Origin of the sequence: Bacillus sp. SIMBA_005 (assembly GCF_046535585.1) — a bacterium.
Classification (GTDB): Bacteria; Bacillota; Bacilli; order Bacillales; family Bacillaceae; genus Bacillus; species Bacillus pumilus.
Window position 1 is genome coordinate 403,473 of sequence record NZ_JAWRWI010000002.1, and the last position, 105,931, is coordinate 509,403.

Annotated in this window: 99 protein-coding genes, 4 tRNA genes, 1 rRNA gene and 1 other annotated feature (1 of these 105 running past the window's edge); of the genes, 38 read left to right on the forward strand and 66 right to left on the reverse strand. The window is 40.9% G+C overall.

Annotated elements, in window-relative coordinates; translation table 11 throughout:
* Window positions 1-1,454 carry the 5' portion of a beta-glucoside-specific PTS transporter subunit IIABC gene (locus SB660_RS04680; protein ID WP_339164572.1) on the reverse strand. Its footprint begins 445 nt before the window's first position, so only the first 1,454 of its 1,899 coding nucleotides appear in the window; the start codon lies at window positions 1,452-1,454; its stop codon lies beyond the left edge, outside the window.
* A gap of 154 nt (window positions 1,455-1,608) precedes the next feature.
* On the opposite strand from SB660_RS04680, the gene SB660_RS04685 reads away from it, so the two are divergent.
* The gene (locus SB660_RS04685; RefSeq protein ID WP_310425077.1) at window positions 1,609-2,319 is read left to right on the forward strand and encodes a GntR family transcriptional regulator; all 711 of its coding nucleotides are present in this window, start codon (window positions 1,609-1,611) and stop codon (window positions 2,317-2,319) included.
* Window positions 2,320-2,365: 46 nt separating this feature from the next.
* Here SB660_RS04685 and SB660_RS04690 read toward each other — a convergent pair whose 3' ends face one another.
* On the reverse strand, window positions 2,366-2,956 hold the full coding sequence (locus SB660_RS04690; RefSeq protein ID WP_339164575.1) for an Imm64 family immunity protein: 591 nt from the start codon (window positions 2,954-2,956) through the stop codon (window positions 2,366-2,368).
* A gap of 173 nt (window positions 2,957-3,129) precedes the next feature.
* Here SB660_RS04690 and SB660_RS04695 point away from each other — a divergent pair, with 173 nt between their 5' ends.
* Window positions 3,130-4,026 carry a PhzF family phenazine biosynthesis protein gene (locus SB660_RS04695; RefSeq protein ID WP_268497295.1) on the forward strand — a complete coding sequence of 299 codons (897 nt, stop codon included), beginning with the start codon at window positions 3,130-3,132 and terminating at the stop codon, window positions 4,024-4,026.
* A 45-nt stretch (window positions 4,027-4,071) separates the two neighbouring features.
* On the opposite strand, the gene SB660_RS04700 is transcribed toward SB660_RS04695, so the two are convergent.
* Complete coding sequence (locus SB660_RS04700; RefSeq protein ID WP_410581558.1) at window positions 4,072-4,944, reverse strand: LysR family transcriptional regulator; 873 nt, start codon at window positions 4,942-4,944, stop codon at window positions 4,072-4,074.
* A 143-nt stretch (window positions 4,945-5,087) separates the two neighbouring features.
* On the opposite strand from SB660_RS04700, the gene SB660_RS04705 reads away from it, so the two are divergent.
* The gene (locus tag SB660_RS04705; protein WP_410581560.1) at window positions 5,088-6,734 is read left to right on the forward strand and encodes a DUF2075 domain-containing protein; all 1,647 of its coding nucleotides are present in this window, start codon (window positions 5,088-5,090) and stop codon (window positions 6,732-6,734) included.
* Window positions 6,727-7,032: a nucleotide pyrophosphohydrolase gene (locus tag SB660_RS04710; RefSeq protein WP_339164582.1), complete on the forward strand. Its 306-nt coding sequence runs from the start codon at window positions 6,727-6,729 to the stop codon at window positions 7,030-7,032. The genes SB660_RS04705 and SB660_RS04710 overlap by 8 nt, the downstream gene beginning before the upstream one ends.
* A gap of 88 nt (window positions 7,033-7,120) precedes the next feature.
* On the opposite strand, the gene SB660_RS04715 is transcribed toward SB660_RS04710, so the two are convergent.
* Window positions 7,121-7,627 carry an LURP-one-related/scramblase family protein gene (locus tag SB660_RS04715; RefSeq protein ID WP_339164584.1) on the reverse strand — a complete coding sequence of 169 codons (507 nt, stop codon included), beginning with the start codon at window positions 7,625-7,627 and terminating at the stop codon, window positions 7,121-7,123.
* Between the two features lie 229 nt (window positions 7,628-7,856).
* On the opposite strand from SB660_RS04715, the gene SB660_RS04720 reads away from it, so the two are divergent.
* Together SB660_RS04720 and SB660_RS04725 are read left to right on the forward strand one after the other, a co-directional pair.
* Entirely contained in the window at window positions 7,857-8,024 is a 168-nt protein-coding gene (locus SB660_RS04720) for a hypothetical protein (RefSeq protein ID WP_268497293.1), read from the forward strand.
* A 17-nt stretch (window positions 8,025-8,041) separates the two neighbouring features.
* Window positions 8,042-8,284: a hypothetical protein gene (locus SB660_RS04725; protein WP_061410283.1), complete on the forward strand. Its 243-nt coding sequence runs from the start codon at window positions 8,042-8,044 to the stop codon at window positions 8,282-8,284.
* Between the two features lie 51 nt (window positions 8,285-8,335).
* Here SB660_RS04725 and SB660_RS04730 read toward each other — a convergent pair whose 3' ends face one another.
* The 8 genes from SB660_RS04730 to SB660_RS04765 form a co-directional block, all read right to left on the reverse strand.
* Complete coding sequence (locus SB660_RS04730) at window positions 8,336-9,706, reverse strand: sensor histidine kinase (protein WP_339164588.1); 1,371 nt, start codon at window positions 9,704-9,706, stop codon at window positions 8,336-8,338.
* On the reverse strand, window positions 9,703-10,374 hold the full coding sequence (locus tag SB660_RS04735) for a response regulator transcription factor (protein ID WP_410581564.1): 672 nt from the start codon (window positions 10,372-10,374) through the stop codon (window positions 9,703-9,705). The genes SB660_RS04730 and SB660_RS04735 overlap by 4 nt, the downstream gene beginning before the upstream one ends.
* Entirely contained in the window at window positions 10,375-12,492 is a 2,118-nt protein-coding gene (locus SB660_RS04740) for an MMPL family transporter (RefSeq protein WP_410581566.1), read from the reverse strand.
* A 103-nt stretch (window positions 12,493-12,595) separates the two neighbouring features.
* A complete protein-coding gene (locus tag SB660_RS04745) occupies window positions 12,596-13,462 on the reverse strand; it encodes an MBL fold metallo-hydrolase (protein ID WP_410581568.1) in 867 nt (288 codons plus the stop codon).
* A gap of 72 nt (window positions 13,463-13,534) precedes the next feature.
* Complete coding sequence (locus SB660_RS04750) at window positions 13,535-14,701, reverse strand: MFS transporter (RefSeq protein ID WP_058013234.1); 1,167 nt, start codon at window positions 14,699-14,701, stop codon at window positions 13,535-13,537.
* A gap of 137 nt (window positions 14,702-14,838) precedes the next feature.
* Window positions 14,839-15,141, reverse strand: coding sequence for an ArsR/SmtB family transcription factor (locus SB660_RS04755; protein WP_410581570.1), 303 nt, complete (start codon window positions 15,139-15,141; stop codon window positions 14,839-14,841).
* Between the two features lie 398 nt (window positions 15,142-15,539).
* Window positions 15,540-15,866 (reverse strand): MBL fold metallo-hydrolase, encoded by a 327-nt coding sequence (locus SB660_RS04760; RefSeq protein ID WP_410581572.1) that lies wholly within the window; start codon window positions 15,864-15,866, stop codon window positions 15,540-15,542.
* Between the two features lie 35 nt (window positions 15,867-15,901).
* The gene (locus SB660_RS04765) at window positions 15,902-16,855 is read right to left on the reverse strand and encodes a DNA-methyltransferase (RefSeq protein WP_151040692.1); all 954 of its coding nucleotides are present in this window, start codon (window positions 16,853-16,855) and stop codon (window positions 15,902-15,904) included.
* Between the two features lie 130 nt (window positions 16,856-16,985).
* On the opposite strand from SB660_RS04765, the gene SB660_RS04770 reads away from it, so the two are divergent.
* Complete coding sequence (locus tag SB660_RS04770; protein WP_410581574.1) at window positions 16,986-17,252, forward strand: helix-turn-helix domain-containing protein; 267 nt, start codon at window positions 16,986-16,988, stop codon at window positions 17,250-17,252.
* Entirely contained in the window at window positions 17,221-17,796 is a 576-nt protein-coding gene (locus tag SB660_RS04775) for a PDDEXK family nuclease (protein WP_151040688.1), read from the forward strand. The genes SB660_RS04770 and SB660_RS04775 overlap by 32 nt, the downstream gene beginning before the upstream one ends.
* Before the next feature lie 587 nt (window positions 17,797-18,383).
* Here the strand turns inward: SB660_RS04775 and SB660_RS04780 are convergent.
* The 8 genes from SB660_RS04780 to SB660_RS04815 all read right to left on the reverse strand — a co-directional run bounded on the left by SB660_RS04780 (window position 18,384) and on the right by SB660_RS04815 (window position 26,219).
* A complete protein-coding gene (locus SB660_RS04780; protein ID WP_410581576.1) occupies window positions 18,384-19,253 on the reverse strand; it encodes a hypothetical protein in 870 nt (289 codons plus the stop codon).
* Between the two features lie 753 nt (window positions 19,254-20,006).
* Complete coding sequence (locus SB660_RS04785; protein WP_410581578.1) at window positions 20,007-21,182, reverse strand: HNH endonuclease signature motif containing protein; 1,176 nt, start codon at window positions 21,180-21,182, stop codon at window positions 20,007-20,009.
* 156 nt (window positions 21,183-21,338) lie between these two features.
* Window positions 21,339-21,818: a 23S rRNA (pseudouridine(1915)-N(3))-methyltransferase RlmH gene (gene rlmH / locus SB660_RS04790; protein WP_410581580.1), complete on the reverse strand. Its 480-nt coding sequence runs from the start codon at window positions 21,816-21,818 to the stop codon at window positions 21,339-21,341.
* Between the two features lie 80 nt (window positions 21,819-21,898).
* Entirely contained in the window at window positions 21,899-22,069 is a 171-nt protein-coding gene (locus tag SB660_RS04795; protein ID WP_008360116.1) for a CxxH/CxxC protein, read from the reverse strand.
* A gap of 161 nt (window positions 22,070-22,230) precedes the next feature.
* On the reverse strand, window positions 22,231-23,061 hold the full coding sequence (locus tag SB660_RS04800; protein WP_144519736.1) for an energy-coupling factor transporter transmembrane component T family protein: 831 nt from the start codon (window positions 23,059-23,061) through the stop codon (window positions 22,231-22,233).
* A complete protein-coding gene (locus SB660_RS04805) occupies window positions 23,052-24,767 on the reverse strand; it encodes an ABC transporter ATP-binding protein (protein ID WP_410581582.1) in 1,716 nt (571 codons plus the stop codon). Before SB660_RS04805 ends, SB660_RS04800 begins: the two co-directional genes overlap by 10 nt.
* A 19-nt stretch (window positions 24,768-24,786) precedes the next feature.
* Entirely contained in the window at window positions 24,787-25,344 is a 558-nt protein-coding gene (locus SB660_RS04810; RefSeq protein ID WP_012011871.1) for an ECF-type riboflavin transporter substrate-binding protein, read from the reverse strand.
* Between the two features lie 14 nt (window positions 25,345-25,358).
* Complete coding sequence (locus SB660_RS04815; RefSeq protein WP_061410146.1) at window positions 25,359-26,219, reverse strand: SAM hydrolase/SAM-dependent halogenase family protein; 861 nt, start codon at window positions 26,217-26,219, stop codon at window positions 25,359-25,361.
* A 110-nt stretch (window positions 26,220-26,329) separates the two neighbouring features.
* Window positions 26,330-26,600: a binding site (T-box leader), on the reverse strand.
* A 192-nt stretch (window positions 26,601-26,792) separates the two neighbouring features.
* Between SB660_RS04815 and SB660_RS04820 the strand changes: the two genes are divergently transcribed.
* Together SB660_RS04820 and SB660_RS04825 are read left to right on the forward strand one after the other, a co-directional pair.
* Window positions 26,793-27,482 (forward strand): ABC transporter permease subunit, encoded by a 690-nt coding sequence (locus SB660_RS04820; RefSeq protein WP_169056087.1) that lies wholly within the window; start codon window positions 26,793-26,795, stop codon window positions 27,480-27,482.
* Window positions 27,483-28,364, forward strand: coding sequence for an ABC transporter ATP-binding protein (locus SB660_RS04825; RefSeq protein WP_180309769.1), 882 nt, complete (start codon window positions 27,483-27,485; stop codon window positions 28,362-28,364).
* Between the two features lie 36 nt (window positions 28,365-28,400).
* On the opposite strand, the gene SB660_RS04830 is transcribed toward SB660_RS04825, so the two are convergent.
* From SB660_RS04830 to SB660_RS04880, 11 genes are all read right to left on the reverse strand, one after another.
* Window positions 28,401-28,868 carry a GNAT family N-acetyltransferase gene (locus SB660_RS04830; protein WP_169056089.1) on the reverse strand — a complete coding sequence of 156 codons (468 nt, stop codon included), beginning with the start codon at window positions 28,866-28,868 and terminating at the stop codon, window positions 28,401-28,403.
* 68 nt (window positions 28,869-28,936) lie between these two features.
* Window positions 28,937-30,127, reverse strand: a complete 1,191-nt coding sequence (locus tag SB660_RS04835; protein ID WP_370339340.1) for a S1C family serine protease — start codon at window positions 30,125-30,127, stop codon at window positions 28,937-28,939.
* Between the two features lie 78 nt (window positions 30,128-30,205).
* Window positions 30,206-31,000 carry an MBL fold metallo-hydrolase gene (locus SB660_RS04840; RefSeq protein ID WP_061410151.1) on the reverse strand — a complete coding sequence of 265 codons (795 nt, stop codon included), beginning with the start codon at window positions 30,998-31,000 and terminating at the stop codon, window positions 30,206-30,208.
* 6 nt (window positions 31,001-31,006) lie between these two features.
* On the reverse strand, window positions 31,007-31,870 hold the full coding sequence (locus SB660_RS04845) for a two-component system regulatory protein YycI (RefSeq protein ID WP_058013224.1): 864 nt from the start codon (window positions 31,868-31,870) through the stop codon (window positions 31,007-31,009).
* Window positions 31,857-33,236, reverse strand: a complete 1,380-nt coding sequence (yycH, locus tag SB660_RS04850) for a two-component system activity regulator YycH (protein WP_268497275.1) — start codon at window positions 33,234-33,236, stop codon at window positions 31,857-31,859. The genes SB660_RS04845 and yycH overlap by 14 nt, the downstream gene beginning before the upstream one ends.
* On the reverse strand, window positions 33,226-35,064 hold the full coding sequence (walK, locus tag SB660_RS04855; protein ID WP_169056093.1) for a cell wall metabolism sensor histidine kinase WalK: 1,839 nt from the start codon (window positions 35,062-35,064) through the stop codon (window positions 33,226-33,228). The genes yycH and walK overlap by 11 nt, the downstream gene beginning before the upstream one ends.
* Window positions 35,065-35,071: 7 nt before the next feature.
* Window positions 35,072-35,779, reverse strand: a complete 708-nt coding sequence (gene yycF, locus SB660_RS04860) for a response regulator YycF (protein ID WP_058013221.1) — start codon at window positions 35,777-35,779, stop codon at window positions 35,072-35,074.
* 347 nt (window positions 35,780-36,126) lie between these two features.
* Window positions 36,127-36,199, reverse strand: a tRNA-Phe gene (locus SB660_RS04865).
* A 27-nt stretch (window positions 36,200-36,226) separates the two neighbouring features.
* Window positions 36,227-36,303 (reverse strand) — tRNA-Asp (locus tag SB660_RS04870).
* An 81-nt stretch (window positions 36,304-36,384) separates the two neighbouring features.
* Window positions 36,385-36,456 (reverse strand) — tRNA-Glu (locus SB660_RS04875).
* Window positions 36,457-36,462: 6 nt separating this feature from the next.
* Window positions 36,463-36,538, reverse strand: a tRNA-Lys gene (locus SB660_RS04880).
* Window positions 36,539-36,880: 342 nt separating this feature from the next.
* Here SB660_RS04880 and SB660_RS04885 point away from each other — a divergent pair.
* Window positions 36,881-37,405: a peroxiredoxin family protein gene (locus SB660_RS04885; RefSeq protein ID WP_058013220.1), complete on the forward strand. Its 525-nt coding sequence runs from the start codon at window positions 36,881-36,883 to the stop codon at window positions 37,403-37,405.
* Window positions 37,406-37,434: 29 nt separating this feature from the next.
* Here SB660_RS04885 and SB660_RS04890 read toward each other — a convergent pair whose 3' ends face one another.
* From SB660_RS04890 to SB660_RS04905, 4 genes are all read right to left on the reverse strand, one after another.
* A complete protein-coding gene (locus SB660_RS04890; protein WP_058013219.1) occupies window positions 37,435-37,644 on the reverse strand; it encodes a hypothetical protein in 210 nt (69 codons plus the stop codon).
* A gap of 15 nt (window positions 37,645-37,659) precedes the next feature.
* Window positions 37,660-38,793: a DUF418 domain-containing protein gene (locus tag SB660_RS04895; protein WP_323639894.1), complete on the reverse strand. Its 1,134-nt coding sequence runs from the start codon at window positions 38,791-38,793 to the stop codon at window positions 37,660-37,662.
* Window positions 38,794-38,929: 136 nt separating this feature from the next.
* On the reverse strand, window positions 38,930-40,219 hold the full coding sequence (locus SB660_RS04900) for an adenylosuccinate synthase (RefSeq protein WP_180309763.1): 1,290 nt from the start codon (window positions 40,217-40,219) through the stop codon (window positions 38,930-38,932).
* Between the two features lie 216 nt (window positions 40,220-40,435).
* A complete protein-coding gene (locus tag SB660_RS04905; protein ID WP_216889562.1) occupies window positions 40,436-41,017 on the reverse strand; it encodes a TetR/AcrR family transcriptional regulator in 582 nt (193 codons plus the stop codon).
* A 136-nt stretch (window positions 41,018-41,153) separates the two neighbouring features.
* Between SB660_RS04905 and SB660_RS04910 the strand changes: the two genes are divergently transcribed.
* On the forward strand, window positions 41,154-42,359 hold the full coding sequence (locus tag SB660_RS04910) for a cytochrome P450 (RefSeq protein WP_410581589.1): 1,206 nt from the start codon (window positions 41,154-41,156) through the stop codon (window positions 42,357-42,359).
* Window positions 42,360-42,392: 33 nt separating this feature from the next.
* Here the strand turns inward: SB660_RS04910 and SB660_RS04915 are convergent, their stop codons facing one another.
* From SB660_RS04915 to SB660_RS04925, 3 genes are all read right to left on the reverse strand, one after another.
* Complete coding sequence (locus SB660_RS04915; RefSeq protein ID WP_268497270.1) at window positions 42,393-42,806, reverse strand: VOC family protein; 414 nt, start codon at window positions 42,804-42,806, stop codon at window positions 42,393-42,395.
* A gap of 129 nt (window positions 42,807-42,935) precedes the next feature.
* Window positions 42,936-44,300: a replicative DNA helicase gene (dnaB, locus tag SB660_RS04920; protein WP_003214779.1), complete on the reverse strand. Its 1,365-nt coding sequence runs from the start codon at window positions 44,298-44,300 to the stop codon at window positions 42,936-42,938.
* A gap of 220 nt (window positions 44,301-44,520) precedes the next feature.
* Window positions 44,521-45,477, reverse strand: a complete 957-nt coding sequence (locus SB660_RS04925) for a DUF4885 family protein (protein WP_410581592.1) — start codon at window positions 45,475-45,477, stop codon at window positions 44,521-44,523.
* Window positions 45,478-45,585: 108 nt separating this feature from the next.
* On the opposite strand from SB660_RS04925, the gene SB660_RS04930 reads away from it, so the two are divergent.
* The 13 genes from SB660_RS04930 to SB660_RS04990 all read left to right on the forward strand — a co-directional run bounded on the left by SB660_RS04930 (window position 45,586) and on the right by SB660_RS04990 (window position 64,955).
* Complete coding sequence (locus SB660_RS04930; protein WP_410581594.1) at window positions 45,586-46,443, forward strand: hypothetical protein; 858 nt, start codon at window positions 45,586-45,588, stop codon at window positions 46,441-46,443.
* A 567-nt stretch (window positions 46,444-47,010) separates the two neighbouring features.
* Entirely contained in the window at window positions 47,011-47,892 is an 882-nt protein-coding gene (locus SB660_RS04935) for an alpha/beta hydrolase (protein ID WP_212046518.1), read from the forward strand.
* A gap of 7 nt (window positions 47,893-47,899) precedes the next feature.
* Window positions 47,900-48,685, forward strand: coding sequence for a 2,3-dihydro-2,3-dihydroxybenzoate dehydrogenase (locus tag SB660_RS04940; RefSeq protein WP_169056102.1), 786 nt, complete (start codon window positions 47,900-47,902; stop codon window positions 48,683-48,685).
* 26 nt (window positions 48,686-48,711) lie between these two features.
* Window positions 48,712-49,893 (forward strand): isochorismate synthase DhbC, encoded by a 1,182-nt coding sequence (dhbC, locus tag SB660_RS04945; protein ID WP_410581597.1) that lies wholly within the window; start codon window positions 48,712-48,714, stop codon window positions 49,891-49,893.
* A gap of 24 nt (window positions 49,894-49,917) precedes the next feature.
* Window positions 49,918-51,537: a (2,3-dihydroxybenzoyl)adenylate synthase gene (locus tag SB660_RS04950; protein WP_410581599.1), complete on the forward strand. Its 1,620-nt coding sequence runs from the start codon at window positions 49,918-49,920 to the stop codon at window positions 51,535-51,537.
* A gap of 18 nt (window positions 51,538-51,555) precedes the next feature.
* Complete coding sequence (locus SB660_RS04955) at window positions 51,556-52,464, forward strand: isochorismatase family protein (protein ID WP_410581601.1); 909 nt, start codon at window positions 51,556-51,558, stop codon at window positions 52,462-52,464.
* A gap of 15 nt (window positions 52,465-52,479) precedes the next feature.
* On the forward strand, window positions 52,480-59,628 hold the full coding sequence (locus SB660_RS04960; protein WP_410581603.1) for an amino acid adenylation domain-containing protein: 7,149 nt from the start codon (window positions 52,480-52,482) through the stop codon (window positions 59,626-59,628).
* A gap of 20 nt (window positions 59,629-59,648) precedes the next feature.
* Window positions 59,649-59,876 carry an MbtH family protein gene (locus SB660_RS04965; protein ID WP_061410170.1) on the forward strand — a complete coding sequence of 76 codons (228 nt, stop codon included), beginning with the start codon at window positions 59,649-59,651 and terminating at the stop codon, window positions 59,874-59,876.
* A gap of 123 nt (window positions 59,877-59,999) precedes the next feature.
* Window positions 60,000-61,622, forward strand: a complete 1,623-nt coding sequence (locus SB660_RS04970) for a helix-turn-helix domain-containing protein (RefSeq protein WP_410581605.1) — start codon at window positions 60,000-60,002, stop codon at window positions 61,620-61,622.
* Between the two features lie 98 nt (window positions 61,623-61,720).
* Window positions 61,721-62,686, forward strand: coding sequence for an ABC transporter substrate-binding protein (locus tag SB660_RS04975; RefSeq protein ID WP_410581607.1), 966 nt, complete (start codon window positions 61,721-61,723; stop codon window positions 62,684-62,686).
* Between the two features lie 78 nt (window positions 62,687-62,764).
* The gene (locus SB660_RS04980) at window positions 62,765-63,499 is read left to right on the forward strand and encodes an alpha/beta hydrolase (RefSeq protein WP_410581609.1); all 735 of its coding nucleotides are present in this window, start codon (window positions 62,765-62,767) and stop codon (window positions 63,497-63,499) included.
* A 72-nt stretch (window positions 63,500-63,571) separates the two neighbouring features.
* Window positions 63,572-63,718, forward strand: a complete 147-nt coding sequence (locus tag SB660_RS04985) for a YycC family protein (RefSeq protein ID WP_410581611.1) — start codon at window positions 63,572-63,574, stop codon at window positions 63,716-63,718.
* 22 nt (window positions 63,719-63,740) lie between these two features.
* Window positions 63,741-64,955, forward strand: coding sequence for a CynX/NimT family MFS transporter (locus SB660_RS04990; protein ID WP_058013201.1), 1,215 nt, complete (start codon window positions 63,741-63,743; stop codon window positions 64,953-64,955).
* A gap of 41 nt (window positions 64,956-64,996) precedes the next feature.
* Here the strand turns inward: SB660_RS04990 and rplI are convergent, their stop codons facing one another.
* From rplI to SB660_RS05005, 3 genes are read right to left on the reverse strand one after another with little or no spacing between them, the layout of a single operon-like run.
* Entirely contained in the window at window positions 64,997-65,446 is a 450-nt protein-coding gene (gene rplI, locus SB660_RS04995; protein ID WP_044139055.1) for a 50S ribosomal protein L9, read from the reverse strand.
* Window positions 65,443-67,422 carry a DHH family phosphoesterase gene (locus SB660_RS05000; RefSeq protein ID WP_058013200.1) on the reverse strand — a complete coding sequence of 660 codons (1,980 nt, stop codon included), beginning with the start codon at window positions 67,420-67,422 and terminating at the stop codon, window positions 65,443-65,445. The genes rplI and SB660_RS05000 overlap by 4 nt, the downstream gene beginning before the upstream one ends.
* 30 nt (window positions 67,423-67,452) lie before the next feature.
* Window positions 67,453-68,391 (reverse strand): YybS family protein, encoded by a 939-nt coding sequence (locus tag SB660_RS05005; protein ID WP_410581614.1) that lies wholly within the window; start codon window positions 68,389-68,391, stop codon window positions 67,453-67,455.
* Between the two features lie 302 nt (window positions 68,392-68,693).
* Between SB660_RS05005 and SB660_RS05010 the strand changes: the two genes are divergently transcribed.
* Window positions 68,694-69,623 (forward strand): manganese-dependent inorganic pyrophosphatase, encoded by a 930-nt coding sequence (locus SB660_RS05010; protein ID WP_339164645.1) that lies wholly within the window; start codon window positions 68,694-68,696, stop codon window positions 69,621-69,623.
* 44 nt (window positions 69,624-69,667) lie between these two features.
* Here SB660_RS05010 and rsiV read toward each other — a convergent pair whose 3' ends face one another.
* The 3 genes from rsiV to SB660_RS05025 form a co-directional block, all read right to left on the reverse strand.
* Window positions 69,668-70,525, reverse strand: coding sequence for an anti-sigma-V factor RsiV (gene rsiV, locus SB660_RS05015; RefSeq protein WP_169056112.1), 858 nt, complete (start codon window positions 70,523-70,525; stop codon window positions 69,668-69,670).
* A complete protein-coding gene (gene sigV, locus SB660_RS05020; RefSeq protein ID WP_268497254.1) occupies window positions 70,526-71,020 on the reverse strand; it encodes an RNA polymerase sigma factor SigV in 495 nt (164 codons plus the stop codon).
* Window positions 71,021-71,169: 149 nt separating this feature from the next.
* Window positions 71,170-71,826, reverse strand: a complete 657-nt coding sequence (locus SB660_RS05025) for a hypothetical protein (protein WP_058013196.1) — start codon at window positions 71,824-71,826, stop codon at window positions 71,170-71,172.
* 105 nt (window positions 71,827-71,931) lie between these two features.
* Here SB660_RS05025 and katX point away from each other — a divergent pair, with 105 nt between their 5' ends.
* On the forward strand, window positions 71,932-73,521 hold the full coding sequence (gene katX, locus SB660_RS05030; protein ID WP_058013195.1) for a catalase KatX: 1,590 nt from the start codon (window positions 71,932-71,934) through the stop codon (window positions 73,519-73,521).
* A gap of 48 nt (window positions 73,522-73,569) precedes the next feature.
* Here katX and wrbA read toward each other — a convergent pair whose 3' ends face one another.
* From wrbA to SB660_RS05080, 10 genes are all read right to left on the reverse strand, one after another.
* Window positions 73,570-74,238 carry an NAD(P)H:quinone oxidoreductase gene (gene wrbA / locus SB660_RS05035; RefSeq protein ID WP_180309749.1) on the reverse strand — a complete coding sequence of 223 codons (669 nt, stop codon included), beginning with the start codon at window positions 74,236-74,238 and terminating at the stop codon, window positions 73,570-73,572.
* An 18-nt stretch (window positions 74,239-74,256) separates the two neighbouring features.
* Window positions 74,257-74,865 carry an alpha/beta hydrolase gene (locus SB660_RS05040; protein ID WP_180309748.1) on the reverse strand — a complete coding sequence of 203 codons (609 nt, stop codon included), beginning with the start codon at window positions 74,863-74,865 and terminating at the stop codon, window positions 74,257-74,259.
* Window positions 74,862-75,833, reverse strand: a complete 972-nt coding sequence (locus SB660_RS05045; protein ID WP_339164654.1) for a ring-cleaving dioxygenase — start codon at window positions 75,831-75,833, stop codon at window positions 74,862-74,864. Before SB660_RS05045 ends, SB660_RS05040 begins: the two co-directional genes overlap by 4 nt.
* A 191-nt stretch (window positions 75,834-76,024) precedes the next feature.
* Complete coding sequence (gene opuFB / locus SB660_RS05050; protein WP_410581619.1) at window positions 76,025-77,542, reverse strand: osmoprotectant update ABC transporter permease/substrate-binding subunit OpuFB; 1,518 nt, start codon at window positions 77,540-77,542, stop codon at window positions 76,025-76,027.
* On the reverse strand, window positions 77,535-78,500 hold the full coding sequence (locus SB660_RS05055; protein ID WP_410581621.1) for an ABC transporter ATP-binding protein: 966 nt from the start codon (window positions 78,498-78,500) through the stop codon (window positions 77,535-77,537). Before SB660_RS05055 ends, opuFB begins: the two co-directional genes overlap by 8 nt.
* Before the next feature lie 210 nt (window positions 78,501-78,710).
* A complete protein-coding gene (gene rpsR, locus SB660_RS05060; RefSeq protein WP_008347556.1) occupies window positions 78,711-78,950 on the reverse strand; it encodes a 30S ribosomal protein S18 in 240 nt (79 codons plus the stop codon).
* A 44-nt stretch (window positions 78,951-78,994) separates the two neighbouring features.
* Window positions 78,995-79,540 (reverse strand): single-stranded DNA-binding protein SsbA, encoded by a 546-nt coding sequence (gene ssbA / locus SB660_RS05065; RefSeq protein WP_003215157.1) that lies wholly within the window; start codon window positions 79,538-79,540, stop codon window positions 78,995-78,997.
* A 36-nt stretch (window positions 79,541-79,576) separates the two neighbouring features.
* Complete coding sequence (gene rpsF / locus SB660_RS05070; protein ID WP_003215073.1) at window positions 79,577-79,864, reverse strand: 30S ribosomal protein S6; 288 nt, start codon at window positions 79,862-79,864, stop codon at window positions 79,577-79,579.
* 108 nt (window positions 79,865-79,972) lie between these two features.
* Window positions 79,973-81,073, reverse strand: coding sequence for a redox-regulated ATPase YchF (gene ychF, locus SB660_RS05075; protein ID WP_061410195.1), 1,101 nt, complete (start codon window positions 81,071-81,073; stop codon window positions 79,973-79,975).
* Between the two features lie 216 nt (window positions 81,074-81,289).
* A complete protein-coding gene (locus SB660_RS05080; RefSeq protein ID WP_012011910.1) occupies window positions 81,290-81,496 on the reverse strand; it encodes a DUF951 domain-containing protein in 207 nt (68 codons plus the stop codon).
* Window positions 81,497-81,790: 294 nt separating this feature from the next.
* On the opposite strand from SB660_RS05080, the gene SB660_RS05085 reads away from it, so the two are divergent.
* Complete coding sequence (locus SB660_RS05085) at window positions 81,791-83,110, forward strand: hydrolase (protein ID WP_410581624.1); 1,320 nt, start codon at window positions 81,791-81,793, stop codon at window positions 83,108-83,110.
* A gap of 15 nt (window positions 83,111-83,125) precedes the next feature.
* Window positions 83,126-83,536: a hypothetical protein gene (locus SB660_RS05090; protein ID WP_339164659.1), complete on the forward strand. Its 411-nt coding sequence runs from the start codon at window positions 83,126-83,128 to the stop codon at window positions 83,534-83,536.
* A gap of 25 nt (window positions 83,537-83,561) precedes the next feature.
* Here SB660_RS05090 and SB660_RS05095 read toward each other — a convergent pair whose 3' ends face one another.
* Window positions 83,562-84,617: a YkvI family membrane protein gene (locus SB660_RS05095; RefSeq protein ID WP_410581626.1), complete on the reverse strand. Its 1,056-nt coding sequence runs from the start codon at window positions 84,615-84,617 to the stop codon at window positions 83,562-83,564.
* Window positions 84,618-84,689: 72 nt separating this feature from the next.
* Here SB660_RS05095 and yyaC point away from each other — a divergent pair, with 72 nt between their 5' ends.
* On the forward strand, window positions 84,690-85,316 hold the full coding sequence (gene yyaC / locus SB660_RS05100; RefSeq protein ID WP_034660655.1) for a spore protease YyaC: 627 nt from the start codon (window positions 84,690-84,692) through the stop codon (window positions 85,314-85,316).
* Window positions 85,317-85,341: 25 nt separating this feature from the next.
* On the opposite strand, the gene SB660_RS05105 is transcribed toward yyaC, so the two are convergent.
* The 11 genes from SB660_RS05105 to rpmH form a co-directional block, all read right to left on the reverse strand.
* Window positions 85,342-86,196 carry a ParB/RepB/Spo0J family partition protein gene (locus SB660_RS05105; protein WP_180309741.1) on the reverse strand — a complete coding sequence of 285 codons (855 nt, stop codon included), beginning with the start codon at window positions 86,194-86,196 and terminating at the stop codon, window positions 85,342-85,344.
* Window positions 86,189-86,950, reverse strand: a complete 762-nt coding sequence (gene soj / locus SB660_RS05110) for a sporulation initiation inhibitor protein Soj (protein ID WP_034620351.1) — start codon at window positions 86,948-86,950, stop codon at window positions 86,189-86,191. The genes SB660_RS05105 and soj overlap by 8 nt, the downstream gene beginning before the upstream one ends.
* A gap of 235 nt (window positions 86,951-87,185) precedes the next feature.
* Window positions 87,186-88,010: an orthopoxovirus pf05708 family protein gene (locus SB660_RS05115; RefSeq protein WP_410581629.1), complete on the reverse strand. Its 825-nt coding sequence runs from the start codon at window positions 88,008-88,010 to the stop codon at window positions 87,186-87,188.
* Between the two features lie 118 nt (window positions 88,011-88,128).
* On the reverse strand, window positions 88,129-89,004 hold the full coding sequence (noc, locus tag SB660_RS05120; RefSeq protein WP_003214896.1) for a nucleoid occlusion protein: 876 nt from the start codon (window positions 89,002-89,004) through the stop codon (window positions 88,129-88,131).
* Window positions 89,005-89,109: 105 nt separating this feature from the next.
* Complete coding sequence (gene rsmG / locus SB660_RS05125; protein WP_003215161.1) at window positions 89,110-89,829, reverse strand: 16S rRNA (guanine(527)-N(7))-methyltransferase RsmG; 720 nt, start codon at window positions 89,827-89,829, stop codon at window positions 89,110-89,112.
* Window positions 89,830-89,842: 13 nt separating this feature from the next.
* Window positions 89,843-91,729: a tRNA uridine-5-carboxymethylaminomethyl(34) synthesis enzyme MnmG gene (gene mnmG / locus SB660_RS05130; RefSeq protein WP_410581632.1), complete on the reverse strand. Its 1,887-nt coding sequence runs from the start codon at window positions 91,727-91,729 to the stop codon at window positions 89,843-89,845.
* A gap of 17 nt (window positions 91,730-91,746) precedes the next feature.
* A complete protein-coding gene (mnmE, locus tag SB660_RS05135; RefSeq protein ID WP_044139031.1) occupies window positions 91,747-93,126 on the reverse strand; it encodes a tRNA uridine-5-carboxymethylaminomethyl(34) synthesis GTPase MnmE in 1,380 nt (459 codons plus the stop codon).
* A 403-nt stretch (window positions 93,127-93,529) separates the two neighbouring features.
* On the reverse strand, window positions 93,530-94,153 hold the full coding sequence (jag, locus tag SB660_RS05140) for an RNA-binding cell elongation regulator Jag/EloR (RefSeq protein ID WP_061410200.1): 624 nt from the start codon (window positions 94,151-94,153) through the stop codon (window positions 93,530-93,532).
* A complete protein-coding gene (spoIIIJ, locus tag SB660_RS05145) occupies window positions 94,150-94,932 on the reverse strand; it encodes a YidC family membrane integrase SpoIIIJ (RefSeq protein ID WP_095117972.1) in 783 nt (260 codons plus the stop codon). The genes jag and spoIIIJ overlap by 4 nt, the downstream gene beginning before the upstream one ends.
* A 158-nt stretch (window positions 94,933-95,090) precedes the next feature.
* Window positions 95,091-95,450: a ribonuclease P protein component gene (gene rnpA / locus SB660_RS05150; protein WP_003214983.1), complete on the reverse strand. Its 360-nt coding sequence runs from the start codon at window positions 95,448-95,450 to the stop codon at window positions 95,091-95,093.
* A gap of 78 nt (window positions 95,451-95,528) precedes the next feature.
* Window positions 95,529-95,663, reverse strand: coding sequence for a 50S ribosomal protein L34 (gene rpmH / locus SB660_RS05155; RefSeq protein ID WP_008360908.1), 135 nt, complete (start codon window positions 95,661-95,663; stop codon window positions 95,529-95,531).
* A 620-nt stretch (window positions 95,664-96,283) separates the two neighbouring features.
* Between rpmH and dnaA the strand changes: the two genes are divergently transcribed.
* The 8 genes from dnaA to SB660_RS05195 form a co-directional block, all read left to right on the forward strand.
* On the forward strand, window positions 96,284-97,624 hold the full coding sequence (gene dnaA / locus SB660_RS05160; protein WP_058013178.1) for a chromosomal replication initiator protein DnaA: 1,341 nt from the start codon (window positions 96,284-96,286) through the stop codon (window positions 97,622-97,624).
* Between the two features lie 196 nt (window positions 97,625-97,820).
* Window positions 97,821-98,957 carry a DNA polymerase III subunit beta gene (gene dnaN / locus SB660_RS05165; RefSeq protein WP_041815072.1) on the forward strand — a complete coding sequence of 379 codons (1,137 nt, stop codon included), beginning with the start codon at window positions 97,821-97,823 and terminating at the stop codon, window positions 98,955-98,957.
* A gap of 150 nt (window positions 98,958-99,107) precedes the next feature.
* Entirely contained in the window at window positions 99,108-99,323 is a 216-nt protein-coding gene (gene yaaA / locus SB660_RS05170) for a S4 domain-containing protein YaaA (RefSeq protein WP_410581636.1), read from the forward strand.
* 16 nt (window positions 99,324-99,339) lie between these two features.
* On the forward strand, window positions 99,340-100,452 hold the full coding sequence (gene recF / locus SB660_RS05175; RefSeq protein WP_061406450.1) for a DNA replication/repair protein RecF: 1,113 nt from the start codon (window positions 99,340-99,342) through the stop codon (window positions 100,450-100,452).
* 17 nt (window positions 100,453-100,469) lie between these two features.
* A complete protein-coding gene (gene remB / locus SB660_RS05180) occupies window positions 100,470-100,715 on the forward strand; it encodes an extracellular matrix regulator RemB (protein WP_061406453.1) in 246 nt (81 codons plus the stop codon).
* A 57-nt stretch (window positions 100,716-100,772) separates the two neighbouring features.
* Window positions 100,773-102,689, forward strand: a complete 1,917-nt coding sequence (gene gyrB, locus SB660_RS05185) for a DNA topoisomerase (ATP-hydrolyzing) subunit B (RefSeq protein WP_058013868.1) — start codon at window positions 100,773-100,775, stop codon at window positions 102,687-102,689.
* A 228-nt stretch (window positions 102,690-102,917) separates the two neighbouring features.
* Window positions 102,918-105,419, forward strand: a complete 2,502-nt coding sequence (gene gyrA, locus SB660_RS05190) for a DNA gyrase subunit A (RefSeq protein ID WP_410581638.1) — start codon at window positions 102,918-102,920, stop codon at window positions 105,417-105,419.
* A 366-nt stretch (window positions 105,420-105,785) separates the two neighbouring features.
* Window positions 105,786-105,931: ribosomal RNA gene (locus tag SB660_RS05195) — 16S ribosomal RNA — on the forward strand; the annotation flags it as partial.

Consider the following 105,931-nt stretch of genomic DNA (forward strand, 5'->3'; position numbering starts at 1 on the left):
GTTTCTTCATTGTTCATCGAAGCATTTTTATTTTCTTCATTTTGATCTTTGATAGCTGTTGCGCCGGCGGTCTGTTCTACTGTATCTTCCCCATAACCAAACATTTGAATGAGTACAACTGGTAAAATCAGCGCAATTGCCACACCAATTAAAATACCAATGATCGATGTTGGATAATCTGCACTAATTCCGTTCACAATTGTCAGCGGACCAGGCAAACCTGCATACGCAAAGTAATAAGGTGTGAAGAAGCTGGCAACGATGGCACCGGCTGCTCCAGAAATACATCCGAAAATAAACGGCTTTTTAAAGCGTAAGGTAACACCATAAATCGCTGGCTCGGTGATTCCGAAGAGTCCCGTGATTCCAGCTGACACTCCGACTTTCCTAGTTTCACGGTTTCTTGCTTTTAAAATAACCCCTAACACTGCGCCGACCTGAGCGATAACAGCGATGGTTTGATATGCCTGGAAGGAGTCCCGTCCGTATTGTTCAAAGTTGGCGAGCACCATTGGCGTGATGCCCCAGTGAACGCCGAAAATGACAAGCACTTGCCAGAATCCACCGATAATGGCGCCTGCTAAAGCCGGTACATTTTCTGCTAAAATGTTGTATCCGTTTGCAATCCCATTTGCACCTGCTGTTGAAAGAGGACCAATTAATAGAATGGTTAACGGAACCATGACGACCATACAGAGAAATGGCACAAATAACGGTTTGACAACCTCGTGAATCCGTTTGTTTAAAAATCTCTCTACATATGAAAGAATCCACACTAAGAACAGCGGAGGCAAAACGGATGACGTATAAACAGTTTCAGATAATGCAATCCCTAAAAAGGTAACGCCTTCACCTGAAGCTACACGTCCAGCAATTTCTGTCCATGCCGGACTAACAAGCGCTGCTGTACACGCCACGGCGATATACATATTCGTTTTAAAATGCTTGGCTGCTGTGATGGCAATAAAGATTGGCAAGAACGTAAACGGCGCCCAGGAAATAAAACTAAAGACTTCATACGTTCCCGTTTTCGAAAAGCTTGGAAATAACAAATTAATGAGGATAAGTGCACCTTGCAAAATACCAGCTGCGGCCAAAATATACACAAAAGGCGCAAACACAGCGGACATGGTCGCGATGACACGGTTCAGTATCGTTCCTTTGTTTTCATTAGGCTGGTCATCATCTGACGTTTGAAGCTGAACAAGGCTTGAAAAATGCTCGTATACCTCACCAACATGCTGGCCGATGACGACCTGAAATTGACCACCGTTTTCCACCACGGTAATAACGCCAGGCATCGCATTGACTGCTTCCTTAGCCTTAGGATTTGAACGTTTTAGTACCAAACGCAGCCGCGTGGCGCATCTTGCGGCACTCACCACATTTTCTTCTCCGCCAACTGCCTCTAAGATGTCTTCTGCGAGCTTTTGATAATCCCTCACTTTTGACATATAAACCCCCCCTTTATCACCAATAGTATATATACATTATAATTATACCGGTACAATTTATCAATGCCTATATAATTTCATTTAGCATATCAAAGAAAAATCGGTATGTGCTATAATCAAAGACAATAAATCGTGAAAACAAAGAGGAATGGCTATGTTAAAGTATCAACAAATTGCGAGCGATATTGAAAAATATATTGTCACCCATGAGCTGCAGCAAGGGGACAAGCTTCCTGTACTCGAAACCCTCATGAGCCAATTTGCTGTGAGCAAAAGCACCATTATTAAATCATTAGACTTACTCGAAAGAAAAGGAATTATCTATCAAGTGAGGGGTAGCGGCATCTTTGTTCGAAGACACAGGCGCAAGGGCTACATTAGCCTTTTATCCAACCAAGGGTTTAAAAAAGATTTAGAGGAATTTCAATTGACTTCAGAGGTTTTAATGCTAGACACCCTCAAACCGCCTGAAGAAGCAGCGCTTAATTTGAATATTGAACAAGATGAAGATGTTTTTTACCTCAAACGCATCCGTTACATCAATGGACAAACCTTATGTCTAGAAGAATCCTATTACCGAAAAACCATCATTCCCTATCTCAACACAGAAATTGCCGCCGATTCTGTTTTTAAATTTATCAGTGAAGGCCTTGGGCTCAAAGTCGGCTTTTCCGATATGTACTTGCAAGTAGGCAAACTGAATGAAACCGAAGCAAAACACCTCGGCCTTAAACAAGACGATCCCGCTCTCCGTGTCGAAACCGTCTTTCATCTCACAAACGGCCAGCCTTTCGATTTCTCGAAAATCACATATAACTACATGCAATCCCAATTTTTTATTCAAGCGAATAATTATTATGGGTGATGGTTGGAAAAAGCCTCCTGAGACATTCAGGAGGCTTTTTTACGATTTACCTTACAACCTTTAAACTTTCCCTCCTTCTTTTTTGAGAAGAAAGACCGTCAATCGCCACATCACCATAATAAATGTCTATGTGATCTCCTTTGCCAATTAGAGCAACTGGAAAAGCATGCTGTTCTTGCAGACACTTTTCAAACTCATCTGGATGAATCTCGACTTCAATTTCATGTCCAATGAACGCATATTCAAACATAATCGTATGATAAAGATTCACAAGACAGCGTATGATCTCCTGCTGAAGATGAATGAAATCATGAGAAACAACCTCTGTCCACTTTAAACAGATAACAAACCCTACATAACCTGTTTCTTTTTGTATGTTGATGGTCATATCATTTAGCTTCGACCCCGACAATTCAAACTCTGTATAATAACCTGAAAAGTTATCATCTTTGATGATGTTCTCTTTTATACTTTGTTCAATCCCTATTTCGCCATCAGAATCCTTACTATACTTTACTTTGGTAATAGACATTTCTTTTTCAGCTAGATAATCAGCCAATTGGCGAAAAGCATTTGGTAAATGAATGGTCTCATAAAAAACGATGCCAATATTGATGTATCCACCTATAGCTATCATGCATCCCTCGCTTTATTTTTTCTTTCATTATACTTTACTCAAACCTGTATTCTGAGAAAACTCCTTCACTTACATGAACACTTCCGATTTAAAGTATCAAAAAGATTCATTTTACGAATGCATTAATCAAACTTATGATAAACGTAACAAGAATGTATAGGGGGATTCATTATATGAGAGATGTTAGGGTGTACCATGTCGATGCGTTTACAACTGAGAAATTTGGAGGAAATGCTGCTGGGGTCGTGTTGGATGGTGATCTTTTAATGGAGGATGAGATGCAGAGCATTGCCAAGGAGTTGAATTTACCGGAATCCGTCTTCTTGCTGCCTGCCCATGATAAGGAAGCCGATTATCGCGTCAAATACTTTACACCTACGGAAGAGGTTAATTTCTGCGGGCATGCGACTGTTGGATTGACTTGGCTTTTGGCGACGGAGCTTGGGCTGGCAAAAGAGAAAACAGGGGTCGTGTTAGAAACGAAGATTGGCAAGGTTCCTGTTGTGTGGCACGAAGAAAATGGCAAAGTCATCGATGTGGAAATGACGCAGGTGACACCGGAAACGCGGGATTTTATAATCGATTTAGAAGAGCTTAGTGACATGCTTGGTATCAGCAGTGACCGCATTGATCCATCGTATCCTATCAAATTAGCAAACACCGGAAACTGGCATCTTCTCGTTCCGATGAAGCACCAGCAAGACATCGATCAAGCGGCACCGAACTTAGCCGCTTTAGGGAAAATGAATAAAGAACAAAATATCACGACGACTCACCTTTATTCATTTCACACCACAAAAGAGGTCGATCTTTACACGAGGGATTTTGCACCTGGGATTGGGATACCCGAAGATCCGGTGACAGGGGCAGCAAACGGAGCATTGGCTGGCTATCTTTATTTGGAAGGTATCATTTCTCAGCAAGAAACCACTCTCCTGCACATTGCCCAAGGGGATGCCATCGGCAGACCTGGCATCCTTCGTATCACGGTCATTCCGAATGAATCAAAGCCTGTGATCAAAGTGGCAGGCGCGGCGGTTATCACTATTCGAGGCGTGTTGACCTTATAAGCCATCAGCTTGAATGGGTGAGGTGACATCCTGTTCAAGCTGATTCTACTTGAAATGATCTTTGACCACTTCGATCCATCTTATAGCCGATGGAGATGCCGCTTTGAATGATTTGAACGCCAAGTTGATCTCACGATATACGCTTTTCTCAAGTGGAATCACTTTCGTATGAGACATCTGCTCCGGCAAAATTAACGTCGGAATAATGGTCACTCCAAGTCCCTCTTGAACCATAGAAATGAGCGTATTGTTGTCTCCTATTTCAAACAAAACATGAGGCTTCACGCCTCTTTCTTTTAATAATTTCTTAATGAGCAGGTCACAGCCCGCTTTTGGCATAATGAATGCTTCATCATGGAACGAGTCAACTTCTATCACTTTCTTCGTATTGAAGCGATGATCCTCTTGCATGAGCACCACCAATTCATCTTGGAAAAGTGGAATGGTTTCGAATTCTCTCGATGGCTGCGTTAAAAAACCAACATCAATCGTACCAGATGCAATCCATTCCTCAATCTCCTCATAACCACCTTCATATAACTCTACTTGGATATTGGGATACACTTTGGTAAAACGGTGAATCAGCTGCGGAAGCATTTTTGAAGAAAAACTAGAAAACGTTCCGATCTTGATACTCCCCACTTCCATTCCTTGAATCAGCGCCGCCTCCTGCTCAAGCAATGACGCATGATGAATGATTTGCCGAATATGCGGCATCACCCGCTCACCTGCGTCCGTTAACGACAACCCGTTTCGATTTCGCCGAAGCAGCACAACCCCTAACTCTGACTCAAGCTTCGCAATATTATGACTGACTCCAGACTGCGTTAGTCCAAGCTTCTCCCCGGCTTTTGTAAAACTGCCGCACTCGACGACTGTTAGAAATACTTTGTATTGGAATGTGATCAGTTTGGTCACCTCGTATTTTCATATCGTAAATCGAAAAATAACTCAACATGTCTAATTTATCTCGAGATTCAATATTTACACCTATAGCCACTGAGATATTTTGCTAAATTTATGATACGATAATAGGCAAAAAGACTACAGGGGCTTGCTAAATGAGTGAACTTATTATTGAAAAACGCGATTTTATGACAGATCAAATTCTTTCTTTACGAACAACCGTATTTCATAATCAACCTATTGTCTATATTCTTTATGATGAAAAGAGGAAACCATCTGCTTATATTGGTCAGTCAGTCCAAGCTAGCAGACGTTTGAAGGATCATTTGAAAGACCCAAAAAAGAACAAATTAACTAAAACAATTCTGATTGGACATGAACGATTTCATCAATCCGCCTCTTACAATATTGAGACAAATCTCATAAACTACTTTATTGCAGAAAATCGTTTTCAATTAAAAAATGTTAGCCAGACACGATCGAGGGAAATGCACCATTATTATCAGAAAGACTTTTACAATGAAACTGTCTTTGAAGAGGTATGGAAGCAACTTCAAAAAGAGGAGATCGTTACTCATTCAATAGAAACATTAAAAAATAGAGATATTTATAAACTGTCTCCCTATAAAGAATTATCACCTCAACAAGTAGAAATTAAAAATGAAATCTTATCTTTTTGTAAAGAGCATATCAAACAGTCCGGTCACCATGTGATTTCGATAGAGGGTGATGCAGGAACTGGGAAGAGTGTTTTACTAAGTTCTCTCTTTAATACGATTCAGGATTTATCAAATGATATGGAATCTGTCTTAAACAAAAAGAGCAATTATTTACTTGTGAATCATGCGGAAATGCTTAAAACATATCAAAACATCGCAATGAGTCTGCCAAATCTGAAGAAGAAACAAATTATGAGGCCAACCTCGTTTATTAATCAGATGACAAAGTCAGGTGATATAGCTGACATCGTGTTAATTGATGAAGCCCACCTTTTATTAACAAAAGATGATAAGTACAATAACTTCCATTACCAAAACCAACTTGAGGAGATTATCAAACGAAGTAAAATCACCATTGTCATTTTTGACCCAAAGCAGGTACTCAAAATTAAAAGCTACTGGAATGAAAAATTACTCGAGGAAATAACAAACAGATACCATGCCAAGACTGTGAAACTTACAGAACAGATGCGTATGCATGCTGATACTGATACGTTGAAATGGATTGACCAGTTTGTCTCAAAACGATTATTAACTCTGCCTAAAAAACAGGAATCTTTCGAACTCAAAATTTTTGAGAATCCTAATCAATTTAAAACTGCCATTCAAGAAAAAGATAATGAAGTAGGCCTATCCCGCATTGTATCTACCTTTGACTTTTTACATAAAAAAGATGGAGCTGCCTATATCGTAGATGAAGACGGTATTAATATGCCATGGAATTTTACAAATGATAAATGGACATGGGCTGAACATGCAGATTCAGTTAGAGAAGTGGGCTCAATCTATACGGTTCAAGGATTTGATTTAAATTATGTCGGCGTCATACTTGGCCCTTCTATCAGCTATGATGAAGAAAAGGATGAACTTCTCATAGACACGTCAAATTATAAAGACACAGGTGCATTCACATCAAGAAGTGACATGTCTCCAGAGGAAATCAAACAGGCAAAAGAAAAGATTATACTAAACTCAATTAACGTTCTGATGAAAAGAGGCATCCACGGTCTTTATATTTATGCAACAGATGAAAAATTGAGAAGAAAATTGCATGAGTTAACTGAGGGAGGCAAATATGACTGAGATCAAAGATTTAATACATTCGATTAATCAATTTAGAGATGATCGGAACTGGAGACAATATCATAATCCAAAAGACTTGGCCATCTCAATTTCGATAGAAGCAGCTGAACTGCTTGAAGACTTCCAATGGAAAAGTAATGAAGAAGCTCTTGAGGCGAACGAAGAAAATATCAAAGAGGAAATAGCAGATATCTTAATATTTTCTCTTATGCTTTGTTCAGATCTTCATCTAAATGTAAAAGAAATAATTGAAGAAAAATTAATAAAAAATGGAGAGAAGTACCCCATTGAAAAGTAAAGTAACATGATTCGTTCTACTGATTAATGAAGAAGAGTAATGTCCTATCACTCTTCTTCAATTCATTATACTTTAAGAACATATTTGTCTAATTCGTCGTTGTCGACGACGAAGACCTAGACGCTGCTTCATCAGCCTTCACACAATCAATCGCAACAACGAGCGCAATCATCACAGGCTCCATCTCTTCTTTCAAAATATCAACCTTATAGCTGTCACCCCAAGTAAACCATTCCTTCTTCACCTGGCCGATCACTTCGCCATTCTGCAGCACCTGGAAATTCATATCCCACCAGTTACCTTGCACTTCTATACCCGCTGCATCAATTGAATATTTTGCTTTAAAGAACGTAAACTCTTTTTTGATTGTCAATACCTCTTGACCACCAACTTCTACTAAAAACTTCGGCAAAAAGCTAAACATTTTCTTCGTAATTACAGCAATTTCTTCTCGTTCTGTATTCAGAATGGTAAACGTCTTCGGTACCTTCATAAAACTGCCTTCGACCACATACACATCGTTCTCCTGCTGATCCTTTACTGTAAACCTGCCGCTTAGACTAAATACTTTCTGCTTCATGTATAGTTGCTTCATACGTACCTCCGATTAAATTCAAACTTTTATCAGTCATTTATCCATTCTTTATTTACATCTAATTATACCAAAAAATAGAATGATCAAATAACATGTCGAAACTCATGCAAGTTATAATGGAAATATAAACAAAATTGAGAGGAGACCTCATGAAAAAATAGCGTTTTTTGACTGGACCATTCAATTACAAGCAGACTTAACGGCAATAACAGATCATCATGAAAAGAAGATGGTCATTTTAGAACCATCCATTGAATTAAACGGTGTGATCTGGATAGATGAAAACAACGAGCTACAAATCAAACCTACTTGGGATTGTGTCATTACAATCGATCCAACCAACAAAACTCTAACAATCCGGCAAACAGAAGAAGTATTCGGAGAAGTGTACGAATGAAAAAAGCAGGAGGAACTATGAAGAAAATCACTTTTTATGATTGGACAGTTCACTATCCTGAACATTTAACAGCTGTCAAAGATGATACAGAAAAGAAAATGGTCTTTCTAGAACAGACTGTTGAATTTAAAGGGATTATCCGTATTGATGAGAATGATGAACTGCAAATGAAGCCAACGTGGGATTGTGTCATTATGATTAATGCTAAAAACATGTCTGTTACAGTTCGTGATTCAGAAGATGTTGTAGGCTTGCCATAGACATTTAAAAGTCTCATTTGACACACCGCAAATGAGACTATTCTTCACTAACTACTCCTTTGGAAAAAACGTCGTAAAAGTCGTTCCTTCCGCATTGCTTTCTACCTCAATAGAAGCATCGTGATAAGAGAGAACTTCTTGTACAATCGATAATCCTAGACCCATTCCTTCTTTATTTCGGGCTTGATCTACCCTGTAGAATCGTTCAAATATTTTTTCCAATGTCTCTTTTTCTATTCCAATCCCCGTATCTCTGATCTTCACGACCGCTTCTGATTCATTTCCTTCACAATGAATACTGATCTCTCCGTACTCTTTGTTGTATTTAATCGCATTGCCAATTAAGTTCTCCCATACGTTGATCAGCAATGTACGGTCAGCATATACAGTGACAGGCTGTAAATCGATTTTAATTTCTAAGCCCTTCTCTTCTATCCGCCATAGCATTGAATGAACCACTTGATGAAGCTGATCATCGATCCTGACTAGCTGTTTATTCGTTGGATATGTCCCTTGATCAATTGAGGTAAGAATGAGAAGTTGTTTCGTTAAGTTTGATAATCGCTTCGCTTCTGTTTGAATAATGTGATTGTATTTTTTCCCTTCGCTTGACGAAAGCTCCCCATCCAGTAATTCAGAATACCCCCGGATATTGAGCAGCGGCGATTGGAAATCGTGCGAGACGTTATTCACGAATTTCTTTCTCGCTTGATCTGTATTCTCTAGCTTCTGCTGCATCATCCGAAAGCTATCGGCAAGCTGCCCAATTTCATCTTTTCGATTAATCATCAATGGGTACTGGAAGTTATGGTTGGCCATCTCTTGCGTGGCGCTCGTCAATTCTGAAAGGGATTGGGTGACCTTTCGAGACATCAATAAAATGCCAATGATGCTGCTAATAAATACGGCGAATATAAACCCAAATATAATCAAATGAAATTCTGTGAAAAGGCTAATATTATTCGGACGTAAAAATAATCCCCATTCTTCCCCTTCAATTTCTATTTTCGTTCCCACTGTATTTTCTATATCATTTGCGAAATGACTCATGATTAAATATGAATTTTTAAAGGATTTGATCCCATTATATGCTTTTCCGCCTTCAAATAAGGCGTGCATTTGGTCATTCCATTGTGTCGTTTTAAAGGGTTCCCCAAACATCCGCATTTCTCCATCTTCTTTAACCAATGCAATTTGATACCCTAGATCGCTCATGGTTTGCAGAAAATCGGAAGAGGCCTGTAATGTGATTTCGTGTTCTTTGATTTGTTTCGATAACTGCTCCGCAATCACTAAATAACGATCATTTAATTGCTCTTTTACAAAGGCATTGTAAATCAGATTCGAACAAATAAACCCAACAAAGATGCTGATACAAACAATCAAACACGTATATAACATAAACCGTTGTTGTAGTCTCATTCTTTTACCTCTAGTTGATAGCCAAAACCACGAATTGTCACAATTTCAACATTCGTTTTAGCTCTTTTTAATCTCTCACGAATGCGGTTAATATGGGTGTTTAATGTGAATTCGGGTTGTTCTAACGTATCCCCCCAAATGTCATCAATTAAATCCCAGCGGCTCACATTGCGGTTTGCCCGCTGCAGCAGATAATGGAGAATTTCTAATTCCCGCATGGGCCAAATATATTGCTGATTCTCAATCGTTAATTCCCAACGGTTCGTATCAATCTGAATATTCCCCGCAGTTGTTAAAGCTTCTATGGATTTACGATATCGGCGTAAAATGGCATTTACACGGAATAGCAGTTCTTTCGTTTCAAATGGTTTGACGATATAATCATCAATCCCTTGTTCAAACCCTTGCTGCTTATCTTCAATTTGCCCTTTCGCTGTCAGCATAATGACAGGCAGTTCATATTGTTTGATCACAATACTAGCCAGCTGAAAGCCATCCATTCCAGGCATCATCACATCAATAATCATGAGATCAAATGACTGATGTTGCAAAAAAGCAAGCGCTGCCTCAGCATTGCTTGCTTTTGTCACGTGATATCCTGCCTGCTCTAGATGGATGGACACTAATTGCAAAATGGCTTCATCATCATCCACGACCAATACATGCAATTATCCTTCCTCCTTTATCGCCTTAGCTTTGTCTTTTTCAAAGAATAATATGAGCGACGGCAGCAACATTCCTCGAACTAAGAATGTATCGATGATAATCCCAATAGCGACAATAAATCCAAAGATAAATAAGTCGGTAATGGGCATGGTCATTAATGCGGCAAACGTCGCGGCAAGAATGATTCCCGCTGAAGAAATGACCCCTCCTGTGTTTCGTATCGCCACTTCTAATGCAGCTTTGACGTGTAACGTTTTACGTTCTTCTAAGAAACGGCTCACAAGGATGATATTATAGTCAATTCCTAAAGCCACTAAAAAGATAAAGGCATAAACAGGGGCACGAGTAGAAATGGCATCATAACCAAATAACACATCAACTAAGAAAATGCCTAACCCTAAAGCAGATACAAAGGAGATTAAAATCGTCGCCATCATATAAATCGACATTTTGATCGAGCGTGTCAGAACGAGTAACAAGAGAAGAATGAGTAACGTTTCCAGCAAAACAATCTTTTGAATATCTGATTGATTCACTTGTTGTTCATCCACTAATTTAGCCGTTGTGCCCGCAAAAGATAGCTGAACCTCTTGACCATCTGATAAACGATACGTGGATTGATCTGTACGGAATTCTTTTAAAAATTCAATGGCCTCTATACTGTATGGATTCACCTTCAATGATATCGTCATTTTGCCATGCTCTCCATCTTTGGTAACTCCCGAAGGACGAGCCGACCCTATTTGGTCATTTTCTGAGAAATGAGAAGAGATTTCTTGTAAATGTTCCTGAGATAGGTTTTGACCGGTCACTAGCACCGTTGTCTGGGCTAGATCACCTTTATTAAATTGATCCTCGACGATTTCAAATGCGACACGAGAAGGTAAATCCTTCGGGAAATTTTTCACTGAGTTAAATTCATAATGTAAATTGAAAACATTCGCCCCTGTCACAAGTAAAAACAGTAAGACAGCACCGCCAATCAATCCTGGTTTTCGAACAACAAACTTTGCAATAGGCCCCCAAATGCCATGTTTCACTTCTTTCGCTTCACCATATTTGGGCACTTTCGGCCAAAATGCTTTGCGGCCAAATAATGCAAACAAGGCTGGAATCAGTGTGACAGAAGCCATCATAATGACCACCATCGCAGCACCAAAGATTGGCGCAAAGTTTTGATAATCACGAAAATCCGCCACAAATAATATGATCATAGCCGCAAATACTGTACCGCCTGCAAATAATACGGGTTTGGCTGTTGAACGCATCGCCACTTTCATCGCTTCAAATTGATTTTCATGATGTTGTAACTCCTCACGATAACGTGAGAAAACAAACAATGAATAATCAATCACAGCAGCAAATAACAAAATGCTCATAATCGAAGTGGTCGAGTTATTGATTTCAAGTCCACCGACGCCAAGTAAAGCCACGACTTGATTCACCACTTGATAGACAATCACCGTTGCAAATAATGGGATGATCGCTAATAACGGGGAACGATAAATGGCGATTAATAAAACCAATATGATCGCAACAGTGGCGAATAACAGCTTCAAGTCGGCAGATTCAAACAGCTTCACCGTATCCCCTGCTATACCAGCTGGGCCAGTAATATAAAAATCAGCATCTAGCCCCTTCGCTATGTTTGTACCGACTTCTGTTGTCTCATCATTAATCTTTGCATAATCAGCATTGCCTAATCCTGCTTTCAAATTCATTGGCACAATCATGGTCGATTGATCTTCTGATAAAAATGAAGATATCACTTGAGGAGGCAATGCGGACACATCGACAATTTCTTCAATCCCCTCAATCTTTGCCTCTTTGATTCCTTGAATGATCGTTTTTACATCTTGAATAGCCAGCTTTCCATTAGGGTTATGGAACACATATAATCCCGGAGTCCCTTTGTCACTTGGGAAATACTGATCTAACTGCTTTTGTGTCACGATAGACTGAGCATCACTAGGTAAAGATTGAAAGTTGCTCACTTTATGATCGCCCAATGTAGGACCAGCACTCAACCCTATCATGAGAACAAGCCAAATGATAACAGTCAGCCAAGCTCCCTTTTTTGTAGATATTTTATCAATAAATGATCTAAATACATTCATCAATGGTTCTCCTCCTTTTCTTACCGGTTCGAGTATATCGCCTGTATATAAACTTGATATAAACTCAGGGAAAAGGACGAGCTATGAAAATAAAAAAAGCAGAGGTTTATCCCTCTGCTAATCCTTCATAACCATTTACAAAATAAACGATCGTCTCCAACTCATCTTCTTTCAGTTCTCTGTTCACATGTGCTTGATATTCATTCACGATTCTCTGTCGATCTCCACCATAAAGATCAGTGTATTTCGCCATCATCCGAAGCTTATCTGTTTCCTGACGAAACTCCTCTTTTGACCATGGTCTTTGATGTGAAGGAATATACGTATCTGCATCAAAAGCATCTAGCTCATCTAAAAGACGCAAGATTTCTTTCACCGTATAATGTACTTTTTCGGCGTACATTTTCGGATAAATGCAATCAGCAAGAAACAGGATTTTCTCTTCTTTCACATACACGATCACTGAATCTGCCGCATGATCGCCCCCAACATGCTGCACAACACAAGTGACCCCGCCAAGATCAATCTCCATCCGACGGTCAAACGTGACATCCGGTAAAACCACCTGAATATCTCGATGATCCTGATATTCTTCTTTTATCGCCTTCGCGCAGAACTCAATCTCCGTTCCTTCCCTCACCCGCTCATCAATCGCCTCATCTGACCAAGAAAACGGAAGAAGCTTCTCCATTTCCTTTCTGGTCTTTGCAGAAGCAATTGAAACCGTATCAGGCAGCGCTGGCAGACCAAAAATATGATCCCAATGCCAATGCGTGAGGACAACCATATCGGGCTTGGCGTTCTCGTGCTTTAAAGTTTTTTGGATAAAATAGTTCGCATGATCTTCCGAGTTGCCGGCATCGATCATTAATGTTTTGTTATTGCCTACGACCATGCCTAGAATGGGGCGGTCGGTAAGTGATACTGGTGTGATGTACCAAAAACTCTGACCTGTTTTTTTAATTGAGTGCATAGGTGCTTCCTACTTTCTGTCATTATATTTTAAATTGAATCACGTTTTTTCCCATCGTTCTGCTGTTTATGATTAAGTATATCGAATTTCATTACTCGAAGTAGCACGTGAAGCCAATATTGTGACAATGATCGCGATTGCAACGCCTAAAGCCCCTACCCAAGTAACGGAAGATAGAGAAACTTTCTCTACAAAGATACCTCCAATAGCTGCACCTGCAGCCATCGCCAATTGCATCATTGACTGATTGAGACCTAATAGTATACCTGATGACTCTGGCTCCATTTTAGCTAAGTGATATTGTTGAGTCGGGCCAGAAGACCATGCAGCAAATGACCATAATATTAAAATGAGCAATACTCCAACATAAGAATGCGTAACTAGTGAGAGCAATATGAGCATGATGACATGTAATGTCATTCCACTAATCAGAGTAAAATTCACACCCCATCGATCGGTACTAAATCCACCAAACTTTGACCCAACTAGACTAGCAATCCCGAATATGAGAAGAACTCCACTCAGCAATTTGCTGCTTACACCTGATATGTTTAAAAGGTAAGGGGATAGATAGGTATAGGCAATTGAATAACCACCGAGCCAGAAAAAGGTGATGGCTAATCCCAACACTACTTTTGGTTTTTTAAAAAGAGCGAGTTGTTGAATTAAAGGTACAGGTTTATCCCCTTGGATTTTTGGAATCGTAAGAGAAATTATAGCCATAGCTAATAATCCGAGTAAGGCTATTCCTCCAAATACAGCTTTCCAACCAAAGAAATCACTAGTCATTCTGCCCAGTGGGACTCCAATGATCAATGATGCTGTAAATCCCATTACTACTGTAGCAATAGCGGTACCTTGCTTACCTTTTGGTGCAATTTTTTCAGCAATTGTTAATGCAGTAACTACGACCATCCCCGCCCCAAGAGCCATAATAATTCTTGACACAATAAATAATTGATACCCAGGGAGGACGAATGCAAGAATATTACCTAGAATAAAAACGCTAAGTGAAAATAACATTAACTTGCGTTTATTCATTCCCGATGTTAAAGCCATTAATACTGGGGTGAAGATGGCATACACAAGAGAAAAAATCGTAATTAACTGGCCAGCTGCAGCTATCGTAATCCCTAATGATTCAGAAATATTATCCAAAATACCAGAGATGATATACTCTGATGTACCAACTAAAAAACTTACAATAGCTAAAATGTAAATCTTTACAGTGTTTGACAATGTAGATCACTCCTTATATATAATACATTTACATATCTAGAATTGTTAATATGTATGGACAAAAAAACATATTACGATAAGTCGATTTGTATTTAATAAATGAAACTGAATTCTGATGTATGAATTCAGTTCATTTATTAAATATTTTTTTCTAGAATCTTAGCAATTTTTTTTATGGCATTTTCATCTCTTTTATAATACGTGTATTTACCTATACGCTCTGTTGTAATTAATCCAGCTCGTAGTAGAATTGAAAGGTATTGAGATGCTGTTGATTGCGTCATTTTCAATTTATCTGTTATTTGACTAACACATACCCCTGTAGTATTCATATCAATCCCTTCATGAGGTGTAAAATGACGATCAGGTTCCTTTAGCCATTGTAAAATTTGCAATCTGGATTCATTGGATAAGGCTTTGAAAACTTCTATTGGCTTCATACAAACCATTATATCGATAAATAACGATATGTCAACATGTGTTGTTTGAGATCACTTACAAATTTCTATCTTTCTTCCTATCATTCTTGCTGCTTGTACAGCTAAATTTAGCCTTCTCATCCCTCACTAACTTATGATAAGGCTCACCGTGATGCCCTTAAATGAGGTTATTATCTACCAAGGTTCTTAAGATATTATTTTATGTTGGAAGATCTCTAGAACTACATTTAAATTAGCTCATCAAACACCCAAGTGATAATGAAAGGAGAGACAATGAAAAATTGTCATTTTAGAACCATCAATTGCATGAAGCGATTTGATTTTTTTGGACGAAAACAACGACCTGAAAACTAAGCCTACTTGGGATTGTTTTTATTATCAATGGTTTCTAATTCATCTTATTCTCTGTTCACATGTGCTTGATATTCACTCACGATTCTCTGGTGATCTCCACCACATAGACCAGTGAATTTCGCAATCATTCGAAGCTTATCTCTTTCCTGACAAAACTCCTCTTTTGTCCACGGTCTTTGGTGTGTGGGAATATACGTATCGGCATCAAAAGCTTCTAACTCATCTAAAAGACGCAAGATTTCTTTCACCGTATAATGTACTTTTTCAGCATAGATTTTCGGATAAATACAATCACCAAGAAACAGGATTTTCTCTTCTTTCACATACACGATTACTGAATCAGCCGCATGATCGGCCTTTACTTTTATCATAATGGTTCTACTCTATTAAGACAGCCTCTTAGAAATTAAATCAACGTTAATTGACCAATATCAACCATTTCATCATTCATAATTCTATCAAAAACTTGTTTAGCAGTTTCTTTGTCATTAATAAACCTAAGTGAAGATGCTGCTACATACTCTTTTTCAATATCACAACTAAGCCATCTCCTGTTGAGTAGTTGAGCCATTTCCCCTGTCGTATTCGAACCACCAAATATATCTAATACAATGTCATTTTCATCTGTTAAAAACTTAATAAAGAACTCAGGCAGCTTGCCTGGAAACCTTGCAGGGTGTCCTTTGACTTTTACGGACTTACATAAAGCTAAATACTTAGAATTACTTTCAGAGTTAGGAAACTGTAACAAGTTGGGTGGAATCGCTCCCCCATTATCTTTATTAAAACCTTCTGAAATATTGTGCCCAGATGGCCTCTCTTTAGGATCATAATACTTTTTACCATCCTTTAACAACTTCTGCATTCGTTCTGAATAAGGTGTTAAAACCTTCCTTACATCAGCTTTCGGAAATTCTGACTTTGAAAACCACCATACAGTATTTACCGCATCTTTTGCTCTTATTTTTCGTTTGTTAACCCATTCAATTGGTGAAGGTAATTTAGACGGATTAAACCAAAAGAACTCTTCTGCTAGATGAAATCCTAATTCTTCAACAAATTTAATAAGCACCTTATAATTATAAAGTGAACGTGTAGGAACCCCCTTTTGATAAGCACCACCGAGGTCTAAAACAAAGCTCCCATCTTCAGTTAACTTTTCTTTAACTTTTAACGCGAATTCTGATAGCCACTGAATATATTCCTCTCCATTTTTATTGCCATATGCTTTTTGTCTTAATAAAGCGAATGGCGGTGAGGTCATTACAAGATTAATTGAATTATCTTCTAAACTATCTAGTAATTCCAATGAATCTCCAATATATGCAGATCCACGATTAGTTGTATATGCCAGTCTCATTTTTCATTAACACTCCTATTTAATATATCAAATAATACCATTTCACACTATAGTGTGAAGAATGTCTCTTGTAATTATAATATAATTTTCAATGAAGATAAACCCTTAATTAGTTGAATGGGGACATAAAATGGAAAATGAAAATCAATTTAAAAAAGAGTTATATGAATTAGGACAACGGATACGTAACCTGCGTGAAGAAAAAGGCTATTCTCAAGAGGCGTTGGGGTTTAAAGCTGAGCTTCATAGAAACTATATAAGTAGTCTTGAACTTGCCCAAAAGAACCCAACATACACCACACTATTAAAGTTAGCAAAGGCCCTCTCCGTTGATGTCGCAGATTTAATACCAAAGGAGAGTAATTATGCCATTAGAAGTAAAAGAAAAGATAAATAACTTAATAGAATTAGCTGATGGAATTCAATTAGAAGCAAATAAACATAATATCATCCATGTTTTTGATGACGGTGGGTACAGAGAATTACTTCTCGTAAAAATGTTTGGTCTAACAAGAATACCAGGGCGTCATGGTGACGATGGTATTGATCCATTAACAGGCAACCAATACGAACTTAAAACTGTTAATTTAATTGATACCAAAGGTGCAGTTCGCAAAAAGCCTGGTATAACAACTTGTCATCATGTAAACCATGAAATAATACGTCGGTATCGTGCCGTAACAAGCTTCCTTGTAGGAATATTCTATATAAACAAACCCGCACGTATTTATGAAGTACCTTCAGAAGAACTAGAAGATTATTTTACAAAATGGGAATATAGATTAAATAATGAAGCAAACCTAAATCACATAAACAATCCAAAGATAAGTTTCTGCGATATTATTGATAAAGGTATTCTACATTATCATGATCAAGAATTCGATAGCCACTTTGCATCTTGTAAACAAGGTATAATCAATAATCAGTTCAGTTTATTTTAAAGTCAGGAGTGTCCATTCAATAAAGAAAGGACACTTTTTTTGATTTTTCAAGTTATGTATAGAAGTTTATAATGTATTATTAAAATCTTTATAGGTTTACTTTTTTAAATTTATTTTCTAACTAACAGTGCAAATATTTCGTCTTTTCTATGAAGACAGCTCTACATTTCTTTTATAAGTTAATTTAAACTTACATCAATACTTATTCTAGATGGATTCATTCTAAAATCGAATCATTTCAATTACTTGAAATGATTGATAATAATTCAGCAGATTATTATTTAAATTATTTTTCCTTTTTTAATTATATGTTATTTTTTAAACCATTAATTTTTTCAAAATTCCCCTACTCCACACGGATTAGTCTTCATAATATTTTTATAAATTAAAATTAACTATGCCTTTTTGATAAGATATGTTCTTGCCTTGCTAGAAATAAATTGTTATTCTGATAAAAAGATTTATTTATATAGTTCCCTTTTTAAACATTAACTATTTAAATTTATTCATCTATACAGTAAATTCTATTTTTTACTATCACTTACGATAAGAATTACAAGGATTATATCTAAATAAGGTTTTTATCATTATGGGACCGGGAATATTATCCTCCAGTTTAAATCCGGATTGTATAGATCATCGTTTCCATCATTAGGACACCAAGCTCCAAAATAGTCCTCTACCATTCCCTCGGTCATTGTGTAATATATGCTCGCTGGAAATGGTTGTTTTCTTTTAATATAATCAATTCTACGCCAATCTTCTGAATCTATTATACCGTCATAGCTATAAGTGTATTTTAAATAATTTAAATCTACTCTGCTCCAATCATCATAATTATCCATACACTTATTAATAGTATAATTTTGTATTTGCTCGCTGGTTAACTGAGCTAATTCACAGACTGTAGTACATATTTCAATAATATCATCTAGGTCGTATTCATATACAATATCTAATCCAGTTGAAGGGAACTTATAAGAAAATAATTCTCTCGTCTTCTTTAATTCATTTAAAATATTTTCTATTCTTAATGCATAATCTTTATCCAAGTGATATAAATAATCTTTTGTAAGATTTATTATTTTAGAGTGGCTCATATTCAAAAAATCACCATTGTTTTTCCATTCATTATATGGATTCGCATACAAAAAAGCGCGGCAACATGTAATTACTGAATAATAATACAGGTATGGTACTGTCATTTTAAGGTTTTTTTCAATTGCATACTCTAAAGATGTCAACATGACTGTTGCTGATAAAATCATTTTGGAACTTAAATAATTTCGAGTAATCCATTCTGAATTAAGCTTTATATTCATTATCTTATTTATATTTTTATGGTGTCTTCTGCAGATCCAATTTTCAAAATTCCCTAATTGTTTTTTTGAAAAGAAATCATATATAATCTTGTAGTTGAAATCATCACCAATCAAATTTCTTGCAATAAACTGCATAAACCACCTCCATTTTTTCACAATATTGTTTACAGAATATATTATTCTTTTAAGAAACTATATATAAAATTAGAGAGAGTAGATCTACCTACTCTCTTTCAGCATTACCAGTAAAACCACTAACCCGCGGGGATATATTGTTCTATAAAAACTACCTTGTTAATTTTTTCTATAATTTGCTTATCCCTCATAACCATTTTCATTATTTCTTGTTTTACATAAATCTTATAAAATGTGTTGGCACTTAAAGATATAAAAATCTCCACAGCTTCACTATAAATTTTTATTTTTTTAAGTTAAATTTGTATGGATTTTGTAAAACCCCAATCACTTATGATAAGGCTCTCCGTAACTACTAATCTGAGGTTTTCTCAAGGCGATAAATTTCAACCATCTATACAAATAAGAGTCTTATGTCTTCCACTAAACATAAGCAAAATAATCATTTATTTTATTTATATAAAGATTTGTCATTTTAGTCTTAAGTAATTTGAGTTTAATCTAATTAAAAAACTTGACTCATCTTCCTCATATTCACTTAGTACAGTTAAATCAAAAGAGAATCCATATAATTGATCAAAAATAGTGCTTATCTTATCCAAATCAATTAAAAGTCTACTAGAAAAATCTTTGTATATTAGCAATAAATCTATATCATTTGGACTTCTTTCCTCATTGATTATTGATCCAAACAAATACACATTTTCAAATGACTCAAACAATTTTATATGATATATGATTTTCTGAATGACACTATCTTTTTTGATTAATGCTATTAATATATCCATAAAATTTATCCATTGTTAGTAACGTTACTTTCATTTCTTTTGCTATTTCGTATGCATCTGAAGAAATACAACTCTCACCATTCCAATTATGTAAGTTTAAAACTGCACATTTTTCCTCTGGAGATAGTTGTAATAATTTAATCTTACTTAAGCAATATTCATAAACAAAAACTATTTTTATCCCATTTACTTTAACCTCTTTTAAGTTGTTTATATTTAAGAAATTAAAATTTAATCCCCTCGACTTTATATATTTTAGAGCATAATTTAGGCTTTCAAATCGAACATTCACTTTCCTAAAACAATTATAATCATAATACATTTGTCTTAACCTTGGGGTATCGTTAAGATATATTTTTTCAGAAGTACTGTCTTTTATAACCTGTATATATGGATTATCGACACCTAAAACAATAAGTTCAAATTCCCCCTTATTTTGCAATACTGCTATTAAACTCTCAATAGACTCTACAGATGGCATAAAGTCTTTCACTAAAGGTTCTATTCCAAACAAGGAGTTAATCTCAGATGGAAATAATACATGTCTTATTTTTTCTTTACTTAATCGAGTAGCTTCGAACTCATCAATATGAAGCATAAATTTTTGTACTATTGCTAAATTGGAGTAGCTTTCCTGAGAATGATTTTGAATCAATTTAGTATTATGTTTTAAAATACTTCTTATCATTTTATTATTTGATAAAATTACACCTTCAAAAATACTCCATAAATCCCTTTGGTTCTCTGAATAATAGTTTTCAAAAATTTCTTGATTATGTGATAACAATGGAGCAACTTCATTTTTTAAATCCTCAAATGTATCATACTCTTTACTAAAAAAACGCTCAAACTCAGCCTTACGTATTTGTTTCCATTTTTCAACTTCACCTGCACTAAATGCACTGTTTTTATCAAAATTTGTATGACAATTTGGACATAGAATAATTAAATTTTCATATGAGTTGTCCTTAGTATCACAATACGGAATTATATGAGCCTTTTCCATGATGTCGCCACTATCTTTAAATAATTCTACTTTACATTCTGGATTCATACATCTCCCCATAGATTCAGCACATATTCTTCTTTCAACCTTAGTACTTATATTTCTGCTCACCTCATTCATCTCCTTTAAAATCATTACTTTAGTCCCTCTTACTATGACTATATTAAAGAGTCACGTTACTCTAACTAAGCGTTCTATACTTAATAATTTCTGTAAGCTTTAAAATATTGACTAATATATAATTTAGGATTTGCATATTTACTATTATAAACACATGTAATAAAACCTCATTTACTTATGATAAGGCTCCCCCCGCACAATCCGAAACGCCCGATAAATCTGCTCCACCAACACCAGCCTCATCAACTGATGCGGGAACGTCATCCTCGAAAACGACAGTTTCTCATTCGCCCGCTGCATCACAGCTTCGCTTAACCCAAGGGATCCGCCTATGACAAAACACACTTTACTTTTTCCGTATGTTGCCAGCTTATCTATTGTATCGGCTAATTCTTCGGAACTTTTCATTTTTCCTTCGATGGCGAGGGCGATGACGTGGGCGTCTGGGTTGATTTTGCTTAGGATGCGTTCGCCTTCTTTGTCTTTGATGATTTTCATGTCTTGCTCGCTGAGATTCTCGGGTGCTTTTTCGTCTGCGAGCTCAATGATCTCGATTTTTGCGTATGCCTGTAATCGTTTTGTGTATTCGGCTATGCCTTGCTTTAAATATTTCTCTTTTAATTTTCCTACTGTGATAATTGATATATTCACAGGTCATCCCCACCTTAAGAACAAGTTATTCATATAAGTTATCAACAATTGTGGATAAAATTTGTGTATTTTGTGTCCGATCATTCGTTCCCCACTATATATATTGCAGGTTCATCGCACAATTCACAGGTTGTGGATAAGCTGTGTGTATGTTCGATTTTTCTGAATTCTGGCGGTGTTTCGTGATCATCTATGTACATGTCTAGTACGGTTTCTATATGTTCTGCACAAGCATAAAGTGATTTGTTCATAAGTTTCTAATTCCTCCAATATATTGTCTGGTTATTCACAAGTGTTTCGCTCATTGTTCAATATAACCGATTTATTCACATGTTAATAGTCTTTTACCATTTTCCACACCTTTTATCCACAAACCAAATAAAAAAGCCTCCACTCCTGTGAAGGCTCCTTCCTATAAAAATGGATTATAAAATCTCGTTCCTCTAACAAATGTAATCACTAGCGACACAATCAGTACCGCTCCAACAAAGATTAACGCCACATAATCTGCTTTTTGAAAGTCTTTCGCCGTAAACCATGTGCGCTTTTTATGCTTTCCAAATCCGCGCAGCTCCATCGCATTGCTGATCGTCTCTATCCGCTCTAAGCTGGAAAAAATCAGCGGCATCACAATCGACAGCGCATTTTTGATCCGTTTTCCCAGTTTTTCATTCTTCGATAAATCAATGCCTCTTGCTTGCTGAGAAATGGCAATCGTTCGAAAATCACGCTGAATATCTGGAATATAGCGCAAAGCAATCGCTACCGCGTACGAAATCCGGTAGCTGACCCCAATTCGGCTGAGAGATGAGGCGAATTCACTTGGATTTGTTGTCACGATAAATAAAAGCGCTGCTGGCATCACTGTCACGTATTTGAGCGTAATGTTTAACTGATAGAAAAGCTGTTCAAGTGTGACGTTGTACCAGCCTGCAATGTGAAACAGCTCATGCTTTGCCCCATAAATCGCAACTCCTTGCTGAGGTGCAAAGATGTAAATGGCGATGTTATTGATGACAAGAAAAATCGCCAAGACAATCACTACGAAAGAGATATCACGAAATCGTACGTTTGATAGCTGAAAGAACACGATACTGGCAACTAGCATAAACACTAATACGCCTGTATCATACGTGAGCATCGCTGCGGATGACCAGAGGATAAAGCAAATGAGTTTGGTTGCCCCTGTCAGCCGGTGAATTGGCGACGGGCGGTCGATATAGGACAGCATGTCTACAGCCATGTCATTCGTTCCTTTCTATCAACCTCAATGAAGCGATCCACGAGTTCATTTGGATTTGGCCAGTCTGCTTTCAGCGCCAGTTCATATAGCGACGTTTCCTTTAAGCTCGCCTTTTGGACAAGTAACTGATCTGTCAGCACTTTGGCTGGTGTATCATCTGCGATTTTTTCTCCATCTGAAATGACAATGGTTCTTGTTGTGTATTCAAGCATCAAGTGCATATCATGGGTGATCATCAAAATCGTGATACCCTGCTGATTTAATTGCTCTAAAAACGTCATCATCTCTGTGTAATGTCTAAAATCCTGTCCGGCGGTTGGCTCATCTAAAATAATGATTTCTGGTTCTAATACAAGAATTGATGCGATCGTGACGCGCTTTTTCTGTCCAAAGCTGAGAGCAGAAATCGGCCAGTTCCGAAATGGGTATAAACCGCATACTTTTAAGACTCGCTCCACCCGTTCCTTGATGTCGTCTTCTTTTACGCCTCTTAAAACGAGACCAAATGCGACTTCATCAAAAATCATTTGTTTTGAAATCATTTGATTTGGGTTTTGCATGACGACGCCGATTCGTTCGGAGCGCTCTTTGATGGTATCTCCTGTGATGTCATCGCCATTTAGATGAATGGTTCCTTTTGTTGGCTTTTCGAACGCGCAGAGTACCTTGGATAGTGTCGTCTTGCCTGCCCCATTGGCTCCAGCGATGCTGATCATTTCTCCTTTTTTGACGGTAAAAGAGATGTTGTTCAGTGTGTTTGGTCTTGTCGGATAGTCAAAGCTCAGCTCACGCACTTCTAGTAAATCTTGCGCTGCTTTCTGCTCGACTGACGGCTCAGACGCTTCCATCCATTGCTCGATTTTCTCTTTTGCCTCGTCATTTAAGGTGAGATGCTGTAAATTAGCGATCTGATCTCCTGCTTTGACCGGAATGCCTGCATATTTCATGGCTCTTACATATAAAGGCTCACGTAAATAAGCCGCTTCTAATACATTTGAGGCGAGCAATTCATCTGGTGTCATGTCTGCTGCAATCGTGCCGTCATTAACGACGATGATGCGGTCGACTTTGCGGAAAAGAACGTCCTCTAATCGGTGCTCGACCATCACGACGGTTTTTTTCGTTTGTTTTTGTAGTCGGTCAATAAGGTCGATCACTTCTTTGCCTGTTGCAGGGTCAAGGCTTGCAAGTGGTTCATCAAACAGCAAAATGTCGACATCGTTGACAAGTACGCCCGCAATGGCGACACGTTGTTTTTGTCCGCCTGACAGCTCATGCACGGACGATGCCAGCTTGCCGTCTACCTCTGTTAATCTTGCTGCTTCCTCGACATGTGTTTTCATTTCTTCGCGTGTGACTTGATCATTTTCAAGCGTGAACGCGATATCTTCTCCAACGGTCAGCCCGATAAATTGTCCATCTGGGTCCTGCAGCACCGTTCCGACAAGCTGTGAAAGGGAGAAAATGTTCTCTTTCTCTGCATTTTTCCCGCCGATGTGAAGACTTCCTTCCATAGAACCTTTATAAGACGCAGGAACTAGCCCATTGATGCAATGGGCTAGTGTGCTTTTTCCCGAACCAGACGGGCCTGCGATGAGGACTTTTTCGCCTTCATAGATGGTCAGGTTGATATCTTTCAATGTCGGTTCTGCCTGACTGCGATATTGGAATCCGAAATGTTCGAATTGAATCATCGGTTTCTTCATTTATGTGTTCCACCTTGCTTCATGATGTTTCTTTCGATAGACTGCCGCTTTTGCTTCTCGTTTTCGCATAAGCAGCAATGATGATGGTTCCTAGTACACCGACTGTGATGATGTTTGAGATTCCTGCCACGATGCCTTGAACAAAGACTTTGTTCGCAGGTTCTGCATAGATCACAATGTCGAGTACAGGGGCAATGACAAACCAGCCCAATGCTTGTGCGCCTGCTTGTACGGCGTTGAAGAGCGTGATTTTTTTCCAGCCAAAGTCGCCCTCTTCTACTTTTAGACGGTTCGAAATGAAGCCGATCAATAACCCAACAACACCTGAAACGATAATCCAGCTCCACCAAGGGCCGAATGTAGTAGCATCTTTAATGAGATGACCAATAAACCCAATCAGTGCGCCTGCAACAGGACCAAATAGTACGGCCATTAATGCAAGGAATGCATACGATGTCTCAATTTGTGTATTCGGAATCCCAGTTGGAATGGAGACGAAGCGTCCTAAAATCACAAAGACGGCTGCGCCAATTCCGATGGCAACGACAGTTTTCGTTGAAAGTTGTTTACCTGCCATGATGTATCCTCCTCTTATTCGTATATAATGCGCGGAGCTTTGCGAATCGAAAGGCGCCAGCCTGTGCCTGTCCCGATATTATAAGCCTTTGCAAATGACCCTTGATTGATCGCCACGCCTAAATGATCGAGTGAATTGACATATACGAGTGGTTCGCCTACCTTTAAATCGGCAAAAGATCGTCCATAGGTCATGATATTTTTATACACATTTTTTGGCCCGTTGGCAATGGTAACTTCTATTGCATCCCCATAATTGATTGAAAGCTGTTCAAATAGCGTGTGATGAATGTTTGTCCATAGGTTTCCGAACCGCACGTCTAAAATATCAATTGTTCCTGTGATTACTTCTTCTTTCGCATAAGCCTGTACGACTGGAAGGTGAATAATTTCATCAATATTCGCCTTTGGCCCAACCTCTTCAAAAGAAATCACTCCTGAAGCAATTCTCGCCCCTGTATACGCGTAAATGTCTCTCCCATGGAATGTATGTGATTTTCCCGACTTCGGCAGCCGGTTAATGGTTTCATCTAAATAACGTGCTTCTACAATGCCTATATCCTGTGCGACGTGTGTGAGTGTTCCGTTATCTGGGGTAATAATGTAGTGCGAGCTTGTGGTTTTGACGACAAGACTCTTTCTTTCTGACCCAACCCCTGGGTCAACGACGGATACGAATACCGTCTCTTCCGGCCAGTATGTGACGGTTTGGAGCAGGCGGTAAGATGCCTCCCAAATGTCATACTGCGGTATATTGTGTGTTAAATCAAAAAGGCGGATGCTGCTGCTGACCGTATTTGCCACTCCGTACATGGCACTGACCGCTCCATCATCAATGCCGAAATCTGATTGTAAAACCAATGCATGTTCACTCATGTCAATCTCCCTTTCATTTGAAAAAATGGATGTGGTGTTTCACGTGGAACATTTGAACATTTGTATGAAAAAAGTGGACAATAAAAAATACCCCATCCTTATCTTTGAATCATAAGGACGAGGTATTTGTCTCGTGGTACCACCTTTATTTACTGTTTGCTCGCGCTAAACAGCCTCTACAAGTACAAAGCTCCAATTTGGCTCATATACTGTGGTTTTGATAACGAGTACCAACTCTCGTCGTGTCCTACTAATATCATGGATATGTTCAGCACGAGGCTCAGAGACCATTTTTCGAATCATTATTTTTGCTTCTTTTCAGCTGCCGAAGCTCTCTGTGGAAAAATTGATGATTGTACTTTCTCTCGTCATCGCCTGTTTAACTATCTTGAATTAAAGCTATCATACATGATGTTTTTTGATAAATCAAGATATTTTTCTGAACATTTTCAAAAATGAGTTAACTGTTCTGGAAGAGTCTTCTTTTTTATAAAATTTAAGCAAATGTTAAAGAGCGAGATATGGTGTCTTTCCTTTCTAGCGGTATAATAAAGATGAAGGGAGGTACAGCGTGTGTGGACCATCTGTATGAATGAGTTTAAGCAGCTCTTCAAAAGCACAAAATCTATTTTAACAATTGTTATTATTTTCATTTTATCTACTTTTGTTTCAACTCTACCGTTTATTGCTGCTCATCAGGACAAATGGGAGCAGGCAAAGGATCCTTATTCCATTGGGAATGAACTTGTGATGTCTCTATTTGGTTTCTTCCTTATTTTCTTATTGTCTCACGATATTTTAAGCAGAGAAATCCATTTGAAAACCATTCGTTTTCTCGTCAGTAAAACCACCCGTTTGAACATTATTATTGGGAAATATCTTGGACTGATGCTGTTTTGGCTTAGCTGTATTATGACGACCTACGTACTGAATATGGTGATTTCACATCGTTTTCTGTTTTCTGATGCGTTAAAAATCTTAACCTTTATCAGTGTCGGTATCTCATGTGCTTTATTTTTGTCCATGCTCTTTCCAACCCCGCAGAAATCTATGTTTGTTGGGATGTTGTTTTCCTTTCTTTTCCCGATCGTCAGTATGATATCTGTTCTTTCTTCAGAACGATTGATTCATTGGTTCCAATATATCACGCCTTATTATTATGCGCGCTTGAGTGAACCGCTGACCTATATACTCTTGAATACAGCATTAACCGTTGTATTACTCATTGGAACAGCACTCCTATTTCAAAGGAGGGATGTCTAAATGCTATATACAAAAGAACTCACAAAAAAATACAGGACAAAAGTCGCAATAGATCACATCACCCTTGATGTCAATCAAGGCGATATCTTCGGACTCATTGGACCGAAGGGTTCTGGTAAGACAACGTTCTTCAATATCATTACGGGAATTTCCCGGCCAACCTCTGGGACGTTTACGATGATGGATATGCCTTCATTAAAAAAGGTGAGACAGCATATCGGTGTTCTGCCCGAATATACGGATTTATATGAAGGGCTGACAGCACTTGAACATATTGCCTACTTATCAAAAATCACCGGGACGCGCCAGAAAACGAGTGATTATGAAGAACTGCTCGAATTTGTCGGCTTGGATCACTATCGGCAGGAAAAGGTCGGTTCCTTCACACCCGGTATGAAGAAACGGCTTGGCATGGCGCAGGCCATCGCCCATCGACCCGAATTTATTTTACTCGACGAGCCTTTTGCCGATATTGACGCAGATTCGATCTTGCACATCCAGCAGGTCATTGACACGTTAAAACATGAAGGGAAAACCGTCTTTTTAACGGCTGACCGCCCAAGGTTCACAAATAGTATTTGTACCAAAACTGCTTTTATTTCTGAAGGAAAATTAGTGTCCCCCCATACACTCCCTCAAGAGAAAACCATCACATCCTCAAACATACGTGCAACCTTCAAGCATGCGTGGATTGATGATGAGGTGAAGCCTGTTCTCACGCAGTACTTACAAACTGTGGGAACAGATCTTGTGATCAGTGATGACGAGACCTCATTGTTGATTCGTTCAGAAGCTCAAGTTCCATCAATCATCCGCGCTTTCGTGAAATGCAAAGTTGATTTATACAGAGTCACGGCTCAGGATGCCATGAGCTCCTCATAAAAAAGCACCGTATGCGATCCGCACGGTGCTTCTTCTTTATGATAAAGGTTTACTCATATAGATTCCGGTTTCTTCAAATCCCGTCTTCTCATACAATGAACGGGCAATTTGATTGTGAGCAAAGACATGCAGCGAGAGTTTCTGCACTCCTAATGACTTTGCCTGCTCCTCTAATGCAGCAATGGCCTGCTTTGCAAAGCCTTTCCCTCGATAAGCTTCGAATAAGAAAAAGTTATAAATGAATCCTTCCTTCTGCGGGTGATTGGGGTCATAACAAAGCCAAACCCAGCCAATCGCTTCCTCCCCATTCAAGAGATTCCATAGCTCATGATGCTCTGTCTGCAGTCCTTCAGGAAGCAGCCGATCAAATTGTTCTTCGGCGTTTGCAAGTGATTCTTCCTTTCCCCAAGTCCCTGCAAGTACCTTTTCTTCTGCGTACCTCTGAATGGCCTTCTCCATCAATACATCGTAATCCGTCTGTGACATTGGCTGTAATGTAACCAATCGTATCGCCCCCTTTCCTCCATCATATGATGAGCATGCAAAAAAAACCAGTCCCATCAAGGAACTGGTTATCCGCCGAATCGGTCGGTTTGAGAAAGTTTGATCTCTACTGATTTTTTCTTTCCACTTCGGTAAAACTGCACCTTTACCTTGTCGCCGACTTTCTTTTGATATAAATACTTACGAAGGTCTACGATATTCTGTACACTCTTGCCATCAAAGGAGGTGACGACATCCAGTTCCTTTAGCCCCGCTTTTCCTGCTGGAGACAAAGGCTCGACACTCATCACGACAACACCTGATGTGATTTTAGACGGCAGCTTTAACGTTTCCTCCCAGTGATAGCTCGCAATATCTGCTAAAGACTTCATGCCAACACCTAGATACGGACGCTTCACCTCTCCGTAGCGCTCTAAATCCTCTATAACAGGGATGACAAGATTCGCCGGGATAGACAGCCCGATGCCTTCTACCTCTGATTCAGCAATCTTCATTGAATTGATGCCGATCACTTTTCCGTCCATATTGATCAAGGCACCACCGCTGTTACCTGGATTGATGGCGGCATCTGTTTGCAGTACCTCCGCATTCCAATCCGCCTGTCCGTCTCCATTCGAGTCTACAGGAATCGCACGTTCCGTTCCTGAAATGACACCTTGTGTGACAGAGCCTGCGAATTCAAGCCCTAATGGATTTCCAATGGCGATCACTGGCTCACCGGGCTTCACATGATCTGAATTTCCAAAGGCAGCGGTTTGCTTGATCTTATCACTTTTAACGGTGAGAACCGCTAAATCCATGAGCTGATCGCTTCCGACAAGGTTGGCGCCAATTCTTGTCCCATCCTGAAGACTCACTTCAAGCTGGTTGGCACCTTTGATGACGTGATGGTTGGTCACGATATAAAAGGTGTCACCCTTTTTCTTATAAATCACACCTGACCCGCTGCCTGCCTCTCCGCCTTCTTCCCAAAAGCTCGACTTTTGGATATTAATGACGCCGACAACCGTATCCGACATATGAGATACGACTTTTGTGACCGCATCATTGACGTTCACATTGATGGTCTTTAAAGGACCCTGTGCTGCTTGCCCATCTCCGTTCTGCTGCCACCCAAAGGGACTGCCGCTCTGACCTGATACATAGGGGAAAAAGAATCCCATTAAAAAAGCTCCTACCAATACGCCGATCAGACCAGATAGGAAATATCCTTTTCTGCTTCGTCTCGGCTTCCACTCTACATCGCGATAATCCACTATGTTTCCTTCCTTTCAGTGAATAGATGATGTATATAGTGTTGGTAAGAAGCTCTTATCTTAATCATCCGATTGTAAAAATCATACGGCGCAAAGCGGGGTTGCCTTTTTCGGGTCCGTATCATATAAATCAAAGCCATCCCCGACAACAAAGCCTTTCATCTCAAGCGTCTGCTGGACCGCCATACGGGCTAAATCCTTCATGTTGTTGTCTTGACTCAAGTGAGCCAAGTAAATGCGTGAGGTGGCATCTCCAATGACATCTGTCATCGCAAGAGCGGCATCTTCATTTGAAACATGTCCGACATCGCTCAAAATTCTACGCTTAATACTCCACGGGTATCGGCCCATTTGCAGCATACCGACATCATGATTGCTCTCAAATACAAATGTATTGGCTGACTGAATGATCCCTTTCATACGGTCACTCACATAGCCTGTATCCGTCATTAAGGCAAGTTTGCGCCCGCCATAATGGAACACGTAAAACATGGGCTCAGCCGCATCATGTGAGACGCCAAAGGACTCAACATCGAGACCGCCGAAGGATTGGACGGTTTCCATATCAAAATGGAATTTCTGCTCTGTATCAATCTTTCCGATATGAGACTCCATCGCCTTCCATGTTTTCGCATTTGCATAGACAGGAAGCTTGTACTTTCTTGCCATGACACCGAGCCCTTTAATATGATCTGAGTGCTCGTGTGTCACAAAAATGCCGTCCAAGTCTTCAGGCTTGCGGTCGATTTGACTCAGCAGCTCGACCATTTGTTTGCCGCTTAAACCAGCATCCACTAAAAAGGCATGCTCGTCTGTTTCTAAATAAAAAGCGTTCCCCGTACTTCCGCTCGCTAGTACACTGAACTGCAAGCTCATGTTCTCTCACTCCATTGAAGATTTGTCATCTTTCTCTATGTGATCAAGTGTTGAGCCATCGATGGCATTGATCAAATATTCTTCTTCTGTCTTTTTCTTTGAACCAGTTGATACGCCCTCAAGCTCGACTCGCCATACAGGCACCATGACCTGCGTGCTTGCACCCGGGTATTGCGTATAGTAGCCAAGTTCTACTTTTTTCACGGTCGTGTTTTGGCTCAGCATGTTTTGCGTATATAAGTCCTTCACGGTTTCAAGCGCTGGGACAAGGGTTTCTTTTCTCACTTCATTAATCGATATCACCATCGACTGCTGATACGATACGACCTCGTTTTTATCATTTAGATCTAGGGTGATTTTTCCGATGGTTTCGGAGTCATCAAGCCCCTCTTGGAAAATGTATTTCCCTTTATACGTTTGGAAAAAGACGATTTTCCCTGCCTCTTCATCAATACTCCACAGCTTATAATTCTTCCCATCTAGCAAACGCTGGTTCACCAGGTTTGCCGCCGCTGTTTTCATATCTTTTTTCGGCAAGGCCACTGGTTTATTGAAGGTCATTTCAAGCAGCGTGACAGGATCATCTTTGTCTGTTTTCGGGAATGTGCTTTTCGCCTTTTGATCAGCTAATTCGTCGACATCCTTTTTCGTATATTGCTTCTTTTCAGCTGTAATGCGGTAGCCAATCTTCGCTTCATCTGATAGATTGCCATATTTGATCCCGTCTGCCTTCATTTCTTCCAGCGTATCCGTTTTTTCGATAATCGCAAAATGATCGGTTGATCGTTTTTCAAAGTATTGAAAACCCAGAAAGATATCGAGAACGAGAAAGGCTAGGATAAAGATCGTTTTGGTCTTATTCCACTCCATGATTCTCGCTCCCCTCTGTCAACAAATCATGCGATAGAATCACGGTTTTGCCGTTGTATTTCATGCACCATACTGGCTCCAGCCAGACAAACATCGCTTGATCTTGATCTGATGGAGTGGAAGCAGCCTGATAGGCCGGAAAAATTTGTTCAATTTTTTCAAGGTCATCATATTTCGTCTGCTTGACGATTAAGTCTTTCAGCTCTGTCCCATTCATCAGTTTGACCTGTTCACTCTGACTTGCTTTGTTGCCTAGAATATAGTTTGGACGCTTGTAACTCAAGATGTCATCATTCGCCCACTGTACTTCAAGAGAGGTCATCCCAAATGGATGCTTTGTACTGTTGACGATCGGCAGGCCATCCATAAACATATTAAAGGAAAGCTGCTGGTTGCTATTGATGCCAAAGTATTGATAGTCATCGGTAAAGCTCCCCGTATCATTGAAATATTTCACACTTCGCTTGATCAAATCGCCCGTTTGGAAAACGGTGCTGGAATTGATATTGCGGTGCTGATATTGGATGCGGTGGTCTTTTTGATTGGCTTCAAGACGACTTGTGCCATCTGTGTACACCGTCCGGTTTAAATTAGACTCCTCACCGACAAGACTCGGGTCCGTAAACAGAGCGTCCTTGAATTTGCTGGTCTTAATCGTTTCGATAAAGAACATTTTCGCTTCAAGCTGCTTTTGCTTTCTCGGAAGGAGGAAATCTCGTTTCGAATTCGCTGAGAATGTATAGAGATCGTAGCGCGGCATCTCGTTTTGAGCAGCTGCGATACTGTCCATGAGATTCCGATAGTTAGCGGACTCTATTGTCAGCTCAAGCACCGTTTCCTTGCTGTATGAAACCAAATAAACTTTCTTGTTGGCCTTATCCTGCTGGGAGAACGGCACAATCATCCGATCAAACGAGTTGTATTCAATGGACTTGTTCGGCCATTTAAACAGCGCTTGGAAAATATCAATCGGAATCGGGTCATTGAACACAAGATCCAATGTCTTCCCCTGTCCTCCGTTTCCATAGAAGAAATTCTTAAATTTCTGCTCCGAATATTGATCTGACACATCCGAAATCTCTTTCACATCCCAAAGGCTCACATCATTCCAGAAGTTTTGAAAGAGTTCCTTTTGATCCACTTTCAAATGCTCCCCATTTGAATGGATGAACATCTCGCGCGGCTTCACGACATCAATGAGGCTCCGCGGCTCGTCGCTTGAAATCTTCTTCGTTTCCACGACCTTAGTGCCGGCATCTGCCTGGTCCTGCATGACGGGCTGGAACATCCAAATATTCCACGTAAACACAAGACTGATCGCAATTAGGATTGTCAATATTATGGTTTTAAAGGTCTCACGCTTCATCCCAATCATCCTCTTGTTCTTCATTGTACGGAAGGGTAAAGGTCACTGTTGTTCCTTTTCCTTCAATGCTGTCAGCCCAAATATCTCCGCCATGAGCCTGAACCATTTCTTTTGCAATCGCAAGGCCTAGGCCGGTTCCGCCAAGTTTTCTTGTTCTCGCCTTATCCACTCGATAAAAACGTTCAAAGATTTTATCCATATCCTTCTTCGGAATACCGATTCCTTCGTCTTTGACGCTGAATAATACAAGGCCCTTCTCCTCATCCAGATCAACGGTAAACGTGATATGTCCACCCTCTGGAGAGTATTTCATGGCATTGGAAATGATATTATCGAGCACTTGTGTGATTTTATCTTGATCAATTTCCACATATATTTCACGCTGCGGAAGATTGCGGATAAACTCGACATGCTGCTCCTTTGTCATTTCAAAACGATCAATGACCAATGAGATAAATCTGATAAAATTCGTCCACTCACGGTTGAATTGATAATCCTTGCTGTCGAACTTAGACAGCTGCAGCAGGTCGTTGACAAGCCGAATCATGCGCTCTGTTTCATTTTGCGTGACACTGAGGAACCTTGGTGCAAGCTCTTTATCACCAATTGCACCTTCAGCCAGCGCCTCAAGATAGCTTCGCATCGTCGTCAGTGGGGTGCGCAGCTCATGTGATACGTTCGCAACGAATTCACGGCGTTCTGCATCAATTTTCTCCTGCTCTGTGACGTCGTAAATAACCGCAATTAAACCATCAATCTTTCCGTGCTCTTTCTGAATCACTGAGAAATTCACACGCAAAACAGACAGCTGATCTTCGCGTTCAATTTCTAGCAGCATGGAATCTTGATTTTCGACTAAATCCTCAAAGGTATGCGTGTCCTCAAGACCCAGTAAGGACGTAATCGGCATCTCTAGTGCTGTTTCACGTGAAACATTTAACAGCTCTAATGCTGGGCTGTTTAATAGAATAATCGCACCGTTTTGATTCGTGGCGATGACGCCATCTGTCATATAGGCAATGACAGAAGAAAGTTTCTTCCGCTCTCCCTCTGTCATGAGCTGCGCTTCCTCCAGCTCTCTCGTCAGATGGTTAAAGGTTGTCGCAAGCTGGCCAATCTCGTCATGTCCATACTTTCGAACCTTCCTGGAAAAGTTCCCTTTGGCGAGCTCAATCGCTTGCTTCCTCATATCCGAAATAGGATGAGTGATGGTTCTAAAGATGAAAATCCCAAGTAGTGCGGTCGTCCCAAGGGCGATCAGTGTCCCCGTCGCCAAAATGGTGTTAATGGTTCGCATTTGGTTAAACACGCTCTCCATCGAAGACACAACATAAATCACACCGACAGTTTCTTGGTTTTCATTTTTCACGGCTGTCGCAGAAATACGCACCCTTTTATTTGATTCTGGGTCATAGAATTTCTTTTCATAGTCTTTGCCTACTGCGAAAATCCGGCTAATGATTTGATCTGTGATTTTCTTACCGGCAATCTCCTGACTGCCGTTATTCACAGAGGCAATCACCTCTCTGCTTTCGTCAATATAGCTGACTTCAGAAATTTCATTAGACTCATCTTTGTTATTAAAGTCGTTTAATATCTTTTGAGCATCCTCTTTTAATTCTGCCTTACTTTTCGATGAATCTTGTTCTAGGTAATACGATAACGAGTAGATTCGCTGATTCAAGGAATTATCATATGAATTAATTAAGGACTGCTCTAGCTGCTTCACAAAGTACACGCCAATGATCTGCATGGCGACGATGATCAGCAGCACGTAAATCAAGGTCAATTTAAAGTGAATCGAGCGAAAAAAACCTACTTTACTCATAAGAATCTTAGTCCTGCTCTGGGTTTCTTAAATAGTAGCCGACGCCTCGTCTTGTCACGATCCAGCTTGGGTGGCTAGGGTTGTCTTCAATTTTCTCACGCAGACGGCGGACGGTGACGTCTACTGTCCGGACATCCCCAAAGTAATCGTAGCCCCATACGGTTTGCAGCAAGTGCTCACGTGTCATGACTTGTCCGATATGTTTCGCTAAGTAATGAAGCAATTCGAACTCACGGTGCGTCAATTCAATCGTTTCCTCACGCTTAGACACCACATACGCATCTGGATAAATGACAAGTGATCCAACTTCAATATCATTTGATTCAGATTCTTCCTCTGTCTGCGGCGTAGCAATTTGCCTTCTTAAATTCGCTTTCACACGGGCAAGCAACTCGCGCGTGCTAAATGGCTTCGTCACATAATCATCTGCGCCAAGCTCAAGACCGATGACTTTATCAATTTCAGAGTCTTTTGCTGTCAGCATGATAATCGGCATATCATATTTCTTTCTCACTTCACGGCATACCTCAACGCCATCTTTGTTTGGTAGCATAATGTCGAGCAGAATAATGTCTGGTTGGATTTCTTCTACCATTTCAAGGGCTTCATTTCCGTCATATGCACAATGAACCTCATAGCCCTCTTTCCTTAAGTTAAACTCCAATATATCAGCAATCGGTTTTTCATCGTCTACGACAAGAATCTTTTTTTCCATTGTGATTTCCTCCTGCATTTTTAGCATCTATGTCATTCATTTTTGCATGTCTCATCAGACCTTTTTCATTTGAGCAAAAAAGGCTCACTGTCTATTATAACGTTTTACGTGGCAAAGATAAAAATAATAACGGCTTTCTTTTCTAGCAATCGTTGGATAAGAAGACGACGCTCAAAAAAATGATGGTTTTTTTCCTTTTTTATTGAAACTTTTCCAGTCATAGATCGTCTATATAGATGTAACGTCTTCTTCTTATGGAGCCGGGCCCTACCTAGGTCCGGCTTCTCCCTTTTTATGCCTTCTTTTCATAAGAAAAACGCACCTGCGATTGCAGATGCGTTTGGAAGTGGCTCGGGACGGAATCGAACCGCCGACACACGGATTTTCAGTCCGTTGCTCTACCAACTGAGCTACCGAGCCATCATCAAAAAGATGAATAAATATAAATGGCGGTCCGGACGGGACTCGAACCCGCGACCTCCTGCGTGACAGGCAGGCATTCTAACCAACTGAACTACCGGACCTCAGTAACTTGCCCGAAAAAGCAATCGTGGTGCTCTTCCAAGCAAGTGAGGAAAAATTAGCTTAACGCTAAAGTAAATCAATGACCCGTACGGGATTCGAACCCGTGTTACCGCCGTGAAAGGGCGGTGTCTTAACCGCTTGACCAACGGGCCAATACATGGTGAGCCATGAAGGACTCGAACCTTCGACCCTCTGATTAAAAGTCAGATGCTCTACCAACTGAGCTAATGGCTCTCGGTTTGTGAAAAGTAATTCTGAAGAAGTTGTATTGCGTCAAACCAATCGCTTTAAAAAAGCTGGAACATCGCATCCTAACAAGTTTCAGAGACCTTTGCAACAACGAGATTTATAATATCATAGAGTAATTACATATGGCAATACGTTTTTCGACATTTTTTTAAAAAAAGTGTCGGATTTGAAATCTCCTGCCAAATCCCTTCTGTTTGCAACCGCCTTCATTTTCACTGCCTCTTTTCATGACCTCTGCCTATTCAAGCACATAGAAACGTTTTAGATCGCCCGAAATTGGTTATACATGAAACAAGTGACATTGTGATTGAAAAAGGAGGAAGCAGTATGAGTTCATTCAAATTAGGAGATAAAATGCCCAATTTTTCACTCCCAACCATTCAGGGCGAACATATTGATTTTCACAAACATTTAGAGGAGCATCAAAGCTGGCACCTCATCGTCTTCTTTAGAGGCTCATGGTGCCCGGTATGTGTAGAAGAATTGAAAGAGCTTGAACAGCAGCAATCATACTTTCAAGACAAGGATATCCACTTAATGGCGATTTCAACGGATCATTCTGATGACTTGAAGGAATTTGCGGATAAAGAAGGACTATCCTTCCCAATCATGTCTGACAAGGACCTCACTTCAATAAAAGCATATGAAGTCCACTATCACGGAGAAGATGCTCCTTATGAAGATCACGGAGTACACGGGGAACCTGCCTATTTCTTACTAAACGAAAAGGGCCAAGTTCTCTATCAGCAAAGACAAACAAGTCCGTTTGGCAGACCGCATGCCAACGAACTGCGCAAAATCATTCAGTACATCCGCAAAAACTTAAAAGGTCAATACAAAAGCGTGAAATAAGAAAAAAGCCCTCAAGACGAGGGCTTTTTTTATGAATTCCTTTTATGATATAACCGGTCTGCGGCAAAAAACACAAGAAGACCCGACATGAGAATGACAAAGGTGACGGGCGGTTTATCATCCTGGACATAAGAGTACAGCGCATGTCCTCCTAATGCGAGAAGATAAAAAATAAATGCCGCCACTGCTGCTTTATGTGCATTCGCTTGTTCTCTTTGCGTACTTTTTTTGAAAAACATTGTAACGATTCCCCTTTATACTGCTTTCTTCATCGTCACCCGGCGAAGTGCCCGCGAACGAATATATTCCATTGGACCAATACTCCAAACCTTTAGACAAAATGCTGATATGGCGATTTGCAGAAGAGAAATAAGCAGCCATGCCAATACGATAAGAGGGGCGTTGATTTGCCCGCCAAGACCCAATCCCCAGCTATAAAAAAGAACCGAGCAGATGACATTTTGCAGGATGTAACAGCTAAGCGCCATTTTCCCTACATATTCGAACCAATTCCACATGAACCATGACTCTGTGTGAGCCAAGAGCTTCGCAATAACAGCGATATAGAAAAGAGAAAGGAATGGCGAAAACGCATAGCGAACCACGAATTCCACTAGTTCATTCGGAACGAAGACAAGTGCATTCAGCGGCAACCCCAACCATAGACCGATTCGAAATAATCTTTTCCGTAGAGACTGCCCGCATTCATTTGCATAAAATACACCGGCTCTCATCATCCGCACACCTAATAAAAACAAAAATGTGTTCATAGGAATGATAAAGATCGCTTCCACCCGGTACATGAAAAAGTGTTGTAATCGTTCTTGAACTTGCGAGATCCATGTCTCTGGCAGCTGCTCTTCCAGCGCAGGTTCACTACCTTGATCATACGATGCTGTTTCCATTTCAGAGAGGGCGAACACCATCAGACAGGACAGAACAAGCAGATGAATGACTCCTGAGAAGATCATGCCTCTTTTCATACGTTTGCTCCCTCCTCGCACAATAAATGCCACAAGCAAACCCGTGACAGCGTAACTCATGAGCACATCGTATTCCATCACTAGAGCAAAATGGACAAAGCCTTCAATAAATAAGAATAAAAGAATCCACAAATATGTACCCGGCCAAGGCGTATTTTTTCTTTTCGCCTGCTGATATTTCAGCTCTAGTCCTACACCAAACATAATCGTGAGCAGCGATAGCATTTTCCCATAGACGAACATGGAAACAAGGCTTTCTAGAAAACTGCCATTCTCATATTCATCTGCAATCTGATCTGTCGCAAAGGTATCCCCTGCATACGCAAAAAACCAGACGTTCGTTCCCAATGTGCCTAATATGGCGAAACCTCTTAAAATATCTAATAATCTTATTCTTTCTTTCACTAGAACGCTCCTTCCCCCTATACAGTTATCATATTTTGGTAATAGTCGGAAGCCTGTTCTACTGAAATTAAGAAATATTTAAACAAAAAAACACCAGTAAAATGTGCAATTTTACTGGTGTTTGATCAGTCTATGATTATGGACGGTACACGCTGCGGACAACGTTCGTTTGGGAACGATCTGGTCCGACTGAGAAAATGGAAAGTGGAATACCTGTTAATTGTGAAATACGCTCTAAATAATGACGGGCATTTTCAGGCAGTTCACTTAAATTCTTCACGCCTGTAATATCCTCTGTCCATCCTGGCATTTCTTCGTAGACAGGCTCACATTTCGCTAGTTCCTTTAGACTTGCTGGGAATTCTTCTGTGATTTCTCCGTTCAATTTATAAGCGACACAGATTTTCAATGTTTCAATCCCTGTCAATACATCAATTGAGTTAAGAGATAGATCTGTAATCCCGCTCACACGGCGAGCATGGCGGACAACCACACTGTCAAACCAGCCAACACGGCGCGGGCGTCCAGTTGTTGTACCGTATTCACGGCCAACCTCACGGATTTGATCACCAATCTCATCATGGAGTTCTGTCGGGAATGGGCCATCTCCAACACGTGTTGTGTACGCTTTTGACACGCCGACCACATGTTGAATCTTTGTTGGTCCTACACCAGAACCAATCGTCACTCCCCCAGCCACTGGGTTAGATGACGTAACAAATGGATATGTCCCTTGATCGATATCAAGCATAACACCTTGTGCTCCTTCAAATAGCACGCGGCGGCCTTCATCTAGTGCGTCATTCAAGACAACAGATGTGTCCACGACATATTTTTTCACTTGCTGGCCATATTCATAATACTCGTCTAAAATATCTTCAATCTTGAAGCCTTCTGCGTCGTACATTTTCTCTAAAAGACGATTTTTCTCTTCTAGATTACGCGCAAGCTTCTCTTCAAATACTTCACGATCTAATAGATCTGCGACACGGATACCGATACGAGCTGCTTTGTCCATATAAGCTGGTCCGATTCCTTTTTTCGTCGTACCGATCTTGTTAGCCCCTTTCCGCTCTTCTTCTACCTCGTCCAATTTTAAATGGTAAGGTAAAATCACATGGGCTCTATTGCTGATTCTGAGGTTATCTGTACTCACATTCCGTTCGTGAAGATACGCAAGCTCAGTGACCAACGCTTTAGGATCAACCACCATTCCATTACCGATGACACAAGTTTTCTCTTTATAAAAAATACCGGACGGAATGAGGTGTAGCTTGTAAGTCACTCCATCAAATTTGATCGTGTGACCTGCATTGTTTCCCCCTTGATAACGGGCAATCACCTCTGCATTTTCTGAAAGGAAATCGGTAATTTTCCCTTTCCCTTCGTCACCCCACTGCGTACCTACTACGACTACTGAAGACATATCGTGCACCTCCGTTAACCTTTCAAAACGTTATCTCTTTCAAACACATTTATTTTATCAATGCAAAACGAAAAAGTCAACGTGAAATCCGAACATTAATATCTCGAAATCAAATTTTGTTCGTTTTAAATATGAGAAAAAGCGCTTTACTCACTTCTTCAGCGCTTAAAAAGGGAGATTTTGAGTAAAACCAACGTTTTTGATTGTTCTCACTTTCTATTGATTTTCAATTAAATGAATCATCGAGCTTGCCATAAAATCAGGTGAGTACGGTCGCCCTGTCCTCAGCCACCATTCAGCTGTTCCAACGTAAGCAGAAATAACGAATTGCTTCTGCATGTCGATAGGAACGAGATGCGGATCGGGCTTTGAGCCTGCAACCCCCTCTACCCCCAAAGAAAAGCTTTCTTCAAAAAAAGCACGAACCGTTTCATGAATATTGAGCTCTCTCCCTCGTTTCAAGAGAATTTGATACTCCTCTTCATGTTCCTGCAAATGCTGATAAAATCGAAAAATATATACATATGCCGCATGCTCTTTTTCCAAATCATCTTCTTGTACAGGCGCAAAAATGGCACATTTCATCACATCAAACATCTCATCCATCACCTGCTGGGCAAGATCAAATTTATCCTCATAATGTTGATAAAAGGTCGTGCGGTGGATACCTGCCACTTTTGTCAAATCCTGTACAGAAATCTTCCCCCATTCTTTCTCACTTAATAACTGAAATAATGCTTTTCTTAATTGCTGCTTTGATTCCGTTGCGCGCTTATCCCCTCTGTAGCAGTCCGCCACAAGCCGCTCTCCCCTTCCTATTTTCTTCAACAGATTTCGCTTTTCTGTTGGTTGAATCCTCCAGGCTGATGAATTAACTTTAATCTAACACAATGAAAAAAAGGAATCATCTGACAACCTATAAGGAGTGATGATCATGGAAACAACAACCCCAAGTGCCGTGCAAAAAACGTTATTAAGAGGAAAGAACAAGCAGGACCCGTATCACCCATTTGATTGGTATGCCAACATGCGCCAGACATCACCTGTTCATTTTGACGAAGCCAGCCGAACGTGGAGCGTATTCACCTATGAGGAAGCAAAGCGTGTGACAATCGATAAAGATACCTTTTCGAGTCAGCCTCCTAAAAACCAACGGAAGCATTCACTGATGAAAACAATGGTGATGATGGACCCTCCCAATCACACTCGCATCCGCTCCATTGTCAGCAAAGCCTTTACCCCTCGAGTCATGAAATTGTGGGAGCCTCGTATTCAAGAATTAATGGATGAACTCATGGCACAAATAGAAGGAAAAAAAGAGATAGACCTAGTGCAAGACATCTCTTATCCACTTCCTGTCATTGTCATTGCAGAGCTTTTAGGTGTGCCATCAGAGCATAAACAATCCTTTAAAGAATGGTCAGATATTCTCGTCAGCATGCCTAAAAGCGAAAACGAGGAAGATGTAGCTGAATGGCAGAAAACACGTGACAAAGGAGAAGCTGACATGATGGCGTTTTTTGCAGACACCATTGAAAAGAAACGTCACAATCTCGGTGATGATTTGATTTCCCTCATCATTCAAGCGGAGGAGAATGGAGAAAAACTGTCAGCGGATGAACTAATACCATTCTGTAATCTTCTTCTTTTAGCAGGCAACGAAACAACCACCAACTTGATCTCCAATATGATTTTCAGCTTGTTAGAACAGCCGGGTGCGTATGAAGCGCTCGCCCAATCACCTGAACTCATCCCACGTGCGGTGGAAGAGGCCGTCCGTTTTCGTGCACCAGCTCCTGCGATCGTCCGCTATGTCACAAAAGACACAGAGCTTGGAGGGAAAGTGTTGAAAAAGGGAGACAATGTGATTGTGTTTCTTGCTTCTGCCAACCGAGATGAGCGTCAATTTTCAAACGCACATGAATATGATATACACCGCCACCCTAATCCTCATATTGGTTTCGGGCACGGTATCCATTTCTGTCTTGGCGCACCACTGGCACGTCTTGAAGCATGTACAGCTATAAAGTTTTTAATAGAACGATATGAGGCGCTAGAGCTCCTCTCTTACGTTCCGATGACAAGCAGCAGCATGTATGGACTGAAAGAGCTGAAACTGCGTGTCACACCTCGTTCATAACAGAAAAGACTCCCGGGCATGGGAGTCTTTTTTTTAAACGGGGGTGATTCCATCTGTGTTCATGAGCACAATGCGATACCCATCTGGATCTTCAATGGTTGCTCCTCCCCGTTCCCAATATGGATTTGTAGAGGTGACTTGCCGTCCGCCAAATGAGAGCAATCTCTCTTTCATTTGCCTGAATTCCTCAGCATCTGGAATATAGAACACAAGAAGCTGTTCTGGATGCGGGGCGAGCAGGCTTTCTTCTTCTTCATGCTTCGTGATTTCTAAATGAACATGCTGATGAGGAAGCCCCAGCATGACTCCATCATATCCTTCATGCTGATCAAACGAACCTATTCGTTTGAGTCCTAAGCCTTCTTCATAAAAGGACACAACCTCTTCCATGTTGACTGTTGGGCGTGCGATGCGTAATTGAGCGGCTTCGAACTGTTGAAATTTCATCAGTCATCACTCCTTTTCTCCTTTTAGTATACGATTTCTCTCTCTTTCTCTCCTCCTCATTTCGATCGTTTTTCAATCATTCTTTCGATGTAGATTGATCAAAAAAAGCCCAGCTTCTTGAGCTGGGCTTTAAGCACCGGGCGGAACACCCGCATCGTCAAATCTTCTTTCCAGGTTGACGAATTTGTTATATTCTTTGACGAACGCCAGTGATACTGTACCAACTGGGCCGTTACGCTGTTTGGCAATGATGATTTCAATAATGTTCTTATTCTCTGATTCTTTGTCATAGTAATCATCACGATAAAGGAATGCCACGATATCGGCATCCTGCTCGATACTTCCTGATTCACGAATATCTGACATCATCGGGCGTTTGTCCTGACGCTGCTCTACTCCACGTGAAAGCTGAGACAAAGCAATAACTGGAACTTCAAGCTCCCTTGCCAGCGATTTCAATGCCCGAGAGATTTCAGACACCTCTTGCTGACGGTTATCGCTTGATCGTCCGCTCCCTTGAATGAGCTGTAAGTAGTCAATCAGAATCATGCCAAGACCGTTTTCTTGCTTCAAACGGCGGCATTTTGAGCGAATTTCACTTACTCTAATTCCTGGTGTATCATCAATGAAAATCCCACTATTTGATAGCGAGCCCATCGCCATTGTCAGCTTGCCCCAGTCCTCTTCTGTCAGATTACCGGTTCTTAGGTTCTGTGCATTGATATTCCCTTCTGCACAAAGCATACGCATCACTAGCTGCTCAGCTCCCATCTCTAAACTAAAGATGGCGACACTTTCGTCCGTTTTGGTCGCAACATTCTGTGCGATGTTCAATGCGAAAGCCGTTTTCCCTACTGATGGACGAGCCGCGACAATGATTAAGTCATTTCGCTGGAATCCAGCTGTCATCCGGTCAAGCTCTGAGAAACCTGTTGGAATCCCTGTGATATCGCCTTTTCGGTTATGAAGCTGTTCAATATTATCATATGTCTGAACAAGCACGTCCTTAATGTTTTGGAAGGCTCCTGAGTTTTTACGCTGCGCCACTTCCATAATGGTCTTTTCAGCATCACTCAACAGATCCTCTACTTCATCCTCACGCGTGTACCCATCCTGTGCAATGGTTGTCGCCGTGCGGATCAGACGTCTTAAAATTGATTTCTCTTCTACAATTTTTGCATAGTATTCAATGTTTGCGGCAGTTGGGACAGAGTTCGCAATATCGGTTAAATACGAAATCCCGCCTACCTCTTCTAGTAAATCTGTATTGGCCAGTTCAGAAGTCACCGTAACAAGATCGACCGGTTCCCCTCTATCACCAAGTACAAGCATCGCATTGTAAATCTTTTGATGCGACATTCTATAGAAATCCTCTGGAATTAATACCTCAGAAGCGAGCGTGAGCGCAGATGGTTCTAAAAAAACAGCACCTAATACGGCCTGCTCGGCTTCTATATTTTGCGGCGGCAGCCGGTCATCGAGAAGTTCCGTCATGCCAAGCACCGTCCTTTCATAAAAAAATACGCTACTCATCATTTTAACATTTTCATCAATAAAAAAGTGAAAAACATCGACTATAGTCAAAATTACCATGAGGATGTTTCGTTGAACAGCCAACTAACGCATTTCAATAGAAAAGACTCTGTAACATAAGTTGTTATAGAGTCCTTCATTACCGCTAATGGGATTTGTATCTGTTGCCGTTCACATGTTATTAATCTATCGTTTTCTTCACTCCATAATTTTCTTTTTGTCCAATGTCATGCAAAGACCCGTTTTGATAACCAATTGATAACACCAAATCGGGAATAGAATCAAACCCGTTTTTCGCTAGATCAAACAGCTGTGCTCCGTAATGTGAAGCGGCAATTCGTGCATGTTCTGCTGTGTATGGATTTTTCAGGAGATCTTCTTTGTATATATCAAAAATATTCGTTCCTTTATCCGTTACAAATTGACCATTTACAATGCTTAAATCCTTTAAATTGTAGCCTGTCACCGTTTTGATTTGATTCACAAGATGGAACTTTGCAAGAGAATCAGGCGTGAATTGAGTAGAATCATCATTTCTACTTTTCATAATATGGAAAAACAATTCTCTTGTATTGTTGCTTGTATTTAATAGGTCTTCTATTTGTTTGGTTAGCGATTCGTCTGTTGATCCACTCACCACTAATTTGAAATGATTTGGGTCAATGGTAAAAGTTAAATTTGTGTTTTTAGGAATGGTTATACCGTTTTTAGAGAATAAATCTTGCAATTGTTCGTTGACCTTTTGTCGATTGAATATTTTCTTTTCTACGCTTTCTTGAGTAGGATCGTACCGTTTTTCGTTACGGAAGATGGCGTCATTAAAGTCATATTGCCCTCCCTTATTATTCCTTGCCCAACTCATTTCCATAGTGTACGCAGCTTCTCTTTCAGACTTGGTTAGATCACTTCTGAAATAAGAGGAGTATGGATTTCTATACTTATTATATATGTGGTCTTGAGGATCATTGAATCTTTTATTTTGTTCATTAATTTTTTGATATTTCTCATCAAGTATCTTCATTCGTTTATCTGCTTCGGTCATCGTCTCGTTTGTGCTTTTAATAGTCGATTGGTTTTTAGAATCTGTTTCTTTATGAGTGTTTGAAGTAGTTGCCCTGTATGACGTATTAATATTCATTTTGATTCTCCTTTTTGAAAAATTAGTGATTATTAAATATATCGGCAATTCAGTTAAAATTTGTTAGTTTTGATCCGATATAGTAATTATTACAAGGAGGGTTAAAATATGACAAATACTATCTTCAAACGTTTTTTATTACCTGCATTATTATTAGTGCTTGTTACTAGTTTTTTTGCACCTAATTCAGCAGAAGCAGCAATTACGGGGAATAACAGTCCTAACACAGCAAGCTTAATGGGATATTGGAAATATAGTCGTCCAGATACGACAATCTTACCTGAAGGTGAAAATGAAGCTTATTATCAGTTCACCATCAATAAGGGTGAAAGGGTTTATGTGCGAAGCTCATATGATAAGAATTATACAGGTATGAAAATAGAAGTGTATAATTCAAAACAATCTATGACAGGGTCCGAGGTTATAAATCCTGATTCAATTACACCATTTATTTTTGCTAATACTGGTGACGTTACTTCTACTTCAGAAACTTATTTTGTAAAAGTGACCCGTGGTACATATACAGGGAATATGTACTTTACTGTTTCCATTCAAGATCGAATTAAATCTGGAAATGGGACATTCAACTTTACGGGGGCCGCTACCAACTTGGGGAATACTTCTTTGAATTTTTTAGGAGTTGATTCTTCTGTCATTACAATGGATTTAACTAATCATACGGCTATTCCCCGAAGTGCAATCGTTAAATCAATTTCAACAACGAGTACACAATCGCCTAACCAAGGAAATGTTACTCACAAGCTGATGGCTGATGAAAACAAGATTTGGAACGAATCCATTTTTTCATCTGCAACAAGTGGTTCTTACCGTATTTCTCTTGAAGATCAATTAAAAGTCGCGCAAAAATGGAGCTTTAAGTACAACGCAAAGGCTACAGCGAGATCTACTATGAGCAATGTCAAAGCCGATATCCGTTACGAATATGATGTCACAGATGGATTCTAATTGAATGGTGTTTACAGAATTAAAAAGTAAGGGCACATCCCTTACTTTTTTTAATTGTTATCATTCGCCACTCTTAAAAAAACTGTGCATACTATTGAATCAGTTTTGAGATATGAGGTCACCTACTTTTAGCGAAATCCTCCTCAATGTCCCTAAAAATACAAATGAGTCTATAGACTTATTTTTCCTCAAAATCATTTCAAGAAGAAAAACCCATATTTATTCCTGTATCAAACAGAAAAAAATGGTAAAAATCCTGAGGCAGTCAAGGTCTTTTGACATTTCTCCTATTTTTAAATGGCAAGGTCCGATATTCCCTATTTCAAATCATTTGTTAGTGAGTTAGTCCTTTATTTTCTGAATATTAGAATAAAAAAACCAAGTACACAACTTGATGAACATTTGACTTCATAATTGATAACCATTATCATTTGTTTTGCTTGCGGATAGTTGAGAATCATTTTCATTTGGAGGAGTCATTCTTCAAGTTCTACACTCATCCAATAGCTACAAGCCCGCTTTTATCATCGTATGAGAGTCGAATTTGAGGAAGGAGATTTGTCACATATGTCCAAACGCCCTGAAGGAATGGGTACTGAGGATTCATTTTTCGGAGAAAGCCGTCCTTTTTTTATACCTGGGACGGAGCAACTAGATATCACAGCACACCCATACAGACTTTTTATATTTAAACCGAATACTACTCCTCCAGCGGCTGGTTTTCCAGTCATGTACGTGCTTGATGGGAATTCACTTTTTGGCACAATGGTCGAAGCCATTCGTTTACAGTCAAGAAGACCTGAAAAAACAGGTGTCGTACCTGCCATCATTGTTGGAATTGGCTATCAGACAGAAGCGCCCTATCATCCGCTCAGGCATTATGATCTCACTCTTACCAGCCCTGACGCTTCCATCGGGGGCAAAAGAAAAGACTTCTCCATCCATACATATGGCGGGGCCTCTGCTTTCTTTTCTTTTTTAGAAAAGACTGTGAAGCCTTATATCGAGCAACGCTTTCCGATCAATTTAAGTCGTCAAACACTGTTTGGGCATTCTCTTGGCGGTCTTTTTGTATTACACACACTATTTGAGCACCCTGATGCTTATCAGACATATATTGCAGGCAGTCCTTCTATCCACTGGAACAAAAAATTATTTCTAGAAAAAGAACACCAATTTACCAACCGCATACGTCAGGTGCCTATGAATGTCAGGCTGCTTGTAGGTGTAGGTGAGTTAGAAAAACATCATCCATGTCAAATGAATGCTCATGCAAAGTCACTAGCAAATCGGATGCTGCCTTTATCCTCATATGGCTTACATACGGCCTATCACGAGTTCCCTGAAGAAGGGCATACGTCCGTTTTACCGGTGCTGATGAATTACGCTTTTCGTTTTGCGCTTTATCATGATGATCTTTTAACAACCACAGACATGAAAGAAAGGTAGTGAACGTATGAAACATAGTGGTCTATCTCAAAAGATTGCCCTTGTCACAGGCGCAGGGCAAGGTATCGGACAAGCAGTCGCAAAAAGACTAGCCGATGAAGGTGCGATCATTGCAGCAGTTGACGCAAATGAAGATCAGCTTCAAAGCACCGTCCATCAAATGAATGATGAAGGCTTACGTGCCTTTGCCTATCCAGGTGACATTACCGATCAAGCATCTGTTCAGCACATTGTCAATCAAATTGAAAAACAGCTTGGACCCATTTATTTACTAGTCAATGTAGCAGGCATTCTTCGAATCAGTTCTATTGACCAGCTTAGTGCAGAGGACTGGCAACAAACCTTCGCAGTCAACACACATGGTGTCTTTTATGTGTCACAAGCTGTCTCCAAATACATGATGAAAAGATCAGCAGGGGTCATTGTGACCGTCAGCTCTAACGCAGGTGCCATTCCTAGAATGAATATGGCTGCCTATGCCGCTTCAAAGGCAGCAGCTACTTCCTTTACAAAAACGCTTGGATTGGAGCTGGCAGACTATGGAATCAGATGCAATGTTGTCTCTCCTGGCTCTACCGCAACACCTATGCAATGGGCTTTATGGTCTGATGAACAAGGAGCAGACCATGTGATCAAAGGGTCATTAGAGACGTATAAAACCGGTATTCCATTACAAAAAATCGCTGATCCTCAAAACATCGCTGATGCAGTCATCTTCTTTGCGTCTGAACAATCCAGTCATATTACGATGCAGAATCTCACGATTGATGGTGGCGCAACACTCGGAATCTAGCATTTCATCAAAAAGGAGGCCTTTTCATGAAACATTCATTATTGCCGTCAGAAGAAAAAGTACAGTTGATTCAAGACTATCAGCCAGGCGCTTTTTTCCTTGCTTCCCCTAGACGTACAATACTTGCAGAAGGGATTTTCCAGCATATTGAAACCAATCAGCTCAATGAACTCTCCACAAGGGTAGCGCACGTATTTGACACTGCCAAACAAGCTGGTATTCAATCACCAATTATTGCTGGTGCTGTTCCGTTTGATCCGGCGCAACCCGTTCGTTTAAATGTGCCAATCCATGTACAGTTTAGTGACCCACTCGAATTTCATCAAGGTGATGAGAAATCGGAAGTGACATCGCCATCCTATGAGGTGACACCTGTCCCTTCTCCTGAAGTCTACATGAATGGTGTGAACGAAGGGTTAGCTAAAATTGAAAAAGGAGAGCTTAGCAAAATCGTCATTTCCCGATCTCTCCATCTCAAATCAAATCAAGACATTGATACGAAAGCAATACTCGAAAGGCTGGCTCGTCACAATACGACTGGCTATACGTTTGCTGCAAATGTAGCTGACCCGAAATCTCACCAAAAGCGCACACTTCTTGGGGCAAGTCCTGAGCTGCTTCTTTCAAAAACGGGTTCATCTGTGATTTCCAATCCACTCGCTGGTTCTCGGCCGCGTAGTTCAGATCCAGTAGAAGACCAGCGCCGTCACGATGAACTCCTTACTTCAGCGAAGGATTTACACGAGCATGCAGTGGTTGTCGACGCTGTCACTAAAGCGCTTACTCCTTACTGTAGTAAGTTAGATGTGCCTGTATCACCATCCGTCATACAAACAGAAACGATGTGGCATTTATCTACTGTCGTAAAAGGTGAATTAGCAGATTCCAGTGTATCCTCAATTGATTTAGCGCTGAGCCTTCATCCAACACCCGCAGTATGCGGAACACCTACAGCAGATGCACGTGAAGCAATCCAAGCGATTGAACCCTTCGATCGAGGATTTTTCACAGGAATGATCGGCTGGGCAGATGCAAATGGTGATGGTGATTGGATTGTCACCATTCGTTGTGCAGAAGCTGAGGGTCAATCCCTTCGCCTCTTTGCTGGTGCAGGAGTGGTCAAAGGATCTAAGGCAGAAGAAGAGCTAGCCGAAACATCTGCAAAGTTTAACACGATGCTTCGTGCGATGGGCATCCATCAGCTATAAAAATACATAGGAGATGACAAAAACATGTTTGTTCAACCACCTACATGGCCAGAAGAATTTGCAAAACGCTACCGTGAAAACGGCTGTTGGCGTGGAGAAACCTTTGGCGGTATGCTTCGTGAACGCGCCGTATCGTTAAGGAATAAAACTGCGATTACATACGCTGATACGCACATGAGCTACCAAGAACTTGATGAGCGCGTCAGCAGTCTTGCCGCCGGTTTCCATCAGCTTGGAATTCAAAAGGGCAGTCGAGTTGTCGTGCAGCTTCCTAACATTCCTGCTTTTTTTGAAGTCATTTTCGCTTTATTTCGAATCGGTGCTTTACCCGTCTTCTCACTGCCATCTCATAGAAGCAGCGAAATTACTTATTTTATTGAGTTTGCCGAAGCAGACGCATATGTCATACCAGATATCCATGATGGCTTTGATTATCGATCACTCGCACGTCAAGTGAAAGAAAAGCTTCCCTCATTCCCTCATGTCATTGTTGCAGGGAAGGCTGAGGAATTCCTTGACTTGGATGATCTGCGCAAGGACCCAGCACTTGATCCTCAAATTCATGTAGAGGCAAGTGATATTGCATTTCTTCAGTTATCAGGAGGCAGCACAGGCCTTTCTAAGCTCATACCTCGTACACATGATGACTATATGTATAGTCTTTGGAAAAGCAATGAGGTGTGCGAGCTCACAAAAGAAAGTGTGTATTTAGCTACACTTCCAGTTGCGCACAACTATCCATTAAGCTCGCCTGGAGTCCTTGGGACGTTATACGCAGGTGGAAGAGTCGTTCTTGCACCTGGATCAAGTCCTGATGTCGTCTTTCCACTCATTGAAAAAGAACGGGCAACTATTACCGCAGTCGTTCCACCTATTGCATTGATCTGGCTAGAAGCCGCTCCACATCGATCAGATGACTTATCGAGTCTTGAGGTCTTACAAGTCGGTGGTGCTAAATTAAGCGCCGAGGCAGCAAAACGAGTGATGCCTGCCCTTGGGTGTAAGTTACAGCAAGTTTTTGGCATGGCAGAAGGTCTGGTCAACTATACCAGATTGGATGATCCTGAACATGTCATTATCCATACACAAGGTCGTCCAATGTCTGAATATGATGAAGTACTAGTGGTAGATGATGAGGACAAGCCCGTCCCGAATGAAGTGGCTGGACACCTTTTAACAAGAGGACCTTATACGATTCGCGGCTACTATAAAGCCGATGAACAAAACAAGAAAGCATTTACACCCGATGGCTTTTACAGAACAGGTGACATCGTGCGATTAACAAAAGAAGGAAATGTGGTAGTAGAAGGCAGAGACAAGGATCAAATCAATCGTGGCGGCGAAAAGGTTGCCGCTGAAGAAGTTGAAAATCATTTACTTGCGCATCCTGACATTCATGATGCCGCCATGGTATCCATGCCAGATCCGTTTCTCGGTGAACGCTCATGTGCCTTTGTTATTGCGAAAGGAAACAACAAGCCAGCACCACACGCCTTAAAGTCATTTCTAAGAGAACGCGGGCTCGCTGCCTATAAAATTCCTGACCGCATTGAATGGATCGATGCGTTCCCGCAAACAGGTGTAGGCAAAGTCAGCAAAAAAGCATTAAGAGAATTGGCTTCAATCCATACTGCCAACGTATAAAAAAGAGGAGTGAAAACCATGGCAATCCCTACTATTCCTGCGTATCCAATGCCAAGCATACAAGATTTACCCGAAAATAAAGTGAACTGGATCCCTGATCCGAAGCGTGCTGTCCTGCTAATACATGACATGCAGCAATATTTTTTAAATGCATTTCAACAAGATACATCACCGATCACAGAGTTAGTGCAGCATATTGAACAATTACGTGATACATGCAAAGAACTCGGCATTCCAGTCGTCTATACCGCTCAACCTGGTGATCAAGACCCGAAGGATCGTGCCTTATTAACAGATTTCTGGGGGCCTGGTCTTGGTGATGATGAAGCATTGACAAAAATCATTGATCAGCTTGCTCCATCTGAGGCAGATACAATGCTGACAAAATGGCGTTATAGCGCATTCAAAAAATCCAACTTTTTAGATCTTCTTCACGAAGGCGGACGTGATCAACTGATCATTACTGGCGTATATGCACATATTGGATGTATGCTGACAGCCGCAGAAGCATTCATGCTCGATATTGAAACCTTTTTTGTCGCCGATGCCGTCGCTGACTTTTCACTTAAGCATCACAAAATGGCAATGACCTATGCAGCTGAACGCTGTGCGGTGACCACAACGACAAGCCAAATCATTCGTCGTTTAACAGGACAGGAAGCAGACGGTGATGATTTATCCTTTGATGCTATCGTTCATCAAGTAGCGAAGTATCTCCAAATCGAGCCGAATGAAATACCGCTAGACGAGAATCTCGTCTATCTTGGACTTGATTCAATTAGAATGATGAGCCTAGCAGAAAAGTGGAGACAGCAAGGAGCAACAGTCAATTTCGTTGAGCTTGCAGCAAATCCAACGCTCACGTCTTGGCGGACTCTTCTCTTCCCAGAAAAACAGCCATCTATCCCAAATATCGATTACTTGTAAAGGAGGTATAGACCCTTGTCGATCCAGTCAGTCGATTCATTCCCACTAACCGGTGCCCAATCAGGCATTTGGTATGCGCAGCAGCTTGATCCATCTAATCCTATTTTCAATACAGCTGAGTATATAGATATTAAAGGTCCAATTGATCCCGTACACTTTGAAGCAGCCATTAGAAAGACTGTTCTAGAAGCAGATTCCTTGTATATGCGCTTCGTTGAAGATACTGACGGTCCAAAGCAATGGTTGATATCTAAGAAAGAGATTCCATTTCAATATATCAATTTACAAAATGAAAAACAGCCGTTTGATGCGGCTAAAGCATGGATGAAGACTGACCTTGCAACACCAGTCTCTTTAGAGAATGATGTATTATTCTGTGAAGTACTTTTTCAACTTGCTGACGACCGTTTTATCTGGTATCAGCGCATTCATCACATTGCCATTGATGGATTCGCCTTTTCGCTCATTGCACGTCGTGTTGCTGAGGTCTATTCAGCCCTATCGAAAGGGACATCTGTGCCTCCTCAAACATTTGGAGCCTTACTTGACGTAGTCCAAGAAGAGATCACCTATCAACAGTCCAATCGGTATGAAGATGATCGAGTTTTTTGGAAAAATCGCTTTGCTGATCAACCTGAAATTGTCAGTCTTGCTGAGCTTGCCCCAAGAACGTCGGATCATTTTATCCGCAAAACGGCTAGATGCGATGCCGAAAAGGTAAGCAAAATGAAAAAAAATGCTCAATTTTTCGGTGGTACGTGGCATGAAATGATTCTTGCGGCATCCGCTCTATATATGCATCGTATGACGGGTGCACATGATATTGTTTTAGGATTACCTGTTATGATGCGCCTTGGATCTTGCGCCTTGCAAACACCCGGAATGGTCATGAACCTGGTACCGCTTCGTTTAACATGCAAACCAGAAATGACGCTCTCAGCACTTGTTCACCAAGTATCTGATGAACTGAAAGCCATTCGTCCTCATCAAAGATATCGTCATGAAGACATGCGGAGAGACTTTAAACTCATCGGAAGAAATCAACGATTATTCGGCCCGCAGATCAATATCATGCCATTTGATTATGATCTCAAGTTCGATCAGAGCATTGGTCAAGCACATAATCTTTCAGCAGGACCCGTAGATGATATATCGATCAACATATACGACCGCGCAGATGGGAACGGATTTCAAATCGACTTTGATGCAAACCCTGCCGTTTACAAAGAGCAAACAATTGATGCTCATCAGCAGCGTTTTCTTCAATTGCTGGAGGAAATAACCGGACTAGAGCAAGATCAGACAATCAGTCAATTTAACCTTCTTTTGTCTGAAGAAAAAGAGAACATTCTCAAGCACTGGAATGATACAAAACGAGAATTACCAAAAGAATCTTTACGGGAACTATTTGAAAAACAAGTCAGCAAAACCCCACAAGCAAAAGCATTACAGTTTGACGAAATCACTTTGACCTACGAAGAGTTGAATCAGCGGGCTAATCAATTAGCTCATTATTTGAAAAAGCGCGGCATTGGACCAGAACAATTTGTCGCAATGGCTCTGCCTCGGTCCATCGATATGGTCGTAAGTCTATTAGCCGTCGTCAAAACAGGGGCCGCCTATCTGCCACTAGACCCTGATTATCCTAACGATCGTGTCGCCTATATGCTAGAAGATGCCAAACCGGCGTGCTTGCTCACAGTCAAAGAGACAGCAGATCGTTTTGACCATTCACACATCATTCAACTGGATGATGCAACTACTCATCAGGAGATAGCCGGCAGTCCGCGCCTTAATCCGACTTGGAACGAAGGCTCCCCGCATCACCCGGCTTACATCCTCTACACGTCAGGATCGACAGGTAAACCAAAGGGTGTTGTTGTAACAAAGAGAAATGTGATCAACTTTATATTGTCCATGCAAGATTCATTTTTATTAGATCAAGGGGACCAGCTTTTAGCGGTAACAACCATTGCCTTTGATATTTCCGGGCTGGAAATGTTCCTCCCGCTTTTACATGGTGCCGCTATATTATTAGCAAAAAAAGAAACGATACAAGAACCAGCAAAACTTTCAGACATGATTCGTTCTCATCATGTCACAATCATGCAGGCAACACCAACGTTGTGGCATGCGTTAGCAGATGATTACCCTGACGTGATAACAGGTATGCGTGTTCTTGTTGGAGGAGAAGCACTCCCTGCCTCCCTTTTGCACACATTACAATCTCTTCAATGCGACATTACCAATTTGTACGGACCTACAGAAACGACGATCTGGTCTACCATGGAAAATGTCACAGCACATCGAGAGAATAGTGGACCGGCGATTGGCAAACCCATTTGGAATACGAGCATTTACATTTTAGATGAAGGACTAAACCCAGTCCCAGCAGGATCAATCGGTGAACTTTATATTGCAGGTGAAGGAGTATCCAGAGGATATCTTGGACGTTATGACTTAACGGCTGAACGATTTGTCGCTGATCCATTCGGCACAAAAGGCAAGAGAATGTATCGCACTGGTGATTTAGCCAGATGGCGTGAGAATGGCTCGATTGATTATATTAGCCGTGCTGATCATCAAATTAAAATTCGCGGCTTCCGTATTGAACTAGGTGAAATTGAGACAGTCATTATGCAGCATCCAGCCATAAAGCATACGTCCGTTATCGTTCGGGAGGATCAACCTGGACAACAGCTGCTTTGTGCGTATGTTGTGCTGACAGACGACTCTTCTCTTCACCCTTCAGAGCTTAGGCAGTTTGTGGCTGCGTTACTTCCAGACTACATGGTGCCTTCTGCTGTTGTCTTTTTGCCGGAACTGCCACTTACACCAAACGGCAAAATCGATCGCAAAGCATTGCCGGTGCCAAATATGTCTTTAGTTAGTTCTGAGCGTACACCTAGAACACCCCAAGAAGACATGTTATGTAGTTTATTTGCAGAAACCCTTGGCGTATCTCAAATTGGCATAGATGATAGTTTCTTTGATTTAGGCGGACATTCTTTACTTGCCGCTCGTCTGCTTCGACGTATACGAGATACATTCGGTGCAGACCTAAGCATGAGCACCATTTTTGAATCACCTCGAGTCGCTGAACTTGCACAGCACTTAGATAAAGCAAAGGACATTCGGCCGCCGCTTCAGGTAGAAAAAAAGCCAGATGAAATTCCATTATCCTTTGCTCAGAAACGGCTCTGGTTCCTTCATTGCCTTGAAGGGCCAAGTCCAACTTACAATATTCCACTTGTCATTCAGCTGACAGGTACATTAGATCAAAAAGCTCTCATTGGCGCTTTAGCAGATATCACTGAAAAACATGAAACCCTTAGAACCATCTTTCCAAATAAGAACGGCATGCCAAGACAGGTTATTTTACAGCCGAAAAGTGTTCAGCCTGAACTCCACGTCACAGGTTCAAGTGATCAACAAATTGATAATCAGTTAAACGAAGCCATTCGCTATAGCTTTAATATTGAAGAAGAACCTGCACTTCGAGCTGAATTATTCATACTTGATGCAAATCGATCCGTGCTGCTTCTATTGCTGCATCATATCGCTGGTGACGGCTGGTCACTTGCACCATTGACACGAGACTTAGCTGCTGCTTACGAAGCCCGTATACAAGGAAAATCAATCTCCTTGCCAGCCGAACCTGTTCAATATGCTGACTATGCTATTTGGCAGCAGAAGCTGTTGGGCAGTGAAGAAGAGACGGATAGTCTATTTGCCAAGCAGCTTACCTATTGGACAGGTGCCTTACATGACCTGCCTGAAGAACTGGAGCTTCCCTATGACTACCCGCGTCCACAGGAAGGAAGCTTCAACGGTGCTACGATCGACTTTACGATTGAGCCCGCTTTACACCAGCTGCTCCTTGAACTTGCAAAGCAGCATCAGGTGAGCTTGTTCATGGTGCTTCAAGCATCACTTGCAGCATTACTGACACGTCTTGGGGCGGGAACAGATATCCCTATTGGCAGTCCAATTGCTGGGCGGAATGACGATGCACTTGACGACATTGTGGGATTGTTTGTGAATACACTAGTATTACGTACAAATACAGCTGGTAATCCAACCTTTAGTGAGCTATTGAAGCGAGTGCGAGACGTTGACTTAGCAGCCTATGAGCATCAGGACCTGCCATTTGAACGGCTAGTGGAAATTCTAAATCCAACCCGCTCCAGATCACGCAATCCATTGTTCCAGGTCATGCTTGCCTTCCAAAATACACCGAAGGCGGAAATGAAACTGACACAACTTGACTCAGACCTCTACGTGAAACCAGTAGGATCAGCTAAATTTGATCTGACCATCGAATTAACAGAACAAAGAACTGAAACTGGTTCAGCAGCAGGATTAACAGGATTGTTTGAATTCAGCACAGATGTATTTAAACAAAGTACCATTCAAGCAATCGCTGCCAGAATGAAGCGCTTTTTAACAGAGATAGCTGAGCGCCCACATCTGCCGATTGGTCAAGTGAACATTTTATCAGATAAAGAGCGGCAAACATTTCTACCTGAAAAAAAGACATTCGCTCAGTTAGACCAAGCACATCGTCTCCCGACCTTATTTGAAAAAACGGTGCAGCAATATCCTGATCGAGTGGCAGTAACGGATGGCAAGAGGCAGCTTACCTATGAAGAGTTAAACAACAAAGCCAATCGTCTTGCTCATTTATTAATAGAAAGAGGCGTTGGACCAGAACAGTTCGTTGCACTTGCCCTGCCTAGATCAATCGATATGCTCGTCAGCCTATTAGCCGTTCATAAAGCAGGCGCAGCCTATGTTCCGCTTGATCCTGATTATCCAGCAGACAGGCTGGCATACATGATACAAGATGCCAAACCAGTTTGCAGCATCACAACAAAAGCAGCTGCATTGCATCTCCCTGCTGATTGCGATTTGATTTTGTTAGACGAAAAAGAAACAAATGATCAATTACAGATGATGCCAAATCACAATCCGGCTGATATAGACAGACTTGAGCCGCTATCTCCTCTGCATCCGGCCTATATTATTTATACATCCGGATCTACAGGAAAACCAAAAGGAGTGGTCATCCCACACCAAAATGTCATACGTCTTCTGACATCTACTGAACATTGGTTCCATTTCGATGAAGAGGATGTTTGGACAATGTTCCATTCGTATGCCTTTGATTTTTCAGTTTGGGAAATATGGGGACCCCTTTTATATGGCGGTCGGCTTGTCATTGTTCCTCATACCATCTCTCGTTCTCCAGAAGAGATGCTGCAGCTTCTAGTCGATGAAGGTGTGACTGTGCTTAATCAAACACCTTCTGCCTTCTATCAGCTCATGCAGATAGACAAGGAACAACAAACACTTGGTCAAGCATTATCACTCCGCTATGTCATCTTTGGCGGTGAAGCATTAGAGCTTAGCAGATTAGAAGATTGGTACAGCCGTCACTCAGACTGCAAGCCAAAGCTAATTAACATGTACGGCATTACAGAAACCACCGTACACGTTACGTACAATGTACTCAATCGAGACATGATCGCAAAGAAATCCAGTAGCTTAATAGGCGAACCGATTCCTGATTTACGCGTGTACGTACTAGATGAATACCTACAGCCTGTTCCACCTGGGACGACAGGTGAAATGTATGTAGCTGGAGCTGGTTTGGCTAGAGGTTATCTAGGCAGGCCTGACCTGACATCTGATCGATTCCCTGCCGATCCTTATGGAGCACCTGGCACAAGGATGTATCGAACTGGCGACCTCGCTCGCTGGACAGAAGAAGGGGCACTTGATTACATTGGCAGAGCTGATCATCAAATTAAAATACGCGGGTTTAGAATTGAACTTGGAGAAATCGAAGCCGTTCTATCACGCCACGATGCAGTTGCACAAGTTGCCGTGATTATGCGAGAGGATCAGCCTGGCGACAAACGATTAGTCGCATACATCGTCACAACTGAAGAAGACCGTTTCGATACAGAGAATCTTCGCCATTTTGCGTCAGCCAGTCTTCCTGATTACATGGTGCCTGCGGCTTATGTACAGATTGATACGATGCCACTTACAGCAAACGGGAAGCTTGATCAAAAATCACTACCGGCACCTCAATTGCACATACAGCAGACGGATGGCCGCGGCCCAAGAAACCCGAAAGAGGAAGTTCTATGCCACCTCTTTGAAGAGGTGCTTGATTTGCCAAAAATCAGCATTGACGATCGCTTTTTTGATATTGGCGGGCACTCATTACTTGCGGTTCGTTTAATCAGCCGCATTCGTGATGCACTTGGTGTCAAACTAAGCATCGGAACGTTGTTTGAAGCACCAAACGTTGCCAGCTTGGCAGAGAAACTAGAAACCGGAAGTGATGAAAACGCACTAGAAATCCTGCTGCCGCTACGAACAAATGGAGAAAGATATCCTCTCTTCTGTGTTCACCCAGCTGGTGGTCTTAGCTGGTGCTATGCAGGTCTCTTGAATACATTAGAGAAAGACATCCCTATTTATGGATTACAAGCACGAGGCATTGCAAGAAAAGATGACTACCCGTACACATTAGATGATATGGCTGCGGATTATATCAAGCATATCCGAACGATTCAACCAAAAGGTCCTTATCATCTTCTTGGCTGGTCACTTGGTGGAAACGTTGTACAGGCAATGGCTACACAGCTCCAGCAGCAAGGTGAAGAAATCGCTCTCGTTGCGATGCTCGATGCCTATCCAAACCATTTCTTACCGATTAAAGAAGCACCCGATGAAGAAGAAGCACTAATCGCTCTTCTTGCACTCGGCGGTTATGATCCAGATACCTTAACAGGTGAACCGCTCACGATGAAAAGTGCTGTCGACATCTTGAAGAAAGACGGCAGTGCACTAGCAAGCTTAAGTGAAGATGCCATTAGAAATCTAAAGGAAACCTATGTCAATTCAGTTCGATTGCTCGGAGAATATCAGCCAAAAACTTATCATGGGGACATATTATTCTTTAGATCTACCATTATCCCAGATTGGTTTACACCAATTGATCCCGAAGCATGGGCACCTTATATCAACGGAACCATTGAACAGCACGACATTCATTGCCGGCACAAAGACATGTGCCAGCCTAAACCCCTAGCAGAAATTGGTGTCATCTTAGACAACGCTCTGCATCGGGTCAAACAAAAGCACTAAGAATAAAGGAGAGATGACAAATGACAAATCCCTTTGATCGTGAAGACGGTGTATTTCTTGTGCTTGTCAATGAACAAGGACAGCATTCACTTTGGCCATCATTTGCACCAGTGCCAGATGGGTGGGAAAAGGTCTTTGGTGAAGACACTAGAAATGCCTGCATCGATTATATCCAGACACACTGGCAGGACTTACGGCCATTAAGCTTAACAAAAGAACCTGTGCTAGCACATGGAAAAACAGACTAAATCATCGCGCCCTGATCTGACTCAGGGTGCTTTTTTGACAGAATAAACATCACCATCATTCCGCTCTTTCTGCTACAATTTAATTGAGAATGTTTATCAACAAATAAGAGATCAGGTGGTTTTATGGGAAACAATCAATTACGTACAATGGCAAATGCCGAACAATTCATCTATCGATTGACATTTGCTGAAAAAATAAAGAATGCAGAGCTTCCGCATAAGGAGCAGCAATTATCAGATACATTTTGCCTCCTCATTAGCATAAGCAGCAGCGGCTTACTCACGCTGAACGATCAAAAATGGCGATTGAAAAATTTAACACTCTATACAATTCTGTCTGATGAGACATTTATGTTAAAAACAAAGCCTTATCAAAAACACGAGCTCTATCTGCTTCGCTTTCAAATGTTCACGCCGCAAGGTCAACACATAGAAGAAGTATCAACTGAACATGCCCGGTCTTTACTGAATGTATGGCAATTTATCGATATTAGCTCAATTGAACAAATTCATTCTTTACTGTCCGAAATGACAGAGGAATGGAAAAGACATGAATCCGTTAGCTTTTTTAGAAGCCAAACCCTTTTTCAACAGCTCATCCTGCAGCTTTTCACACTGCATAATGAAGATATTTGTGACACGACACATGCCCTTTTCAAAACAAAACAATATATTGATCAACATTCCGAAGAACCCCTCAGCCTTACAAGTCTATCTCAAATGGCTGGCATCAGCGCCAATCATTACAGTGAGCTATTTAAAAAGCATTTTAATGTGAGTGTCACTGATTACATCACCAAGAAAAGGATGACTAGAGCCAAACAGTTAATGGCAAAAGGCAACGCAAAGCTCAAAGACATTGCACTGGAAATCGGCTATCAAGATCCCTATTACTTTAGCCGCATCTTTAAGAAAAAAATGGGCATGACCCCTTCTACTTATATGAAAAGCCGTCAGCGGAAAATTGCAGCCTATGGCCATTCTATACTCGGTCAGCTCACACCCATTCATATCATCCCGTATGCTGCCCCTCTTCACCCTAAATGGACAGCACATGATTTTGAGCATCATGCAGAAGAAATCCCGATTCACCTGAGTGCACATCGGATCAACGAGCACGCTGAAGCCAATTTACAGCAATTAAAGGAAACAAAACCTGAGCTGATCATTGCCAATGATCATGTGACAGAAGAAGAAAAACAAGTGTTGAAAACCATCTGTCCTGTTCACTTTGTTCCATTCACCCAATTGGATTGGCGCACTCAATTCAGACAAACAGCTATGTTCCTAAACGAAGCGAAGGAAGCAGAAGAATGGCTGATTCATTATGAGGATCTCGTCATTCAGGCGAAAAAGACATGCCTTTTTGATCATCCACCAAAAACCGTCCTGCCTCTTCGTATCTTTCAAGATCAACTCTACTTGTCTGTAAATCGCACCATGTCAGAAGTGATTTTTCATGATATTGGTCTTCTGCCAGCTTTTCAGAATGATGGACAGCTAATAGAAAAGAAAATCACCATTCGCTCCATACAACAGCTAGATCCAGACGCCATCTTCCTCTACTTGCATAAGGAGCCAAAAACCCTTGCTTTTTATCAAAAGTTAAAGCAACAGGAAGATTGGCAAAACCTCAAAGCTGTGACGCAGCAAGCAGTCTATCCACTAGCATCTGACCCTTGGCGTGAATACACAGCAGCCAGTCATCAACGAGTCATTCAGGACCTTTTATCTTTTTTTCCGTAAAAAGTCCATCATTTGGCAGAGAATTGTCTATGGATAAAAGAACAAAAGCCTAATACAATCTTTAATTGAGAACAATTATCAGTTAAAGGAGAAAACAAATGAAAAAATGGTTAGCATTGCTTATCCTTTGTATCATGACGATCACCACAGCTGCCTGTGGTGATGCAGAAAATAAACCTGCTTCAAACACAACCAAAAGCAAGTCAGCTGAAATAGCAGAAACAAGCATCAATTACTTAGATCAAACGTACAAACTCAAAACGCCAGTGAAACGAATTGTCATTGCTGGAAGCCTAGAATCAATGGAAGATGCCAAATTACTTGATATCGAGCCTATTGGTGCTTCTACAGTAGGCGGCGCATTCCCTGAATTATTTAAAGACATCACAGCGAAAACAGAAGGCATCGGTGAAAAAACAGAACCGAACCTAGAAAAAATCTTAAAATTAAAACCAGATGTGATACTCGGATCAACAAAGTTTCCACCTGCAACAATTAAAAAATTGGACAAAATCCAAACAACGATCCCAGTATCCCATGTCTCTTCTGACTGGGAAAGCAATCTTTTATTGCTCGGTACACTTACTGGAAAAAGTGAAGAAGCGAAAAACATCATTTCTGATTATCAGAAAGACCTCAAACAAGCGAAAGAAACCCTGAAAGACAAAAGCAGCAACAAAACAGCTGTCATTTTACGCATTAGACAAGGCGACCTGTACTTGTACCCTGAAGACGTATACTTCAACTCTACCTTATATGGGGACTTAGGATTTACAGCACCAAATGATATCAAAAAAGCCAAAGCACAAGCATTGATTTCATTGGAGCGCCTGGGCGAACTCAATCCTGACTATATTTTCGTTCAGTTCTCTAAAGAGGAAAACTCATCGAAACCTAACGCATTAAAAGACTTAGAGGAAAATAAAATTTGGACTAGCCTAAAAGCTGTGAAAAATGGGCACATCAATGAAAATGTCGTTGATCCTATGCTTCAAGGAGGAACTGCACTAAGCAAAACAACCTTCCTTGATAAGGCCGTCAAATGGTTAGAGAAAAACAACTAAAAAAAGAAGACAAAGGGTTAATGTTTAGCCCTTTGTCTTCTTTTCAGCGTATTTGAGAATCTTGAGGAGTGAATACATATGAACGGAACGTTTCTATATGACGAGTTTAACGGGCGTCAGCTTGATATTTACGTTCCACAGGACACCTCTATTAATGTTCCAGCTGTCTTTGTACAAGATGGCTCTTCTTTATTTAGAACACACCTGCTAGAGATCGAAAGACTGATCGAAGCCAAAACCATCTCTCCAATCATCATTGTCGGCATACACCCCTTCAATCGACTCGACGAGTATACACCATGGAAGGCGTCATCACTGCACTCTGGGTTTCCTGACTTTAAAGGCGAGGCACAGACGTATGTGTCATTTTTAGCGAATGACTTGCTCCCATATATCAAAAGAAAATATCCAGTCAAACAGACCTGTCATGAACATAGTCACATAGGTGCTTCATTAGGTGGGCTATTTGCAATTTATACTTTATTGATGTACCCTGATCTTTTTAAAAACATCGCATCTATCTCTGGGTCATTTTGGTATCAAGATTTTCTGCCGTTTGCTAAACAACAAAGCATTCAGTATGTGGATCACCTTATTTATTTGTCTGTAGGCAGTGAAGAAGGTAAAGGCAAAACATCTGCTCAACAGCACATGCCTTTATTCAATAAACAACTACATGATCTTTTATTACAGAAAGGGATGCAGGAATGGCAGCTGCACTATCACATCGAACAAGGGGAGGGCCATCATCTGAAACAATTTCAAAAAAATTTCTTATCAGCCCTAAAGTGGTTTTATCAAAGAGAACGCTAATTTTTTATCTGCATGGCACAAAGCCGATATGATATATTGGAACTTATAGATTGAAAGAGGAGGGATTTGCGTATGAGACCTTTACAAATCTCAGCCGATACAGCACAAAAACTTGCGGCATCACTTAATGTACCCATTGAACAAATTATGCATATGCCGCAACATATCTTAATCGCTAAACTAGCAGAACTTGAACAGAAGAAAGATCTTTCTTCTTAAAGAAATAAAGGAGTTTACATTCATGGAACAACAACTAGAACAATCAACATTACATCCCCGCAGCAAGGGACAAACCATCCTGCTGATTGCTGGGATTTTACTCATTGCATTTAACCTGCGGCCTGCCATTACGTCCGTGGGACCTCTCATCGGCGCCATTCGTTCCGATTTGCAGCTTTCAAATGGACTTGCGGGTTTTCTCACCACTTTACCACTGCTCTCATTCGCATTGCTTTCTCCAATTGCACCTAAAATCGGAAAGCGTCTTGGCAATGAACGAACCCTTTGGCTTGGGCTTGCTGTCCTTCTATTTGGGATTGTGATTCGCTCGTTTGGCTCGATCACCTTCTTAATGGTGGGAACTGCGCTTGTCGGTGTCGGGATTGCGATATGTAATGTGCTTTTACCGGGGCTCGTAAAGCATAAATTTCCTGCACATGCTGGTTTGATGACGAGCGTGTATACGACTTCGATGTCCGTCTTTGCGGCACTTGCATCAGGTGTCAGTGTTCCGCTCAGCCATACGATGCCTGGCGGCTGGAATACTTCATTCCTCGTATGGGCTGGCCTTGCACTTCTCGCGATGATGGTCTGGGCGCCGCAGCTTCTTCATCAGAACACAGCGGCCGTCAAAAGCATTTCGCTCAAAGAGCAGCCGATATGGCGTTCGCGTGTCGCATGGCAGGTGACCTTTTTTATGGGCTTGCAGTCATTCCTTTTCTATAGCAGCATCGCCTGGTTTCCTGATATCTTAACATCACATGGAATGAACCTGTCGACAGCCGGCTGGATGCTGTCCATTATGCAGTTTGCTGGGCTTCCATCAACCTTTTTAGCGCCTGTTTTTGCAGAAAAGTTAAAAACACAAAGACCGCTTGTCTTCGGTCTTGTCCTTGTGTATTTACTTGGTATGATCGGACTTCTTCTCGGAGGATCGACGCCTATTCTTGTGATCTCTGTTTTATTGATCGGCATTGGACAAGGTGCCAGCATCAGTCTGGCGCTCACTTTTATCGGTTTACGGACGACCAATCTGGAGCAAGCCGCTGCCCTCTCCGGAATGGCGCAGTCTCTCGGTTATTTATTAGCCGCCGTTGGTCCTTTCATGATCGGTATCCTTTTTGATCTCACACATACATGGACGCCATCCATTATCATCTTTATCATCATCTTATTTTTCATGCTTTTATCCGGTATGCGTGCTGGACGAAACGTCTATATATCAGATCCATCATAAAAAAGAACCCGCCTCCTCATGAGAGACGGGTTCTTTACTGTTTATGCTTGTTCTGTCACGTGTACCTTTAATGTTGCTTGTACCTCAGGATGAAGCTTCACCGGTACATTTGTGTAACCTAATGCACGGATGGCGTCATTTAGCTCGATTTTGCGCTTATCGACTTTGATTTGATGATCCTTTTGCAATTTATCAGCGATTTGCTTGCTTGTAATTGATCCAAACAAACGGCCGCCTTCACCTGATTTTGCTGTTAGTTCCACTGTTAGCGCCTCAAGTGTTTCTTTTAGTTGTTTCGCTTGTTCAAGCTCTTGGATGGCATTCTTTTTCTCTTTGTTCTTCTGCCCTTCCAATGCGCTTAGGTTCGTTGGGTTTGCTTCAACTGCTAACCCCTGTTTGATGAGAAAGTTGTGAGCGTATCCGTCAGCGACATTCTTGACTTCGCCTTTTTTCCCTTTGCCTTTTACGTCTTTTAGAAAGATGACTTTCATCTTTGAACCCCTCCTTCGAAATATTCATCAATGGCAGCTTTTAACTGCTCTACCGCTTCTTCAATGGTTATACCATACATTTGGGTTGCAGCGTTAGTTAAATGACCGCCGCCATCTAACGCTTCCATGATAATTTGGACGTTGATGTCCCCTAATGATCTTGCACTAATGCACACCGTGTTGTCATCTCGTCTTGCGACAGCAAATGACGCTTCTACCTCACTCATTGACAACAGAGAATCAGCCGTCTGGGCAATCGTAATTTGATCATAATACTCCGAGCTGTCTGACGGTAATGAAGCAATCGCCACCTGATTTTGATACAGATCTGTATGCTGAATGAGTTTTGCCCGTTTGATGTAATGATCGACGGTCTCTTTTAGGAATTTTTGCACAAGGACAGGATCTGCCCCCTTCGCACGAAGATAGGAGGCTGCATCAAACGTTCTTGATCCCGTTCTCAGCGAGAAACTCTTCGTATCAACGATGATCCCTGCGAGAAGCGCAGTCGCTTCAATCATGTTAATGCGCAATTTCTTCGGCTGATACTCTAAAAGCTCTGTCACAAGCTCTGCTGTGGATGAAGCATACGGCTCCATATAGACAAGTAATGGATCACGGATAAACTCCTCGCCGCGTCTATGATGGTCAATGACCACGACATTTTCAATTTTATTGAGCAGTCGTTCTTCCATAACGAGAGACGGTTTATGTGTATCCACGACCACCAGCAGCGTGTCATCCTTTGCAAGCTCCATGGCTTCCTCTGGGGTGATAAAACGTGACCAAAGATCTTCATAATTCTTAATTTCACTAATCAAACGTTGAACACTGTCCCCAATCTGGTTGGCATCAATGACAATATAGCCTTCTTTCCCATTGGCCTGGGCGACCTTTAAAATCCCAATGGATGCACCAATCGAGTCCATGTCTGGGAACTTATGCCCCATGATCATGACATTGCTACTTTCAGATACAATTTCTTTTAAAGCATGAGAAATGACTCGTGCGCGTACACGTGTCCGTTTCTCCATTGGATTCGTTTTCCCGCCGTAGAATTTCACTTTTCCATTCGGCTGCTTAATGGCTACCTGATCCCCGCCTCGTCCGAGGGCAAGATCAAGACTCGACTGCGCAAGTGCCCCAAGCTCTTTTAAAGAAGGCACGGACGCACCGATCCCGATACTCAGGGTAAGCGTCGCACTATGCGCTCCTGTTTTCTCACGGACCTCGTCTAAAATAGAGAATTTCGACGCTTCCAGCTCTGCTAAAATGCTCTCATTTAGAACCGCCATAAATCGTTCGGACGAAATTCGCTTCAGGAAAATGCCATATTCCTGTGCCCAATTGTTTAACAGAGACGTCACTTCACTATTAATGGTGCTGCGTACCTGATCGTCAAGACCCTGCGTGACATCATCGTAATTGTCTAAAAAGATATAAGATAACACCGTTCGTTCATTTTCGTACTGTCTTTCAATCTGTACCTGTTCTGTGACATCAAAGAAATATAAAAGGCGCTCTGACCGTTTAATAATAACTTTGAATTTCCGGTCATTCAGTGTCACATTTTCTGTCTCGACCTCTTGTTTAATCAGAGGCACAATGGACTCGAATGTATCATACAAGGATCTGCCGACAAGCGTGCTTTCATGAAAACACGAAGCGAGAAATGGATTTGTCCATTCGATATAATACTGGTCATTAAACAGCATAATACCAATTGGCATTTCCATTAATGCTTCTTCTCCAACCTTTTTGACTCGATAGGATAATGTTGAAATATATGAATCAATCTCTTTTTGCACTTGCGTATCTGCCCACTTTAAGAAGTAGAGCACACCTGCAAGGACTAAAAGACCAACCGCTCCTATGATCCAATTATAATAAAGGTTGAGGAGGACTGTGACCACCGCTAGGACAATCAAAGCGATGATCGGATACTTGATGACAGGTTTTCTATAGAAGCTTGGCACTGATATCAACTCCTCAACATTCAGAGTGAATTATTTGTTTTTTACTTTTTCTCTTAAATCAAAGCCTATGTCAGCAATCCCTATAATACGCACAATCACACCGACTGGCGGATAGAGAACCCCTAACACGATAGCGAAAATGGGCACCGCTTTTGAGATGCTTTTTTCATGGCAATAATAGAAGATAAAGGAAAATCCCTGAATAAGCACCAGTATAAATAAAATTTGAAAAGCACTCGTTTGAACGAGCCATAAAAAGCTGCCTTTTTCCGTCTGAATCAGCATCAAAAGCAGTGTGAGTAAATAATACCATACCATGCTTTTTGGCAGCCGCATATCCTTAAATTTCTTCAAGGCTGGCATGTCTTTGACAAACCGTTTGATCAGAGGCTGCACGAACCAGTGGTTCACGAACGCCAGCAACGTGACACCAATTAACAGCGCGACAGGTAAAGCACTCAATGCGGAATCCTTTATCTCTCTGAACTGCTTCAGCTGCTTCGCAATGTCCTGCTCAGAAGCACCGGATTGCTTTAAGGCACTCTCTAACATTGGAATCAATTGCTCAATCGACTCTTTCGCGACACTCATAATATCGACTTGAAAAAGCTGAACACTGACAACAAAGGAGATAAGGAAACTGAATAAATAGATCAGCGCACCTGAAATGATGGCATTCCCAGGCTGCCGTCTGCTGTAGAAAACACCCATGCCTAATCCGACAGCAATCAGAATTGGTGCAGTCATGAGTCCATTAATAGACCCAATTAAAAAGCTGATCACTATCCCAATAGCGCCAGCAGCAATTCCTTTTTTCAAACCGTGCCTGATTGTATAGAGGATGATCGGAATCGGAGCAGCTAGAAAGAAAATAATGGATAATAGCGGCACATACAAATAAAACAGCGTCATGACAGAGAAAATACTGATCATGATAGCGCCCTCTACTAACGCTTTTGTTTGTTTCACACCTTCACCTCTATCCAATCCTTTTACTATATCTTGCTCAATGTGTCCTTCTATGTATACGTACGATGTAAGCTACACCATGTCTTACCCCAACCTTTATTTTACCATAGCGGTAAATCGCAAGTAAAATGCAGTCTATCTTAGGAGCGTTTCACGTGGAACACTGATACCAATTCGTACATGCAACTTTTCAAACAGCATGTTACAATTTTTTAGATTATTCTTAGCTATAAACCCTGAATTCAAGGACAAAAGCTGTTAGAATAGAAACATCATCAATAAATGTAAGAAGGAGAATTCATATGGGAAAAACACTCGTATTCGGACACAAAAACCCTGACACAGACACGATTTGCTCTGCTATCGCTTACGCTGATCTAAAAAACAAAATCGGCGTCGAAGCAGAAGCGGTCAGACTTGGAGAAATCAATGGAGAAACACAATACGCATTAGATTTCTTTCAACAAGATGCACCTCGTTTCATTGAAACGGCTGCAAACGAAACAAAGCAAGTCATTCTTGTCGATCATAACGAATTCCAACAAAGTGTAAGTGATATTGATCAAGTACAAGTGACTGAGGTCATTGACCATCACCGTATTGCCAACTTTGAAACAAGTGAACCTCTATACTATCGCGCTGAACCTGTTGGCTGTACAGCAACAATCTTAAACAAAATGTACAAAGAGAACCAAGTGAAGATTGAAAAAGAAATCGCTGGTTTGCTTTTATCTGCAATCATTTCTGATTCCTTGTTATTCAAATCCCCAACATGCACACAACAAGACATTGATGCTGCGCATGAGCTAGCTAAAATTGCAGGGGTAGATCCAGAAGTTTACGGTCTAGACATGCTAAAAGCTGGCGCTGACCTAAGCCAAAAAACGGTTCAAGAATTAATTACAATTGATGCAAAAGAATTCGCACTAGGCAATAGCAAAGTGGAAATTGCGCAAGTCAATACAGTAGATATTGCAGAAGTTACAGCAAGACAGGCTGACATTGAAGCGAAAATCAATGAAGTCATCGCAGCGAAAGGTCTTGATCTATTCGTTCTAGTGATCACAGACATTCTAGAAAATGACTCTCTTGCACTTGCACTCGGTACCGAAGCGGCAAAAGTAGAAAAAGCATTTAACGTCACACTTGAGAACAACACCGCTTTACTAAAAGGTGTTGTCTCAAGAAAGAAACAAGTCGTACCTGCACTGACAGACGCTCTTTCTTCATAAACACAAAAAGACTGCTGACCTGTTCAGCAGTCTTTTTTCTTCTTTTAATGAATGTACATATCGCTGACAAGAATATCCTTTAACACACTTGTTGGAATCGTGAATTCAACTACACCCATGTAACCAGGCGCCACATCATATTCATTAAAGGAAATCACCAGTTTGCCTTTTGAGTTGATATAGAAGCTTTGATCTGGCTGAATCTTCTTAAACGGATCAACCGTATCTTGCTTGGTAATCCAGTAAATCTTATTTGAATCCTCTTTCATCTGTTTCTTCATTTGTTCTTTAATATTTTCACTAATCACATCAATATACCGATCATCTTTAAACAAGCTTGGTAATGTAATGAGTACATGGTTTTTCTTATCCACCGTATCATACGTCATTTCCTCTGCCGCAGAAGCCTGAGTCGTCACCTTGTATCGACCTAGTGAAAGAATTTGATCATTGTTTGTTTTCACTTCATATCCGCTCTCTACACTCAAATGACCATTTTTATAACCCTTTGTTTCCTTTTCAAAATCTTGATACAGCTTTTTGTTTTCAGCTAAATATTTTTGATTCAGGCTGTCTTGTAATTTTCCGTCCCCAAGCCCTGAAACGTGTGGTGTTTTGAGGTCAATATTCGTTCCTTGATCACTCTTTTTAAATTCTGTGAATGTCACGACTTTCACTAGCTCGCCAATGACAGGAATCTCCGAAATCGCTCTTGCCGCCTGCGGGCTGACATTCACAGTCGTGACAAATAAAGCAGCCGCAGCAACAAGTCCGATCGTCCATTGCTGAAAATGAGGTTTTTTATTTTTTCGTTTTAATGTTCGTTCAACCATAGCATCAAATTCCGGCGGAATAGGGATTTCTAAATATTCCTCTTTTAACTGTTTCAAATGCTTATCCATTTATATTTCCTCCTGCGATAATTCTACTTTTAAAAGCCGCAACGCTTTATATAATCTTGTTTTGATGGTGTTTTCGTTTTCTTCGAGAATGTGGGCGATGTCCTCTAGTTTTAAATCTTCAAAGAATCTCAAAATAATGATGACCCGGTACATGTCGGGCAAATCCTCTATGGCTCTTCTGACATCTTGATCTTCATAGACATCTGATTCACCTTGTGATAAGAACTCAAGTGTATCATCGTCTGTCACCTGCACCCGCTTCTTCTTTCGTAAAAAGTCTAGGGCAGCGTTCACCACGATTTTATAAAACCAGCTATGCATTTTGCTTGCATCCTCTAATCGGTGAACAGATTTGAGTGCTTTATGAATCGCCTCTTGAACGACATCCATCGCATCTTCCGGGTTTTTGACATAACTATAGGACAATCGATAAAAACTGTGTTTATGCTCCATTACGTAATCAGCAAATTGATCCTCAATTTTTCGTTTCTTCATTTTACAAAGAGCTCCTTTATCTTAAATGCGCATCGGTTATTTCTTACAATGGATAGACGCGCACCTTTTGAAAATAGTTTGCGCTCGATTATTTTTTTAACATGTCATTCCATTTCCGTTTCTATACAAAAAGAGCGAACCAGACAGGTTCACTCCTTCAAAGCGGATATTGTTTGATGGACAAATTGTTTAAGTGGGGAAAGCGGATGAATGATCGGAATGCCTGTCTCCTTTTCCATCTGCTGTGCCGCATGAACCATCGATAGCTGCATCACGCAAATGTCTCCACTTTTTTTCATACATCTTCTGAGCTGCTTTTTAATTTGCTCCTCATAAGCGGACATATCACCGTTTAGGCAAAGGTGAAAGACATCCTCCATTACCATAACCTCTGCATCAATTTGTTTGCCGTGCTCTTTTGCATATGACTTTAGCCGCTCCATAGTCCCATCCACTGTATCCGGGTTTGAAAATACAAGTTGAAGAGGCCCTTTTCTCTGACAAATCAGCTCAAATAACGGCTCATCGATCGGAACAATCGGTTGTTTAATGAGATGCTGCTGATCGCCCAAAGCGGCAATATATTGTGTACACGTGAGCAAAATGATGTCGGCTTCATCTTCTTTCATCAATTTGTTGATGGCATAGGTTTGCTGCTTGTGAGGGTTAAAATCTGGATCTTGTGTGGCACGTTCTATAAATGATGAATCAACCGTGTGATGCAGCTCAATTTCAGTATCACGAAACACGTCTTCTATATAGGACTGATTAGACGGATGGGCATGAAGGCAGTGTAATCGAATCATCAGGTTCGCTCCTCGTGAAAGTTTTCAATCATTATATCAATCCTTGTATGAAATAGGGAGAAAGATGACCATATTGTTAGGGAGATATCGAAGGAGGGATTCGAAATGAAAGAAGATCAACACCCTAAGCCATCCTCAGAGTCAGAAGACACTTTAACAAATCGGCAAGGTCACCCCGTAACAGACAATCAAAATATGAGAACCGTTGGAAATAGAGGACCAACTACGCTTGAAAACTACGATTTCCTAGAAAAAATCAGTCATTTTGATCGCGAACGTATTCCCGAACGTGTCGTCCATGCGCGCGGGGCGGGAGCTCACGGTTATTTTGAAGCCTATGGCACATTCGGTGATGAACCTATTTCTACTTATACAAGAGCAAAATTATTTCAGGAAAAAGGGAAAAAGACACCTGTTTTCGTCCGTTTTTCTTCTGTCATTCACGGCGGTCATTCGCCAGAAACATTGCGCGATCCGAGAGGGTTTGCAATTAAATTTTATACAGAAGAAGGCAATTGGGACCTCGTTGGAAACAACCTGAAAATTTTCTTTATCCGAGATGCTTTGAAGTTTCCAGATTTGGTTCATGCTTTTAAGCCAGACCCTGTTACGAATCGGCAGGACGGCGAGCGTATTTTTGACTTCGTCTCGCAATCTCCTGAAGCGACACATATGGTGACATTTCTCTTTTCACCATGGGGCATCCCAGCAACCTATCGGCACATGCAAGGCTCAGGTGTCCATGCCTACAAATGGGTGAACCATGAAGGAAAAGCGGTGCTGGTCAAATATCACTTTGAACCGAAGCAAGGTATTCGCAATCTGACACAAGAACAGGCTCAAGCGATACAAGGTGAAAACTTTAATCATGCCACACAGGATTTATATGAGGCCATTGAGCAAGGAGATCATCCTGAATGGGAGGTCTATGCACAGATCATGGAAGATGATGCCCACCCTCACCTTGATTTTGACCCGCTTGATCCGACAAAGCTATGGTACAAGGATGACTATCCATGGAAACCGATCGGACGAATGGTGTTAAACAAAAATCCAGAAAATTATTTCGCTGAAGTTGAGCAGGTCGCCTTTGGGACTGGCGTTCTCGTAGATGGTTTGGATTTCTCAGATGATAAATTGCTTCAAGGGCGCACCTTCTCTTACTCTGACACGCAGCGATATCGTGTGGGACCGAACTATTTACAACTGCCAATCAATGCACCGAAAAAGCATGTCGCCACGAATCAAAGAGATGGGCAAATGGAATACCATGTCGATCAAGGCAAAGGGCAAAATCCTCATGTGAATTATGAACCATCGATCCTCGGCGGATTAAAAGAAGCCAAACAGGATGGAAAGGATCATACGCCTTTTGTAGAGGGTGACGTCAAACGGGAAGCCATTGACCGCCCGAACGACTTCGGACAAGCTGGAGAAACGTATCGCCGCTTCAATGATTGGGAACGTGAGGAATTGATTAAGAACTTAGTCAACACCCTTGCGACCTGTCAAAAGGACATACAAGAGCAAATGATCGAAAACTTTACAAAGGCAGACCCTGATTACGGAAAGCGTGTCGCTGACGGCTTAAAAGCCTTCAAACAAGAACAGCCAAGCGGACCTATAGGCTCTACAGGCGCCGCACAAGCCGTGAACGAAGCAATTAACAACAGCACACCATCAGATCCTTATTAAATAAAAAAGAATGCAGCGCCTAGGCTGCATTCTTTTTGTATCCATCGATTAAGCGTTTTGACCCTTTTTGATCCATTCTGCTACATTGACTGTACGTTTTGCTTGATGTTTTGCAGCAGCTTCTGCATCCTCTTGGATCTTTCCGTTTTGGTCAACAGTGACACTCACGCCGTAAGGGTTACCCCCTGCACCGTACAATGAGTCATCTGTGTATCCAGGAGCAGCAATAATCGCTCCCCAGTGGAACATCGTTGTGTAAAGGCTCAGAACCGTCTGTTCCTGCCCGCCATTTGGGTTTTGTGCAGAGGTCATCGCACTTACTGCTTTGTTTGCCAATTTCCCTTGGAACCATAGGCCGCCAGTAGTGTCTAAGAATTGCTTCATTTGAGCCGGTAAGTTACCAAAACGTGTTGGCATGCTAAAGATGATGGCATCTGCCCACTCCAAATCACTTAATTGAACCTCAGGAACATCCTTTGTTTCGTCTAAGTGTGCTTTCCATGCTGGATTTGATGCTACAACTGATTCTGGTGCCAATTCAGCAACCTTTAATACTTTAACTTCGGCGCCTGCTTCTTTCGCTCCAGCCTCTGCCCATTTTGCCATCTGATAGTTTGTACCTGTTGAACTATAATAAATAACTGCTAATTTTACGTTTTCCATTTGTTCCATCTCCTTTTGTTTGGTTTGCCCAAAAAGCTTCTGTAAAAAACCCATCTATATTCCCTACCTTCATTAAAATTGACGACGATACCATAATGCCGCAGCATCGACTTCTTCTCTCGTTAGCTGATGTCCGCGATTTTCCCAATGTAGTGTGACTGAAGCGCCTGCGCCTTTAAGCAATTGCTCGAGCTCTTGTGATTCCTCCGGGCGGCACATTGGATCATTTTCACCAGCTGCGATAAAGACTTGTTTCCCCGCCAATGAAGGCAATGAAACTCCGCGTCTTGGAACCATTGGATGATGCAGGATCGCTCCTTTTAACGCATCCTCGTAATGGAATAAAAGACTTCCTGCAATGTTTGCCCCATTGGAATATCCGAGAGCGACGACATTGTGACGATCGAACCCATATTCATCTGCTGCTTCTCCGATAAATGTATACAGTTCCTCTGTCCGCTCAATTAAATCCTGCTCATCGAATATACCTTCTGCTAAACGTCTGAAAAAACGCGGCATACCGTTTTCCAACACATTTCCTCTCACACTAAGAACAGAAGCGTCAGCATCAACTAAATCGGCAAGCGGCAATAAATCTTCTTCCGTTCCGCCAGTACCATGCAGTAATAACAAAACAGGTCTTTGTTCATTCTTTCCTTTTCGAAAAAGATGTTTCATCATGCATCTCCTTTCCCTTTCAACTCTCTCACTTCTATTGGCAGCACAATTTGTTCAATCTGACTGCGCTGCGCTTCATATTGCGGTGGCAGTTTCAATGCTTCCCCCATAGTTTCCACTGATTCATCGTGTGCAAACCCTGGAGGATCAGTTGCAATTTCAAATAATATGCCGCCAAGCTCTCTAAAATAAATGGCATTGAAGTAATTTCGATCTTGCACAGGTGTCACTTGATACCCGCTTTGTGCAATATGTCTTTGCCAATCTAACTGGTCCTGATCATCTGTCGCTCTCCATGCAATATGATGCACCACCCCAACACCCATACGTCCGCGTGCAACTGGTGTCTTGTTCACATCAATGACATTGCCGATCTCACCAAACGAACGGAATCTCACATAGTCCTCTTCTTCTCCAACGCGTTCAAAACCCATTGTTTGTTCTAGCAGCTGCATCGTTTGCTCTGGCTGTGATGTTAATAAAACAGCTCCCCCAAACCCTTTTATCGCAACATCTGGCGTAACGCCGTTAAATGTCCAATCATTTTGTTTTCCCTCCGCACGTTCTACTAGCTCAATCAACAAGCCGTGTGGATCTTCAAATGAGAGAAAGGCTTCATCAAAGCGTTCGACCATTTCATAAGAAACATCAAACTGCTCAAGACGTTCCTTCCAGAAAGAGAAAGCGCCTGGTGGTACAACATATGTCGTCACGCCCACTTGGCCTGCGCCAATTTGTCCCTTTTGAGCACCTGGCCAAGGGAAAAACGTGATAATCGTTCCCGGAGATCCTCCTTCATTTCCAAAATATAAATGGTAAGTGCCTGGATCATCAAAATTCACGGTCTTCTTCACGAGACGAAGTCCTAAAACACCTGCATAAAAATCAACGTTCTCTTGAGGATGCCCTACAATTGCTGTGATATGGTGAATTCCTTCTGTTTTCTTCACTTCTAATGACCTCCTAATCATGAAGTAACAAGCCTCTATTCATTATGTCTTTACTGACGTCTTTATATTATCTCGAATTCGAGATATTAAACCAAAAAAATATATTTATCTCGAATTAAGGATATGCTGTTTTTAAATAAAAGTCAACGATTTTTGTTTTTCCTTTTAAAAAAGCAGGTCTGCTTTTACATAACAGACCTGCTCTTCCATGATTATCGCAGTAATTTTTTCTTTTTTAAATAGGCTTTCGCTACCTGAAATGCATCCTTACCTTTCACATTCACTTCATAATTCATTTCTCTCATCTCATCGTCTGTGATTTGACCACCGAGCTTATTGAGAGAAGCCTCAATCTCAGGGTACTCCGTTAATGTCTCCTGCCTTAACAGCGGTGCTCCTTGATATGGCGGGAAAACATGCTGATCATCATCAAGCACCTTTAATTTGTATTGCCTCAATTCACTGTCTGTCGAATACGCATCGACTAAATTGATATCTCCTTTTTGAATCGCTCGATACCGAAGCTTCGGTTCCATCGTCACTACATCATCAAAGGAAAATTGATAGGTCTTTTGAATACCTCGATACCCGTCCTGTCGATCAGAAAATTCTAAGGTGAATCCAGCCTTTATGCGATTCTTGATTTTAGCTAGATCAGAAATATTGGATACATCATATTGATCAGCCAGCGACTGAGGCACAGCTAAAGCATACGTATTGTTGTAAGCCATCGGCTCAAGAAGGCGGAGCTGAAAGGATGATTCCAAACCGTGCCGCGCTTGCTCATATACTTTTTCTTTATCTGTGCTTTTCGCTGTTTGTTTGAGGAACTCAGAAATTGCAGTACCCGTAAACTCAGGATAAATGTCAATATCACCAGAACGTAAAGCTTGAAAAACAAAAGACGTCTTGCCAAGACCAGGCTTAAGACTGACTTGAATATCCGTATCCTGTTCAATTAAAAGCTTATACATCGAGATCAGAATTTCAGGCTCTGATCCTAGCTTTCCACCGATGGTGATTTCTTTTTTTTGTTGTTGAAACAGTGCTGGACCCGCGACAATAGCTCCTGCAATCACAGCAAAAACCGTCACAGAAATCACAGTCTTTTTAAAAGAAATTTTCTCAAACGTACGCAGCACCACATCAAATAAGAGTGCGAGTAAGGCTGCTGGTATAGCGCCAATGACAATGAGTGACATATCATTTCGGTCAATTCCCAGCAAAATCAGACTTCCTAATCCCCCAGCTCCGATCAGTGCGGCAAGAGTGGCAGTTCCCACAATGAGAACCATCCCGGTTCGGATACCTGCCATGATAACTGGCATGGCCAGAGGCAGTTCCACCTTTAATAACCGTTTACGATGATTCATTCCCATGGCAAGCGCCGCTTCTCTCAGGGAAGGATCGACTTCCTGAATACCTGTATATGTATTTCTTAAAATAGGGAGTAGGGCATAAACGACAAGCGCAATAATCGCAGGCACTTGTCCAATCCCAACGAGAGGAATCAGCAAGCCAAGCAGCGCAAGTGACGGGATTGTTTGCAAGACCGCCGTCACCCCAATCACCCACTCTGCAAGCTTTGGCACCCTCGTTAAATAGATACCTAAGGGAATGGCAATCAAAATGGCTAAAAATAAAGCAATAAACGAAATTTGAATATGCTCAAGTAAGGCGTGACCTAATTGTTCTTTTCGATCCAATAACACATTGATCCAATCATTCATGTGACTCGCCCCTCTCTCTAGGTGAATCAGCTAAAAACTGAATCACAGCTTGACGATTCACTAGTCCAATTCGCTCCCCATCCTTTTCCACAGCCAATTCCTCATGCTTTGCCAATTGGGATAAGACCTCATCCAGCGTGGCATGTGCTGTGATCACTTCATAGCCTAAAAGAGCCTCGTGAGCCATTGGTCTAGCCAAGACTTCTAGCTCAAACGCATGATGCCCCGCATGGCGAGCAGCCCCGGAGACAAACTCCCGAACAAAAGCATTGACTGGGTGTTGAACCAATTCCTCTGGACGACCAATCTGCACCACTTTCCCTTCCTTCATGATACAAATTCGATCACCAAGCCTCATCGCCTCCTGCATATCATGTGTCACGAAGACAATAGTCTTTTGAATACGGCGCTGCAAATCAAGCAGATCATCCTGCAATTTCTCCCTTGTTAATGGATCTAACGCACTAAAGGGTTCATCCATTAGGACAATCTCAGGATCAGCTGCAAGAGCACGTGCCACACCGACACGCTGCTGCTGTCCACCAGATAGCTCTGACGGCTTCCGATGTCGATATATAGCTGGATCAAGCCCAACCATCTGCATCAATTCATCCACTCGCTTATTGATCTCATTCCGGCTCCATTGTTTGAGCTCTGGTACTACAGCGATATTTTCTTCAATGGTCATATGAGGAAAAAGAGCAATTTGCTGCAGAACATACCCAATATCCCAGCGCAGCTCATACAGATCATAATCATTTATTTTTTGACCCTTTATGTAAATCTCACCTTCTGTAGAAGAAATGAGACGATTGATCATTTTCAATGTCGTCGTTTTCCCGCTCCCACTAGGTCCAATGAACACAAAAAACTCACCCTTTTGAATCTCTAAATCAACGGATTCAACGGCATAACGCTCATCTGAAAATTGCATCGAAACCTTACTAAATTCAATCATCTTCCCACGCCCTGACTGCAATTATTTTCTAGACTACCAATATGACAGATCGACCCCATATTTGTATAGAACAAACTGTCACTTTTACTCTCTTTTACATACTTCCCCTAAGGTGCCCGCCAAAAACAGCTCTAGTCAGTTCGGATGAGATCTTCTTGAGACAATAAAAAAAGCGGAGAGCTCGAGGCTCTCCGCTTTTAAGTCAACGACTTACTCACCAGTAACGTATGGAAGTAATGCCATTTGACGTGATTTTTTAATCGCTAATGTCAATTTACGTTGATACTTAGCGCTAGTTCCTGTTACACGACGAGGTAAAATTTTACCACGCTCAGAAACAAACTTTCTAAGAAGATCAACATCTTTGTAATCGATGTGCGTGATACCGTTAGAAGTAAAGAAACATACCTTACGACGTTTCGCACGACCGCCTCTGCGTCCACCTGCCATTTGTTTTCACACCTTTCCTTTAGTCATTAGTTTTATCAGATCAATTAGAATGGCAAATCATCATCGGAGATGTCAATCGGTTTACCGTCATTCGCAAATGGGTCATCATTGAAGCTATTTCCCTGATTACGATTTTGTTGGTTGCTTTGATTGCCATATGGATTTTGACTTGGTTCATTTCCAAATGGATTCTGATCGTTTTGGCTACCGCCATAATACTGGCCTCCGCTATTACCACCGCCGCTGTATCCACCTGAACCAGCACCGCCGCTCTTAGGCTCAAGAAATTGAACACTTTCAGCTTGAACCTCTGTCACGAAGACACGCTGTCCTTGCTGATTTTCATAGTTTCTTGTCTGCAAACGACCGTCTACACCGGCAAGACTTCCTTTTTTCAAGAAATTAGCCACGTTCTCGGCTTGTCTTCTCCAAGTAACACAGTTAATGAAATCGGCTTCACGCTCTCCAGATTGATTCGTAAACGTACGATTCACAGCTAGAGTAAACGTGGCTACAGCCGCACCATTAGGCGTGTAGCGAAGCTCAGGGTCTTTTGTTAGTCTTCCGACCAATACAACACGGTTTAGCATATTGAAAGACCACCTTTAAATATATATTTCAATGATTTATACTTCTTCTTTAACAACAATGTGGCGAATGATATCGTCACTGATCTTAGCTAAGCGGTCAAATTCTTGAACTGCTGCAGCGTCAGATTGAACGTTTACGATTTGGTAGAAGCCTTCACGGAAATCGTTGATTTCATATGCAAGACGACGTTTACCCCAATCCTTTGTTCCAGTGATCTCCGCACCGTTAGAAGTTAACACGTTATTGAAACGCTCGATAACTGCTTTTTTAGCCTCATCGTCAACTGTTGGGCGGATGATGTACATAACTTCGTACTTTCTCATCTGATTGCACCTCCTTTTGGTCTAAGCGGCCCTATACGGGCAAGGAGCAATAAATTATATTACTCACAATTGTATATTATAACAAATTACTTGGCCTATGACAAGAACCTATACATTAAAACGGAAATGAATGACGTCTCCATCTTTCACTATATATTCTTTACCTTCTAGACGGACTTTTCCAGCCTCTTTTGCAGCAGACATACTTCCACCAGCAAGTAAATCTTCATATGCAACCGTTTCAGCACGAATAAACCCACGTTCAAAGTCCGTATGAATGATTCCAGCACATTCCGGTGCCTTCATTCCCTTTTTAAACGTCCAAGCGCGTACTTCCTGCTCACCTGCTGTGAAATAAGTAGCTAAACCAAGAAGTGAATAAGATGCTTGAATCAGCTGATCTAGACCTGACTCTTTGATACCAAGCTCTTCAAGGAACATCTGCTTCTCTTCTCCTTCAAGCTCTGCAATTTCAGACTCGATCTTCGCACAAACAACGATGACTTCAGCATTTTCACCAGAAGCAAACTCACGGATTTGCTGCACATATTCGTTGCCGTCATGATCTGCTACTTCATCCTCACTCACATTTGCTACATAAAGAACTGGTTTAGATGTGAGTAAATGAAGCTGTTTCACAAGCTTCTGCTGCTCATCTGTAAATTCTACAGATCTTGCCGATTTCCCAGCTTCAAATGCGTGCATTAGCTTCGACAAAATATCAAATTCAGCTACCGCTTCCTTATCCTTTTGTTTTGCAAGCTTACTGACACGAGCCAAACGTTTTTCAACTGTTTCTAAATCAGCCAAAATCAACTCTAAATTAATGGTTTCGATATCTGACACAGGGTCAACCTTACCTGATACGTGTGTGATGTTATCATCTGCAAAAGCTCTCACCACGTGACAGATCGCATCTACTTGACGAATGTGAGAAAGGAATTTATTCCCTAAACCTTCACCTTTTGAAGCCCCTTTGACAATACCGGCAATATCAGTGAATTCAAAAGCAGTCGGAACTGTCTTTTTCGGCTGCACCAATTCTGTTAGTTTTTGCAAACGTTCGTCTGGAACTTCTACAATTCCAACGTTTGGATCAATGGTACAAAACGGATAGTTAGCAGACTCCGCTCCAGCCTGTGTAATTGCATTAAATAGCGTTGACTTCCCGACGTTAGGTAAGCCAACAATACCAGCTGTTAAAGCCATTCTTTCATCTCCTCTATATCAAACGTGCTCGTTATACTGCGTAATATGAACCTAGAGCAATTATAAGTAGGTTTACATGAAAAGACAAGCTAACCATTATGCATTATCAATAGAAGAAACATTGCCAAAAAGAATAAATCAATGCTTTAAAACGGGAATTTGCATCTAATTCTTCTATACAAAAGACGAATTTCATTAAAAAAGCATGAGGCCTACTTAAGCAGTTGGCTCCTCATGCTTGACGAGAATTTTCTTCATTTTTCGTTCAAAGTCTCTTCTTGGGATCATGACGCTATGCCCGCAGCCTTCACATTTAATGCGAATATCCATGCCCAACCGAATCACTTTCCACCGATTGACACCACATGGATGGGGTTTTTTCATTTCAACGACGTCATGCAACCCAAACGCTTTGTCTGCCATCAGCTTTCACCTCTCTTGCTCACTTCATTGAATCTATTGTACAAAAAAACGGCGATGAAGAGCAATGCACAAAACAAAGGCCCTCTTTCAATCGTTCCTCCTTTTCTTTTTTATAGAAAAAACCCTTCTTTTAGATCATTTCATTTGTGACCAATAGTTACTTAAACTCCGCTTTTTTTCAATATTGTCACAAACACTGTAGGTCAAAAGGTTTTTATTGGTAGAACGCTGTGGTTTTTCCATATTTTTTGATTTATGATATCTGCATAAATGTTATGTGAGGGAGCAGGTACGATGGTCAATCGAAAGGATAGATTAACTGATAAAGAATATAAAATCATATCCGATCATGCTGGAAACATAGATAATTACCAGCAGCACCATACGATAGAAATAGGTCAGCAAATGCTCACTGTCCATGATTTTCTCAAGGTCGATCATCAATTATATGGTTTAACGATGCAGCCGGAACAATCAGATGAGTTCATCGTCGCTTTTCACTGTCCGATGCCAAAGCAAATGCCGGTGACCTCGCCACAAGATGTACACACCGCGGCACAGTCATTGCTTAAAACGGATTATGCCTATCCCATTGAAAGGAAGTCCCTTGATGTCAATCGAGATCATGTCTTTTTTAAAGGGAAGGAATACATAGAGCAAGTCAGTCAGAAGCATCCCAATGCAGGTATCTATCTCACTGGACAAGCCCTTGCCGGTGCTGTTTGTGCTTATGTTGCAACAGAACAGTCAGCTGTCAAAAAAGCCGTCACCTTTGATAGCCCCAATATATGGAGCAGTCTGGCGCCTTCGATTCAGCAGAAAGCGCAGCAAGGTCAATATACACGGATCTTGACTGAATATATTCAACCTAGTCATTATGTAGGTTTACTCAATCGTCATGATCATGGAGTTGGTCAAGTGAAGTACACCATGCCGCCACAGCAGCAAGGCAATGTCCAAGAACCTGTTAAATATAAACAAAGAGAAATTGACACCTTTTTAAAATCAGCTTTTGCGTCTATGAATATAGAATGGAACGAATCCTTTGATACAAATGCTTTTTTAGCGCTTATTTCTGGGAGCTTAAAAGGAAACGGGTATTCCTTCCACAAAGATGGATCTGCCCGAATTTTAGATGAACAGCTTGATCATAATACAAGTTTTACAGCTATGCTGTTGCAAGAAATCCATTCTGGACGTGCATATGCACAAAGTGGTCTGGAAATCATCATAAAATCCCATTTACTGAAAAATTCATCCTACGATCTCCAAAGTGTGATTGAACATGAAGTACACACTATATTTGATAAAATCGATGGGATCGATGAAAGTGTAAAAGACGCCGTCCAGCATGTAAAACAAGAACTCAAAGGACTCGTAGGCTTTGGCCACTATGATTTATTAAGTCCAAGTGATGTGGAAGCACTGATAGAAGAAGTCAGGATGGAACAACATCATTCCTCCTTTTATTCACATGAAAAGCAACTGAATGCCCTATACACCTTGAGAGATTACGAACAAGAACTTTCTACCCTTTCAAGACATATGTACACAATGGGTGATGATTACGCCAAGGCAGATAGGCGCCTTGCGATGCAAATGGGTATTCATTAAGAAAGGAGTCGCCGCATGATCAATCAAAATAAACCTCCTAGTGACGCCCAGCGTTTCTTGCAAAATGTGAGTGCCCGCCGATCCATGTCTGTATTTGAAAATCAATCGGCACCACAAACACAAACGCAGTCCCCAGAAGAAATAGCCGCAATTCAGGCCATACGAAGAGAAGGACAGCGAAAGGATCTAAAACGGCTGCTCAAAATGCGGCTGCATGACGAATTAGCAAACACTCGTGTGCACTTGGAGTATCAATTGTCTAAAACCGAAGACATGATCAATCAGACGACCATTGTCAAACAACACATCTCCCAGCATTTAAAAGGACAAGCCATTTCAGAATTAGAGGAACGCCTTCAGCGTCTCCAGCAAATGCCAGTCTATGATGATATCAAAGACGCCATTGACTCTATTCGGATAAAATAAGCACAGCTCTGACAAAGAGAGGTGCTTATTTTATTTTATCAATATAATTTTTAGGGCGAGTAAATATCTTTTTACTTAAAATCGGATATAGCATTAAACACACAAGCAAATAAAGATTCAGCAAGCTATATATCGGATATAAGAAAGCAATTAAATCGGCAAACCCAAGAGATGTCAAAGGCGCCATCAATAGAAGCATTACGAAAACAACCAGCCAGCGGGGCAATGGTACAAAAGAGAGCATTCGGCTCGATAAACCAAATAAACCTGCGGCTGTCGTCGTATAAATGGCTAGACAAAGGACAACAGTCATAAACACAAACAATGATGTCGGCGCTCCTTCTAATACTGTAAACAAAGGAATGCCTTCTGCTGATAGGCTCCCAGAAATATCAACCAGTATTTCGTTATACACGTACGAGATGACCCCAAAAATCAGGCCACTTAATATACTCGCCACTTTGGCCTCGCCAAGGCCCTTCATTTCTTTTCCAACCGAAGATAGCACTGCGACCACAGATAAGATATTCAAAGAAGCAAAGACAATGCTGGCAGGCCAATTATACTGCTGCCCAAAATCGATCCGCCACATATGATCATGGTTCATATAATAAAAAACAAACGCATAGATGAGCCCCGCCACCAAAATTGGTATAATGAAGGCATTCACAGATAAGAGCCCTTTCACATCCCAGAAAAAAATCATAAATGAAAATAAACAAAATGCACCGATACCCACCCAAAATGGCACATGATACATCTCGAGCGTCACTCCGCCACCGGCAATCATGACTGTCGTTGTCGTGAATAAATAAAGGACAATTAAAACGTCATACACTTTAGCCAGCCATGGACCGACAAGCCGCTCTAGCACTGGCACAAAGTGATCGGCACGTACCTCATAACTGATTTTTAACACCACATAGGTAGACAGCATGAACATCAATGTAAACAGTAGAATGGCTAGTCCACTATCAATGCCAAAAAACTGCCAAATTTCTTGGCCGGAAGCATACCCCGCTCCTATTAAGCTTCCTAAAATTAAAAGCGTCCACCTTGAACCAGCCTTCCACACAATCATCACCTCATAGGTATAGAATTAAGCTTGTTTCCGTATACTGTTACTAACTACTATGACAAGGAAGTGAGACCTATGAATAGCAAGAACGGTCTTTTTTTTAGAAATAGGGTGAAAGAATACGTGTCCCATACGGATACAAACGCCATTCAACAGCTTAAAAGTATTTTATTCTCGCATCTTCAGAAAGCAGGAAAAAGACCCGTTGCCATCGTTTGTATTGGAACAGACCGCTCAACTGGCGACTCACTAGGTCCACTTGTTGGTACAAAGCTTTCAGGTCTTGATTTGAAAAAGCTTCATGTATATGGAACGCTCTCTGATCCAGTTCATGCGGTCAATTTAAAAGAAAAGCTCGCTGAAATTGAACAAGCTCATAAACATCCGTTTATTGTAGCGATTGATGCTTGTTTAGGAAGAGTGAAAAGTGTAGGCTCCTTCCAAATTGGAGATGGACCGTTAAAGCCTGGAGCGGGTGTACAAAAGGAGCTGCCAGAGGTAGGAGATATTCATATTAATGGGATCGTCAATGTGAGCGGCTTTATGGAATACTTCGTTCTTCAAAACACACGCCTTCATCTTGTCATGTCTATGGCCAATACACTTTCTGAAAGTCTATCTCATATTGATCAAATGGATTGGACGAGAGAAAAAAACCGTTCTCTTTTCGCACCTATTCAAAATATCACTGGGAGAATATAAAAAAGACCATCTCGTATCAAGATGGTCACTCTGATGCTTCTCTCGTAGAAAGCAATTCAAGGATTCTTTCTAAGTCTTCGTTGGAGAGAAATTCAATCTCTATTTTTCCTTTTTTCTTCTGTTTCTTGATCGTCACTGAAGTGCCAAAGTAGTTTTGTAAGAAAGACTCTCTTTCTTTCAACACTCGATCCTTTGGTGCTTCTTTTTTCTTTGTTTCACGTGGAACATTTTCGTTTAACTGCTGAACAAGTTTCTCAACCTGACGTACGTTTAACCCCTCGTCCACGATTTTCTTTACCAATGGCGCCAGCTTATTTTTATTTTTCAAGCTAAGCAATGTTCTTCCATGCCCCATCGATAACGTTCCATCTGCAATCAGCTTTTGTACTTCATCCGGTAAAGTCAAAAGACGGAGATGGTTCGCAATATGCGGTCTGCTCTTCCCTAATCGCTTCGCTAATTCCTCTTGCGTCACACTTAGGTGATCTAGCAAAGAAGCATAGGCTTCCGCTTCTTCCAATGGAGATAAATCCTCGCGTTGCAGGTTTTCTAAAAGGGCAATCTCTCTCATGAGCGTTTCTGAAAATTCTCTGACGATCGCAGGAATCGTTGTCAGACCAGCTTGCTGTGCTGCACGGAAACGACGTTCACCTGCTACAATGTCATATCCTTTAATCGATTTACGGACAATGATGGGCTGTAAAACACCGTGCTGCTGAATGGATTCTTTGAGATCAGACAATGCATCTTCATCAAACGTTTTCCTTGGCTGATATGGGTTCGGACGCAATTCCTTTATTTTGATTTCTTCAACCGTTTCTTCATTTGAGTCTACAGTGTTAAATAATGCATTAATACCCTTTCCAAGACCTTTAGCCATTCGCATCCACTTCCTTTGCTAAGTCTAAATAGACATCTGCACCTCTTGAACGTGGATCATACAAGATAATCGGTTTCCCATGACTAGGCGCTTCACTCAGTCTCACATTTCGCGGAATCACGGTCTGATAGACTTTATCTCTAAAGTATTTCTTCACTTCTTCGATGACTTGAATCCCAAGATTTGTTCGTGCATCAAGCATTGTCAGCAAGACACCTTCAATGGCAAGATCCGTATTTAAATGCTTCTGCACGAGACGAACGGTGTTTAACAATTGGCTCAATCCTTCAAGCGCATAATATTCGCACTGTACCGGGATTAAAACGGAATCTGATGCTGTTAACGCATTAATCGTCAGTAATCCGAGTGATGGCGGGCAGTCAATAATCATATAATCATAATTTTGCTTAACAGATTCAAGTGCTCTCTTCAATCTCACTTCACGTGAAATCGTAGGCACAAGCTCTATTTCAGCCCCTGCAAGCTGTATCGTCGCAGGAATGACATCAAGATTTTCGACCTCTGTCGTCTTAATTACATCAAGAACATCTGCATCATCAACTAAAATATCGTACACGCACTTCTCTACGTCGGCCTTCTCAATCCCAATACCACTCGTGGCATTGCCCTGCGGATCAATATCAACTAACAACACTCGTTTACCTATGTATGCTAAACACGCACTCAAATTAACAGAAGTTGTCGTCTTCCCAACGCCGCCCTTCTGGTTGGTAATCGCTATGATTTTTCCCACGATGTCACCCACTTTCAACTTAACAAGTTTCTCATTCATTCATACTTCCTATTCTATCAAAAAAAGTATGAAACGTTTGCTTTTTTTGTTTCTCCATTATATATTCGTCAGCAAATGTCTATTTTCGTACATGAAAAGACGAACCTAAACGCATTAAAAAATATATCAATATATCTTTTTTCAAAAAAGATGTGCATAAAAAACCCTCACTTCCATCAAAAGTGAGGGGCACTTGTCAAAATTGTAATCCGCCAATTGTACGCCCTTCGTTCACAATAATCTTAGGGGTCACCGTTTTATAGCTTCTTTTTTTTAAGAATCCATAGGGGGTCTTAATGGTAAATGTCGCATGTCCTACAGCATCGCCTGTTTTAGCATAGGCCTGCCACACAATCTTTGAACAATAAGTCGGGTCCAGCGATTGAATTGACATGGTGATGGAGTATCGAGCCTTTGGATGAGCTTTCACATAATCGCGCGCCCATTCTCCTGCCAGGTCTGCTGTGTCTTCTTGATTAATACGAATGACCTTTGTATTGGCATTATAGCGAAACCAGTTAAGAATGGAATCAAGCTGAGGATGCTGTCGAAACCCTGGAATAGAAGCAAAGCTTTTTTCATTAATGACGATACCTGCATGTCCAACGATTCCCTTCAAAGCATCAGTGTTTGTCACCAATATATCCCCTTTTTTAGGCAAAATATCGGTACCAGGATACGGCTTTCCTAAAAGGCGCTTGATGGTGTGCGGCTTTTCATCCGTCACAAACTCATCCTGCTTGTTTTGTTGTAAGCCATAATCCTTCAAATGATCGCCAGCTGAAATCAAGTCAATTGTGTCACCCTGAGACTCATGATCATGATTTAATTGATCTAAAGTGATCTCTTTCGAAACAGCACCTTGTTTCTTCAGGACGTTCAGTTCTTTTTTGGTCAGTGGACTTTCTTCTGCAGGAACGGTTGGCGAATTCACAGCAAATGTGGTTGTTTCATTTGTAAAAAGAAAAAAAGAAAATAGTAAATAACAAATAATAACAAAATTCATCTTTTTCATTTTCATCGAGTTGTGTCACCTCCTTTCTTCTATGAAAATCACATTTTACCAATTTATGATTAATAAGTAAATATAATGTAGAGTCAACAAAAAAAGCTGACGAGTGGCTCTCATCAGCTTTTTTCTATTTAGGAATGCGAATTGTTAATTGGATATATTCCTCAAATTCCTCTTCCTCGGTATTTATTTTAAGCCCGCTGTCTTCTACCATATGGAGAGACTGACGAATGGTATTCATCGCAATTCGTGTATCACGACTAAACGCCTTACGTTTTGGCTTCGGTTTGCGATCTGTTTTTTGTTCAAGCATTTTCACTACACGCTCTTCAGTCTGTTTTACATTCAGCTGCTTTTCGATGATTTCCTGCAATAGCGCGATTTGTAATTCTGGAAGCTTTAGGGGTACAAGTGAACGTGCATGCCTTTCAGAGATTTTTTTCTCTAAAATGGCCTGTTGTACCTCTTCAGGCAACTTTAAAAGTCTTAATTTGTTTGCAACAGTTGATTGTCCCTTACCTAAACGCTGAGCAAGCGCTTCCTGTGTTAAATCATGAAGCTCTAAAAGACGTGCATAGGCATGAGCCTCTTCAATAGCAGACAGCTCTTCTCTTTGCAAATTTTCAATCAATGCCACAGATGCCGTTTCCGTATCAGTAAAATCTTTTATAATAGCGGGGATTTTCTCCCAATGAAGAGTCTGTACCGCTCTCCAACGTCTTTCGCCGGCGATCAGTTCATATTTTCCTTCTTCTTCTGTCGGTCTGACAACAATAGGTTGAATAATGCCATGGGTATGAATCGTCGTGGCCAGCTCATGTATCTTTTCTTCTGAAAAAATGGTGCGTGGCTGAAAACGGTTTGGCATAATTGTGTCGACCGGGAGCTCCTGTATCTCTTCCTTTAATGTATCATGCTCAGCAATCTCTGCCTCTATTTCGGTTTCACGCTCAGGATGTTCTTTGTCACCAAGCCCGAAGAAGCGTGAGAGTGAATGCTTCATGAACCTACACCACCTTTAAAAACTACCTTTTTATAATTCTATTTTCTCATGTTTTTTCCTTCTGTAAAATCTTAAATATTGAAGAAAAACCGACCTTTTACATGATCAACCTTCTATTGGTGATTTATTAGGTGTTCCTGGTTTTCTAGGATATTTTTTTGGTGTTTGCTTTTTCTTTTCAATGACAATGATGTTCCGTTCGCTTTCTTCTAAAGGAAGAACAAAGGAATGCTTTTCAACAACCTCTCCTCCGAGGACAGTAACGGCTTTCTTTCCTGCTTGCATTTCTTCATCAGCAGCAGATGCTTTTAATGCCACAAACAACCCTTCCTTTTTTACAAGGGGTAGACATAGTTCGCTCAAGACGGATAAACGCGCAACTGCTCTAGCAGTGACAAGATCATAGCTTTCACGCTTTTCCTTACGTTGTCCAAACGTCTCCGCACGATCATGATAAAAAGTAGTATCTTGTAAGTTTAACCCTTTTGCTAACTCATTAAGAAACGTAATTCGTTTCTGAAGAGAATCAACAATGGTCACATGTAGATGAGGGAAGCAAATTTTAAGAGGAATGCTTGGGAAACCAGCACCAGCTCCAATATCGCAAATCGTCGTCACTTTGTGAAAATCAATGAAAAATGATGCAGAAATGGAATCATAAAAATGCTTTAAATACACTTCTTCCTTTTCAGTAATGGACGTCAAATTCATTTTCTCGTTCCATTCTACAAGCATGCGGAAGTAAGTTTCAAATTGTTCAAGCTGCACAGGAGAAAGAGTCATCCCTTTCTCCTCTAGTGCTGCTGTAAATTGTTCAATGTTCATGCCGACATCCTTTCTATTCTGCTATCTTCGCAATACGTCCCTGCTCTAAATATACTAAAAGGATAGAAATATCAGCAGGGTTAACGCCTGAAATACGAGAAGCCTGTGCAACAGAAAGCGGTCGGACTTCTTTCAGTTTTTGTTTCGCTTCAGTTGCAATTCCTTTGATTGCATCATAATCAATACGATCAGGAATCTTTTTGTTCTCCATCTTTTTCAGCTTTTCAACTTGTTGGAGTGACTTTTCGATATAACCTTCGTATTTAATTTGAATCTCTACCTGCTCACACACATCAGAAGGAAGCGGTGTTTCAGCAGGAGCTAACTTCACAACTGATTCATAGTTCATTTCTGGACGCTTCATTAAATCACTTGCACGAATACCGTCCTTCAGCTCACTTCCACCAAGTGAACGAATAAATTCTTGTGTCTCAGCTGTAGGTTTGATGATGACTGAATATAGACGTTTTTTCTCTGCTTCAATGGCTTCTTTTTTCTGCTGGAATGCTTGGAATCTTTCTTGAGATATTAATCCAATATGATAGCCAAGTTCAGTTAATCTTAAATCCGCATTGTCATGACGAAGAAGCAAACGATATTCTGCACGGGATGTTAAAAGACGGTAAGGTTCATTTGTTCCCTTTGTGACAAGATCATCAATGAGAACACCGATATATGCATCAGATCGGCTTAAAATGACTTCTTCTTTACCCAATGCTTTTCTTCCTGCATTAATACCTGCCATAATTCCTTGACCTGCTGCTTCCTCGTAGCCAGACGTACCATTAATTTGGCCAGCTGTATATAATCCAGAAATTTTCTTCGTCTCGAGTGTAGGCCACAACTGAGTAGGCACAATTGCATCATACTCAATGGCATAACCCGCTCTCATCATTTGTACATTTTCGAGCCCTGGGATGGTAGAAAGCATGCGCTGCTGTACATCCTCTGGAAGACTTGTAGATAATCCTTGAACATACACTTCCTGCGTATTACGACCTTCTGGCTCTAAGAAAATTTGATGTCTCGGTTTGTCATTGAAACGAACCACTTTATCTTCAATGGAAGGACAGTATCTAGGACCAGTTCCTTTAATCATACCTGAATACATTGGAGAACGGTGAAGATTCTCATCAATAATTTGATGTGTTTCTAAACTCGTATATGTTAACCAGCATGGCAGTTGGTCTGTTATATATTCAACCGTTTCATAGGAGAACGCCCGCGGAACGTCATCACCTGATTGAATTTCTGTTTTACTATAGTCAATCGAGTGACTATTCACTCGAGGAGGTGTTCCTGTTTTAAAGCGAACCAAATCGAATCCTAACTCTGCTAGGTGATCCGATAATTTGATGGATGGCTGCTGATTATTAGGACCACTTGAATACGATAGATCCCCTAAAATAATGCGGCCTTTTAAGAAAGTCCCAGTCGTTAATACAACAGACTTCGCACGATAGTTAGCCCCTGTTTGTGTAACGACACCTTTACATTCATCATCTTCTACAATTAAATGATCCACCATACCTTGAAGCATTGTCAGGTTCGGTTCATTTTCCATTGTTTTTTTCATTTCATGCTGATATTGGAACTTGTCTGCTTGCGCTCTTAAAGCACGAACAGCAGGTCCTTTCCCCGTATTCAGCATGCGCATTTGAATATGCGTCTTATCTATATTTCGTGCCATTTCTCCGCCCAATGCATCAATTTCTCTAACGACAATCCCTTTTGCAGGACCGCCTACGGACGGATTACATGGCATAAAAGCAACCATATCGAGGTTGATAGTCAATACAAGTGTTTTAGCGCCCTGTCTTGCAGAAGCAAGAGCAGCCTCAACCCCAGCATGACCGGCACCCACGACGATGACGTCATAATTGCCAGCTTCATAACCCATTTCTTATGTTCCTCCCTTTACTTTCCTAAACAGAATTGAGAGAATAACTGATCAATCAAGCTTTCATGAACAGCATCTCCTATAATTTCACCGAGCTGTTCCCAGCAGCGTGTTAAATCTATTTGAACAATGTCGATTGGTACGTCCATTTCAATTCCTTCAAGAGCATCCTCAATTGATTGTTTTGCTGCCTGAAGTAAGGCAATATGCCTTGTATTACTTACATACGTTAAATCTCCACTTTCAATTGATCCAGTGAAGAACAAAGATTGAATCGCCATTTCAAGCTCATCAATGCCCTTTTCTTGTAATAATGATGTAGTGACCACCGGACGATCCTTTGCTAACTGCTTGACCTTTTCTACATCAAGCTTAGGCTCAAGGTCTGTCTTATTCACAATCACGATGATATCCATACCTGAGACAGCCTCAAAAAGCTTAATATCTTCTTCTGATAATTCTTCGCTATAATTGAGCACAAGTAAAATCAGGTCAGCTTCTTTTAAGACCTGTCTAGATCGTTCAACCCCTATACGCTCAACAATGTCCTCTGTCTCACGTATACCCGCAGTATCGACTAGACGGAGAGGTACACCTCTTACATTCACATATTCCTCAATAACATCTCTCGTAGTTCCAGGAATATCTGTGACAATGGCCTTTGTTTCCTGTACAAGGCTATTCAGCAAGGAAGACTTGCCAACATTCGGCCTTCCTATAATGACAGTGGATAAGCCCTCTCGAAGGATTTTCCCTTGCTGGGAAGTCGAGAGAAGCGACTCAATTTCTTTTTTGACCGATGTCGCTTTTTCCACTAAGACGCGGTGTGTCATTTCTTCCACATCGTCATACTCAGGGTAGTCAATATTGACTTCAATATGCGCCAGTGTTTCTAGGATCTCGCCGCGCAGTCGCTGAACCAAACCGGAGAGACGTCCCTCCATTTGAGTAATTGCTACATTCATCGCTCGATCCGTCTTTGCCCGAATCAAGTCCATGACAGCCTCTGCTTGCGATAGATCTATTCTTCCATTTAAGAAAGCACGCTTTGTGAACTCACCTGGCTCCGCTAATCTTGCTCCTTCTCTTAAAGCAAGCTGCAATACTTTATTGACCGTTACAATTCCGCCATGGCAGTTAATCTCAATAACGTCTTCTCTCGTAAATGTTTTTGGCGCTCGAAGTACTGACACCATGACCTCTTCTATTACTTGATCAGTCCTTGCATCCACGATATGACCATAATGAATGGTATGAGAATCCACTGATACAAGTTTTTTCTCCTTAGGCCCTTTATACATCCGATCAGCGATCTGTACCGCCTCAGGCCCACTTAAACGAATAATCGCAATTGCTCCTTCACCCATCGGTGTCGAAATGGCTGCAATTGTATCCATCGCTCAATCACCTCTTTCTCTACTTTAATTGACAGTCTTTTATCTATTAAATGGACGTTGTCCATCTCTATATCAAAAACGCTTAATCCAAAATTTAAAGATACCATAAATGAAAGCGAAGTGAAAGTATCCTCTATCTAATTATCCACAGCTTTGCATCCTATCTATTTTAACACTTAACTTATCCACATGTGAATAACGACGTTCTAAACTTATCTTCACATCTTACACCGAAACACAATAAATTTAAACGCCCCGATGCCTTTGTTTACTTGTAAAAATGACATTTTCCATTCGAATTACATCCTAACTTTTTAGAAATAAAGGATGAATCTTCTATAGAAACACAATTTTTCAATAAAAAAAGACTAAAATCCAGCTTTGCTGAATTCTAGTCTTTCTGTTATTTTTTATACAGCACCACTACATGACGCTTACTGCCTGTATCTTCCGATGCCGTTGCTAGTTCTTTAGAAAAAGTAGCAATCGTATCATGAATTACTTTTCGTTCGTTCGAAGGCATTGGTTCAAAATGAACCTTTCTCTTCGTTTTTAAAACTTTGTTTGCCATCTTGACGGCATATTGTTCAAGTGCTTCTTGTCGCTTCTTCCTATAATCTCCAATATCGATGGTAATATGATGATACTGATCAGAATAGCGATTAAACACTAGCTGTACCAAGGTTTCTAAAGAGTACAAAGTTTGTCCTCTTTTTCCAATCATTAATGACGTTTTATCTCCATCAATGTGGAAAGAAATCTTTTTCGGTCCCTGTTTGGAAATAATTTTCGCTTTAGGATCAATTGATTTAACAATATTATCTAAATACTGTGTAGCTAATTTAAGAGCATTTCTCTTTTCTATCAACTTGACTACAGCTTGTCTTTTGCCAAATAATCCTAAGAACCCTTTATTTCCTTCATCCACAATTGTGATATCTACTTCTTCTTTTAGAAGCTGAATTTGCTTAAGTCCGGAATCTACTGCTTCTTCGATTGTGCGACCGACAGCAGTTACTTCCTTCATTTTTTATTCCCGCCAGCTTTTTCTTTTGTATCTAATTTTACTTGAGGAGTTTTAATCACTAATGTTTGGATGATCATGAAAATGTTACCTACAACCCAGTACAATGAAAGTGCTGCTGGGAAACTAATAGCAAATACAATGATCATAATCGGCATAACCCATAACATGATCGCCATCTGAGGGTTGTCCGAAGGATTTCCAGCCATCATCAGTTTTTGCTGAATGAAAGTAGCTACCCCCGCAATGATCGGTAATAGGAACAATGGATCTGGACTGCCTAAGTCAAACCATAAGAATGTATGCTTTTTAATTTCTGCTGTTCTCATAATCGCATGATAAAAACCGATTAGGATTGGCATCTGAATTAAAATCGGGAAACAGCCAGCTAATGGATTGACGCCATTTTTTTGGAAAAGGGCCATTGTTTCCTGCTGCAGCTGCTGCTGAGTTTTTTGATCTTTAGAGCTATATTTTTCACGAAGCTTTTTCAATTCAGGCTGCAATGCTTGCATTGCTTTTGTACTTCTTAACTGCTTAATCATTAATGGTAAAATGAGCAAGCGGATTAACAGTGTCACAATAATGATCGCAACCCCGTAGTTTTCACCAGTCAAATTTGCCATGTACGTGATTAATTGAGATAGCGGATAAACAATATAAGAGTTCCAGAATCCCTTACTATCTGATGTGATTGGTTCATTAATTTGTGTACATCCTGCCAATAGAACCAATGCGCCAATCAAGCTAAATATTAGTAATAATCGCCTTTTCAACAAGATTCCTCCCATTACTTCAAACTTTATTTAAGTTGGAATTGATTACGAAAGTGACTCACCTAATCAGTATGGTAACATTTTTTCATTACAAAGTGGTGGTTTCATTTTAATTCACTAGATGAAGGAAGCGCTTTTAAAAATTGATTCAACGAAAGTTTCTATTACGAAGACTTTTTCGGTTGTTGTTGATAAACAGCGGATTTTCTAAATAAATGTTGGAGAGATTTCTTTGTTTCTTCAAAGGTCAATTCACTTGCTGGTTTTCTTGCAATGACAATGTAGTCTTTTTCTTGCTTTAATTTATGACCTTCCTCTAAAAACACCTGGCGGATCAGTCGTTTAATTCGATTTCTCATCACTGCATTACCTATCTTCTTACTGACAGACAATCCTAAACGCAGTTCATCTTGATTTGGTTGATCCAGCTGGTAAATAACGAATTGACGATTCGCCATTGATTGACCTTTTTTAAACACTTTTTGAAACTCTTCATTTTTTTTTAGCCTGTTTCGCTTCTTCATGTTTTCTTCCACTCCGATAAAAACTGACAGTTCATTTACGATTTTATGTAAAAAAGACCACTGACATTATTCAGTGGCCTAAGCTGATAATTTTTTTCTACCTTTGCTGCGGCGTCGCTTTAAAACTAGACGTCCGTTCTTAGAACTCATACGGCTGCGGAAGCCATGAACTTTACTACGCTTACGGTTATTTGGTTGAAACGTTCTTTTCATTTATGACACCTCCCTGAGGAATAGCTGTTTAAGACAGTCTAACTCATTATATTTGTGTAACCCATCGATTGTCAATATCAACGATAAAACTCTTATTATCAACCTTATAAGCATAACATAATTTATCAAACGAAGAAACCTTCTTTTTTAGTTTCTAACATTTTATTCTCTTTTTCCTCCTAAAAGGCCTCCAAAACAAGGGTGTGGATATTTTTCCGGCATATTTAGACTATCCACATTCATTATCGACATTTTTTTCACACAAATAACCGGTGTGGATAATTAATTTTCAACAGGATGTAAAGTGTGTGGATAAGTTTGTGACACCCATTGCGCCATCGTGTTTATTTTGATATTATATTTGTGTTTTAACTCTTAATTAATTATCTGACCTATTTATGTTATCCACAAACTGTGGACAACCTGTGGAAAGATATTACACAGCTTGTTGAATTGTTTATCCACAGACTGTGTAATTTGTCGAAAAGACGTTTTTCTACTATATTATTTGTTTTCAACAATGTATGTGCACGAATGGTAATGACCATTTGCTCTTTTTCGTGTTCTATAACAGTTTGATACTGGTCATTTTAAAAAGAAAAGGAGGGGGGAGAAGCCTTATGGAAAATATTTTGGATCTGTGGAATAAAGCACTTCAAAAAATAGAGACAAAGTTGAGCAAACCTAGTTTTGAGACATGGATGAAATCGACAAAAGCCCATTCTCTTCAAGGTGATACGCTCACAATTACGGCACCTAATGAATTTGCTAGAGACTGGCTCGAATCAAGATATCTCCACTTAATTGCTGATACCATCTACGAACTGACAGGTGAAGAGCTCAGCATTAAATTTATTATTCCTCAAAATCAAGATGAAGTGGAAGCTATGCCAAAGTCTCCAATTAAAAAAATATCTAAAGAAGATCCCGTCGATATTCCACAAAATATGCTGAATCCAAAATATACATTTGATACTTTTGTTATTGGTTCAGGCAACCGATTTGCGCATGCCGCTTCACTTGCTGTTGCGGAAGCACCAGCAAAAGCATATAATCCGCTCTTTATTTATGGGGGCGTTGGTTTAGGAAAGACTCACTTGATGCATGCGATTGGTCATTATGTCATCGACCATAATCCATCAGCCAAAGTGGTCTATCTATCATCTGAAAAATTTACAAATGAATTTATCAACTCAATTCGAGACAACAAAGCTGTCGATTTCCGTAATCGCTATCGGAATGTCGATGTGCTTTTGATAGATGATATTCAATTTTTAGCAGGAAAAGAACAAACACAAGAAGAGTTTTTCCATACATTCAACACACTTCACGAAGAAAGTAAGCAAATCGTCATTTCTAGTGACCGGCCGCCGAAAGAAATTCCGACACTTGAAGACAGATTACGCTCTCGATTTGAATGGGGCCTAATCACAGACATTACCCCGCCAGATTTAGAAACGCGTATTGCGATTTTACGAAAAAAGGCAAAAGCAGAGGGCTTAGACATTCCGAATGAAGTCATGCTTTATATTGCCAATCAAATCGACAGCAACATTCGTGAACTGGAGGGTGCGTTGATTCGTGTCGTTGCTTACTCTTCTTTAATTAATAAAGACATCAATGCGGATCTAGCAGCTGAGGCGCTAAAGGACATCATTCCTTCATCGAAGCCAAGGGTCATTACAATTAAAGATATTCAAAGAATTGTAGGGCAGCAATTTAATATTCGTTTAGAGGATTTCAAAGCGAAGAAACGTACAAAGTCAGTTGCTTATCCAAGACAAATTGCCATGTATCTCTCTAGAGAAATGACCGATTCCTCTCTGCCTAAAATAGGAGAAGAATTTGGAGGTCGTGATCATACGACTGTCATTCATGCTCATGAGAAGATTTCGAAATTAATGGTTGAGGATGAACAGCTTCAGCAGCATGTGAAAGAAATCAAAGAACAATTAAAATAACCTGGCTGATATAATAAGTACGGGAAAATGTGAATAACTAGAACATAGTCATACACAGTCTGTCCACATGTGGATAGGCTGTCTTTCCTTTCTTTTTACCGACTTATCCACATATTCACAAGCCCTACTATTACTTCTACGATTTTTATTAATAAAATATATATACATGTCATTAAGAAAATTTAGGAGGACCACTATGAAATTCACGATTCAAAAAGATCGTCTTGTCGAAAGTGTCCAAGATGTATTAAAGGCCGTATCCTCTAGAACAACGATCCCTATTTTGACAGGGATCAAAATTGTTGCATCTGATGAGGGGGTTTCTCTCACAGGAAGCGACTCTGATATCTCAATTGAATCCTTTATTCCTCAAAGAGATGGAGATTTAGAAGTAATCACGATTGATCGTCCAGGGAGTATTGTGCTTCAGGCCCGCTTCTTTAGTGAAATTGTGAAGAAACTGCCAATGGCTACTGTCGAAATTGAAGTAGAACAAAATCACCTCACCATCATCCGTTCTGGTTCAGCGGAATTTAACTTAAACGGTCTAGATGCTGAGGAATATCCACATCTTCCGCAAATCGAAGAGCATCATGCATTTCAAATTCCGACAGATCTACTTAAAAACTTAATTCGTCAAACCGTTTTTGCAGTGTCCACCTCAGAAACACGACCTATCTTGACAGGTGTAAACTGGAAGGTGGAAAAAGGTGAATTAATATGCACAGCGACGGATAGCCACCGTCTTGCTTTAAGAAAAGCGAAGCTGGATATTGACGAGGAAAGCTCATACAATGTCGTCATTCCAGGGAAGAGCTTAACAGAACTAAGTAGAATCCTTGATGACGGACAAGATCTTGTGAGCATCGTGATTACAGAAACGCAAGTTCTCTTTAAAGCACAAAACGTGTTGTTCTTCTCAAGATTGCTGGATGGTAATTATCCAGATACAGCTCGCCTGATCCCGCAGGAAAGTAAAACAGATGTTGTGGTCAACACGAAGGAATTCCTTCAAGCTATTGATCGTGCATCACTTTTGGCAAGAGAGGGACGTAATAATGTTGTAAAGCTGTCAGCTGATCCTGAACAAAGCCTTGAGATTTCTTCTAATTCACCTGAAATTGGTAAAGTAGTCGAAACGGTTCAAGCAGATGATATTAAAGGGGAGGACCTCAAAATCTCCTTTAGTCCAAAATATATGCTAGATGCGTTAAAAGTATTAGAGGGAACAGAAATTCATGTAAGTTTCACTGGTGCTATGAGACCGTTCCTGTTGCGCACACCAAATGATGATTCAATCTTGCAGTTGATTCTTCCAGTCAGAACATATTAATTCAATCTAAAATAGCTGCTGTGTGAGTGCACAGCAGCTTTTCTTCTCGTTTACCATGCTTTCTTTCATCCCAGTTCGCTTTCCCCCTTTCCTTCTTGTCTTGTTTTTTAGTACAATTAGATATTAGTGATATTGAAAGAGGTCGATACAATGCCTAATCCTATAACCATTGAGAAAGAAATGATTACATTAGGGCAATTTTTGAAATTAGCCGAAGTCATCCAATCTGGCGGAATGGCGAAATCGTTTTTAAGTGAACATGAGGTGTTCATTAATCAAGAGCCAGATAATAGACGGGGACGCAAACTATACCCAGGAGATGTTGTCGAGATAGAAGGTTATGGCACATTTCAAGTTGTGAATTAGAAACGGGTGACAATACATGTACATTCAAAGTCTGGCGTTAACTTCATACCGAAACTATGAACACACCGAGCTTCAATTCGACAACAAGGTGAATGTCATGATCGGTGAGAATGCCCAAGGTAAAACGAACTTGATGGAAGCAATCTATGTATTGTCGATGGCAAAGTCGCATCGTACGTCAAATGATAAAGAACTTATCCGATGGGACCAAGACTATGCTAAAATAGAAGGTAGAGTCATTAAAAAAAATGGTCCACTCCCAATGCAGCTCGTGATCTCCAAAAAAGGGAAAAAGGGCAAGGTCAATCACATTGAACAACAGAAGCTCAGTCATTATGTTGGTGCGCTAAACACCATCATGTTTGCACCAGAGGACTTAAGTCTTGTAAAGGGCAGCCCGCAAATCCGCAGAAGATTCCTCGATATGGAGATTGGACAAGTTTCTGCTGTCTACTTGCATGATTTATCGCTCTATCAAAAAATTCTCTCTCAGCGGAATCATTACTTGAAACAACTGCAGACAAGAAAGCAAACGGATCAAGCGATGCTGGAGGTTTTAACAGAGCAGTTGATTGATGCGGCAGCGAAGGTTGTCAAAAGACGACTGACTTTTACGAAACAGCTCGAAAAATGGGCGCAGCCGTTGCATTTTGGCATATCTAGAGAGCTAGAAACACTCACGCTCCAATACCAAACGGCGATAGAGGTATCAGAAGCGTCAGACTTGTCGAAAATAAAGAATAGCTATGAAGAATCGTTTCAGAAACTAAGAGACAGAGAAATAGACCGAGGAGTGACGTTGTGGGGACCTCACAGAGATGACCTTCTTTTCTTTGTGAATGGTCGGGATGTTCAGACATATGGCTCTCAAGGGCAGCAAAGAACAACAGCTCTTTCACTAAAGCTGGCAGAAATCGACTTGATACACGAAGAAATCGGAGAATATCCCATTCTTCTACTCGATGATGTTTTATCTGAACTTGATGATTACAGACAGTCTCATTTGCTCCATACCATTCAGGGACGTGTACAGACCTTCGTCACCACAACAAGTGTTGAAGGCATCGATCACGCCACCTTGAAAGAAGCGGAAATTTTCAGAGTAGCCAGTGGGAAAGTAATTGACTGATAAATGAGGTGTGGGTCTTGTATATTCATTTAGGTGATGATTGTGTTGTTTCTACACGAGAGATTGTCGCAATTGTTGATTACAAAATGAGGTCGTCTTCTGTTGTAGAAGAGTTTCTTCAAAAACAAGAAGGACAAATCATTTCGTTATCACATGGGACACCCAAATCCATCGTCGTCACAACTAAATCTGTTTATTACTCTCCTCTTTCCTCAAGCACGCTCAAAAAACGTGCTTCATTTGTGATTGAAATTGAAGTCTAAAAGCTCAATTCATATAAATATATCGTTTAAGAAAAGTGTAGGTGAATGTACGTGGCAATGGAACAGCAACATAATAGTTATGATGAAAATCAGATACAGGTGCTTGAAGGACTAGAAGCTGTTAGAAAACGTCCAGGAATGTACATTGGGTCAACCAGTGCAAAAGGACTTCACCATCTTGTATGGGAAATTGTCGACAACAGTATTGATGAGGCTTTAGCTGGGTATTGCACAGATATTACGGTGCAAATTGAAAAGGATAATAGCATTACAGTGAAAGATAATGGCCGCGGAATTCCTGTTGGGATTCATGAGAAAATGGGACGTCCTGCTGTAGAGGTTATTATGACTGTTCTTCACGCTGGCGGTAAATTTGACGGCAGCGGTTATAAAGTATCTGGCGGTCTGCATGGCGTAGGGGCATCTGTTGTTAATGCGTTATCTACGACCTTAGACGTGACCGTATATCGTGATGGGAAAATTCATTATCAACAATTCAAACGCGGTGTTCCAGCTGGAGATTTAGAGATCATTGGTGAAACAGATGTTACAGGGACAACCACTCATTTTGTGCCAGATCCAGAAATTTTTACTGAAACTATTGAATTTGATTACGACACACTTGCTAACCGTGTACGTGAGTTAGCTTTCTTAACAAAAGGTGTAAACATCATTATTGAAGACTTACGCGAAGGTAAAGAACGACGAAATGAATACTGCTACGAAGGCGGTATTAAGAGCTATGTAGAACATTTAAATCGCTCAAAAGAAGTCGTTCATGAAGAACCTGTTTACATCGAAGGTGAAAAAGACGGAATCACGGTTGAAGTGGCATTACAATATAACGATTCCTATACAAGCAACATCTATTCCTTCGCCAACAATATCAACACGTATGAAGGCGGAACACACGAAGCGGGCTTTAAAACAGGTCTGACGCGTGTCATCAATGATTATGCTCGTAAAAATGGCGTATTCAAAGATGGAGACTCGAATTTGAGCGGTGAAGATGTGCGAGAAGGCTTAACAGCCATTATCTCTATCAAACATCCAGATCCTCAATTCGAAGGACAAACGAAGACAAAGCTTGGGAACTCAGAAGCAAGAACCATTACCGACTCCCTTTTCTCTGAAGCACTTGAGAAATTCCTCTTAGAGAACCCTGATTCTGCAAAGAAAATTGTGGAAAAAGGCGTGATGGCAGCTCGTGCAAGAATGGCTGCCAAAAAGGCACGTGAGCTGACAAGACGTAAAAGTGCACTGGAAGTCTCCAGCTTACCGGGGAAACTAGCGGACTGTTCTTCTAAAGACCCTTCCATCTCTGAACTCTATATCGTAGAGGGAGATTCTGCGGGTGGATCTGCTAAGCAAGGTCGTGATCGTCACTTCCAAGCAATCTTACCGTTAAGAGGGAAGATCCTAAACGTTGAAAAAGCGCGACTAGATAAAATTCTATCGAACAACGAGGTTCGTTCAATGATTACAGCGTTAGGAACTGGAATCGGAGAAGACTTCAATTTAGAGAAAGCTCGCTATCACAAAGTTGTGATTATGACCGATGCCGATGTGGATGGAGCGCACATTCGAACGCTGCTTTTAACATTCTTCTATCGCTACATGCGTGAAATCATTGAAAACGGTTATGTGTATATTGCACAGCCGCCTTTATATAAAGTGCAGCAAGGAAAACGTGTTGAGTACGTGTATAACGATAAACAGCTAGACGAGCTGTTGAAATCACTTTCTCAAACACCAAAACCTGGACTTCAGCGTTATAAAGGTCTTGGAGAAATGAATGCTTCTCAGCTTTGGGAAACAACAATGGATCCGGATGCGAGAACACTTCTTCAAGTGACACTTGAGGATGCAATCGATGCTGATGAGACATTTGAAATGCTCATGGGAGATAAAGTAGAGCCGAGAAGAAACTTTATCGAAGAAAATGCGCAATACGTGAAAAACCTCGATATTTAGATCCCTACTGAGAACAACCTTATTTCTTGTTTGGAATAAGGTTGTTTTTCAAGAAATAGGGGCGTGTAACCAATGTCCTGTTTTTCCGTGTTTTCGCTGATTTTCTAGTAAATAAATGTGTATAAAGACGAGATTATTGATATAATGGAGAATAGTCTTGTGAAGATAAATACATATTTTACTCCCACATAATTTATTTCATGTGATACGTAAAGGGAGGTTCTTATAGTGAGTGAACAACATACACCAAATGTACGCGAAGTGAATATTAGTCAGGAAATGCGTACGTCTTTTTTAGATTATGCAATGAGTGTGATTGTGTCGCGTGCATTACCAGATGTGCGTGACGGATTAAAGCCCGTGCATCGAAGAATTTTGTATGCGATGAATGACCTAGGTATGACAAGTGATAAACCATTTAAGAAATCTGCACGTATTGTCGGGGAAGTTATCGGTAAGTATCACCCTCATGGTGACAGTGCTGTATACGAAGCGATGGTTCGTATGGCGCAAGACTTCAACTATCGTTATATGTTAGTAGATGGTCATGGAAACTTTGGTTCAGTCGATGGAGACGGAGCAGCGGCGATGCGTTACACCGAGGCACGTTTATCGAAGATTTCTATGGAAATCCTCCGTGATATCACTAAGGATACCATTGATTATCAGGATAACTATGACGGCAGTGAAAGAGAGCCAATGGTGATGCCTGCAAGATTCCCGAACTTGTTGGTCAACGGAGCGACAGGAATTGCTGTAGGCATGGCGACTAATATTCCACCGCACCAACTAGGTGAAGTGATTGATGGGGTATTGGCTATCAGTCAAAACCCGGAAATGACCACACAGGAGCTTATGGATATCATTCCAGGTCCAGATTTCCCAACAGCAGGTCAAATCATTGGCCGAAGTGGTATTCGGAAGGCGTATGAGACAGGGCGCGGCTCTATTACATTAAGAGCAAAATCGGATATTGAGGAAACATCTAGTGGTAAACAGCGCATTGTTATCAATGAGATCCCTTACCAAGTCAACAAAGCCCGTTTAATTGAAAAAATTGCTGATCTTGTGCGTGATAAAAAGATTGATGGCATTACAGACTTGCGTGATGAATCAGATCGTAATGGTATGCGTATTGTCATTGAACTGCGTAGAGATGCAAACGTTCATGTTCTATTAAACAATCTTTATAAACAAACGACACTTCAAACGTCTTTTGGTATCAACTTATTAGCACTTGTTGATGGACAGCCGAAAGTCTTGTCCCTCAAACAATGTCTTGAGTATTATCTAGAGCATCAAAAAGTGATCATTCGCAGAAGAACAGCATATGAGCTGCGTAAAGCAGAAGCAAGAGCACACATTTTAGAAGGTCTGAGAATTGCACTTGATCACTTAGATGAAGTCATTGCTTTAATTAGAGGCTCTCAAACTGCAGAAATTGCGAGAAATGGTTTGATGGAGAACTATAGCTTGTCTGAAAAACAGGCACAGGCCATTCTTGATATGCGACTTCAGCGTTTGACTGGTCTAGAACGAGAAAAGATAGAAGATGAATATAAAGGACTTGTTGATTTGATTGCTGAATTAAAAGCCATTTTAGCAGACAATGAGAAAGTACTTGAAATCATTAGAGAAGAATTAATAGAAATTAAAGAACGCTTCAATGATACGCGTCGTACTGAAATTGTGACAGCGGGTATTGAAACAATTGAAGACGAAGATTTGATTCCTGTTGAGAACATCGTGATTACGCTGACGCATAATGGTTATATCAAGCGTCTCCCTGCATCAACATACCGCAGTCAAAAAAGAGGCGGTAAAGGTGTCCAAGGAATGGGAACCAACGAAGATGATTTCGTTGAACAGTTGATTTCAACATCGACCCACGATACGATTCTTTTCTTCTCTAATAAAGGGAAGGTATATCGTGCGAAAGGGTATGAGATTCCTGAATTCGGACGGACAGCGAAAGGGATTCCGATCATTAACCTTCTTGAAGTAGAAAAGGGAGAATGGATTAACGCCATTATTCCAGTAAGCGAATTTGATGAAAATTCGTACCTCTTCTTTACAACAAGACACGGTGTATCAAAACGGACGACATTGTCTCAGTTCGCTAACATTCGAAACAACGGTCTTATTGCACTTAGCCTTCGTGACGAGGATGAACTGATGGCTGTTCGTTTAACCAATGGAGAAAAACAAATCATCATTGGAACGAAAAAGGGAATGCTGATCCGTTTTGACGAGACTGATGTTCGAGAAATGGGACGTACGGCAGCTGGAGTGAAAGGGATCACACTTTCCGAAGATGACATTGTCGTAGGTATGGAAATCCTTGAGCCAGATGCAAACGTATTGATTGTAACTGAAAAAGGATATGGCAAACTAACCCCTGAAAAAGAATACCGTGTTCAAAGTCGTGGCGGTAAAGGTCTTAAAACGTGCAAAATCACTGACAATAACGGCCCACTTGTCACAGTGAAAGCAACTAATGCTGAAGCCGAAGAAGACTTGATGATTATTACAGGAAGCGGTGTAATCATTCGTATGGCCGTTTCTGACATTTCGACAACAGGTCGAGTCACTCAAGGTGTTCGCCTAATCCGTCTTGGTGATGAGGAACATGTCGCAACAGTGGCATTAGTTGAACAATCACAAGAAGACGATGAAGATAATGAAGAGAACGTAGAGAATATAGAGTCAGATCAAGAGCAATCTGAGTAAAAATAAAGCCGGTTTTTCACCGGCTTTATTTTTTTTGAAAAAACACCACTTTTTTTGAAATTTATAATGCTTTTTTCATAGATATGTGTTAATCTTTCAAAGGAGCAAAAAGAGGCTCTATTTTTTATCTCATTCCCCAGTAAAAACTTCTTAGAAAAACAAAATGTTTTTTAAGAAAAATGTTGACTGTTGATAGAGATATATGATATATTTAAGTGGTCGCTTTAAGAGAGTGACACACAAGTTCTTTGAAAACTAAACAAGACAAAACGTACCTGTTAATTCGAGTTTTTATAAAAAAATCCTATGAAATATCATAGGTAGTCAGTCAAACGCTGACGAAAAACAAAACTTCGGTTTTGTACTTTTTCGGAGAGTTTGATCCTGGCTCAGGACGAACGCTGGCGGCGTGCCTAATACATGCAAGTCGAGCGAACAGAAGGGAGCTTGCTCCCGGATGTTAGCGGCGGACGGGTGAGTAACACGTGGGTAACCTGCCTGTAAGACTGGGA

Coding starts and splice junctions, on each gene's coding strand:
- SB660_RS04685 (WP_310425077.1), top strand. CDS start 1,609: ATGTTAAAGTATCAACAAATTGCGAGCGATATTGAAAAATATATTGTC.
- SB660_RS04690 (WP_339164575.1), bottom strand. CDS start 2,956: ATGATAGCTATAGGTGGATACATCAATATTGGCATCGTTTTTTATGAG.
- SB660_RS04695 (WP_268497295.1), top strand. CDS start 3,130: ATGAGAGATGTTAGGGTGTACCATGTCGATGCGTTTACAACTGAGAAA.
- SB660_RS04705 (WP_410581560.1), top strand. CDS start 5,088: ATGAGTGAACTTATTATTGAAAAACGCGATTTTATGACAGATCAAATT.
- SB660_RS04710 (WP_339164582.1), top strand. CDS start 6,727: ATGACTGAGATCAAAGATTTAATACATTCGATTAATCAATTTAGAGAT.
- SB660_RS04715 (WP_339164584.1), bottom strand. CDS start 7,627: ATGAAGCAACTATACATGAAGCAGAAAGTATTTAGTCTAAGCGGCAGG.
- SB660_RS04720 (WP_268497293.1), top strand. CDS start 7,857: ATGGTCATTTTAGAACCATCCATTGAATTAAACGGTGTGATCTGGATA.
- SB660_RS04725 (WP_061410283.1), top strand. CDS start 8,042: ATGAAGAAAATCACTTTTTATGATTGGACAGTTCACTATCCTGAACAT.
- SB660_RS04730 (WP_339164588.1), bottom strand. CDS start 9,706: ATGAGACTACAACAACGGTTTATGTTATATACGTGTTTGATTGTTTGT.
- SB660_RS04745 (WP_410581568.1), bottom strand. CDS start 13,462: ATGCACTCAATTAAAAAAACAGGTCAGAGTTTTTGGTACATCACACCA.
- SB660_RS04755 (WP_410581570.1), bottom strand. CDS start 15,141: ATGAAGCCAATAGAAGTTTTCAAAGCCTTATCCAATGAATCCAGATTG.
- SB660_RS04760 (WP_410581572.1), bottom strand. CDS start 15,866: ATGATAAAAGTAAAGGCCGATCATGCGGCTGATTCAGTAATCGTGTAT.
- SB660_RS04765 (WP_151040692.1), bottom strand. CDS start 16,855: ATGAGACTGGCATATACAACTAATCGTGGATCTGCATATATTGGAGAT.
- SB660_RS04770 (WP_410581574.1), top strand. CDS start 16,986: ATGGAAAATGAAAATCAATTTAAAAAAGAGTTATATGAATTAGGACAA.
- SB660_RS04775 (WP_151040688.1), top strand. CDS start 17,221: ATGCCATTAGAAGTAAAAGAAAAGATAAATAACTTAATAGAATTAGCT.
- SB660_RS04780 (WP_410581576.1), bottom strand. CDS start 19,253: ATGCAGTTTATTGCAAGAAATTTGATTGGTGATGATTTCAACTACAAG.
- SB660_RS04785 (WP_410581578.1), bottom strand. CDS start 21,182: ATGATTTTAAAGGAGATGAATGAGGTGAGCAGAAATATAAGTACTAAG.
- SB660_RS04795 (WP_008360116.1), bottom strand. CDS start 22,069: ATGAACAAATCACTTTATGCTTGTGCAGAACATATAGAAACCGTACTA.
- SB660_RS04800 (WP_144519736.1), bottom strand. CDS start 23,061: ATGGCTGTAGACATGCTGTCCTATATCGACCGCCCGTCGCCAATTCAC.
- SB660_RS04805 (WP_410581582.1), bottom strand. CDS start 24,767: ATGAAGAAACCGATGATTCAATTCGAACATTTCGGATTCCAATATCGC.
- SB660_RS04810 (WP_012011871.1), bottom strand. CDS start 25,344: ATGGCAGGTAAACAACTTTCAACGAAAACTGTCGTTGCCATCGGAATT.
- SB660_RS04815 (WP_061410146.1), bottom strand. CDS start 26,219: ATGAGTGAACATGCATTGGTTTTACAATCAGATTTCGGCATTGATGAT.
- SB660_RS04825 (WP_180309769.1), top strand. CDS start 27,483: ATGCTATATACAAAAGAACTCACAAAAAAATACAGGACAAAAGTCGCA.
- SB660_RS04840 (WP_061410151.1), bottom strand. CDS start 31,000: ATGAGCTTGCAGTTCAGTGTACTAGCGAGCGGAAGTACGGGGAACGCT.
- SB660_RS04845 (WP_058013224.1), bottom strand. CDS start 31,870: ATGGAGTGGAATAAGACCAAAACGATCTTTATCCTAGCCTTTCTCGTT.
- yycH (WP_268497275.1), bottom strand. CDS start 33,236: ATGAAGCGTGAGACCTTTAAAACCATAATATTGACAATCCTAATTGCG.
- walK (WP_169056093.1), bottom strand. CDS start 35,064: ATGAGTAAAGTAGGTTTTTTTCGCTCGATTCACTTTAAATTGACCTTG.
- yycF (WP_058013221.1), bottom strand. CDS start 35,779: ATGGAAAAAAAGATTCTTGTCGTAGACGATGAAAAACCGATTGCTGAT.
- SB660_RS04885 (WP_058013220.1), top strand. CDS start 36,881: ATGAGTTCATTCAAATTAGGAGATAAAATGCCCAATTTTTCACTCCCA.
- SB660_RS04890 (WP_058013219.1), bottom strand. CDS start 37,644: ATGTTTTTCAAAAAAAGTACGCAAAGAGAACAAGCGAATGCACATAAA.
- SB660_RS04900 (WP_180309763.1), bottom strand. CDS start 40,219: ATGTCTTCAGTAGTCGTAGTAGGTACGCAGTGGGGTGACGAAGGGAAA.
- SB660_RS04910 (WP_410581589.1), top strand. CDS start 41,154: ATGGAAACAACAACCCCAAGTGCCGTGCAAAAAACGTTATTAAGAGGA.
- SB660_RS04915 (WP_268497270.1), bottom strand. CDS start 42,806: ATGAAATTTCAACAGTTCGAAGCCGCTCAATTACGCATCGCACGCCCA.
- dnaB (WP_003214779.1), bottom strand. CDS start 44,300: ATGACGGAACTTCTCGATGACCGGCTGCCGCCGCAAAATATAGAAGCC.
- SB660_RS04925 (WP_410581592.1), bottom strand. CDS start 45,477: ATGAATATTAATACGTCATACAGGGCAACTACTTCAAACACTCATAAA.
- SB660_RS04930 (WP_410581594.1), top strand. CDS start 45,586: ATGACAAATACTATCTTCAAACGTTTTTTATTACCTGCATTATTATTA.
- SB660_RS04935 (WP_212046518.1), top strand. CDS start 47,011: ATGTCCAAACGCCCTGAAGGAATGGGTACTGAGGATTCATTTTTCGGA.
- SB660_RS04940 (WP_169056102.1), top strand. CDS start 47,900: ATGAAACATAGTGGTCTATCTCAAAAGATTGCCCTTGTCACAGGCGCA.
- dhbC (WP_410581597.1), top strand. CDS start 48,712: ATGAAACATTCATTATTGCCGTCAGAAGAAAAAGTACAGTTGATTCAA.
- SB660_RS04950 (WP_410581599.1), top strand. CDS start 49,918: ATGTTTGTTCAACCACCTACATGGCCAGAAGAATTTGCAAAACGCTAC.
- SB660_RS04955 (WP_410581601.1), top strand. CDS start 51,556: ATGGCAATCCCTACTATTCCTGCGTATCCAATGCCAAGCATACAAGAT.
- SB660_RS04965 (WP_061410170.1), top strand. CDS start 59,649: ATGACAAATCCCTTTGATCGTGAAGACGGTGTATTTCTTGTGCTTGTC.
- SB660_RS04970 (WP_410581605.1), top strand. CDS start 60,000: ATGGGAAACAATCAATTACGTACAATGGCAAATGCCGAACAATTCATC.
- SB660_RS04975 (WP_410581607.1), top strand. CDS start 61,721: ATGAAAAAATGGTTAGCATTGCTTATCCTTTGTATCATGACGATCACC.
- SB660_RS04980 (WP_410581609.1), top strand. CDS start 62,765: ATGAACGGAACGTTTCTATATGACGAGTTTAACGGGCGTCAGCTTGAT.
- SB660_RS04985 (WP_410581611.1), top strand. CDS start 63,572: ATGAGACCTTTACAAATCTCAGCCGATACAGCACAAAAACTTGCGGCA.
- SB660_RS04990 (WP_058013201.1), top strand. CDS start 63,741: ATGGAACAACAACTAGAACAATCAACATTACATCCCCGCAGCAAGGGA.
- rplI (WP_044139055.1), bottom strand. CDS start 65,446: ATGAAAGTCATCTTTCTAAAAGACGTAAAAGGCAAAGGGAAAAAAGGC.
- SB660_RS05010 (WP_339164645.1), top strand. CDS start 68,694: ATGGGAAAAACACTCGTATTCGGACACAAAAACCCTGACACAGACACG.
- rsiV (WP_169056112.1), bottom strand. CDS start 70,525: ATGGATAAGCATTTGAAACAGTTAAAAGAGGAATATTTAGAAATCCCT.
- sigV (WP_268497254.1), bottom strand. CDS start 71,020: ATGAAGAAACGAAAAATTGAGGATCAATTTGCTGATTACGTAATGGAG.
- SB660_RS05025 (WP_058013196.1), bottom strand. CDS start 71,826: ATGATTCGATTACACTGCCTTCATGCCCATCCGTCTAATCAGTCCTAT.
- katX (WP_058013195.1), top strand. CDS start 71,932: ATGAAAGAAGATCAACACCCTAAGCCATCCTCAGAGTCAGAAGACACT.
- wrbA (WP_180309749.1), bottom strand. CDS start 74,238: ATGGGTTTTTTACAGAAGCTTTTTGGGCAAACCAAACAAAAGGAGATG.
- SB660_RS05040 (WP_180309748.1), bottom strand. CDS start 74,865: ATGATGAAACATCTTTTTCGAAAAGGAAAGAATGAACAAAGACCTGTT.
- SB660_RS05045 (WP_339164654.1), bottom strand. CDS start 75,833: ATGATTAGGAGGTCATTAGAAGTGAAGAAAACAGAAGGAATTCACCAT.
- opuFB (WP_410581619.1), bottom strand. CDS start 77,542: ATGAATGATTGGATCAATGTGTTATTGGATCGAAAAGAACAATTAGGT.
- SB660_RS05055 (WP_410581621.1), bottom strand. CDS start 78,500: ATGATTGAATTTAGTAAGGTTTCGATGCAATTTTCAGATGAGCGTTAT.
- rpsR (WP_008347556.1), bottom strand. CDS start 78,950: ATGGCAGGTGGACGCAGAGGCGGTCGTGCGAAACGTCGTAAGGTATGT.
- ssbA (WP_003215157.1), bottom strand. CDS start 79,540: ATGCTAAACCGTGTTGTATTGGTCGGAAGACTAACAAAAGACCCTGAG.
- rpsF (WP_003215073.1), bottom strand. CDS start 79,864: ATGAGAAAGTACGAAGTTATGTACATCATCCGCCCAACAGTTGACGAT.
- ychF (WP_061410195.1), bottom strand. CDS start 81,073: ATGGCTTTAACAGCTGGTATTGTTGGCTTACCTAACGTCGGGAAGTCA.
- SB660_RS05080 (WP_012011910.1), bottom strand. CDS start 81,496: ATGGCAGACAAAGCGTTTGGGTTGCATGACGTCGTTGAAATGAAAAAA.
- SB660_RS05085 (WP_410581624.1), top strand. CDS start 81,791: ATGGTCAATCGAAAGGATAGATTAACTGATAAAGAATATAAAATCATA.
- SB660_RS05090 (WP_339164659.1), top strand. CDS start 83,126: ATGATCAATCAAAATAAACCTCCTAGTGACGCCCAGCGTTTCTTGCAA.
- SB660_RS05095 (WP_410581626.1), bottom strand. CDS start 84,617: ATGATTGTGTGGAAGGCTGGTTCAAGGTGGACGCTTTTAATTTTAGGA.
- yyaC (WP_034660655.1), top strand. CDS start 84,690: ATGAATAGCAAGAACGGTCTTTTTTTTAGAAATAGGGTGAAAGAATAC.
- SB660_RS05105 (WP_180309741.1), bottom strand. CDS start 86,196: ATGGCTAAAGGTCTTGGAAAGGGTATTAATGCATTATTTAACACTGTA.
- SB660_RS05115 (WP_410581629.1), bottom strand. CDS start 88,010: ATGAAAATGAAAAAGATGAATTTTGTTATTATTTGTTATTTACTATTT.
- noc (WP_003214896.1), bottom strand. CDS start 89,004: ATGAAGCATTCACTCTCACGCTTCTTCGGGCTTGGTGACAAAGAACAT.
- rsmG (WP_003215161.1), bottom strand. CDS start 89,829: ATGAACATTGAACAATTTACAGCAGCACTAGAGGAGAAAGGGATGACT.
- mnmG (WP_410581632.1), bottom strand. CDS start 91,729: ATGGGTTATGAAGCTGGCAATTATGACGTCATCGTCGTGGGTGCCGGT.
- mnmE (WP_044139031.1), bottom strand. CDS start 93,126: ATGGATACAATTGCAGCCATTTCGACACCGATGGGTGAAGGAGCAATT.
- jag (WP_061410200.1), bottom strand. CDS start 94,153: ATGAAGGAAGTAACTGCTGTCGGTCGCACAATCGAAGAAGCAGTAGAT.
- rnpA (WP_003214983.1), bottom strand. CDS start 95,450: ATGAAGAAGCGAAACAGGCTAAAAAAAAATGAAGAGTTTCAAAAAGTG.
- rpmH (WP_008360908.1), bottom strand. CDS start 95,663: ATGAAAAGAACGTTTCAACCAAATAACCGTAAGCGTAGTAAAGTTCAT.
- dnaA (WP_058013178.1), top strand. CDS start 96,284: ATGGAAAATATTTTGGATCTGTGGAATAAAGCACTTCAAAAAATAGAG.
- dnaN (WP_041815072.1), top strand. CDS start 97,821: ATGAAATTCACGATTCAAAAAGATCGTCTTGTCGAAAGTGTCCAAGAT.
- yaaA (WP_410581636.1), top strand. CDS start 99,108: ATGCCTAATCCTATAACCATTGAGAAAGAAATGATTACATTAGGGCAA.
- recF (WP_061406450.1), top strand. CDS start 99,340: ATGTACATTCAAAGTCTGGCGTTAACTTCATACCGAAACTATGAACAC.
- gyrB (WP_058013868.1), top strand. CDS start 100,773: ATGGAACAGCAACATAATAGTTATGATGAAAATCAGATACAGGTGCTT.